The 114,176-nt window shown below is 72.0% G+C and carries 112 protein-coding genes and 1 pseudogene (2 of these 113 running past the window's edge); 71 read left to right on the top strand and 42 right to left on the bottom strand.

The window, feature by feature from the left end; all coding sequences use genetic code 11:
• Nucleotides 1–739: the 5' portion of a hypothetical protein gene (locus tag GKE82_RS24335; protein WP_154735537.1), read on the bottom strand. 176 nt of this gene lie to the left of the window's left edge; the window shows 739 of its 915 coding nt (coding positions 1–739); its start codon is at nt 737–739; the stop codon falls past the left edge of the window.
• Between the two features lie 411 nt (nt 740–1,150).
• Here GKE82_RS24335 and GKE82_RS24330 point away from each other — a divergent pair, with 411 nt between their 5' ends.
• The 3 genes from GKE82_RS24330 (at nt 1,151) to GKE82_RS24320 (ending at nt 3,456) form a co-directional block, all read left to right on the top strand.
• On the top strand, nt 1,151–2,158 hold the full coding sequence (locus GKE82_RS24330; RefSeq protein WP_154735536.1) for a site-specific integrase: 1,008 nt from the start codon (nt 1,151–1,153) through the stop codon (nt 2,156–2,158).
• A gap of 193 nt (nt 2,159–2,351) precedes the next feature.
• Nucleotides 2,352–2,792 carry a hypothetical protein gene (locus GKE82_RS24325; protein WP_154735535.1) on the top strand — a complete coding sequence of 147 codons (441 nt, stop codon included), beginning with the start codon at nt 2,352–2,354 and terminating at the stop codon, nt 2,790–2,792.
• 85 nt (nt 2,793–2,877) lie between these two features.
• Nucleotides 2,878–3,456, top strand: a complete 579-nt coding sequence (locus GKE82_RS24320) for a hypothetical protein (RefSeq protein ID WP_154735534.1) — start codon at nt 2,878–2,880, stop codon at nt 3,454–3,456.
• Nucleotides 3,457–4,268: 812 nt separating this feature from the next.
• Here GKE82_RS24320 and GKE82_RS24315 read toward each other — a convergent pair.
• A complete protein-coding gene (locus tag GKE82_RS24315; protein WP_154735533.1) occupies nt 4,269–4,730 on the bottom strand; it encodes a hypothetical protein in 462 nt (153 codons plus the stop codon).
• 37 nt (nt 4,731–4,767) lie between these two features.
• Nucleotides 4,768–4,974 carry a hypothetical protein gene (locus GKE82_RS24310; RefSeq protein ID WP_154735532.1) on the bottom strand — a complete coding sequence of 69 codons (207 nt, stop codon included), beginning with the start codon at nt 4,972–4,974 and terminating at the stop codon, nt 4,768–4,770.
• Between the two features lie 2,020 nt (nt 4,975–6,994).
• Between GKE82_RS24310 and GKE82_RS24305 the strand changes: the two genes are divergently transcribed.
• The gene (locus tag GKE82_RS24305; protein WP_196189339.1) at nt 6,995–8,299 is read left to right on the top strand and encodes an IS1380 family transposase; all 1,305 of its coding nucleotides are present in this window, start codon (nt 6,995–6,997) and stop codon (nt 8,297–8,299) included.
• Between the two features lie 250 nt (nt 8,300–8,549).
• The gene (locus GKE82_RS24300) at nt 8,550–9,059 is read left to right on the top strand and encodes an HNH endonuclease (protein WP_309233837.1); all 510 of its coding nucleotides are present in this window, start codon (nt 8,550–8,552) and stop codon (nt 9,057–9,059) included.
• 295 nt (nt 9,060–9,354) lie between these two features.
• Here GKE82_RS24300 and GKE82_RS24295 read toward each other — a convergent pair whose 3' ends face one another.
• From GKE82_RS24295 to GKE82_RS30225, 6 genes are all read right to left on the bottom strand, one after another.
• Entirely contained in the window at nt 9,355–11,283 is a 1,929-nt protein-coding gene (locus tag GKE82_RS24295; RefSeq protein WP_154735531.1) for a hypothetical protein, read from the bottom strand.
• Between the two features lie 513 nt (nt 11,284–11,796).
• Nucleotides 11,797–12,765, bottom strand: coding sequence for a hypothetical protein (locus GKE82_RS24290; protein ID WP_154735530.1), 969 nt, complete (start codon nt 12,763–12,765; stop codon nt 11,797–11,799).
• Nucleotides 12,749–13,750 (bottom strand): hypothetical protein, encoded by a 1,002-nt coding sequence (locus GKE82_RS24285; protein WP_154735529.1) that lies wholly within the window; start codon nt 13,748–13,750, stop codon nt 12,749–12,751. The genes GKE82_RS24290 and GKE82_RS24285 overlap by 17 nt, the downstream gene beginning before the upstream one ends.
• Nucleotides 13,747–13,890 (bottom strand): hypothetical protein, encoded by a 144-nt coding sequence (locus tag GKE82_RS24280; protein WP_154735528.1) that lies wholly within the window; start codon nt 13,888–13,890, stop codon nt 13,747–13,749. The genes GKE82_RS24285 and GKE82_RS24280 overlap by 4 nt, the downstream gene beginning before the upstream one ends.
• Nucleotides 13,891–14,151: 261 nt before the next feature.
• Nucleotides 14,152–16,140: a hypothetical protein gene (locus GKE82_RS24275; RefSeq protein WP_154735527.1), complete on the bottom strand. Its 1,989-nt coding sequence runs from the start codon at nt 16,138–16,140 to the stop codon at nt 14,152–14,154.
• A gap of 79 nt (nt 16,141–16,219) precedes the next feature.
• Nucleotides 16,220–16,351, bottom strand: a complete 132-nt coding sequence (locus GKE82_RS30225; protein ID WP_255451149.1) for a hypothetical protein — start codon at nt 16,349–16,351, stop codon at nt 16,220–16,222.
• Nucleotides 16,352–16,475: 124 nt separating this feature from the next.
• Here GKE82_RS30225 and GKE82_RS24270 point away from each other — a divergent pair, with 124 nt between their 5' ends.
• Nucleotides 16,476–17,780, top strand: a complete 1,305-nt coding sequence (locus GKE82_RS24270) for an IS1380 family transposase (RefSeq protein ID WP_196189339.1) — start codon at nt 16,476–16,478, stop codon at nt 17,778–17,780.
• Nucleotides 17,781–18,133: 353 nt separating this feature from the next.
• On the opposite strand, the gene GKE82_RS24265 is transcribed toward GKE82_RS24270, so the two are convergent.
• From GKE82_RS24265 to GKE82_RS24255, 3 genes are all read right to left on the bottom strand, one after another.
• Nucleotides 18,134–18,712, bottom strand: coding sequence for a DUF1707 domain-containing protein (locus tag GKE82_RS24265; protein WP_154735526.1), 579 nt, complete (start codon nt 18,710–18,712; stop codon nt 18,134–18,136).
• A gap of 145 nt (nt 18,713–18,857) precedes the next feature.
• On the bottom strand, nt 18,858–19,934 hold the full coding sequence (locus tag GKE82_RS24260) for a hypothetical protein (RefSeq protein ID WP_154735525.1): 1,077 nt from the start codon (nt 19,932–19,934) through the stop codon (nt 18,858–18,860).
• 142 nt (nt 19,935–20,076) lie between these two features.
• Nucleotides 20,077–22,086: a PKD domain-containing protein gene (locus GKE82_RS24255; protein WP_154735524.1), complete on the bottom strand. Its 2,010-nt coding sequence runs from the start codon at nt 22,084–22,086 to the stop codon at nt 20,077–20,079.
• Between the two features lie 70 nt (nt 22,087–22,156).
• Here GKE82_RS24255 and GKE82_RS24250 point away from each other — a divergent pair, with 70 nt between their 5' ends.
• The gene (locus tag GKE82_RS24250; RefSeq protein WP_154735523.1) at nt 22,157–22,693 is read left to right on the top strand and encodes a hypothetical protein; all 537 of its coding nucleotides are present in this window, start codon (nt 22,157–22,159) and stop codon (nt 22,691–22,693) included.
• A 108-nt stretch (nt 22,694–22,801) separates the two neighbouring features.
• On the opposite strand, the gene GKE82_RS24245 is transcribed toward GKE82_RS24250, so the two are convergent.
• Entirely contained in the window at nt 22,802–22,939 is a 138-nt protein-coding gene (locus GKE82_RS24245) for a hypothetical protein (protein WP_154735522.1), read from the bottom strand.
• Between GKE82_RS24245 and GKE82_RS24240 the strand changes: the two genes are divergently transcribed.
• On the top strand, nt 22,910–23,281 hold the full coding sequence (locus GKE82_RS24240) for a DUF1524 domain-containing protein (RefSeq protein WP_154735521.1): 372 nt from the start codon (nt 22,910–22,912) through the stop codon (nt 23,279–23,281). The two genes, GKE82_RS24245 and GKE82_RS24240, sit on opposite strands and share 30 nt — an antisense overlap.
• Before the next feature lie 925 nt (nt 23,282–24,206).
• The gene (locus GKE82_RS24235; RefSeq protein ID WP_154735520.1) at nt 24,207–24,410 is read left to right on the top strand and encodes a hypothetical protein; all 204 of its coding nucleotides are present in this window, start codon (nt 24,207–24,209) and stop codon (nt 24,408–24,410) included.
• 153 nt (nt 24,411–24,563) lie between these two features.
• On the opposite strand, the gene GKE82_RS24230 is transcribed toward GKE82_RS24235, so the two are convergent.
• Nucleotides 24,564–24,821: a hypothetical protein gene (locus GKE82_RS24230; protein ID WP_154735519.1), complete on the bottom strand. Its 258-nt coding sequence runs from the start codon at nt 24,819–24,821 to the stop codon at nt 24,564–24,566.
• A 954-nt stretch (nt 24,822–25,775) separates the two neighbouring features.
• The gene (locus GKE82_RS24225; RefSeq protein WP_154735518.1) at nt 25,776–26,795 is read right to left on the bottom strand and encodes a hypothetical protein; all 1,020 of its coding nucleotides are present in this window, start codon (nt 26,793–26,795) and stop codon (nt 25,776–25,778) included.
• Between the two features lie 500 nt (nt 26,796–27,295).
• Here GKE82_RS24225 and GKE82_RS24220 point away from each other — a divergent pair, with 500 nt between their 5' ends.
• From GKE82_RS24220 to GKE82_RS24205, 4 genes are read left to right on the top strand one after another with little or no spacing between them, the layout of a single operon-like run.
• The gene (locus GKE82_RS24220; RefSeq protein WP_154735517.1) at nt 27,296–27,511 is read left to right on the top strand and encodes a hypothetical protein; all 216 of its coding nucleotides are present in this window, start codon (nt 27,296–27,298) and stop codon (nt 27,509–27,511) included.
• An 11-nt stretch (nt 27,512–27,522) separates the two neighbouring features.
• The gene (locus GKE82_RS24215) at nt 27,523–27,714 is read left to right on the top strand and encodes a hypothetical protein (RefSeq protein WP_154735516.1); all 192 of its coding nucleotides are present in this window, start codon (nt 27,523–27,525) and stop codon (nt 27,712–27,714) included.
• Nucleotide 27,715: 1 nt separating this feature from the next.
• The gene (locus tag GKE82_RS24210; RefSeq protein ID WP_154735515.1) at nt 27,716–27,925 is read left to right on the top strand and encodes a hypothetical protein; all 210 of its coding nucleotides are present in this window, start codon (nt 27,716–27,718) and stop codon (nt 27,923–27,925) included.
• Entirely contained in the window at nt 27,922–28,560 is a 639-nt protein-coding gene (locus GKE82_RS24205; RefSeq protein ID WP_154735514.1) for a hypothetical protein, read from the top strand. Before GKE82_RS24210 ends, GKE82_RS24205 begins: the two co-directional genes overlap by 4 nt.
• Before the next feature lie 44 nt (nt 28,561–28,604).
• On the opposite strand, the gene GKE82_RS24200 is transcribed toward GKE82_RS24205, so the two are convergent.
• The gene (locus GKE82_RS24200; protein ID WP_154735513.1) at nt 28,605–28,844 is read right to left on the bottom strand and encodes a hypothetical protein; all 240 of its coding nucleotides are present in this window, start codon (nt 28,842–28,844) and stop codon (nt 28,605–28,607) included.
• Nucleotides 28,845–28,894: 50 nt separating this feature from the next.
• Here GKE82_RS24200 and GKE82_RS24195 point away from each other — a divergent pair, with 50 nt between their 5' ends.
• The 8 genes from GKE82_RS24195 (at nt 28,895) to GKE82_RS24160 (ending at nt 33,591) form a co-directional block, all read left to right on the top strand.
• Entirely contained in the window at nt 28,895–29,104 is a 210-nt protein-coding gene (locus GKE82_RS24195) for a hypothetical protein (RefSeq protein ID WP_154735512.1), read from the top strand.
• Between the two features lie 456 nt (nt 29,105–29,560).
• Nucleotides 29,561–29,893 (top strand): hypothetical protein, encoded by a 333-nt coding sequence (locus GKE82_RS24190; RefSeq protein ID WP_154735511.1) that lies wholly within the window; start codon nt 29,561–29,563, stop codon nt 29,891–29,893.
• 315 nt (nt 29,894–30,208) lie between these two features.
• The gene (locus GKE82_RS24185; protein ID WP_154735510.1) at nt 30,209–30,541 is read left to right on the top strand and encodes a hypothetical protein; all 333 of its coding nucleotides are present in this window, start codon (nt 30,209–30,211) and stop codon (nt 30,539–30,541) included.
• Nucleotides 30,542–31,061: 520 nt separating this feature from the next.
• Nucleotides 31,062–31,433: a hypothetical protein gene (locus GKE82_RS24180; RefSeq protein WP_154735509.1), complete on the top strand. Its 372-nt coding sequence runs from the start codon at nt 31,062–31,064 to the stop codon at nt 31,431–31,433.
• Nucleotides 31,426–31,989 carry a hypothetical protein gene (locus tag GKE82_RS24175; protein WP_154735508.1) on the top strand — a complete coding sequence of 188 codons (564 nt, stop codon included), beginning with the start codon at nt 31,426–31,428 and terminating at the stop codon, nt 31,987–31,989. Before GKE82_RS24180 ends, GKE82_RS24175 begins: the two co-directional genes overlap by 8 nt.
• A 17-nt stretch (nt 31,990–32,006) precedes the next feature.
• The gene (locus tag GKE82_RS24170) at nt 32,007–32,279 is read left to right on the top strand and encodes a hypothetical protein (RefSeq protein ID WP_154735507.1); all 273 of its coding nucleotides are present in this window, start codon (nt 32,007–32,009) and stop codon (nt 32,277–32,279) included.
• Nucleotides 32,272–32,574 (top strand): hypothetical protein, encoded by a 303-nt coding sequence (locus tag GKE82_RS24165; protein WP_154735506.1) that lies wholly within the window; start codon nt 32,272–32,274, stop codon nt 32,572–32,574. The genes GKE82_RS24170 and GKE82_RS24165 overlap by 8 nt, the downstream gene beginning before the upstream one ends.
• Before the next feature lie 483 nt (nt 32,575–33,057).
• On the top strand, nt 33,058–33,591 hold the full coding sequence (locus GKE82_RS24160) for a helix-turn-helix domain-containing protein (protein WP_154735505.1): 534 nt from the start codon (nt 33,058–33,060) through the stop codon (nt 33,589–33,591).
• A gap of 51 nt (nt 33,592–33,642) precedes the next feature.
• Here the strand turns inward: GKE82_RS24160 and GKE82_RS24155 are convergent, their stop codons facing one another.
• Nucleotides 33,643–34,674: a hypothetical protein gene (locus GKE82_RS24155; RefSeq protein ID WP_154735504.1), complete on the bottom strand. Its 1,032-nt coding sequence runs from the start codon at nt 34,672–34,674 to the stop codon at nt 33,643–33,645.
• Nucleotides 34,675–35,514: 840 nt separating this feature from the next.
• Here GKE82_RS24155 and GKE82_RS24150 point away from each other — a divergent pair.
• Entirely contained in the window at nt 35,515–37,209 is a 1,695-nt protein-coding gene (locus GKE82_RS24150) for a hypothetical protein (RefSeq protein WP_154735503.1), read from the top strand.
• A complete protein-coding gene (locus tag GKE82_RS24145; protein WP_154735502.1) occupies nt 37,148–37,654 on the top strand; it encodes a hypothetical protein in 507 nt (168 codons plus the stop codon). The genes GKE82_RS24150 and GKE82_RS24145 overlap by 62 nt, the downstream gene beginning before the upstream one ends.
• A 44-nt stretch (nt 37,655–37,698) precedes the next feature.
• Here the strand turns inward: GKE82_RS24145 and GKE82_RS24140 are convergent, their stop codons facing one another.
• Together GKE82_RS24140 and GKE82_RS24135 are read right to left on the bottom strand one after the other, a co-directional pair.
• The gene (locus GKE82_RS24140; RefSeq protein ID WP_154735501.1) at nt 37,699–38,430 is read right to left on the bottom strand and encodes a hypothetical protein; all 732 of its coding nucleotides are present in this window, start codon (nt 38,428–38,430) and stop codon (nt 37,699–37,701) included.
• Nucleotides 38,427–39,365, bottom strand: a complete 939-nt coding sequence (locus tag GKE82_RS24135) for a hypothetical protein (protein WP_154735500.1) — start codon at nt 39,363–39,365, stop codon at nt 38,427–38,429. The genes GKE82_RS24140 and GKE82_RS24135 overlap by 4 nt, the downstream gene beginning before the upstream one ends.
• 421 nt (nt 39,366–39,786) lie before the next feature.
• On the opposite strand from GKE82_RS24135, the gene GKE82_RS24130 reads away from it, so the two are divergent.
• The 4 genes from GKE82_RS24130 (at nt 39,787) to GKE82_RS24115 (ending at nt 44,123) form a co-directional block, all read left to right on the top strand.
• Nucleotides 39,787–41,061, top strand: coding sequence for a hypothetical protein (locus GKE82_RS24130; protein ID WP_154735499.1), 1,275 nt, complete (start codon nt 39,787–39,789; stop codon nt 41,059–41,061).
• Between the two features lie 10 nt (nt 41,062–41,071).
• The gene (locus GKE82_RS24125; protein ID WP_154735498.1) at nt 41,072–41,479 is read left to right on the top strand and encodes a hypothetical protein; all 408 of its coding nucleotides are present in this window, start codon (nt 41,072–41,074) and stop codon (nt 41,477–41,479) included.
• 16 nt (nt 41,480–41,495) lie between these two features.
• Nucleotides 41,496–42,572, top strand: a complete 1,077-nt coding sequence (locus tag GKE82_RS31055) for an MGMT family protein (RefSeq protein ID WP_154735497.1) — start codon at nt 41,496–41,498, stop codon at nt 42,570–42,572.
• A gap of 231 nt (nt 42,573–42,803) precedes the next feature.
• Nucleotides 42,804–44,123, top strand: coding sequence for a S1 family peptidase (locus GKE82_RS24115; protein ID WP_154735496.1), 1,320 nt, complete (start codon nt 42,804–42,806; stop codon nt 44,121–44,123).
• Nucleotides 44,124–45,110: 987 nt separating this feature from the next.
• On the opposite strand, the gene GKE82_RS24110 is transcribed toward GKE82_RS24115, so the two are convergent.
• Both GKE82_RS24110 and GKE82_RS24105 read right to left on the bottom strand, forming a co-directional pair.
• Nucleotides 45,111–45,398, bottom strand: coding sequence for a helix-turn-helix transcriptional regulator (locus tag GKE82_RS24110; RefSeq protein WP_154735495.1), 288 nt, complete (start codon nt 45,396–45,398; stop codon nt 45,111–45,113).
• The gene (locus GKE82_RS24105) at nt 45,398–46,603 is read right to left on the bottom strand and encodes a hypothetical protein (protein WP_154735494.1); all 1,206 of its coding nucleotides are present in this window, start codon (nt 46,601–46,603) and stop codon (nt 45,398–45,400) included. The genes GKE82_RS24110 and GKE82_RS24105 overlap by 1 nt, the downstream gene beginning before the upstream one ends.
• Nucleotides 46,604–46,686: 83 nt before the next feature.
• Between GKE82_RS24105 and GKE82_RS24100 the strand changes: the two genes are divergently transcribed.
• The 10 genes and pseudogenes from GKE82_RS24100 to GKE82_RS24060 all read left to right on the top strand — a co-directional run bounded on the left by GKE82_RS24100 (nt 46,687) and on the right by GKE82_RS24060 (nt 57,890).
• Nucleotides 46,687–46,989, top strand: coding sequence for a transposase (locus GKE82_RS24100; RefSeq protein ID WP_154735493.1), 303 nt, complete (start codon nt 46,687–46,689; stop codon nt 46,987–46,989).
• Entirely contained in the window at nt 46,986–47,894 is a 909-nt protein-coding gene (locus tag GKE82_RS24095) for an IS3 family transposase (RefSeq protein WP_154735492.1), read from the top strand. Before GKE82_RS24100 ends, GKE82_RS24095 begins: the two co-directional genes overlap by 4 nt.
• A 1,330-nt stretch (nt 47,895–49,224) precedes the next feature.
• A pseudogene (locus tag GKE82_RS31715) lies at nt 49,225–49,545 on the top strand (hypothetical protein); the annotation flags it as partial.
• 406 nt (nt 49,546–49,951) lie between these two features.
• Nucleotides 49,952–50,383 (top strand): hypothetical protein, encoded by a 432-nt coding sequence (locus GKE82_RS29370; RefSeq protein WP_230317228.1) that lies wholly within the window; start codon nt 49,952–49,954, stop codon nt 50,381–50,383.
• 490 nt (nt 50,384–50,873) lie between these two features.
• Nucleotides 50,874–51,320: a hypothetical protein gene (locus GKE82_RS24085; protein WP_154735490.1), complete on the top strand. Its 447-nt coding sequence runs from the start codon at nt 50,874–50,876 to the stop codon at nt 51,318–51,320.
• A gap of 230 nt (nt 51,321–51,550) precedes the next feature.
• Entirely contained in the window at nt 51,551–53,080 is a 1,530-nt protein-coding gene (locus GKE82_RS24080) for a hypothetical protein (RefSeq protein WP_154735489.1), read from the top strand.
• A gap of 270 nt (nt 53,081–53,350) precedes the next feature.
• Nucleotides 53,351–55,006 (top strand): hypothetical protein, encoded by a 1,656-nt coding sequence (locus GKE82_RS24075; RefSeq protein WP_154735488.1) that lies wholly within the window; start codon nt 53,351–53,353, stop codon nt 55,004–55,006.
• The gene (locus GKE82_RS24070; protein WP_154735487.1) at nt 54,943–55,530 is read left to right on the top strand and encodes a hypothetical protein; all 588 of its coding nucleotides are present in this window, start codon (nt 54,943–54,945) and stop codon (nt 55,528–55,530) included. Before GKE82_RS24075 ends, GKE82_RS24070 begins: the two co-directional genes overlap by 64 nt.
• Entirely contained in the window at nt 55,527–57,497 is a 1,971-nt protein-coding gene (locus GKE82_RS24065) for a hypothetical protein (protein ID WP_154735486.1), read from the top strand. Before GKE82_RS24070 ends, GKE82_RS24065 begins: the two co-directional genes overlap by 4 nt.
• Before the next feature lie 66 nt (nt 57,498–57,563).
• Complete coding sequence (locus tag GKE82_RS24060) at nt 57,564–57,890, top strand: hypothetical protein (protein ID WP_154735485.1); 327 nt, start codon at nt 57,564–57,566, stop codon at nt 57,888–57,890.
• Here the strand turns inward: GKE82_RS24060 and GKE82_RS24055 are convergent.
• Complete coding sequence (locus tag GKE82_RS24055) at nt 57,887–58,588, bottom strand: hypothetical protein (RefSeq protein WP_154735484.1); 702 nt, start codon at nt 58,586–58,588, stop codon at nt 57,887–57,889. The genes GKE82_RS24060 and GKE82_RS24055 overlap by 4 nt on opposite strands.
• A gap of 178 nt (nt 58,589–58,766) precedes the next feature.
• On the opposite strand from GKE82_RS24055, the gene GKE82_RS24050 reads away from it, so the two are divergent.
• Together GKE82_RS24050 and GKE82_RS24045 are read left to right on the top strand one after the other, a co-directional pair.
• Nucleotides 58,767–60,854, top strand: a complete 2,088-nt coding sequence (locus GKE82_RS24050) for a hypothetical protein (protein WP_154735483.1) — start codon at nt 58,767–58,769, stop codon at nt 60,852–60,854.
• Between the two features lie 131 nt (nt 60,855–60,985).
• Nucleotides 60,986–61,525: a hypothetical protein gene (locus tag GKE82_RS24045; RefSeq protein WP_154735482.1), complete on the top strand. Its 540-nt coding sequence runs from the start codon at nt 60,986–60,988 to the stop codon at nt 61,523–61,525.
• Here the strand turns inward: GKE82_RS24045 and GKE82_RS24040 are convergent.
• From GKE82_RS24040 to GKE82_RS24030, 3 genes are all read right to left on the bottom strand, one after another.
• Complete coding sequence (locus GKE82_RS24040) at nt 61,522–61,734, bottom strand: hypothetical protein (RefSeq protein ID WP_154735481.1); 213 nt, start codon at nt 61,732–61,734, stop codon at nt 61,522–61,524. The genes GKE82_RS24045 and GKE82_RS24040 overlap by 4 nt on opposite strands.
• Before the next feature lie 546 nt (nt 61,735–62,280).
• The gene (locus tag GKE82_RS24035) at nt 62,281–63,540 is read right to left on the bottom strand and encodes a type II secretion system F family protein (RefSeq protein WP_154735480.1); all 1,260 of its coding nucleotides are present in this window, start codon (nt 63,538–63,540) and stop codon (nt 62,281–62,283) included.
• Nucleotides 63,537–64,739, bottom strand: coding sequence for a type IV pilus twitching motility protein PilT (locus tag GKE82_RS24030; protein WP_154735479.1), 1,203 nt, complete (start codon nt 64,737–64,739; stop codon nt 63,537–63,539). The genes GKE82_RS24035 and GKE82_RS24030 overlap by 4 nt, the downstream gene beginning before the upstream one ends.
• A gap of 70 nt (nt 64,740–64,809) precedes the next feature.
• On the opposite strand from GKE82_RS24030, the gene GKE82_RS24025 reads away from it, so the two are divergent.
• From GKE82_RS24025 to GKE82_RS24010, 4 genes are all read left to right on the top strand, one after another.
• Nucleotides 64,810–68,448, top strand: coding sequence for a Tad domain-containing protein (locus GKE82_RS24025; protein ID WP_154735478.1), 3,639 nt, complete (start codon nt 64,810–64,812; stop codon nt 68,446–68,448).
• Nucleotides 68,442–69,089, top strand: coding sequence for a hypothetical protein (locus GKE82_RS24020; protein WP_154735477.1), 648 nt, complete (start codon nt 68,442–68,444; stop codon nt 69,087–69,089). Before GKE82_RS24025 ends, GKE82_RS24020 begins: the two co-directional genes overlap by 7 nt.
• A gap of 5 nt (nt 69,090–69,094) precedes the next feature.
• The gene (locus GKE82_RS24015) at nt 69,095–69,838 is read left to right on the top strand and encodes a type II secretion system protein J (protein ID WP_196189446.1); all 744 of its coding nucleotides are present in this window, start codon (nt 69,095–69,097) and stop codon (nt 69,836–69,838) included.
• A gap of 138 nt (nt 69,839–69,976) precedes the next feature.
• The gene (locus GKE82_RS24010) at nt 69,977–72,442 is read left to right on the top strand and encodes a hypothetical protein (RefSeq protein ID WP_154735475.1); all 2,466 of its coding nucleotides are present in this window, start codon (nt 69,977–69,979) and stop codon (nt 72,440–72,442) included.
• Between the two features lie 145 nt (nt 72,443–72,587).
• Here the strand turns inward: GKE82_RS24010 and GKE82_RS24005 are convergent, their stop codons facing one another.
• Entirely contained in the window at nt 72,588–73,940 is a 1,353-nt protein-coding gene (locus GKE82_RS24005; protein WP_154735474.1) for an HD domain-containing phosphohydrolase, read from the bottom strand.
• Between the two features lie 114 nt (nt 73,941–74,054).
• Nucleotides 74,055–75,620, bottom strand: a complete 1,566-nt coding sequence (locus tag GKE82_RS31050; RefSeq protein ID WP_154735473.1) for a M3 family metallopeptidase — start codon at nt 75,618–75,620, stop codon at nt 74,055–74,057.
• Between the two features lie 84 nt (nt 75,621–75,704).
• On the opposite strand from GKE82_RS31050, the gene GKE82_RS31710 reads away from it, so the two are divergent.
• Together GKE82_RS31710 and GKE82_RS23990 are read left to right on the top strand one after the other, a co-directional pair.
• Nucleotides 75,705–76,184, top strand: coding sequence for a helix-turn-helix domain-containing protein (locus GKE82_RS31710; RefSeq protein ID WP_375337057.1), 480 nt, complete (start codon nt 75,705–75,707; stop codon nt 76,182–76,184).
• 120 nt (nt 76,185–76,304) lie between these two features.
• The gene (locus GKE82_RS23990; protein ID WP_154735472.1) at nt 76,305–77,666 is read left to right on the top strand and encodes an HD-GYP domain-containing protein; all 1,362 of its coding nucleotides are present in this window, start codon (nt 76,305–76,307) and stop codon (nt 77,664–77,666) included.
• A gap of 77 nt (nt 77,667–77,743) precedes the next feature.
• On the opposite strand, the gene GKE82_RS23985 is transcribed toward GKE82_RS23990, so the two are convergent.
• Nucleotides 77,744–78,214: a PAS domain-containing protein gene (locus GKE82_RS23985; RefSeq protein ID WP_154735471.1), complete on the bottom strand. Its 471-nt coding sequence runs from the start codon at nt 78,212–78,214 to the stop codon at nt 77,744–77,746.
• A gap of 218 nt (nt 78,215–78,432) precedes the next feature.
• Here GKE82_RS23985 and GKE82_RS23980 point away from each other — a divergent pair, with 218 nt between their 5' ends.
• Nucleotides 78,433–78,651, top strand: a complete 219-nt coding sequence (locus GKE82_RS23980; RefSeq protein WP_154735470.1) for a hypothetical protein — start codon at nt 78,433–78,435, stop codon at nt 78,649–78,651.
• 759 nt (nt 78,652–79,410) lie between these two features.
• A complete protein-coding gene (locus tag GKE82_RS27455) occupies nt 79,411–80,262 on the top strand; it encodes a sigma-70 family RNA polymerase sigma factor (protein ID WP_196189444.1) in 852 nt (283 codons plus the stop codon).
• A 46-nt stretch (nt 80,263–80,308) separates the two neighbouring features.
• Here the strand turns inward: GKE82_RS27455 and GKE82_RS23970 are convergent, their stop codons facing one another.
• The 6 genes from GKE82_RS23970 to GKE82_RS23945 form a co-directional block, all read right to left on the bottom strand.
• Nucleotides 80,309–81,016: a hypothetical protein gene (locus GKE82_RS23970; protein ID WP_154735468.1), complete on the bottom strand. Its 708-nt coding sequence runs from the start codon at nt 81,014–81,016 to the stop codon at nt 80,309–80,311.
• Nucleotides 81,013–81,807: an FtsX-like permease family protein gene (locus GKE82_RS23965; protein WP_154735467.1), complete on the bottom strand. Its 795-nt coding sequence runs from the start codon at nt 81,805–81,807 to the stop codon at nt 81,013–81,015. Before GKE82_RS23965 ends, GKE82_RS23970 begins: the two co-directional genes overlap by 4 nt.
• Nucleotides 81,808–81,929: 122 nt before the next feature.
• A complete protein-coding gene (locus GKE82_RS23960; protein WP_255451158.1) occupies nt 81,930–82,679 on the bottom strand; it encodes a cell division ATP-binding protein FtsE in 750 nt (249 codons plus the stop codon).
• 8 nt (nt 82,680–82,687) lie between these two features.
• Nucleotides 82,688–83,200: a hypothetical protein gene (locus GKE82_RS23955; RefSeq protein WP_154735465.1), complete on the bottom strand. Its 513-nt coding sequence runs from the start codon at nt 83,198–83,200 to the stop codon at nt 82,688–82,690.
• Entirely contained in the window at nt 83,197–83,793 is a 597-nt protein-coding gene (locus GKE82_RS23950) for a hypothetical protein (RefSeq protein ID WP_154735464.1), read from the bottom strand. The genes GKE82_RS23955 and GKE82_RS23950 overlap by 4 nt, the downstream gene beginning before the upstream one ends.
• Nucleotides 83,790–83,981, bottom strand: coding sequence for a hypothetical protein (locus GKE82_RS23945; protein ID WP_154735463.1), 192 nt, complete (start codon nt 83,979–83,981; stop codon nt 83,790–83,792). The genes GKE82_RS23950 and GKE82_RS23945 overlap by 4 nt, the downstream gene beginning before the upstream one ends.
• A 289-nt stretch (nt 83,982–84,270) precedes the next feature.
• On the opposite strand from GKE82_RS23945, the gene GKE82_RS23940 reads away from it, so the two are divergent.
• Entirely contained in the window at nt 84,271–84,825 is a 555-nt protein-coding gene (locus GKE82_RS23940) for a type II secretion system protein (RefSeq protein WP_154735462.1), read from the top strand.
• An 11-nt stretch (nt 84,826–84,836) separates the two neighbouring features.
• A complete protein-coding gene (locus tag GKE82_RS23935; RefSeq protein WP_154735461.1) occupies nt 84,837–85,412 on the top strand; it encodes a type II secretion system protein in 576 nt (191 codons plus the stop codon).
• A 554-nt stretch (nt 85,413–85,966) separates the two neighbouring features.
• Here GKE82_RS23935 and GKE82_RS23930 read toward each other — a convergent pair.
• The 4 genes from GKE82_RS23930 to GKE82_RS27450 form a co-directional block, all read right to left on the bottom strand.
• Entirely contained in the window at nt 85,967–86,191 is a 225-nt protein-coding gene (locus GKE82_RS23930) for a hypothetical protein (RefSeq protein ID WP_154735460.1), read from the bottom strand.
• Nucleotides 86,192–86,523: 332 nt separating this feature from the next.
• Nucleotides 86,524–86,829 carry a site-specific integrase gene (locus GKE82_RS23925; protein ID WP_154735459.1) on the bottom strand — a complete coding sequence of 102 codons (306 nt, stop codon included), beginning with the start codon at nt 86,827–86,829 and terminating at the stop codon, nt 86,524–86,526.
• 84 nt (nt 86,830–86,913) lie between these two features.
• Nucleotides 86,914–87,831, bottom strand: a complete 918-nt coding sequence (locus GKE82_RS23920) for a CHAP domain-containing protein (RefSeq protein WP_154735458.1) — start codon at nt 87,829–87,831, stop codon at nt 86,914–86,916.
• Nucleotides 87,809–88,438: a hypothetical protein gene (locus GKE82_RS27450; RefSeq protein WP_196189442.1), complete on the bottom strand. Its 630-nt coding sequence runs from the start codon at nt 88,436–88,438 to the stop codon at nt 87,809–87,811. Before GKE82_RS27450 ends, GKE82_RS23920 begins: the two co-directional genes overlap by 23 nt.
• A gap of 6 nt (nt 88,439–88,444) precedes the next feature.
• Between GKE82_RS27450 and pilM the strand changes: the two genes are divergently transcribed.
• The 6 genes from pilM to GKE82_RS23885 all read left to right on the top strand — a co-directional run bounded on the left by pilM (nt 88,445) and on the right by GKE82_RS23885 (nt 93,579).
• On the top strand, nt 88,445–90,052 hold the full coding sequence (gene pilM / locus GKE82_RS23910) for a pilus assembly protein PilM (RefSeq protein WP_196189441.1): 1,608 nt from the start codon (nt 88,445–88,447) through the stop codon (nt 90,050–90,052).
• A complete protein-coding gene (locus GKE82_RS23905) occupies nt 90,049–90,705 on the top strand; it encodes a hypothetical protein (RefSeq protein ID WP_154735455.1) in 657 nt (218 codons plus the stop codon). Before pilM ends, GKE82_RS23905 begins: the two co-directional genes overlap by 4 nt.
• A 16-nt stretch (nt 90,706–90,721) precedes the next feature.
• Nucleotides 90,722–91,096 (top strand): hypothetical protein, encoded by a 375-nt coding sequence (locus GKE82_RS23900; RefSeq protein WP_154735454.1) that lies wholly within the window; start codon nt 90,722–90,724, stop codon nt 91,094–91,096.
• Nucleotides 91,097–91,102: 6 nt separating this feature from the next.
• Complete coding sequence (locus GKE82_RS23895) at nt 91,103–92,032, top strand: hypothetical protein (protein WP_154735453.1); 930 nt, start codon at nt 91,103–91,105, stop codon at nt 92,030–92,032.
• Nucleotides 92,033–92,280: 248 nt separating this feature from the next.
• The gene (locus tag GKE82_RS23890; protein ID WP_154735452.1) at nt 92,281–92,862 is read left to right on the top strand and encodes a hypothetical protein; all 582 of its coding nucleotides are present in this window, start codon (nt 92,281–92,283) and stop codon (nt 92,860–92,862) included.
• A 123-nt stretch (nt 92,863–92,985) separates the two neighbouring features.
• A complete protein-coding gene (locus tag GKE82_RS23885) occupies nt 92,986–93,579 on the top strand; it encodes a zinc ribbon domain-containing protein (protein ID WP_154735451.1) in 594 nt (197 codons plus the stop codon).
• Nucleotides 93,580–93,732: 153 nt separating this feature from the next.
• Here the strand turns inward: GKE82_RS23885 and GKE82_RS23880 are convergent, their stop codons facing one another.
• Both GKE82_RS23880 and GKE82_RS23875 read right to left on the bottom strand, forming a co-directional pair.
• Nucleotides 93,733–94,065: a hypothetical protein gene (locus tag GKE82_RS23880; protein WP_154735450.1), complete on the bottom strand. Its 333-nt coding sequence runs from the start codon at nt 94,063–94,065 to the stop codon at nt 93,733–93,735.
• Nucleotides 94,066–94,232: 167 nt separating this feature from the next.
• The gene (locus GKE82_RS23875; RefSeq protein WP_196189440.1) at nt 94,233–95,123 is read right to left on the bottom strand and encodes a ParA family protein; all 891 of its coding nucleotides are present in this window, start codon (nt 95,121–95,123) and stop codon (nt 94,233–94,235) included.
• A 122-nt stretch (nt 95,124–95,245) separates the two neighbouring features.
• Here GKE82_RS23875 and GKE82_RS23870 point away from each other — a divergent pair, with 122 nt between their 5' ends.
• The 8 genes from GKE82_RS23870 (at nt 95,246) to GKE82_RS23835 (ending at nt 102,855) form a co-directional block, all read left to right on the top strand.
• Nucleotides 95,246–96,166, top strand: coding sequence for a ParB/RepB/Spo0J family partition protein (locus GKE82_RS23870; protein ID WP_154735448.1), 921 nt, complete (start codon nt 95,246–95,248; stop codon nt 96,164–96,166).
• Nucleotides 96,167–96,433: 267 nt separating this feature from the next.
• Nucleotides 96,434–98,944, top strand: coding sequence for a DEAD/DEAH box helicase (locus tag GKE82_RS23865; RefSeq protein ID WP_154735447.1), 2,511 nt, complete (start codon nt 96,434–96,436; stop codon nt 98,942–98,944).
• Nucleotides 98,941–99,630 (top strand): hypothetical protein, encoded by a 690-nt coding sequence (locus tag GKE82_RS23860; protein WP_154735446.1) that lies wholly within the window; start codon nt 98,941–98,943, stop codon nt 99,628–99,630. Before GKE82_RS23865 ends, GKE82_RS23860 begins: the two co-directional genes overlap by 4 nt.
• A 390-nt stretch (nt 99,631–100,020) precedes the next feature.
• Nucleotides 100,021–100,887: a hypothetical protein gene (locus tag GKE82_RS23855; protein WP_154735445.1), complete on the top strand. Its 867-nt coding sequence runs from the start codon at nt 100,021–100,023 to the stop codon at nt 100,885–100,887.
• Nucleotides 100,884–101,447 (top strand): hypothetical protein, encoded by a 564-nt coding sequence (locus GKE82_RS23850; RefSeq protein ID WP_154735444.1) that lies wholly within the window; start codon nt 100,884–100,886, stop codon nt 101,445–101,447. Before GKE82_RS23855 ends, GKE82_RS23850 begins: the two co-directional genes overlap by 4 nt.
• Before the next feature lie 64 nt (nt 101,448–101,511).
• Nucleotides 101,512–101,961 (top strand): hypothetical protein, encoded by a 450-nt coding sequence (locus GKE82_RS23845; RefSeq protein WP_154735443.1) that lies wholly within the window; start codon nt 101,512–101,514, stop codon nt 101,959–101,961.
• Nucleotides 101,962–101,965: 4 nt separating this feature from the next.
• Nucleotides 101,966–102,271: a hypothetical protein gene (locus tag GKE82_RS23840; RefSeq protein ID WP_154735442.1), complete on the top strand. Its 306-nt coding sequence runs from the start codon at nt 101,966–101,968 to the stop codon at nt 102,269–102,271.
• Entirely contained in the window at nt 102,268–102,855 is a 588-nt protein-coding gene (locus GKE82_RS23835; protein ID WP_154735441.1) for a hypothetical protein, read from the top strand. Before GKE82_RS23840 ends, GKE82_RS23835 begins: the two co-directional genes overlap by 4 nt.
• 20 nt (nt 102,856–102,875) lie before the next feature.
• Here the strand turns inward: GKE82_RS23835 and GKE82_RS23830 are convergent, their stop codons facing one another.
• Both GKE82_RS23830 and GKE82_RS23825 read right to left on the bottom strand, forming a co-directional pair.
• The gene (locus GKE82_RS23830) at nt 102,876–104,849 is read right to left on the bottom strand and encodes an AAA family ATPase (RefSeq protein ID WP_154735440.1); all 1,974 of its coding nucleotides are present in this window, start codon (nt 104,847–104,849) and stop codon (nt 102,876–102,878) included.
• A complete protein-coding gene (locus GKE82_RS23825) occupies nt 104,762–105,166 on the bottom strand; it encodes a hypothetical protein (RefSeq protein ID WP_154735439.1) in 405 nt (134 codons plus the stop codon). Before GKE82_RS23825 ends, GKE82_RS23830 begins: the two co-directional genes overlap by 88 nt.
• A gap of 183 nt (nt 105,167–105,349) precedes the next feature.
• Here GKE82_RS23825 and GKE82_RS23820 point away from each other — a divergent pair, with 183 nt between their 5' ends.
• The 8 genes from GKE82_RS23820 to GKE82_RS23785 all read left to right on the top strand — a co-directional run.
• Entirely contained in the window at nt 105,350–106,123 is a 774-nt protein-coding gene (locus GKE82_RS23820; RefSeq protein WP_154735438.1) for a thermonuclease family protein, read from the top strand.
• Between the two features lie 68 nt (nt 106,124–106,191).
• A complete protein-coding gene (locus tag GKE82_RS23815) occupies nt 106,192–106,647 on the top strand; it encodes a hypothetical protein (protein WP_154735437.1) in 456 nt (151 codons plus the stop codon).
• Nucleotides 106,648–106,694: 47 nt separating this feature from the next.
• The gene (locus tag GKE82_RS23810; protein ID WP_154735436.1) at nt 106,695–107,114 is read left to right on the top strand and encodes a hypothetical protein; all 420 of its coding nucleotides are present in this window, start codon (nt 106,695–106,697) and stop codon (nt 107,112–107,114) included.
• Entirely contained in the window at nt 107,111–107,962 is an 852-nt protein-coding gene (locus tag GKE82_RS23805; protein ID WP_154735435.1) for a sigma-70 family RNA polymerase sigma factor, read from the top strand. Before GKE82_RS23810 ends, GKE82_RS23805 begins: the two co-directional genes overlap by 4 nt.
• A 183-nt stretch (nt 107,963–108,145) precedes the next feature.
• Nucleotides 108,146–109,165 (top strand): hypothetical protein, encoded by a 1,020-nt coding sequence (locus tag GKE82_RS23800; RefSeq protein WP_154735434.1) that lies wholly within the window; start codon nt 108,146–108,148, stop codon nt 109,163–109,165.
• A gap of 46 nt (nt 109,166–109,211) precedes the next feature.
• Nucleotides 109,212–109,652 carry a hypothetical protein gene (locus GKE82_RS23795; RefSeq protein WP_154735433.1) on the top strand — a complete coding sequence of 147 codons (441 nt, stop codon included), beginning with the start codon at nt 109,212–109,214 and terminating at the stop codon, nt 109,650–109,652.
• 108 nt (nt 109,653–109,760) lie between these two features.
• Entirely contained in the window at nt 109,761–113,822 is a 4,062-nt protein-coding gene (locus GKE82_RS23790; protein ID WP_154735432.1) for a hypothetical protein, read from the top strand.
• Between the two features lie 58 nt (nt 113,823–113,880).
• Nucleotides 113,881–114,176 carry the 5' portion of a hypothetical protein gene (locus GKE82_RS23785; RefSeq protein WP_154735431.1) on the top strand. It continues 106 nt past the right edge of the window, so only the first 296 of its 402 coding nucleotides appear in the window; the start codon lies at nt 113,881–113,883; the stop codon falls past the right edge of the window.

The raw sequence follows: 114,176 nt of genomic DNA, 5'->3' as shown, positions 1-114,176 counted from the left end.
CCCAGGCCACCGCGCTCTTGGACTCGCTGCGGTTGAGGTACGCGTAGACCCCGTGCCACGCCCACGCGAAGCGCGGGTCCGCCACGATCGGGTACGTCGCCTCGCTGGAGCGGTGCTCGACGACCATGGTCAGATCGGTCCCGTCCAGCTCGTAGCGGACCGGGACCGCGGCCCCCGTGGCGTCCTTCGCCCACGGCGGGGCGATCGTCAGCGCGATCGTCGTGCCGTCGGCCTCGAGGACGACGTAGCCGCCGTCGCCGGTGGCCTGGATCGTCTGGCCCTCGGCGAGGGTGAGCGGGTAGCGGAAGCGCTCCGGCGCCTCCGCGGACTCGATCGTGGCGAGGACCTGCGCCCCGTCCTCCTTCGCCACCACCACGGTGCTGGACAGGCCGCTGTCGTACGCGACGGCCGACGAGGAGATCGCCTGCGCGTCGTCGCTCTTGGTGGCCGCGGGCAGGCCGACCTTGACCGCCGGTCCGGTGCTCGAGTCGAGCTTGACACCGCTCTCGGGCTGGTCGGCCACGGAGACCTTGCCGCCCTCCTGCGAGACGCTGAGCGCCACGGGACGGTCCTCGCGGACCGTGGCGTCGGCGTCGCCCTGCAGCGCCTCGGGAGCCACCGCCTGGATCGTCTGGGCGGTGGTGTCGGCCTCCTGCGCCCGCGCCGGGCTGCCGACGCTGACCAGCCCCACCACCGTGATCGCCGTCGCGATCGTGTACTTCGCCGCCATGCGGCCCATGAGGGACCTCCTTTTGTCGCGGCGCCTCTGCCCAGTGCCGAGGTACGCCGGATCCCTGACCGCAAAAAACGGTGCAGCACGCTGCGCCCGGCTCATGAGACTTCTCTCACGTCCAGCCCCAGAACCGGGGCCTAAGCGGCACTTTGTTCGCGAGTGACGAGCGGCGCCCAAGCGACCGACCGCCGGGTCAACTACCTGGCTCACCCAGAGTTTGACTCTCCGTGCGACCGCGAACCGCGCTACCAAAAAGTGTCGCGCGGAGAAGCCGCTGAACGGTCTCATGTTGGCGCCGTATCCGTCGCATCTCGCAGACGCCTGACACGTGCGCGTGACGCTGTTTCCGTAGGTACGTTAGGAAATACGATCACGGGGGAAGGAAGAGACCCCTTCGAGCGCGAAACGACACCCTGAATGGGCTCTGACCTCGAACCACATCGCGACGGGCGCCCCGCGCGCGGGCGCCCGCCGAAGCTGCTCAGCCGAGAGGACTCCCGCGCCGTCGCGGCGACCGCGCGCCGGCTGCTGGCCGACGCCGACGACGGCGACGTGCGCCTGGCCGACGGCGCCGAGCTCGACGGCCAGTCGTTGGCGCTCGTGCTGCTGCGCGCCGACCTGGCGCCGCGCACCCGCGAGGCCTACGCGCGGGACCTCGTCGAGTTCGCCGGGTTCCTCGCGCGCCGCGGCCGCCAGGACCTCCTCGAGGCGACCGCCGAGGACGTCGACGACTTCCGCCGGCGCCTGGAGGCCACCGGCGCAGCGAAGGGCACCCAGGCCCGCAAGCGCGCGACCCTCTCCCGCTACTACGGGCTGGCCGTCGAGCGTCGCCTCATCGGGGCGAGCCCGGTGCAGGCCAGCAGCCGGGTGCGCGTCGACGTCGCCAAGCACCAGCGCCAGCAGCCCGCCCTGGCGCGCGACGAGCAACGCGAGCTCCTCGCCCTCGCAGCGAAGGCCGGCGCCGACGTCGCGGCTGCCGTGCGCCTGATGAGCCAGCACGCCCTCCGGGCCAGCGAGGTCTGCGCCCTGAACGTCTCAGACCTGCAGGGCACGCGGCTGCGCATCCACGGCAAGGGAGCGACCGCGGGCGTGCAAGACGTCGAGCTCTCCGGTCCGATCGTCGAGCTCCTCGAGGACCTGGCCAAGGAGCGCGAGCCCGACGAGCCGCTCGTGCGCTCCCCCACCGGAAGGCGCTACAGCCGCCAGAACCTCTCCCAGCGCGTCAAGCGCCTCACGCGAACCCTCACGCCCACCAGCGCCCACGGACTCCGCGCGACCTACGTCACCCGCGCCGCCGCGCTCGGAGTACCCCTCCAGGACATCGCCGCCGGCGCCCGCCACAAGAACATCGCCACCACCCAGCGCTACCTCCGCGAACACGACCCCGCCGCCGCCAGCCGCCGCCTCGTCGACGACCAAGGCTGACCCAAGACGCGACGATCTCAGCCGACCACGGATCGTGACGCCGTAGGCCGTTGCGCCGACCCGGTGGGCTGTTCGCCGGAGTCGCCCGCGGGACGGGATCTCTCTCGCCCGGTTCGAGACGGTCTCTCTGAGTCACAGGACCATGCCGCCTAAACCCCACCAGTCCACCGGACCGGGGCACTCCACTTGCAAGTTGTCGATGGACCTGAGTACGGTGTCGCACATGCGTACAACGGGAGAGATTCTGCGCGAGGGCCTCGTGCTGGCCGTAGCGTTGGTGGCGTTCGCCGCCTCGGCCGCGACGGCTGATCATTGGCACAACACGGGGGGCGGGTATCACGGCGTCGTGCATGGCTCGTCAACGACCGATCAGTCCTTCTTCGCGCGAGTCGACTCCACCGGTCTGAACCTCAACTACTGCCGCGTCGGCGATCTGCAGTGGGGCTACTACTCTCCGGCCTCGACCGTCACGGGGGGGACCGATCTGTGCCAGCAGTGGAGTAGCGCTTACGCAAGTGGCACCAAGAACGAGTGTCAGGCCCTGGCGGCGGTGGCAAAGGACGGCTTCTTTTCCCCTCATGGGCACTATGGCCACAACTACACCACGCAAACCTGCCGCGTGATCTACACCTAAGAGAGGTATGAGGATGAGACTTTCTCGAACGGGAGCGGGCGTGCTTTTGTTTGCCGTGACCGCTGGCGGCCTAACCGGGATCAGCATGTCAGCTCCCACCGAATCGGAGCAAGGCCCTGACGTGCGTCCGGTGAGAGCGCCGGAGATCAAGCAGAAGGCTGCGGGGCCGAAGGGGCAACTCGCGATCGCGACCTACCGCAACGGAAACGGTCAGGCCTGCTTTGCCACCGGCCGCGTCCGAGGCGATGAGGTCGGCGCAGTCGATAGCAAGGGACGTTTTCTGCCGCTGCCCCCCGAAGGCGGCAACTGCAAGTCCGAGGGCGCGCCGGTTGGGTTTCAGGTCGAGCCGGTCGACGGTGGTGGGGTCCTGGTATCGGGCGTCGCAGACGGCGACATCGTGAAGGTCGAACTCAAAGCGGACGGAGTGTCGGCGGAGGGCGTACCGACCAAGGAGGACGGCGCGTTCTCCTTCTACTCGCCCCAGGTCCCACGCAAGAATTCGCGCCTGCGATTCGTGTACGCCGACGGCCGCACCGTCGAATCCGCGCGCTTCGACGAACCGGAGTTCCCGAGCCTGGAAGAGATGCAACGAGATGCGGCTCTCGCGGCAGAGAACCCCACGGAGGCGCAGGCGAAGCACGCGCAGCGGCACCAAACCCCCTGATCGCGAGCCGAAGCCGGCAGCGGCGGCCTAGAAGCGCCGCTGCCGCGGTCCTCTAGCTGCGTGGAGCGACGTATTCCTCGAACGCTCCAGGTAATCAGCTATGTTCAGGACGCCGGCCTGGTTGGTCTTGGAGGGCGGGAGCTCGTAGCTGACGCCCTAGTGCTTGAGGGTGAGCTGGCGGCACTGGGTCGCGACGAGCTCCGAGCGGCGGAATGCGCCAAGCGCAGCCGAGGAAGAATGAGTGCACGGTGGGACAGGTTGACGGGCCCGGCGCTGTCCTCGCGCGGGACGACCTTCGCGGGCTCCTCGCCGGGTCAGGGCGCGGGAGGCGTGGTCGGATCTCGACGCTCGAGCGCCCCCTCCTGCTGGCGATAATATCTCCATATCAACAGCTGCAGGGGAGAGGCGGCGAGTCGCTCGGCCTTGGGCATGACCGTCGGCCTGCCGGCGGGCGGACTCCGCCTACCGCACGCGGAAGAGCACGGTCTTCGCGGTCGAGCGGAGGACGCCCTCGGAAAGGCCAGCGACCGAATGGCACCTGGCGATAAGGCCCGTCAGCGGTGGGGCTGTCTCGACGGCCGGCGATCACGGAATCCGCTACCCGCAGGGATGGCCCCTGCGGATGGTGCTTCCGGGGCGCCCCCGGTCAGGTTCTCGGACGAGAGTCGGATCCGTGACCGGACACGGCTGAGCTCGACAACGAGCTAGTTCGACTCGGGGCTCGCTACCTCGCGCACGGCTTCGCGCCGTCGGCGGTATCGACCTGGTGCTCTGCGTCGCTCTGTGGACCACGTTCTTCTCACGGCCTCGTTCTACCCGGCCCCGTCGTCGGCCTCGAAGCGATCGCCTCCCGCCCTGGTGCAGATTGAGCCGTTGGCCATCTGCGGAGCGAGGCACGTCCATTCGTCTAGGCGCGTGCCCTCGATCCTTGACTGCCCAGGTTCCCCTTCGCCGTTGAGGTAGCGCTCGTAGACGCTCTGGGCCTCGTCGCAATCGACGCCGGCGCTGACCGTAGTGAACCCCTGGCAGTCCGCGCGCGGCGATGGGTCGGGTGGGCTCTGCTCCTGCTGGTCACCAACGGTCACTCGCAGCCCGTCCGTACCGGCTTGGATATCGACCGGAGATGTCGCGCTCTGGCCGTCGAGCTCGAAGGCACACGAGGCGCGGTCACCGGCGGAGAACGGCTCCGAGCCTTGACAGGAGGCGGTCGACTCAGAGCCGAACTGCTCCCTAACCGCGGCCACGACCTTCTCTTCGAGCTCGGCGAGAGACAAGCCTGCGGTGTCCTCGGCGTCCTCGTCTCGCGCTTGCTCACGCTTTTAGGCACTCAGCGTCCTGTAGGCACTCGAGGGTCTCCTCACAGAGCCGCGCCTCTTTGTTGAAGTCCTCAGAGCCTGGGGGGTTGCCCGCCGAGCGGGCGGCCTCGCTGCAGGTCGCCGGGAAGTTCTGCTCTCCGCACCCGCTGGTTGCAAGAATCAGCGCAACTGCGCTGGCGAAAACACCGACCGTGGCCCTCATCACGCGAACGCTATGCAGGCGCTGAGCTTCTTCGCGCTGAGCAAGGGAGCGTGCGAGCGCCGCCATCTGCGCGTGTTGGCGCTGCGCGTCGATTTGGTCGGGGTCGGACCCGACGGCTCGAGCTCACCACCCTCGCGGCCATCGAACGCCGCGGCACCGCCACGATCCCCGAGCTAGCCGACGCCCTCGAGCGCCACGGACTCGCCGCCGTGACCGCGACCACGAGTACCTGGGCGACGTAACCATCAGCGCCACCGCATGCCACGAAGGTCGCGGTCAATGCGGACGGACCCGCTGATCGCTGGATGCCGGTCGGCGTGCTGTGGTTCCTCTAGAGAGCGGCGGACGGGTATGTCTTGGTCGCGCCCCTCCCGGTCACGACGACCGTGTCTCTGAGCGAGGCGGTCACGACACGCACCGAGGTGGGAAGTCCTCGTCACGGCCGTTCGCCTTTTCGATTGGCTTCGTGCGCTGATGCGTCTACTCCGTGAGCGTGATCCTGCCCTCGGCGGTTACGGTGGCGTTCGGTGCGGCCCTGAGCTCTTCAAGGGATCCGAGTGCGTCAGCGTCGGCGCCAAGGAGCTCCCACGATCCAGCCTTGACGAAGGCTCCAACCACTGGCCCGGCGACAATTACGCACGTGCCCTCCGAGACGGTGGCATCGGTCCCAGACAGTGTCATCCTGACCACGGGTCCAGGCCATTCTGCGACCGTAACTGACGCGGGCACTCCGCCGAATGTTGAACCCCCGGCCAAGCCGAACGCCTGACCGCGCGCGTCTTGATCTGCGGTGGAGTTCCAGTCAGCAACGCACGCCTGCAACGAGTCCGTTCCGGGGTCTGACGACTCGGCGTCGGATCCGCTCGAGTCTGAGCCGCAGCCTGCGATGACCAGAATGGCGAGCGCCGCGGCGGCAGCTGTCCGTGGCATGCGGCAAACATAACTCCTGCACTCGCCCTAGGGGAAGGGATAGCGCGCTCGACCTTGAGCGCAAGGGTTCGGCCCTGGTTCCTCGGACATGGTGCGTCGATGTCCGACAGCTACCGTGGTCCCAACGCGTGGGTCGATAGGGTCGTCCCGCAGACCCTCGAGCAAAGCCGCGCCGGGTCGCGTCGGCGTGGCGGCGGCGGCGGGCGAGCTCGCCTGGCGTCGGCCAGGTCCGCGGCAAGCTCGGCGTTTAGCGACGCGCCGGCGGGGACGAGCTCGCTCCCCATTTTCGTTCCCGAGTTCGCCTCACCAAGGCGACCCGCACTGGCCGCTGGTCGCTCCCCGCCTCCCGCTGCGCCGCCCTTCGACGCAAGGAGGCCGCCAAGCGCCGCCAGGCCGCCGCAAAGAAGCGCAGACAGCAGAGCTCGTCCGGCGGCTCGACCGGCGGAGGCGGCAGCTCCGGAGGTGGCGGGTCCTCCGGCGGCGGGTCGGTCGGCTGCGACGGCGACCCCAACGCCACGCCCTACCCGCAGTTCCCCGGCCAGCGCGACGGAGACGGAGACGGCTGCTACGGCGAGAGCTGACCGTGCGCCCGAGCCCCTTCGCCGCGATCACCCCAAAGACCCCGGCCGCCTGGACCTGCCCCCCGGCCGGATCGGTGAAACCGAGCAGCTCCCCGAGGCCTCGAGGGCCGTCCGCCGAGCCGCCCGAGGCACCGGTGCCCAAAGCCCCTAAGCGCCGCGAGTCACGCCACCGCATGACCTGGTGTCCGGCTGCCCGACGGCGCAATCGCTGCCGTGGTCACGGAACTCGCGCGCAGGTAGCGTTGTCGACCACATGGCGAAGAGCGAGCCGCCCCGCCTGACGCGTCTGAAGGACCTACCTGAGGTCACGCCCGCCGCCGTCTGGCGAAGAGGCAGACGACAGCGCGTGTGGGTTGTCGAACCGCAACCGGGCACGCGGTTCACACTTAGCCTCGATCCACCGCGAGGCTAGACCGGTGTCGTCCGGTTGCTAGCGAAGAATGACCTCCTGAGCAGGGCTTTTCACGGATGTAGCGGCATCCGGGGTCCTGCAGCAGGAGGTCACCTTCGTGGTGCAGCATGGCGGGCCGTCCGGACTGGACGCGATCGACGTCTGTTTTGACGATGAGCGGGCGGTCGCCAGCGCCGGGATCGCGCTGGTCGCGACGCTTGCCCAACGCCTTGGGGCCGAGCAGCTCATCGACGAGACCGTCGATCTCGGTGATCGTCCCGGCGCCGGCCTGGAGGGCGCGAAGGCGATGACGTTGGTCTCGGCGATGGCGCTCGGCGCCGACTGCATCGACGACTGCGACCTGTTGCGCTCGGGGCGCACCGCCGAACTGGTCGGCCACCGCGTGCTTGCCCCGTCGACGCTCGGCACGTTCTTGCGGGCGTTCACGTTCGGGCACGTCCGCCAGCTCGACCGTGTCCTCGGTGAGCTCGTCGCGCGCGCCTGGGCCGCTGGCGCGGGGCCGGGCGACGGGCGGCTGGTGATCGACCTCGACTCGTTCGTTGGTGAGGTCTACGGATCCAAGAAGCAGGGCGCGGCGTTCGGCTACACCCGCGTGCGCGGGATGCATCCGATCCTCGCCACGCGCGCCGACACCGGCGAGGTCCTGCACATCCGCCTCAGGAAGGGTTCGGCGAACACCTCCAGGGGCGCCGGCCGGTTCCTCGACGAGCTCATCGCCCGCATCGCCCGCACGAACGCGACCGGCCCCAGGTTGCTGCGCGCCGACAGCGGCTTCTGGAACAACAAGACCTTCGACAAGCTCGAGGCCGCGGGCTGGGACTTCTCGATCGGCGTTCGCCAGAACCCCAAGATCCGAGCAGCGATCGAAGCGATCGACGAGACCGCATGGACCACGCTCGAGGACTACCCGAAGACCTCGATCGCCCAGATCGCCGAAACCGAATGGGCCACAAGCCGCCGGCTCGTGATTCGCCGCGTTCGCACCCTCGACCGCCAAGGCCAGCTGCTGCCGACCTGGGAGCACTACGCGTTCATCACCAACCGCACCGACGACCTCGCGCTCGTCGAGGCCGAGCACCGCCAGCACGCACAGATCGAGCTGGCCATCCGCGACCTCAAAGACCAGGCCCTCGCGCACTTCCCCTCCGGCCGCTTTTGCGCCAACAGCGCCTGGACGGTCCTCGCCGCGATCGCGCACAACCTGCTGCGCTGGACCCAGCTGCTTGGCGCCCCCAACCAGACCATCCGCACCGCCCGCACCCTGCGCCGCCGCTGGCTGACGTTGCCCGGCCGACTGACCCGCACCGCCCGGCGCTGGACCCTGCACCTGCCAGCCCGCTGGCCCTGGCGCAACGCCTTCACCCAAGCCCTCGAACGCATCCGCGCCCTGCAGCCGGCCTGACCGCCGGCCACTCGTTCGACGACGATCGCACCGCAGGACCTCCGCGACGGCCCCTGCACGCACACCCTGCTCAACCGCCGCCTCAACAGCTTCCGAAGGCGACCGCTAGCTCAGTTGGCGGACCATCGGCTTCCCGAGCCACCGCTCACGCGCTCGACCCCCTCGGACCGAGCGCGCTCACCGTTTACGCGGTGGATCGAGGCTTAGCCCTCGGCCTGCCGGAGCAAGCTGGCTCGAATACTTCAGGGGCGTGGCGTACCTCGGCGAGGCCGACGGGCACCACTACTGGATGGTCAATCTCGACTGCTGGGTCACTCCTGACCACCTCTCTCTCGACGAGTTCGCCCGCCACGTCACGCGCGTCACGCGTAACGAGGCGCGCCGAGAAGCGCGCGCCGAAGCACAGGCCAAGGAACAGGCGGCCCAGCAGCGAGCCGCGAAGGCTGCCCGCGCGCGCGAGGACGAGCTCATCTCGCAGGCCCGACTTCTCGACGCCGAGCGCCGACATCGCGAAGAGGTGGCATGGGCGCGCAGCGTCCTGGACGACAACCACGGCGCACCGACCAAGCGTCGGACACCAACCCGCAAGGTCCGTGCCGCCGTGTGGGAACGTGACGGCGGCGCTTGCCAGGGATGCGGCAGCACACAGCTGCTGCAGTTCGACCACATCATTCCCCTGGCCAAGGGCGGCTCCAACGCGATCACCAATCTGCAACTGCTCTGCGACACCTGCAATCAGCGCAAGAGCGCCTCGATCTGAGCCTCAAGCTCTGCCTGTCCGGCCCGCCGGTGCTCGCGACGGCGACGTCGGTCCCGCTTTGACCAGCAACGCGGATCTCGTGATGTGCAGGCCGCACCGGGTGCAGCGAGATCGCGGGTGGTTCGCGCGCACGGAACAGACGAGAGGCAACTCCTTGCACCGTGGATCGACGATCCGGGATCCCGGACGCGCAGACCCCGTCGGCTACCAGCGCCATAGCGTCGGCGCAGTGGCGCAGCGCGCTGCTGGACTCGAGGTGCCGGCCGCGGCTGGGAGCTCCAGACGCGGCGTCGCACTAGCGCTGGGGGCGGAACCGAAACGCCGGCGTCTGCAGATCGTCTGTGGTGATCTGCAGCAGCGGGGCTGAGCAGTAGCCGTGGCGGCGTGCGTAGGTGCATACCCACGGATAGATGCTCAAGCCCGCGACCCAGTTGTTGACGACCGAGAACGCCTCAAGGCAGCGCACCGCCACGAGCTTCTCGAGCACCAAGCGGCCGTCGAAGCAGGTCGGTGCAGGTTTGGGTTTGCTGGGTCGCGGTCGCCGCACTGTGACGGTCGCGCGAGCGACCACCTTCCCGCCGACGATCCAGCGCACGCGATGGCGGCCCTGCCTGCTGCGGCGCGCGAGCGTCACGGACCTCCCGGCTCGACCGAAGACGCAGTGTCGCCGCTCGCACACCTTCACCGGGCTCGAGCGTCCCCACGCATCGACGAGCGTCGCCTTCAGCGCGCGCCCGACATACGGCTCGTTCACGACACCCTCAAAGCGCTCCCGGCACGGCACGATGAACAGGTCGTCGGTGACCGCCGCACGCCGCTGACCCGCCAGCACCACCGAGGCCTCCTCCACGCCGCCAATGCTGCAGGTCCACCGCACGCGGGTTTGAGACTTGCCCACGGGCAGCGGCCAGCGGCGCCGGGTCTTGCCTGCGCGCAGCAGCCGCAGCTCTCCCGGGGCGCCGGACAAGGTCGCGGTCAGGACGCTTTCCCCGTGGCGCGAGCGGACCGCCAGGCGTGCGGTTGCACGCGTCGGAGCGGCACCCGCGCCGCCAGGCTGCGGCGCGGTGCCGCCTTCGGGCGCCGGTGAAGCGGGAGCCGGGTCCGGTGCCGGGGCGGGGTCTGGCCCGGTCGGCGTGGTCGGCTCGCCGGTGCCCGGCGGCGGGGCGCTGGGCGTGCCGTCCTGAACCAGCGTGACGGTTCCCGGGGCGGTGGTCTGGAAGGGCAGCAGCGCCGTGGGCTGGAGAAATCCAGGCCCGCTCGAGCGCACCGAGACCGTCCCTGCAGCGATCGCGAAGATCGCGCCGCTGCCACCGAAGGCCGATTGGTCGGCGACCTCGACGGCGGAATCGGCGCGCAGCCCAACCGCGACGGGGTCGACGAAGTCCGAGCCACTGGCGACGACCGTCGCGGTCTGCGCACCGCCGTCCACGCGGACCACCGCGCCGGCCCCAGCGGTCTCCCGGTCGGCGACGAGGACGGTCCCGTCGGCGTCGATCGCGGGGCGTGTCGGGTCGGCCAGCGGCGGGCCGCTGGCCATGCGGTACTGCACACCGGTCGACGGGCGGATCCCGACGACCGAGCCCGAACTGCCTCCGCCGACCACGAGGGTGCCCGCGGCGTCGGCTGCGATGCCGACCGGGTTGGAAAGCAAGCCCCCGGAAGAGATGTGGGTCTGCGCCCCGGTCGCGGGGTCCACGCCGATCACGCCGCCCCCGCCGCCAAACGCGGTGATGTCCACCACCGCCAGCCGACCGTCGGGCAGCTCAGTCAGGTCGCTGGGATCACGCAGGTACCCGGAGCTGGCGATCAGCGTCTCCTCACCGGTCTGCGGATCCAAGCGCAGCACCGCGCCGCCCCCGCCGCTGGCGCTGCTCTGCGCGGTCAGGAACACCTCGCCCGCGCGGGTGCGCAGCACGCCGGTCGGATGAACCCACGGCCCGGCCGTCCAGACCCGACGGGCCTGCCCCGCAGCATCGACAACGAACACGGCACCGCACCCCGGATTGCCGAACGACGCGCAGCCCCCGCCCGCCTGGTAATCGACCACCAGCGTCTCACCCGCGCCGAACGCCGCCGCTGACCCACAGCAGATCGTCAACCACAGCGCCACGACGCTCAGCACACCCAGCGCGGCGCGCCCCAGCAACGTCCCCGCGCGGCCTTCAAGGGAGTCACGTGTCTCGGCGATCGCAAGCATCAGATCAGGCGCTGCATCGACCTGCATGGCAACGGTCTTGAGAGACTACCCTCGCGGCCGCGAGCGCTGCGCCCTGCTGCTCGCAGAGTTCCGCGCCTGGGTCCTGGACGAGCAGGGACGCGTGTTGCGCACCCGCTACGAGATCGGGCTCTGGTCGGCCGTCCGCGACGCCCTGCGCGCCGGACGCCTGCAACGCGCCGCCAGCCGCAAGTACCTCGACCCAGCCGCCTTCCTGCTCCCCGCCGCAGACGCTCCGGACCAGAATCACCGCTCCCCGAGCTCCCGTCACCCCGCACGAGCGCGTCGAGGAGACAGGACGAGCCACGGGAAGCCGCGTCCCCGGAGGGTTGACGAGACCACTAGCCCGGCTGCCGGGGCGGTCATCGCCCTCGGTCCCTCGGCGGGCTGGGCCACGCGAAGAGGCCGCGGTACACGCTCTCGCACACGTGGCGGGTCGCCGGCGCCACGTGGCGAGCGGCGACCGCCTCGGCGATCTCGAGGCAGGCTGCCCGTCAGGTCGGCACGAACGGCCCTGCGGGTTCAGCGGGGCGGCGGGTTTTCGGTCAGCGCGGCGGCCAGGAACGGGTCGGCGAGGGCCCATTGGCGAGCGGCGGGTTGGTAGATGAGGTCGGCTCGTTGCAGGGCGCGGAGGGCTCCGGCGACACGGGGCGGGGTGACGTTGGGGACGGCCGGGTAGGGGCGTGCGCCGGCGGCGATCGCCAGCAGCAGTCGCGCGCCCCAGGGCGCGAGCTGGCGCGCGATGGTGAGCGCGCTGCCGGTCGATGCGGCACGCCGGTCGCGCGCGGCGTTCCAGGCGGTGTCGAGGTCGGCCGTGCTTGCGGCGAGGCGGGCGAGCTCGGCGTACGGGGCGCGTGCGGCCCGGGTGCGGGCGAGCATCCAGTCGATCTCGGCGTCCGTGCGCCCGGCCGCGCGGGCTTGCGCCGGGGTGATCGCGGCGGGGAGCTCGAGGTGTTGTGCAGTCCCGAACATCGCCGCGTCGCGCTTGAGCAGCGCCGGCGCGGCCCAGGGGCGGCTGGTGAGGACCGTCGGGCGTCCGTCCTGGGCGTGGCCGCGGATCGCCCACAGGATGTCGGGGTCCAGCAGGTCGGCGTGCAGGATCCGCAGCTCGGTGCCGTCGGGGACCGCGCTGAGCGCCTTGTCGAGGGTGAGGTCGGCATGCGGTGCACCCATCGCCGAGGCGATCGCGACGTCAGGGTTGCCGTAGGCGGTGGCGATCGCGAGCGCGTCGTCGCGGTGCACGGTGCTGACGCCCGTGTGGAACTGGCTCGCGGGTGCGATCTGGGTGAGCGTGCCGCGGACGAGATCGACGAGCAGGGCATCGCTGGAGGCGCTGAGGCGCGCGTCCAGGGTGAGGGCCGGGCCGGGGCGGGCGAGCGTGAGGAGCGCGAGATCCGCGGCGCCGGGAGGACAGGTCAGCAGCAACGGCCGGTCCCGCGCGGCGGCCCGCTCGACGTGCTCGGGGCTGAAGAGGTCAGTCCAGTCCATCATGGCGTAGCTCCCACGCCTCGTCGGTGCGCGCAACGAGCAGGCCGGCCCGCACAGCGGCCTGCGTCGTCTGTTCCAGGAACTCGCTGACCACCGCGGTTTCGCGGGCGAGCAGCATCGTGCAGTACGGGTGCCGATGGGAGAGCTCGAGCAGGTCGGCGAGGGCCGACGGCTCGATCGGTGCGCCGAGCCGTCGGAAGCGGTCGGTCAGCGCGCTACGCCAGTCCGCGTCGATGATGGCGGGCAGCGGCAGCCGCGTCCCCGCGTATCGCAACGGACCGTTGTCGGCGGTGAGGTGCTCGAGGGCGTGCGCCTCGCTTGAGGCGACCAGCACCCCGACCGATCGGTCCTCGCGCAGGACCGATCGGATCGCGGCTTGCTCGTCGGCGGGCCAGTCGGCCAGCACGTGTGCTTCGTCCAGCACCACGACGGCGGACGCGCCGTGCTCCCCGACGCTCTTACCCAGGCTCTCGAGCACCTCCGCCGGACTCTTGGCCGCCGGGTCAAGAAGTCGCGCAAGCGTCTGCCCCACCAGCCCCTCCTGCGAGCTATGGCCCTGGCTGGCGCTCCTCAGCACGCGGCTGGCGCCGCTCCTCCCCTTCCGGGCTGCCGCGCTCGCCGGTCGCAGCTGGGCAATCAAGCTCTCCGCGGTCGCCGCGGCGCTCTGCAGACGCGCGAGATCGACGATCGCGCCCGGACGTCCCCGCGCCCGGAACCGCAGCACGATCGCGCGCGCCGCGCTGGTCTTCCCCGTCCGTCGCGTCGCGAACAGCTTGTGCTTCTCGCCGCGCGTCATCCGCGCGTCGAGATCGTCCAGGAACGAGGGTCGCCCGACCTGGTCCTGCTCGTCGAGCGGCACCCCAACCGGAAACAAGGTCGCTATATCGCTCATCGAGCTATCATGTACGCCCGAACGATATAAGGCAAGCCGCGACGTTTCGACATCATCGGACCGACGCTGAGCGGAGGACGACATCGCGTCCGTCACACGCCTGCCTCACGTCGCGCCCGTGCCCTCGCAAAGGCTTCCGCGGCACGCTCGACTTCACCCCGCTCCTTGAGCAGGACCCCGAGGTTGAACGCGCCGGCCGCGTCGCCGCGTTGGTCGGCGCGCTCGAAGGCCTGCACGGGTAGCGACAGTAGCCGTGCGTACGGCAACCCTTAATGCTAGTCACGGTTGACCGTTCCCACAGCGTGCAACGCCGTGCGCAGGCTTCGGCCCGACCGAGTCCAGTTCTCACCTTCCCGCGTCGTCTCGCGCGTCGATGAGCCCAGCCTCTAACGGTTTCGTGCAAGCGCGTACACCTTTTCGTAGTCACATCGGCGTCAGCACGGGCGGCCAAGGCACGCTGAAGCAGCCCTGCTGACGGCGAGGCCCCCCGCCTTGGGTCAGCCGCGGACGCGGACCTGGCGGGTGTTCGAGCTGCCGGTGACGTAGGAGTAGGTGCTGTCGCGCAGGACGCGGGCGCGGAACTCGTAGGTGCGCGTGCGGGTCGTGGAGCGGAAGCGGTAGCTGAGCTTCCAGGTGCCGGCGGTGCGTCGTGCGGGTGCGACGGCCTTCCAGCCCTTGGTGCCCTTGCGGCGGGCCTGGACCTGGACGAGCACGCCGGAGCGCGGCAGGGGCCGGGACTGCACGCGGCCGCTGAGGCGCAGCAGCTGGCCGTTGCGCATGCGGGTGCGGCTCAGTCGCAGGCTGCTGGCGGCGCGGACGTAGAGCTTGATCTCGGTCTTGGCCGCCCAGGCGGTGTCGGTGGGCTGCGGCTTGTAGGCGGCGGTGAGGATGCGGTTGGCGCCCTTGGGGCTCGTGATGCGTGCGCGTCCGTTGGCGTCGGTGCGGCCGGCGGCGACCTGCTGATCGCTGGTGCTGGTGCTGGTGGCCGATCGGGCCAGCAGGTAGATGGTGGCGCCGGCGATCGGCGTGCCCTGCGCGGTCCTCAGGCGCGTGCTCAGCGTCGCGGAGCGGTTGAATCGCACGGTTCGCGTCGAGGGGCCGGCGACGGTCAGCTTGACCGCGCCTGGGCTGGTGCTGGCGCCGGGGTTGACGGGCGCACCGGCCGGGGCCGCGGCGGGGCTGCCGGTGCCTGCGGCGACGCCGGGCGTCTGTCCGGGGTCTCCCTGGGCGGTGACCGGTGCGGCGGGCTTCACGGTGCGCCCGTCGGCGAACGGTCCGGCGGTGATCGCGGTGGTGTGCGTCGCGGTGCCGCCTGCGTCGGTGGCGATCGTGCGCAGCAGCAGCTTTTTGCCCTCGTCCTGTGCGGTGGGGGTGTACGTGGAGGCGGTGGCGGCGGGGATGTCCGTGCAGCCGGTGCCGTCGGCGTTGCAGCGGCGCCACTGCAGCGTCGTGGTGTGGTTCTGGCCGTTGAAGGCGGCCGGAGTGGCGGTGAGTTCGACGCCGACCTGGGCCTCGGGCGCGTCGATGGTGCCCTCGCGCGTCTGGGCGGGCGGGTGGTTGTCAAAGACGACGGTCCGCGGCCCCATGGCGAGGCTTGCGTTCTCGGCGACGTCGACGACGTAGGCGCGGATGACGTGCTGGCCGTCCGGGACCTGGGCGGGGTTGTAGATGAGCTCGGCGCTACCGGACCCTGGGCAGGGCACGGGAGCGCGGTACGGGGGCCGACAGCCGGAGTAGCTGCCGGAGGCGACGGTCTGGCCGTCGACGCTGAGGCGCAGGGAGTGCAGACCGCCGCCGCTGTCGGTCGCCGAGGCCGACAGCGACTTCGACCCGTGCCAGGTCGTGTCTGCGCGGGCGCTGCCGTCCACGGAGCCGACGGCGGGAGCGTTGGGATCCTTGATCCGCACGCGGATGTCCCGCACCGCGGCGTATGCCTGGTTCTGGCCTGGGTGCGGGACGCAGGACTGGCTGCCGCCGCAGATCACCCAGAAGCGCACCGCGCGGGTGTTGTTCAGAGACGGCGGTCCCCATGCCAGGCCGCCGTCTACGGAGCGGCATCCCTGGAAGCTCGTGCAGGAGAAGAACTCCTGCGCTCCGTTGTAGTTGCCGTCGGTGCGGTCGCGGGTCCAGGCGAAGGTCGGGTGGCCGCCGTCGCTGGGGCCGAGCGCGACCCGGTGGTTGCCGTGGACCTCCTCGATCGACAGGGATTCGGCCTGCGCGCCTGACGGTACGGCGAACGTCCACCACGCCCGCGCGTTGCTCGCGATCACCTGCGTGTTGTCGAGGCTGACCGACAGGCCCTGGCCGGCGGCGCAGCCCGCGGAGGTATAGGCGAACGCGCCGCTGATGTCGGTCGTCCATCCATGGTGGGTGCCGGTGCCGTTGCCGTCCGCGCAGCCGATGACGTCGAAGGTGCCCGCCGAAACGGCCGACGGCACCATCAGCGCCGCGCACGCGGCGGCAAGAACCGGGATCGAGAAGCGCATGGCTCCACGGTGACCGGCGGGTGTGCAGGCCGCCGACGATCGCCCCGTGCCGGTGGTGAATGACCGTCCCGCGGCTCGGTCAGGGATCGTCGAGCCTGCGGTGCATCTCGTGCGCGCGGGCCGCGAGCTCGGAGGGCTCCAGCGTGGCGCCCGTGGCCCATGCGCTGCTGACGATCCCGGTGGCGATCAGGTGCAGCTCATCGGGGAGCACCTAAGCCTCGATCCACCGCGAGGCTAGACCGGTGTCGTCCGGTTGCTAGCGAAGAATGACCTCCTGAGCAGGGCTTTTCACGGATGTAGCGGCATCCGGGGTCCTGCAGCAGGAGGTCACCTTCGTGGTGCAGCATGGCGGGCCGTCCGGACTGGACGCGATCGACGTCTGTTTTGACGATGAGCGGGCGGTCGCCAGCGCCGGGATCGCGCTGGTCGCGACGCTTGCCCAACGCCTTGGGGCCGAGCAGCTCATCGACGAGACCGTCGATCTCGGTGATCGTCCCGGCGCCGGCCTGGAGGGCGCGAAGGCGATGACGTTGGTCTCGGCGATGGCGCTCGGCGCCGACTGCATCGACGACTGCGACCTGTTGCGCTCGGGGCGCACCGCCGAACTGGTCGGCCACCGCGTGCTTGCCCCGTCGACGCTCGGCACGTTCTTGCGGGCGTTCACGTTCGGGCACGTCCGCCAGCTCGACCGTGTCCTCGGTGAGCTCGTCGCGCGCGCCTGGGCCGCTGGCGCGGGGCCGGGCGACGGGCGGCTGGTGATCGACCTCGACTCGTTCGTTGGTGAGGTCTACGGATCCAAGAAGCAGGGCGCGGCGTTCGGCTACACCCGCGTGCGCGGGATGCATCCGATCCTCGCCACGCGCGCCGACACCGGCGAGGTCCTGCACATCCGCCTCAGGAAGGGTTCGGCGAACACCTCCAGGGGCGCCGGCCGGTTCCTCGACGAGCTCATCGCCCGCATCGCCCGCACGAACGCGACCGGCCCCAGGTTGCTGCGCGCCGACAGCGGCTTCTGGAACAACAAGACCTTCGACAAGCTCGAGGCCGCGGGCTGGGACTTCTCGATCGGCGTTCGCCAGAACCCCAAGATCCGAGCAGCGATCGAAGCGATCGACGAGACCGCATGGACCACGCTCGAGGACTACCCGAAGACCTCGATCGCCCAGATCGCCGAAACCGAATGGGCCACAAGCCGCCGGCTCGTGATTCGCCGCGTTCGCACCCTCGACCGCCAAGGCCAGCTGCTGCCGACCTGGGAGCACTACGCGTTCATCACCAACCGCACCGACGACCTCGCGCTCGTCGAGGCCGAGCACCGCCAGCACGCACAGATCGAGCTGGCCATCCGCGACCTCAAAGACCAGGCCCTCGCGCACTTCCCCTCCGGCCGCTTTTGCGCCAACAGCGCCTGGACGGTCCTCGCCGCGATCGCGCACAACCTGCTGCGCTGGACCCAGCTGCTTGGCGCCCCCAACCAGACCATCCGCACCGCCCGCACCCTGCGCCGCCGCTGGCTGACGTTGCCCGGCCGACTGACCCGCACCGCCCGGCGCTGGACCCTGCACCTGCCAGCCCGCTGGCCCTGGCGCAACGCCTTCACCCAAGCCCTCGAACGCATCCGCGCCCTGCAGCCGGCCTGACCGCCGGCCACTCGTTCGACGACGATCGCACCGCAGGACCTCCGCGACGGCCCCTGCACGCACACCCTGCTCAACCGCCGCCTCAACAGCTTCCGAAGGCGACCGCTAGCTCAGTTGGCGGACCATCGGCTTCCCGAGCCACCGCTCACGCGCTCGACCCCCTCGGACCGAGCGCGCTCACCGTTTACGCGGTGGATCGAGGCTAAGGCGCAGCGGTCTGTTCGGTGATCGCCTGCAGCCACTCACGACTCTCGAGGCTGCTGCGTATCCCCTGCGACGACCCCGGGGGTGTCCGCTTGCTGTGCGTCTGCGTGGGCGGCCGGGCTGCTTCTCCGGGGTGGCGCCCCGTGCGGTCAGAACTTGATTCCGGCGATCGAGCGGCGTTTGCGGATCTCGACCGACCCGAACATCGTTCGACCGCGGATGACGAAATGCGGGGCGGTGGAGGTCCTGCGGGCGCTGACCGCGCTCTTGACCCTGCCCATGCTCGCGACCAACTCGTCGACATCGGCAGTCGCACCGTCGGGGAGCAGCAGCTTGGCCGATCCCGCCCCGAGCCGGAGATCGATATCGACGACCGGGCGCACGATCGCGGTGTCGCAGAAATCAAGATGCACCGACCCCATGCTGCTGCGAACCTGGATGCTGGCGGGAACGCTCCAGCGACCGGCGCGCTTCAGCCCGCTGGCCCCCGCGCGCAGAACCAGCGGCTGGCCGGAAGGGAGCGCCTCCTGCGCCCCGCCGGGAAGATCCGCCAGTGCCGGGACCAGATCAGCGGCGTACCGGGAGGCATGGACGAGCGCGAGACGTTCCTCGAGCTCCTCGACGGAGATGCGGCCCTCGGCCATTGCGCGGTGCAGACGCTCCGCCGCGTGCTCGCGGTCGGCATCAGCGATCCTGACGGCCGGCGTGCCGCCACGCTTCGGAAGCATGCCCCGAGCATAGACCCACAGACCATCGCTACCGCGCGCCACGTCGCAGCTACCGGGGCGCGTGTCCGTCGCGGCGCGGGTCGACGAACGCGAGGACCGGGCGACGACCTGGCCGAGCAAGCGCTCGCGGCCGACCGCCGCCACGTCAGGTCACTGCCGTCGCCACCGCGCTGAGGAACCGCTGGAGGTCGTCGGGGGCTGCGAGGCCCGCGAGGGGTGTGCGGGGCCAGCGTTGGCGGTTGCGGGTGAAGGTCACGCCGGGGATCATCTCGAGTTCGCTGAGGAGGGCGGCGATCGCGGCGTGGTCCCAGCGATTCGGCTCTCGGCGATGGAGTGTGTCGACGTGCAGCTCGAGGCTGCCGTCGTTCCACGCGCGCAGGACGATCGCGCCGTCACGCAGTCGGATGTCGGCGGAGCGGGTGTTCCAGTGCACCTTGAGGTCCTCGCGTGACGTCGCCCAGGCGAGGATCTCCAGGAGCACCGCTGAGGACCCCGCATGGTGTTCCTCGAGGGAGGCCGTGAGCTGGGCCGGGGTGATCGAACGCGCTCGCGGGCGTGGGGAGGGGCCGACGGCGGTCGGGCTGGTGATGATCCGCGGAACGATCGTCTGGTGGTGGCCGTCGGCGTCGACGTACTGGCGGACCTCGATCGCGGTCACGGCGATCGCGTCGAGGTGGCGGTCCAGGAAGCTGATGATGCGCTCGAGGTCGGGGTGGATCCGATCGCTCACGAACACCAGCCGCAACCGCTCGACCTCCAGGTTCGCGCCGACCAGGGCCAGGAACGCGTCCGGATCGCCGGCGCCGAGCTCGGCCTCGAGGTGCTCGCCCAGCCCCCTCCCTGCCCCGGCCGCCGCGGCCTCCAACAGCTCCGTGATCCGCGCGAGCGGGTAGCTGTCGGCCAGGCGCACGGCGTAGTCGAGCATCTGCGCGACGACCTCCCGACGACCGCGGGTGTCGCTTGAACGCTTGACCTCCACCAGCGTCGGGACTCCGCGCGCGTCCAGGAACAGGTGATCGAGGCTGAACCGCGACCCCGTCGCCGGATCGTCCCCCAGGCCCGCCTCGCGCTCCAGCAGCAGCAGCCGGGGCTGCCCGCCGCGTTCATCCACCAGCACCTGCGGGTGCTGCGCGATCAGCTGCTGCAGGACGGCCTCCGCATCGAACGGCGCCTCGGTCATCGCCACGTACCGCTCCCCATCCCGCACGAAGATCCCAGCCACCCGACAACCATCCCACGCCCCTCACCCCCGCGCTGCGACACCTGTTGCACAGACGGACGCGGCACGGGCAGGATGCGCCGACCGAGAGCCCCCGGGCGCGCCCGCACCTCGAGGACTCGCCGGCCCGATGCCCGGGTGTGGGCTACCTGGTGATCTTGACGGTGGCGGTGTCGCGGCCGGTGGTGGCAGCTGCGGTGACCTTGAAGGTGAGGGTCTTCTTGGTCTTGAACGCGGTGGTGACGGTCTTCTTGCCTGCGGGGGTGAGCTTGATCGCCTGGGAGAAGTTGCCCTTGGCGGAGCGGTTGATCGTTGCGGTGGCGACCTTGCTGGCGCCGTAGCGGACGGTGATGGTGATGGAGCCCTTGGCGGTGATGGCGCCGGCGACGGTCACGCCGGTCTTGATCACGGCGGCGCGGGTCTGCTTGGCCTTGGTGCGGTCAATGTTGAACGAGAACCGTGAGGCCGTCGGGTTCGAGCTTGGCGTGGGACTTGGTCCCGGGCTGGGCAAGGGGTTCAGGCCCGGCCCGGGGTTCAGGCCCGGCCCGGGGTTCGGTCCGGGGCTCGGGCCCGGGCCGGGGTTGATGGTGGGGGCGCCGATGGTGAGGGTGCGGACCTGCAGACCGAACTCGCCGGTGCTGTCGGTGACGCGCAGCCGGACGGTCGCGGTGCCCCGGGCGGGGAAGGCGGTGGTGACGGTGGGACCTTCGGCGTCGAACGCGCCGTCGTTGTTGAAGTCCCACTGGTAGCGGACGATGTCGTCACCGTCGGTGTCGATGCTGCCGGAGGCGTCGAAGGCGACGGCCTGACCCACGCTGGCGCCGTTCGGTGGGTCGCTGGCGATGCGTCCGAACGGCGCGCGACTCATCATCGCGCACCGCATTGTCGGGCACAGAAGCACGGAGTCCGCAAGGTTCCAGTGCGTGGCCAGATAGCTGCCCGGCGCCGGAGCGGGGTTCCAGTAGTCCTCCCCGCCGCAATCGATCTGCGGGAACGGCGACCCTTCGTCGCACGCGGTCGCACCGAACCCGCCGGCCGACATGATGTCGTTGGACTGCTTGGTGTGCCCACCGGAGACCGCGCTGGGCGCGGTGCTCTGCACGCTCCCCAGCATGTGGAACACCTCGTGCGTGAGGATCCGGGCTGCATGGTCGAGCGGGTCGGAGCTGCTACCGAACACCTGGAACGGCGCGTCAGGCGTGCCGTTGGGCGCGAGAAATCCGAACTGACCTCCGAGCTGATGCGGGCTAGCGTCGCCACGGGCGTCGCTGACGAAGGAGCTGGCGAGGCCTGCGGGGAGGCCGGTGACGCGGTCCAGCAGCACGATCTTGTTGTTCGGCTCGCCGGCGCCGGTCACCGCGTTGACCTGCTGTCGCAGATCCGCAAGGACGTCAGAGGCGGGACGGTTGTTGTAGGCGGAGGAGGGCTGTGGGAGCGCGACGGTGGTGATGTCGACCTCCTGCGCGTTGCAGGCGGTGCCGAGGTCGTAGCGCACGGTGCGGCCGTTGGAACGACTGCCGTCCGGCGAAGCCCGCGCGACCAGGTTCATCGAGCGCTTGACCATCTGCTGGATCGTGCTCGCCCACTGGGAGAACCGGTTGCCGGTGTCAGTGGTGTACGCGTAGATGGCCTTGACCACCGGCGCGTTGCTGAGCGCGTTGGCGGTGTTGTCGGTGGTCGTCCCGCCGCCGCAGTTCCAGGTGTCCGGCAGGTTCAGCGTGACCGGGATCGCCGATCCCGGCGTCTCCGCGCGCGACGTCGCCGAACGGTCGTACGTGTCGCCGTCGTGGCGGGCGTCGAAGTTCTCCGCCACGATCGCCACCGGCGTGTCCTGGCCGGCGACCTTGAACGGCGCCGTCGAGACCTGCACGTCGTCGTGGTCGTGATGCTCGGACGCCAACGCTGGACCGGCGCTCAGCGAGAGCGTCACAGCAGCGATGAAGACGACGTACGACCGCCGGCTCGTGAACGTCGTGGCGAACTGCGACAAAGCGGACATTTGGAGCGCACAATACGGATTCCGGACCGACCGGGCGTATGCCGTCGATCTCAGCCGCCTTGCGCCAGGCGGCGCCTCCTGGGAGTACGCCCGTGCTGGGCCGACAAGCGCGACTCCGTCCGCCGTCGGACATCCCAGACGCGCGGGGCGGCTCAACTGCCGGACCACCCCTGCCGATAGGTGCGTCAACCGTCACATCTAATCCTCGACCGGAACGGACGACCACGTGACCATCGACGACGACGCGCCGCGCGACAGCGCGACAGCCCAACCGACCCAGCGCGTCCCGCAACCCGGCGCCGCGCCCGGCCGCCCCGCGCCCGAGCGAGCACAGACCTCCGACGATCCGGTGCCCCCACGGTCGGCGCAGTCGCCGGCCAAGACCGTCACGCTCCCGGACATGCCGCGCGCGTTCTGGGTGTGCGCCGCGGGGATCGCCGCCACCTTCATCGGCCTGCTGGGTACCTGGGCCACCGTCTTCATCGTGTCGGTGAGCGGCCTGGACACCGATGACGGGAAGATTCTCGCCGTGCTCGCAGCGATCGCAGCGTTCGCGCTGTTCCGCCACACGGCGTCGGGCAGCAAACGATCCTTGAACGCTGTCATCGCCCTCGGGGTGGTGTGCAGTCTGTGGTCGATCGCGAAGATCATCGACCTCAACGGCGAAGACGCCGTCGTGAGCATCGGGTGGGGCCTGTACCTGGACGTTCTCGCCGGGGCGACCTTCGCCGGCGCCGCCGTCGTCCTGCGAAAGCGCACGTAGAACTCTCGCGGATTCCATCGCTCAGCCCTCGGCGTCAGCGGCCTCCTCGCTGATCCTCGCCTCCGCGCCAGCGCGCAACCCCGAGAGGTGGCCGTTGAGGCCGCGCCGCTAGGAGTACTCCTCGACGCGCAGGCGGACCGACCATTGGCCGCTGTACGAGCGCAGGGTGAGGCGGAAGCGGCCGGGGCCGTCGGGGCCGAAGACGGTGTTCTGGCCTTGGCCGAGGTCGATGTCGTCGCCCTGCAACCCTGCACGGTCGTCGATCTCACCAACCCCAGCAGCGTCCACATCGACCACTCGGTCGCACTGGCCGAGGCGTGGCCCTCGGGCGCCGACAGCTGGACCCAGGAGCGCCGCAAGGCCTTCGCCAAGGACACGACCCCACCGGACCTGATGGTCTTGTACGCGCCCGCGAACTCGCGCGAGTCCGACCACGACGTGACCAACCCGTACGGGCGCCCTCGCGGCCTGTTCGGCTGCTTCTACGCTCGCGCGGTGATCGCTGTGAAGTCGCAGTGGGCCCTGCGGGTGCAGGCCGCCGAGAAGGAGGAACTGCAGACGATGCTCAACGCCTGCCCCTACGCCTAGACCCCCAGCGCGTCCCGCTGAACGGCACCGCGGCGATCGGCCCTACAGCCGATCGCCGCACGCGCCAACCCCGGGGCTGCGCTGCGCGTACGCCCATCGTGACCCGGTGGTGAGTGATCCGGTGCGCGCTCGCGGAGCTGATGACCCCTACTCGCCGCGAGCCCCGAGCCCGTTGCTGCGCGTGGGCGCTCGCTCGCGACCAGCGGGTCCGGACCCGATAGCTCCCCCCAGGGCCCGCGCGGCGGCAGCGACTCGGTGGGTGTGGACTGGCCGATGAACTGGCCGCTCACAGGCACGCCGGCGCACACCGAGCGGTCCGGGCGCCGGTCAAGTCAGCGGCGTCCCCACCGCGCTGAGGAATCGCTGAAGGTCGTCGGAGGCTGCGAGGGGTGTGCGGGGCCCGCGTTGGTGGTTGCGGGTGAAGGTCACGCCGGGGAGCGTCGCTAGTTCGCTGAGGAGCTTGGCGATCGCGGCGTGGTCCCAGCGGTCCGGTGCTCGGCGCAGGAGGGTGTCGACGTGTAGCTCGAGGCGCCAGGCGCACGGCATAGTCGAGCATCTCACCCCGCGCTGCGACACCTATTGCACACACGAACGCGTCGCGACCGACAGCGAGAGTGCCCCGAGCCGACCCCTCCCTTTTCGGAAGCGTGGCTCGGTAATCGGCGTGAGTCTCAGTTCTCAGGCCAGCCCACCGCCATCGGCAGACACCGTCGACCCCGTGAGGCGCAGGCGCCGAAAACCTCGGCAGCCGCCCCCACTTTTTCGCCCGACCTTGGCCCTAACGGTCATGAAGGTTCATTCATGCGCGCGCCGGTCGGTTGTCGTTCGGCGTGCCCTCACCATTGTCACTGCCGCTCGGGGAGCGGTGGTCCGTACCCGTCGCGGCGCGCGCAGCGCGCCGCGGCTCTTCAGGAGCGCGACCTGTGTGGTCGCCCTCGTGATTCTCCTAGCGAGCCCTCTCGGATTGGAGCCTGGGTTCGCCGCCGACATCGCCGGCGCCGTCTGGGACCTGTTCCTCGCTGTGCACGATGTGCTCTCCACCCTGCACGATGTCGTGGAGTTCGTGCGCTGGCTGCTGCGCCGTCGCGCGGAGCGCCGAGGCCGGCGAAGAAACCGATCGACCGACTAGGGCACCAACCCATGAGCAGCGTGTCGACGGCGGCCTGATCGGGTCCGGCCAGGCGACCCGACGCGTGCGAAGCGACCCGATGCGGAACCTACGTGCGCCTGAGCCGGAGCACTCTGGCCCACGTGTTGAGTCTGGCTTCCGGGAAGAGTCGCGTCATTCGGTGTCCAGCTTTTCCCAGTCTTCGGCGACGCCCGGACCGCAGTACATCTGGGCGCAGAGCCCGTCTCGGATCTCGCCCAGGGATTCGTTGGCGTCTTCGACGCTGCACGCTGCCGAGATAACTTTGGCGCCCGTCGGGGTGACGCCCTGATCGATGAACCACCGGACCGCGTCTGCCGACAACGGCTCGGCGACATCGCTACACGCAGTGACGCTGCCGCCTCGACCTTCCTCAGAGCGGTCCAACAGCACTGCGAGACCTCCTGGAGCTAGGAGCAAGAGCCCCGCGAACGCGGCGTAGAGCTTCCATAGCCGCGGCGGTCTACCCGTGGTACCCACACGATCCCCCTAAAGACATGAGCCTTGGTCGCCTGCAGTTAGGGGCGGCGTCATGACGCGCGTCCCCACCCGCGGCGCAGCCTAGCGGCCCAGAGCCTCGTCAGCACTGCCGTGAGCGAAGCGCCGCCGTCGCCGAACCAAGGGCCTCAGAACTCCTGGCAGGTGCGCAGGGTCCCACCGTTCGAGGCGGGCCGCGGGTGAGCGGTTCAGGGAAGGGCGCGTGCGGGGTTCCCGTCCGGGCAGCGTTGCATCAGGGTCTGCTCGAAGAAACTTGAGTCGTCGCCGATCACTGGTGCGGACCTGAACATCGACCGTGCGGTCAGCGGCCCCGCGCCGCGTCTGGACCCGCTGGAGCCCAACGACACCGTCAGCGCGATCGACGGCCAGATCTTCTCGCAGCCCGACCGACCGATCTGGGGCGGCACGCAGCGCGCAACGGTCGACGCCGTCGAGGACCCCGTGGACGTCTACCGCCTGCGAGTCCCGCCGCGCGCCCGCTACACGGTGCTCATGCGCCCCACCAGCAGCCGCGCAGACGCCGAGCTCGCCGCCTACGACCAGGCCGCAACCGCCGCCAGCAGTTCCTCATCGATCGAAGCCTCAACGGGCCCGGCGAGCGCGAGGCGCTGTACCTGCGCAACCCAACCGGCCGCACGCGAACGGTCTACGTCGCCGTAACCATGGCCGACTCCACCGACATCCTCAACACCAACTACGTCCTCGAGGTCCTACGCCGCCGTCGCTGACCGACCCTCAAGACAGCACCACCGCCCCCGACCGCCGGCTCGAGTCCGACCCGGGCCCGAAGGCCCGACGGTCGCCCCCGTCCAGGGCCATCGTTCTGCGGGTGCACCCGCGGCTGCTCCGCTACGGACGCGCCTGCGGGAGCGCCAGCTCTTGCGGGCGAGGACGCGGCAGGTCGGATCGCCGACCCGACGCTCGAGTCAGCGCTCGACCGGCGGCGACAGTGGTGACGTTGCCTAGCCACCACGCGATCGCGAAGGTGGCCAAGACTGCTTGCGCGCGCGCGTCGCCGTCTGGGTCTCCGTGGCGGAAGCTGTTTCCTGGGCGTCCGTAGACGTGCCGGCGGATGAGCATCTTGTACTCCTCCGGGAGGTCAGTGGTCTTGATGAACGCTTCGACGCCAGGGATCTTGCCCCGATCGCGGTGCGTGCGTGCCTGCGGCTCGACGGACCGGATGGCGCCTTCCAACCCGAGTAGGAGGAACGGGATCGCGAGGACCCACTCTCCCTCAGCGACATAGCCGAGGCCTTGGTCCAGCCACAGGCGCTGGCCGTCCTTGAGGTGCGGTGCGCGCCCAACGAGCTCACGCAGCGCGCCCACGACGCTCGTCCGGGCACAGGCATCGGCGAGCTGATTGATGAGCATCTCGTACTCGGGCGCAGGCACGCCGCTCCTTCGCAATCTGGAGTCGGCCAACCGCAGAACGAGCCGCAGGGCGTCAACGTCCCGTCCGTCGGTGCCGGCCGACGTGCCACCGGGCTCCAGCCCGTACTCGTCCTCGACCGGCCAGCAGGGTCCCCAGGGCCGAAAGGGCGGGATCTCAAGACTCGATCCCACCAGCCCGGATCGCTGCGAGAGCCCGGCGACACGGGTACCGGTCAGCGGCACCCCGGCCGGCCTGAAGCCACGAGCGCCTCCGAGGTTGGCCGGCCCGAGGAGCGCGAGAGCCGACGCGTAGCGGCGCGACTGCTGCGAGCTCTGTTCCATGAGGGCGAGCCAGCGAGTGCGGCGGGCTGTCTGGGCTGCGGCGAGCCTCGTCAGAGCCTGGGCGGCGGGGCCGCAGGCCCCCGGCGACAACGCGAGATCGACGACCGGCGATCGCGCGGAGAGCGGCAGCGCCCAGCGATTGTTGCGCTGCTGCATCCCACTCCCGATCAGAGCGACGCCCCGGAGTGACGGGACCCGCTCGACGGCCGCGGCGACGCTCACCACGCCCGCGTTCGGCAGCGCTTGTCCGTTCAAGACAGAGCGGCCAACTCGGGGGGCATTTCGGGGAAGTACGGAAGCGGGCATGAGCCGATCGTAGGAACCTGCTCGGAGGGCCCAGACGCTCTTGACCCGTGCACGGGACGCCCGGCGCGCGCGCCGCAAGGGTCCGTGACCACACCGGGTCGCTCAGACGCGCGTTCGAGCCGGCGCGGGCTGACGTCGCCCCCGCCGCCGCACCCCACAACGCGCCCCTGCTCGACAGCCTGCGCCAGAGGCCGCTGGCGACGCCCGCGTCGACCTTCGCGCGAGTCGCGTTCAAGCCGACTGTCACGTGCGGTTCTCGTGACCTGCGTCCCGCCGGTGCACTCGCGGTAGAACGCGCACGTTGTACACCGTGGTAGACACCGTAGGCGGGTGTGTGTACCGTGGTACACATGAGCGTTGGTGAAACCACGCAGACCACGACCGTCGCCGACGCGATCCGCGACCTGGAGCTCGACGACGTTCTCGGCGTCCGCGAGGAAATCGACATCTGCGGCTGCGTCAGGGACCCGGACGGCAACCGCCTCGAACTGACCGTGTCGCGCGAAGAGGCACTCGCAGAGATCGACGAGTGGATCGCGGCCCACGACGACGGCGAGTACTCGTGATCCCGGTCGAGTTGCAGCGCGCGTCCATCATCGGCGCGCGCGAGCGCGAGCAAGCCGCGCTCCACGCGGCCAGCGTCGCCCGCGCCGACCTCGTCGGGTACGTCCGACAAGCGGTCACCACCGGCGCGTTGACCGTCATCGAGGTCGCCGACCTGCTCGGCGTGACGCGTGGCGCCGTCTACAAGATGTGCCGAGAGGCATAGCGTGGACAGCCTCGACATGTCGCTGGCGGCCAGCCTCGGAGACCTTGCGGCTCGAGCTGCCGTCGACGAGTCGGCACGCCTGCTGCTCTGGGCGGAATGCCAGGCCGTCGCCAGATCGCTCACGGCTCGCGGGTACACGGCCGAGGAGATCGCATCGTGGTCGGGCACGAGCGTCGAGCAGGTCATCGCGTGGCGATTCGCCGACGGATGACCGTCGAGGAAACCGACGCGCTGATCCTCGAGCTGGCGCGACAACTCGGTCGCGCGCCGACACGCGGCGAGTTCGTTGCCGCGGTCGGGCATCATCCTGCGGCGGCACGCCCGTGGGGGACAGCTCTCGTTCGGGCCGGGGTGGCTGGGCCACGCTCACGCGCGGAGTGCGTCGCAGCGATCCGCGCGCTCGCCGTCGAACTCGGGGGCACACCTCTGCGCGCGGAGTTCGTCGAACGCCACGGCAACCCGCGGGGCGCCCGCCCGTACGTCGACCTGTGCCGTGAGGCCGGGCTCGCACCATGGCGCGAGGAACGCGACAGTGCCTGCATCGACTGCGGCGTCAGTGTCCGTCCGAGCGTACGCCGATGCGGCGACTGCGCTGCGGCCGCCCAGCGGCGCCGCCACGACGCGGATCGCGCGCGAACCGGCCAGCTGCTCCGCGCGTGGGTCGAGGCTCACGGCGGCGAGCGACCGACGGTCTCAACGTGGGATGGAGAGATCAGCGTCGACCGGATCCGGTGGCTGTATGGCGGCTCTTGGGTCGCCGCGCTGCGCGCAGCAGGTATCGACGTGCCGCCCGCTCAGGACCGACGACGCCCACGTCCGGGCCTTCCAACCGCGTCGATCTCGTGACCAGCTGCGCGAGCGATGTTGGCGAGCCGGGGTGGGTCGTGTCGTCAGGTCCACTGGTCGATGCGCAGGCGGGAGTAGAGGCGGCCGGCGAGCACGTCGTAGGACCCACACCTTTTCGCGCCGAGCTCGAGCGCCGCGAGGACCTGCTCGACGTCCCAGCTCGCCGGGCAGACCGCCCGTCCGCGGTAGCTGATCCCGGGCAGGGTCACCCACCACGCAGCGAGCCCCTGGGCACCGAGCTCCGGCACCTCGGCGCGCTCGAGCTGAGAGGCGCTGAAGAACACCCCAGCAGCGTAGCCGGGTGCCCTTTCGGGACCGTATGCACGATCGACCCATGTCACCCACCGAGCAGATCGCGCGCCACGAGGAGAGCCTCATGACGCTGCACCGCTACGACGACGCCACGGCCAAGGCGATCATCAGGGCTGCCCTGCGCTTCGGCTTCACCGAGAAGATCGCCGGAGACCTCAGCGGCCGACCGGACCTGGCGGCCCAGTGCGCCGCCGACCTTCGCGCGGAGGGCACCGCGGTGCCAGCCCGGTGACCCCGCCCGCCGCGCCGCCACCCCGGTCACACACGCCCGGGCTCCTTGTCGGGGCCGCCACGGAACCAAGCGGGCAGCCCTGCTCGAGAGGACTCACCACGTTGCCGCGCGAGCGCGAACCCGAGGCTCGGCTCAGGTGATCGCGTGCCGACCGTGCTGGTGCGTCACTACGCGTTCGCATACTGCCCGCGATGAAGCCCTTCCGACGATCGACCTCCCCCAGCGTGGCTGCGACACGCCGCCGCCGCGCCCGCAAGATCCGCCGCGCGCGCCGGCGCACCCGGCCGCGGTCCTCGCGGATCGACACCAACGCACTCACCAGGGTCGCCTGCTTGCCCACCGCTCCCGACACCAACGGCGCCAACCCAGGCAGCTCGCGCCACCCCGGCACGGACCGGGACGGGGGTGAGGCTCGTGGCTAGTCCTCACGACAAGGCTGCGGACGAAGAGGTCGTGATGTACCACCTGGTCCGCCGTGATCGCATCGCGAAGCGCGACCGCCTGACGCCGCGCATGGAGGCGCGTCAGATCATCGACTCGCTCGACATGGCGCGGGCCGCGCGACCCGAGGCGCGCGCGAGAGCAGAGGCGATCGGAGACGGCACCCGCGTCGAGGTCGCGCTGCTGGCCATGCTTGGCTTCGAGGAAGTCAACGACGTGTGGCTTGACCCCGAGGGGTGCCGTCTGGACGGCGGGTACTACGAGGCTCTTGATGAGGCCTGCGCGCTGGTTGAGAACGGCGACCTGCCTGATACCCCATCGACCGAGGACGGGGGTGAGGCGTCGTGAGCATGGACGGAGCGAAGGCAGGCCGTCGGCGTCAGGGCGCGCGGAATGCGGCTGCGAACCGCTCTCCGAGGACGTGTCCGCGCTGCTTGCGCCAGGGTGGTCTAGGAAGCCGGGAGTCACTGGGCGATCACGTCGGCGCAGGGTCCGTGCGCGAGTGCCGCTACTGCGGGCACAAGGTGGGGATCAGCGGAGGCGTGTCCTTCGGCAGGGACGTGACTCCGGAGCCGGGCGCGCGCGGCGGCACGCACCTGCCCCATCTGCCGCCCGCCCCTTCGACCGAGGACCAGGGCGTCGCTCGGGACCAGGAGGGGCACGATGGCCCTCGCTGACCTCACCCCCGCCGAACGTGCCGCAGTCGAGCGGCTTCACCCCGACGATGGCTCCGTACTCGTCGAGGATCTCTGGTGGACGCCCGCTCGCCGGTCAGCTCTCAGCCGCGCCCGGAAGAAGGGGCACGCCGAAGCGTTTCGCGCCGGTGATGGCGCATGGGTCTGGTATCGCTCGCGCGCCTCGGTAGCCGAAGACGACGCCTACATCGACTCCAAGCTCGTCGCTGGGGAGCGGCCCTTCACCGCCGCCGAGAGGGCCGAGATCCTCCGTAGGCGCGACGCCGCTTCGACCGAGGACCGGGGTGAGGCCGATGCGTAGCCGCTGCGGCGTCGTCAACGGCGACGAGTACGAATGCGCCCTGTGTGGCGGGCTGGTGCCGAACCCGGAGGGCACGCTCTCGGCGGCGTCGACGACATGGTGCGCGGAGGCGCAGCAGGCCCCGATCCGGCTTCGGGACGACGCCCCTTCGACCGAGGACGGGGGTGAGGCGCGTGGCTAAGCTAACCGAGGAGGAGCGGCGGTGGATCGCCTCGCTGAAGCGGCTCGCCCGAGCGCATCGATGAGTAGAAAGCTGACGCCAAGCGAGGCTGCCCTGGTCTTCCGCGCCACGTGCGCGCATTGCGGCGTCGCGCTGCCCCAGCACACCACTGGCCGACCGGCCACGTACTGCTCGGCAAAGTGCCGCGTGTACGCCCATCGCCGCGCTCGCTTGACCGAGGACCAGGGCGACGCCGCTCAGGACCAAACCGGGCGTGACGCGCAAGACCAGGCCGAGGAGGTCTGACATGCCCGATCTCACCGCCGCGTGCACCGTTCGCTCAGGACCAGGAGGGGAACGATGGCCGTTGACGCGATCGCGCACGCCGACGTCGTGAACTTCTACCCGCGCCGCGGGCTGGGCTATAGGCACGAGAAGGACCACCTGGCTCTCCACGGCGCGACCCGCACGCTGTGCGGGCGGGCCTGCGAAGACTTTCCGAGGTCGAGCGGGACCAGGGTCAACAAGGAGTTCGACCCGTCTGCGCCGTGGGCCTGCAAAGCGTGCCTGCGGTCACTCCAGATTCACGGACCCGTGCGGGTCTTCCATCGCATCTCGTTCTGGGATGTCGGCACCACGACCGTGGTCGACGGCGTCGAGCGCACCGCCCGTGCGACCGAGGGGCAGGGCCGCGGCGCCCACGCAGACCGGGTGGGAGGCATCGATGCTTGACGATTGGACGCGCCGAGAGCGAGCGGTTGCTGAGGGGATCGCGTACGTCGTCTGGCGCTGGCGCAACCCGGCCGCGGGGACGTTCGACCCGATCAGTGACCGGGGTCATCGCGGCTTGGTCGACGCGGCGGTCGCGTTGCTCCGGCTCCGCTCGTCGGTCGAGAAGGATCGGGCGGTCTCGAAGCGTGGCCTGGCTGCCGAGGAGGACCTGCTCGAGCGGTGTGATCACTGCGGTAACGAGGCCGTGACCGTGCAGCTCGTCACCGGTCGTGCCGCGTGTGATGACCATGCTCGCGAGGTCTTTCCCGAGTGCTTCGGGCCCGAGGACCAGGGCTGCGCGGGGGACCAGGACCAGGGGCGGCTCGCGATGTGGCCGGCTGAGCCGCCGATCCCGCTCTACGGCCACGGTGGCGCGTGCGACCGCATCAGGCAGAGCATCGCTAGCGCCGGGGCGCGGGTCGGATGCATCCGCGGCGAACACGCTGACGCCCTCGTGCGCGACTTGGCCGCGATCGAACGGGTGGTCGCGGAGCTTGAAGGGCGGGCTGTGTCGTGATCGCGGCGCACCTCTGCATGCCGAGCCACATCCAAGCGGCGCTGCTCGTCGTCCTGGCGGACGAGACGACGGTCTATCCCGACGACGTGAAGACGCTGACCGCACGCGACCTCTGCCCGGCGATCGGCCTCGACACCGTCCACGCCGGCACGATCGCGGCGAACCTCGTCGCGCTGCGACAGCGCGGACTGGCGTGGCGTCAACCTGGCCCCGGTTCCGGCGGCTGGTGCATCACGGCCGAAGGTGTTGCCGTCGCTCGGAACGAGGAGGAGGGCGGCGTCGATGTCTGACTTCCCCGCTGACGAGGAGGACCAGGGCGCCGCTCTCGACCAGGACCAGGGGGTCTGCGCGTTGCCGCAGCCGTGGTCCGTGCAGTCGCTCGCGCGGGTGCTCGTCGAGCTGCATTCGCTGCAGGACGGGACCTACATCGGGTGCCCGCCCAGCCATCGCCGCAAGCGCGCGAGGGCAGCGCGCCTCGACGACCACGAGGTGTTCAGCGAGATGCAGCGCCTCGTTCGCGAAGATCGTCGGTCTCGGGCGGCGCGCCGCTCCCTCGACCGAGATGAGGGTGGCGCCGATGCGTAGATCCCACGATGGGGCCGATGCCTGATGGTTGCCCGGTCGCAGTCGAGCGGGATCTACGCGGGACAGCGGGACGCCTCCTGGCTGGCTTGCCCGCGGCATGACGGTGGTGGCCGAGCCTCCTACACGGGCGTTCGCTTCCACGTCTGCGTCGAGCACCCGGCGAAGGGCGGCTCGTGGAGTGCGTGCGGGATCGCGTTCCTCCTGGGCCCCGAGGAGGAGGCCGAGAGCGTGCCCGCGTGGTCGCGGTGCAGACGCAACGGATGTCGCCAGCTCTACGCGCGGGCCGACCAGGCGGCGCGCGATCGCTGCTGAGCGCTTCCTGGGGCACGACCGAGCGTCACTCGTGCGCTCGTCTGCCCCCTTCAGGGCCCGAGCGCCGCATCTTCACCGCTGACGCCGAATCGCGGCCGCAACCGACGCCGCACGCGGCCGCCACCAGTCGTCGGCTACTGGGCGCTCAGGGCTGGCGGTTAGGGTCTGGTGATGGCTGATCTTCGGGAGATCGAGGCGTCGATCCGTGGTCGGGTGCGCGAGCTCGACGCGCAGCTGGCAGCGGTGGAGGACCTTCGGCGGGAGCGGGAGTGCTTGGGCGAGGTGCTCGAGGCGCTCGCCCCGCGTGAGGCGCCGGCGGCGGGTGGGCGCGTGACGCGGTCGGGGGCGGGCCGCACGCGCCGGCGGGCGGCTTCGAGGTCGTCGGCGGCGCCGGGGCAGACGCGCGCGGCGATCCTGGCGTACCTCGGCGCGCACCCGGGTTCGTCGGCCGCGGCGATCGCGCAGGAGGTCGGGCTCAAGCGCAGCAGCGTCTCGACGTTGTTGAGCCGCTTGGCCCGGGACGGAGAGATCCGCCGCAGCGCCGAGCGCGGGTACGAACTCCCGGCCCCGCCCACGGGCAGCGAGCCCGTCCCGGACACCGGCAGCGAGCCCGTCCCGGACGCCGGCGGGGAGCTCGTGGCGGCCGGGGAGCCCGCGGGCGTGCCGGTCGGCGGTCACGGCGAGGAGGGGCCGGCGCCTGGCTGAGCGGCGGCGTCTGGCCGGGTGGGAGGCGTTGCACCCCCCTTCCCGGGGTGGTCAGCTGGTGAGTTGGAGTTGGTTGGGGCGGCCGGTGGGGGCGCCGCCGCCGCGGCGCAGGACGTAGAGGACGTCTTCGTCGTTGCCGCCGTTGATGACTTCCATGGCGGCGAAGGAGCCGTCGACGTCGAGGACCTGCTGGCAGCCGCGGCGCAGCGGCTTGCGGCGGTCGACGCGGCGGGCGGCGGTGACGCCGAGGCCGGCGGCGTTCTCGGGGGTCAGCTCGACCTGGCACCACTCCAGCGTCTCGCCGGGCTGTGCGGTGATGCCGGGCGGGAGCTCCCAGGGCTTGGCGGGGAGGTAGCGGATGCGGCGGTCGCTGAAGATGAGCCAGAGCTTCAGGCCCACGCCGGAGAGCTTGTGGGTCTTGCTCCAGTCGAAGCGGCGCAGGTCGGCTTCCAGCAGCCGGTCGACGTACTCGGGGTGCAGCCGGACCTTCAGCGTGCTGCCACGGCGGCCGCCGAGCGCCTTGAGGTCTTCGAGCTGGTCGGAGTCCTCGAGCTCGCCGTCCTTGAGGCGGCTGGGGTCGCGGCGGCGGTAGGCGCGCAGCAGCTCGCCGGCGATCTGGAAGCTGATGATCAGGGCGGTGTCGGCGACGACGGGCTTGGCGGTGCGGGTCTCGAGGTCGTAGCCGGGCAGGGTGATGCGGGCGTCGCGCAGGTCGAAGAGGGCTTCGAGGATGCGGTCGCGGTCGCGGCTGCTGACGCTCTTGGAGTCGCCGATGATGGTGCGGGTCAGCTCGCCAAGGGTGAACGAGAGCGAGCCGTTGGCGGGGCAGCCGCTGGAGGCCCAGATCGTGGTGAGGGCGGCCCAGATGCGGAAGTGCATCTCGCCGAGCTCGGCGCCGACGACGCGCGCGGTGTCGCCCAAGAGCTGGTCGCCGTTGACGACGAGGATGCCGCGGTTCTCGCCGCGGGAGAACAGCTGGCCGGCGGCGAGCGCGGCGTCGTCGTCCATCCAGCCGTCGAGCGGCCCGCCCTTCAGGGCACGGCTGGGAGAGCGGTTGGGCGGGGGCGTCAGCAGGCCGGACACGTGCGCGAAAGCTAGGTCCTTGCACGGACAACCCGCGACACGTGGGAGCACATCCACCCCGTGCCGGGAGCCGATCCACCCCCTGCGCGGGAGCCGATCCACCCGGCATCAACGCGCCAGCTTTCCGGCGCGGGGCGGTGGGAGCGGGTCCACCCCCTCCCCCGCGCGGCCGCCTGGACGGCGTTCCGCGGCCCCCAACGGGGCCGGGGGGCGCGTTCGGGAGCCGATCCACCCGGCCCGCCGGGCCCGTGAGGCCGCGTGGCGGGAGGGGATCCACCCCGTTGTGAGAGCGGATTCACCCCCTCAAGAGCTTGCCGGTGGGAGCAGTTCCACCCCCTCGCGGCCCGACCGGGGACGCAAGCCCTGCTGCGGGAGCCGATCCACCCCCTCCCCGGACGGCGCGAGGCCCGGCATCAGGGCGCCCCGGGCCGGCGCTCACCGCCCCGGCCCGGGGGCGTGCGGGAGCCGATCCACCCGCCCCGCGGCCGGTGCTCGACGCCGGATTTGGTGGGGTGTGGGAGGCGATCCACCGGGTCAGTGCCCGCGGCCGCGGCGGCAGCGGGGCGGTGTGGGAGGCGGTCCACCCCCTTCACGACCGTGGGGCGGGAGGCGATCCACCGGCTCGTGGGATCTGCTGCACCCCCTTGCGGGAGCCGACCCACCCGGCCCCGCACCGCCCCGATCGCGCCGCGCGCGAGGCCCGGGTCGGCCCGGGTCGGTGGGAGTCGGCGCACCCCCTTGCGGGAGCGCGCGCACCCCCTTCTGAGAGCGGATCCACCGGGGGTTCGGGAGCCGGCGCACCCCCTGCCCAGATCCGCGGCGGGCCGCTTCGGTGGCCTGGTGAGCACCCGCGTGGCGAAGCGACGCGACGGGCTGCGGGCGCGACTGGGAGGTGCGCCCGCAGCCCCGCCACGCCCGCTGCCACCCCGCCTGACCGACCAGCAGCTCACCGCGGTCCTGCTCGAGCACGAGCTCCAGGACGCACGGCTGGTCGTCGGCGCGATCTGCGCCTACGCCTGGCTGCGCTCGCGCACCGACCTGCGCCTGCCCGGCCGGCCGATGAGCGCCACCGTCAGCTGCAGCCAGGAGCAGATCGCCGTCGGCATCGGCAGGGTCTGCGGCTGGCAGCCCGCCCCGGACGCGCGCGCCGCCCGCGATGCCCGTCACCACACCACCGCCCGTTGGCTGCACGCCCTGCAGGCCTGCGGGCTGGTCGACCTCACCGTGGTGCACGACCCCGACGGGCACCCGTGCCGCACCGACATCACCCTCCTGCCCCTCCCTGAGGTCCCGGGCCCGCGGCAGTCCGCGGCCGCGGCCGCGTGGCTGGCCGCGCGGCTGCGCCGCGCCCGCGAGCGCTCCCCCAGCAACAGCACCCGCACGACCCGGTTCCTGCACGCGCGCCGCGCCTTCGCGCGCCGCCCGCGAACAGAACGCCCCACTCCTGCGGAGCTGTCGCCAACGGCGACAGCAACCCCCGGCAGGGACCACCCTCAGCGTCTGAACGGACCCCAGCAGAACACGCGCGCGCCCGGCGCGCACGATCACGCCACCACCCGGCTGCCCGACACCCGGCGCATCCAGCACCTCAACCAGCAGGCCGCCCGCGAGCACGAGCGCCACCACGAGCTCACCCGTCGCCTGATCGACCAGGCCCACCGGCTCACCGACCACGACCTGCACCAGCTCACCACCCACCGGCGCGACACGCTCAAGGCCCTCTTCGCCGCGCTGCGCTACCAGAGCCCGCGCAGCAGCCTGGCCGGCTACGTGCCCACCGACCGCTACCAGCTCCTCACCGAGCTCCTCGCACGACACCAGCACGCCCGCAGCGCCCTGAACCCCACCACCGGCCCGCCGCTCATCGCCGAGCTCGCCAGCGAGCTCGTGACGCTCGCGCCGGCATGCGAGACGCTCCACGCCCTCATCGGGCTGCTCGAGGTCCGTGTGCGGCACCTCGAACGCACCGTCCAGATCGCCTCCCGCCAGCACCTGGCCCGCGCCGCCCGCCGCAGCACCGCACGACGCCAACCCGCCCCCCGCACCCGGATCGCGTTCCGCCTGCACCCCGACGGCTGGGGACCCCACCACCCCCGGACCCCGCCCAGCACCTCCCCTACGACCCCGACACCGACACCATCGCGCTGCGCCGCCGCGACCAGCTGGACCCCACCGCGTGGCCGGCCCCGGCCAGCGTCCAGCGCGACGTCGCGATCCTGCACGCCCACCACACCACAAGCCCGACCGCCGCAGCACCGTGGTGCGCACGGACCACCGCCGCGATCAACGACCGGCCCGTCCTCGCCGACCCCGACCAGTGGCTCATCGCCCTGCGCCACCGCCGCCACACCCGCCACCCCACCCCGCGCCCATGACCTGGCGGCGCGGCAGGACGGGCACGTCTCCTGGGGGTCACGCGCCGCGCAGGCATCCGTCGACGCCGCGAGCGCGATGGGTGACGGCGGCCGGTGGCGTGGCCGAGACCGTCGTGCCGCCGACCGTGCAGTGGACGACGGTGGGTCTGGGCGGCGATGATGCTGCGATGGCGCCCGAGACCGAAGGCTGGACCGCGTCGAATCGCTCGCCAGGAAGCGCCCTTCGCCGCCGTTTTGCCAGGACGGAGCTCGCAGACGCCATCGTGGTCCCGCTCCTGCTCGTCGGGGGCATCGTCTTCTTGACCGGGGTCTCGCTGGTCATCGCCGTCCCGTGGGTCGTGCTGGGCGCCCTGGTCACCGGGGCGTGGTCGCTGGTCTTGGTCATCGCCGCGGTAAGCGCGCTCGTCGGGGCCGTTGTCGCGTCACGGCGTGCGCGCTCCCCGCGGGCTCGCGCGGCTGCCCGCGTCGCGGTGGGCCTCCTCTCCGCGACCATCGCTGCGCTCGTCGTGCACCCGCAGGGACACGACCTCCTTGTCACCGCCGCAGGCCAGATCTGGACCTCAGCGCAGTTCGCACCGGAGTACTGCCGACCGGGGTCCTGCTAACCACGCGGGTTCGTGCGGCTGGCCGCGTCGCGGCGGGCCTCCTGTCAGGCGTCGAGCCTGCGGACGCAGCGCGTGGCGGCTCGCTCGGTTGCGCGGCGGGCTTGTGGCGCGGTGGCGAACGCATCGGTCGCGAGGAGTTCGCGGACGGCACTGCTGACGGCTTCGTCGTCGCTGAGGAATCGCCGAGCAGCGTCGAGGACTCGGCGGCGCATCGTCAGGTCGGTCTCGACCTGCCCGGCGATCTCGTCGAGCAGGTGGTCCAGCAGGAGCACGACGTCGCTGAAGTCGCGGTCCACAGGGCTGCCGTCATGTCGCGTGCGGCCGAAGGCCTGGGCCTTGAGCGCGACGAGGGCGGCGGCGTTGGCACACCACAGTCGCGGCTCGTCGGGACGCTCGGTGAACGCGACGGCGACGCGATGGGTGCGCAGCTCGGGGATGGTGTTGTTGACCGGTAGGCCGCGGGCCGCTCCCGTGGGGAATGGGTGAAACGGTCTGATCAGCTGGACCTTGAGGTCATCGCCCCGGACCCAGGTGAACGACTGCTCGTGGGGCTCGGTGCTGCGCGTGAGGCCGGCGGCCTCGAGCGCGGCGACGACGCGCTCGGCGGCCTCGATGCTGGTGCCGGCGTCGACGTCGCGGGTCGGGCTCACGGGGACCTCGCGACCGTGGAGGGCGACGCGGATCGCGCTGGCGCCGACGACGACGATGTCGTTGCGCACTGGGGCTAGTGCGTCGGCGGCTTCGCGCAGCAGCGGGTCGGGATCGATGAGCTTCATGGGGTGGGGAGTAGCCGTCGGCGGATGGCGTCGGTGAGGTCGATCGCGCGCTCGCCCGAGTAGCGGCAGTCGATGTAGAGCTGGACGAGGTCGGCGATCCGCAGACCGTCGTGGTCGGTGGCCCAGTCGAGGATGACGGGGTCGGGCGCGATGCGGACGGTGATGCGGCCGGTCGCCGGGCGGGCGGGTTCGGCGATGAGCTCACGTTGCCACGCCTCGAGATCGGGTTGGCGGACCCAGATCGTGGCGACGGCGGGCTCGACGAGCGGCTCGACGAGCGCGGCGCCCGCGAGGCCGCCGACGCAGTACGGCAGCCCGGTCGCCGAGGCGGCCGTGCGGATGAGGTCGAGCGCGTGCGCGGTGGTTCGCGCCCCGACGTCCCAGGTCGTCTGCCGCGCGCGTCGCCACGGTCCCTCGTCGGCGATCGCGTCGAGCAGCTGCGCGGGGTCGCTCGCGTTCACGGCGCGTTGCCTGGCGTCGGTGGCCGTCGCAACGCGCAGGAGGTCTCGATCGGCGAGCTGCGCGACGGCGCGCGAGGCCGTCGCAACGCTTGTACGGGAGGCGGTGGCGAGCTCGCTGATCGTCGTATCGCGGGCATCGGCGTGCAGGAGCAGCCAGCGCCCGACCCGGGCCGCGCCCTTGCTGAGCGAGCGTGACGGGCTCGGGGCGAGGGTCGGCGCCTGCGTCGGCGGCTGGAGGATGAGGAGCTCCGGCGGCTCGACGAGATGCACTTCGCCAGCACTGGTCGCGAACGATCGGCCGGCGGCGCGGAGAACCTTGAGCGCGCCCGGTGCGGCACGCTCGATCAGCAGCAGCCCGCGGTGATCGGTGAGATCGCCCGCGGCGCGTGTGGTGAGCGACGTGATGTGCTGGACGGGCCACGTCCGCACCGACCTGCCGGCGTGCAGGAGGGAGGCCCGATCAGCTTCGATCACCAGGGTCACGTCAGGCGAAGGCGTTTGCAGAATCACAACGCTTGCAATTGTACGCAAGTACATTCGGAATGAGAACGTTGCGAACCTCGAGCGGCTCTCAGGCCTGTCCGGGTGCGCGACCTCCAGCTCGACGGCCGCGTTGAAGAGGTCGAGCGGCGCAGCCCTCGGTCTGCGCCGCCCCGGGGGTGGCCTGAAGATCAGCGGCTGGTGACTCCAGGCCCCTGCGGTCGCGGTGTCAGATCCGTCGGGGTGGGTGCGACGTGGGCTGTGCGGAGCGGCGGGCGTTGAGGTGCGCTCGTTGATGCACTACGTTCGGGTCGGAACGGTCCAGTGGGGGATGACGATGCAGCGACGTTTCTGCGACCAGTGCGGGGTCGCAAACAGGGCGACGGCGCGGTTCTGCGCCGGGTGCGGGCAGGCCTTGCCGTCCGACGAGCCCGACGGTGAAGAGCTCGAGGAGCCGACGCTCGTCCATGACACAGCTGACCCCGAGACCGTGGCGGACGCGCCGGTCGCGCTGAAGAAGGTCAGCGCCGCCGAGCACGACCCCGCCCCCACGACCGTGTCGACCAGCCCCCCGACCGAGGCGCCGGCGGAGCGTTCTGCGGGGCGCCGGCGGGTGGCGCTGGTGGGCGGGCTGGCGGCGTTGCTGGTGGGAGCGTTGGGGGTGACCGCGTTCGCGCTGATCGATCGCGGACCCAGCGATGAGCGCCTGGCGCACCGTCAGCTGCAGCTGGACGCCGCGCTCCTCGATCGGCACGTGGAGCGGGTCGCGGCCGCGGCGAACGTCGCGCAGCTGCGCGAGGCCGGCACAGGCGCCGCGACCGCCCGGACGGTGATGCTCGGCCGCCAGCGCGAGCTGGCCGACCTGGAGGACCCCACGGTCCGCCAGGACGCACTGGAGGCCCACCGCCAGATCACGGTGGTGCTCGACGGCCTCGGCACGCTGGCGACCTTGTCGGAGAAGGACCTGCTGCCGTTCACCGAGCGCGCCGGCGCGATCCTCGAGGCGACCAACGTGCTGCGCGACGGACTGGCCGAGCGCGTCAGCGCGCTCTCGCGCGAGGAGGACGGCCTGACCCCGATCCGGGTCGACCACGCCGCAGCGCGCGCGGCGACGCTGCAGGCCGCCCGCTACCTCAAGCGCTCCCACGAGCGACTCGAGGACTGGCGGCAGGCTCGCGTGCGGTACCGCAAGCAGCGCAGCAGCGCGACCCGCAAGGCCGAGAGCTACCGCGGCCAGATCCGCGGGCTGCTGGCCTCCTACAACGAGACGCGCGACGACCTGCAGGAGTACGTCGACGACGTCAAGATCTTCAACGAGTCCACCGGGGAGTTCGAGGACGCGCTCAACACCGCGCGCGGCAAGCGCGAGCGCATCCGCGGGCAGCTCGTGGCGCTCAACCCGACCGCCCCCAGCCGGGTGCGCGACGAGCACCAGGCGCTGGTCTCGCTGCTGGACCAGGCGATCACCGCGACCGACTCCGGCGTGGCGCTGGCCCGCGCCGCCCAGGACCTGCGCGACCTGGGCGACTACGAGACCTCCGGCTTCGAACTGCCCGAGTACGACCGCTTCCGCGAGCTCTCCGACACGATCACCCGCCAGCGCGACAGCGCCGTGGCCGCCTGGGAACGCCAGATGGCCGCCTACCTGCGCAAGCTCGGCGGCAACCCGCCCAAACGCCCCACCGTCTAGGACCACCGACATGCACCCCCACCCCCACCACCCCCGGCCCGGCGTGCTGCTCATCGCCGCGGCGATCGCCGCCCCGCTGCTGGCCGGCGCGCCGCCCGCCGCGGCCGCGACCTGCCCGCAGTTCATCATCGGCCAGGCCAACAGCAGCGCCTACCCCGACTTCCAGCTCCCGGCCCGCGGCAGCACCAAGAACGCCAGCTGCGCGACACTGCAGAACATCGCCCGGCGCCTGCACGACGGCACCTACCAGGTCCCCGACGCGGCCGCGGGCCGCGGCACCTACGGTCGGGCGTTCACGGTCCGGCACGCCGGGAAGGCCTGGCGCTGCCGCCTGCGCAGCGACGGCGGCTCCGGACCCACGTACGCCATGCGCTGCAGCCGCCCCAGCGGCGCCCAGCTGCGCTGGACCACCGGCTGACCGGCACGGGCGTGGTGTGATCGTGTCCGGTGCGCGCAACTCGCTGCAGCTGTTCACCGTCGGTGCGGACGTGTCCGGGGAGCCCACGTTGATCACCCCGGCCAGCTTCCAGTCGCTGGGCGCCCGCGAGGTCCAGGAGCTCGAGCGCTGGCTGAAGGCCCGGCCCGAGGTGATGGGCGAGGACTTGAAGATCGTCGGCAGCCAGTTCGCCGGGTTCGACCGCACGCTGGACCGCCTCGATCTCCTTGCCCTGGACCGCCAGGGCAAGCTCGTCGTGGTCGAGATCAAGCGCGACGAGAGCTCCAACGGCCAGGACCTGCAGGCACTGCGCTACGCCGCGTACGTCTCGACCCTGACCGCCGAGCAGGTCGTCGGCATGTACCAGGCCTACGAGGCCGCCGAGCGTCAGCGCGAGCTCACCACCGGGCAGGCCCGTGCGGAGCTGGAGGAGTGGACCGGCGGCAAGGCGCTGGACCCCCTGGACGAGGACGCCGTCCCGCGGATCGTGCTCGTCGCCGCCGGGTTCCCCGTCGGGGTCACCAACACCGTGCTGTGGCTGACCCGCAACTTCGACATGGACATCACCTGCGTGCAGGTCACCCCGTACACGGTCGCCGGCGAGATCGTGCTCGCCGCCTCCGTCCTGATCCCGCTGCCGGAGGCCGCGGCGTTCGAGGTGCGCCTCAAGGAGAAGCAGCGCACCGCCCGCCGCCGCCGCGCCGCCGGCAACAGCATCGACTTCGCGGTGGCGCGCGCGTTCATCGCCGCGATCCCGACGGGTCGCTGGGCCTCCTACGGCGACGTCGCGGCCGCCGCCGGCGCCCCGAAGGGCGGCCAGGCGCTCGGGACCTGGCTGGCGCGCATGGAGACGGACGTGCCGTCCCTGGTCTACCGCGTCCTGAACCGCCTGGGCGAGGTGTCCCCCGGCTGGCGTTCGGTCGACCCGGCGCTGCCCCCGACCCCCGAAGCGGTCCGCGAGCGCCTCGTTCGCGAGGGCGTGCGGTTCGACGCGCAGGACCGCGCGAGCCCCGACCAGCGCTTCACCACCGACGACTGGGCGACGCTGCAGCCGCCCGAGAGCTCGGAGAGTTGACGGGCGCCGATGCCGTGAGGTGAACCGGCCACGCCGGGCGGGCGTCGTGGGTGAACGCGTCTGGTTCACCTCGGGTTCACCTTGCTGCTGGTCGGGTCGCTCCGTTGACCGGTGCGTTGTGTGGGGCTGGTGCGCGGCCGGTTCCTAGCGTGCCGGCCCATGAACCTCTCTCCTCCTTCTTCCTTCTGTTCTTCGCCGGGGCGGCGTTGGCGGCGTGGCCGCGGCGCGCTGGTGGCGTTGGCGGCCTGCGCCTCGCTGGGCGTCGGCGTGGCGCCCGCCGGTGCCGCGGGCGCTTCGGGCCTGGACGTGACGCCGGTGCTCAACGCCCTGACCGAGCCGGTGAGCTCGTTGATCGGCCAGGACCGCAGCCTGCAGGCGCAGATCGACGACTACGCCCGCGAGTTCGGTGTCGGCCAGCGGGAGGCGCGCGGTCGGCTGGTGGCGATCCACGCGATCACCCGCAACGCCACGCGGCTGTCGGGGGCGCTGGGCGGCCTGTACGGGGGGATGTGGTTCGACAACGAGACCGGGAAGATGCGGGTCGGGGTCGCCGGGGCGCTGGGTGAGGCCAGCGGCCTGGTGGGCACGGTCACGCAGGCGCTGGGCGTGGCGGATCGCGTCGAGCTGGTGCGGGTCAAGAGCTCGCAGGCGCTGCTGCGCACGGCCTACGACGCGCTGCACCCGGTGCTTGAGTCGCTGAAGGACGTGCGGTTCGGCGTCGACGAGCAGCGCAACCGGATCACGATCACCGTCGCGGACACCGCGGCGCCGCAGCTGCAGGCTGCGCGCGCGCTGCTGGACCGCCTCGGGGTCGCGGTGGCGATCGAGCGCGGCACGCTGGACGATGTGCGCCCGAGCCCGGCGGCGTGCCCGTCGATCAGCGCGTGCACCGCGCCGCTGCACGGTGGCCAGGAGGTCTACTCCGAGACGCGTCCGACCTACAGCTTCTGCTCGGCCGGCGGCTGGGGGTATGTGTGGGGTCGTTGGGCGGTGGTGACCGCGGGGCACTGCTTGGACAAGATGCCCACGAACACGACGTGGGCGGCGCACTCCCCGCAGGGTGCGCGGCGGATCGGCCGGCAGTGGGCGTGGACGGTCGGCGAGTACGGCGACTTCGGCGTGATCCTGCAGGAGGATCCGTTCTGGCTGGGCGGCGGGCTGCGCAGCATCACCAACCTGCGCGGCACCAACGAGGACTGGCCGATCCGCGGGGTGTCGCAGAGCCAGCCCGCCGGGGTGCCGATCTGCCGCACCGGCCGCACGACCGGGGTGCGCTGCGGCGTGACCCGGGGCGGCCCGCACTCCTTCCGCTACGCGGCCAACGGGCCGCTGGTGAAGTACCAGTTCCTGGCCAACGGCAGCCACGGCGGCCTGAACATGTGCGCGGAGAACGGTGACAGCGGCGGCTCGATGCTGTCGTGGACGACGCTCTACGGCATCACCACGGCCTCCAACGGCTCGGTGAACTGCCCCAACCAGGAGAACGTCTTCTACATGGACCAGGCGATGATCACCCAGTTCACCGGCCTGGGGTGGCTGACCAATGGGTGAGCAGCTCGCGCGGGACGCCCCGCGGGCGGGTGTGGACGGGTGCGTCATCCGCGCTCGTACAGTCGGTGGCATGCGAGTTTCCAAGATTCTGTGCGCCGCCCTGGCGTGTGTGGTGGTCAGCGGTGAGGCGGCAGCGGCAGGCGCCGCGGTCCCGTCGCCGTGTGACCGGCCGCAGGCCCAGGAGCCCAGCGCCAACGCCCGGTGCGCGGCGGCCTGGCGGTCTCGGGTCGCGGTCGTCGCCCGCCAGGAGCGGGTCTCCCGCGAGACGGCGGCCGCCCGCGAGATGACCCGGTTCCTGGTGCTCGGGCGCACCGACCGCGTCCAGCGCGCGCTCCCGGCCGCGCTGGCCGGCCCCGTCTACCTGACGAAGACCGCGGCGCTGCGGGTCGGGGCGACCGATCCGGCCGCGGCGCGCGCGGCGGCCCGGCGGGCGGTCGCCCGGCTGGCCGTCACCCGGCCCGAGCGCGCGCTGCTCGAGCGGCGGCTGCGCGTGTACCGGGTGGCCTTCAGCCACCGGGAGATCCTCGAGACGTTCGCCGACGTCGAGCGGCGCCTGCCCGCCACCGCGGTGGCGGGGGCGGTGCAGTCCTACGGCGTGAGCCTGGACCTGGACACGGGCCGCGAGGCGGTCGTGATCGAGGTCGCCCCGGGGGCGACGCAGGCGCAGTTCGACGAGGTCGTCGCGTTCGCCGCCCCGTACGGGGCGCGCGCGGTGGTGCGCCGGGCCACCGGGGTGATCTCCCCGGACGGGGGGGACCGCCGCGACCCCGGCCTGACCCCTCGCGCGAGCACCCCCGCCCCGCCCCGCGTGGTGGGCGGGGGGCTCGCGTCGCTGGCTTGTGGGAGGCCAGCCCCCTGCATCGTCTCCCGCAGGAAGCCCGCCGGCGGGCGTCTGGACCCGCTCGCCGGCGGTGTCGGATCACGGACCCGGGGGTCGCGCTCGCTGGCGCGGCCCCCGGCCGTGTGCCCCGGGTGCTGGTGGGGTGGTCAGGTGGTGAGCCGCTGGTGCTCGTGCAGGCGGTCGAGGGCGTGCTGCAGGTCGCTGGCCAGCGCCGGGTCGCCCTGGAGCAGCCGCACGGCGAGGTCGGTGGGGATGGCGGCCTGCTGCACGACGCGGGCGAGGCTCGTGCTGTTGGGGCGGGCGGGGTGCCCGTTCTCGTAGCGGTGCAGGGCGGTGCGGCCGATGCCGCAGTCCTTGGCGAACTGCTGCATCGTGCGGCCGCTGGCCTTGCGCCGGTTGCGGATCTCGATGCCCAGGGGGCCGTGGCTGCGCATCAGCGGTCGTCCTCCTGGTCCTGGGGCTCGACGGGCAGCCAGAGGCGGTGGCGGCCCAGCCAGGCCTTGACCTGGATCATCTCGCCGTCGTCGACGTCGTCGAGGTCGACGGCGGCCCAGACGATCCGCACCTCGGGACCGGCGGGATCCTGCGCCGCCCTGGTGGTGGTGGGCTTGTGGGCCCAGTCGCGCACGAGCTGTTCGAGGTCCAGCGCGGCGGCGCTGGGGTTGAGCGCCTCGCGGATCTTGGCGCGGCGGCCGAGGCTGAGGAGCATGCCGTCAAGGCCCTCGCGGGCGAGGCGTTCCTGGCGGTAGATGAGGTCGAGCTTGTAGTCGCCGGCGTGGGCGGCGCGCAGGCGCGGGGAGCCGTGGGCGTGGATCCAGGCGTCGCGTTCCTCGGCGTAGGCCTGGTCGTGGGCGGCGGCCTTGCGGTCCTGCTGGAGCGCCTCGAGGTGCGCCTTGAGGGCGGTGATCCAGGTGGTCGCGCGCACCCAGGGGTCGCTGTCGGCGTCCAGCTGCGCGAGCGCCGGGCCGAGGGTGTCGGGCACGGTGCTCAGGACGGCGTCTTCGTGGTGGCCGGCGATCTCGTGCAGGAGCTCGACGGCCTGGTCGAAGAGGTCGGGGTGGGCGGCGCGCGCGAGGATCTCGCCGCGGCCGTCGGCGCCGGGGATGGCCAGGAACTGGAGGTCCTGCGGCGGGTCGGTCTGGCCGCCGGGGTGCAGGGCCCAGACGGTGTGGGCGTGGGCGCGGGCCTGGGCGGTGTGGGCGTCGGCGCAGGCGAGCGCGTGCTCGTAGGCGTCCAGGACGGTGTCGATCGGCGGGTCGAGCTCGTCGACGACAGGGGCGCCGTGGCGCAGGGCGCTTGCGTGCGGGTCGGTGGTGGTGTGGATGGTCCGGGCGATCGAGGTCTGCCCGTCGGCGGCGGGCACGAGCGCCAGGGAGATCGCGTCGCCGGTGCGCCACCGCGCGTCCCCGGTGTCGGTGTACTTGTCGTGCGGGGGGCGGTGCAGGTCCCCGAGGCCGGTGAGCTGGTGCGCGCTCGGGTCGGGGCTGGTGTGCAGGTGCAGTCGGCGGGCGAGGTCGACGATGCGGGCGCGCTGCTCGGCGGTGAGGTCCTGCAGCTGATGGGTGCGCTGGTCGATCGCGGGGGCGGGCCGCCCGGTGGTGATGAGGTGCTCGCCGCGGGCGGCTTCGCTGTAGCGCACGGGCAGGTGGATGAGGCAGGCTGGTTTCCGCGGAGACCTTGAAGCGCGGGATCCGTCCCGGGCAGCGAGGAGTCTTCACAGCGATGTCCCGACCGAGGAAGTACCCCAAGGAACTGCTTGATCGCGGCGCCCGGGTGGTGATCGAGAGCGGCCGCCCGATCGCCCATGTCGCGCGGGACCTTGGGGTCCCGTCCGAGACGCTGCGCAAGTACGTGCGGCAGTTGGAGGCCGACGAGGGCTTGCGGCCGGACCTGCCGACCGCGGCGGAGCGCGAGGAGATCAAGCAGCTGCGCAAGGAGGTCTTCGAGCTGCGCCGCGCGAACGAGATCTTGAAGGCCGCGTCGGTGTTTTTCGCGACCGAGCTCGATCAAGACCGACCGAAGTGAGCGCGTTCATCGACGAGCACCGCGCCCGTTTCGGGGTCGAGCCGATCTGCAGGACCTTGGGCGTGTCGGCGTCCGCCTACTACCACCGCGCCACCGGCCAGCGCTCAGCGCGGGTCATCGAGGACGAGAAGCTCTTGCGGCTGATCGAGGAGGTCGCCGAGCGCAACTACGGCGCCTACGGCTACCGCAAGACCTGGCTGACGCTCAAACGTCACGGGGTCGAGGTCGGCCGCGACCGCGTCCGCCGGCTGATGCACCAGCACGGCCTGCAGGGCGCCAAGCGCCGCGGCAAGCCCTGGCGCACCACGACCCCCGACCCGGCGGCCATGAGGAGCCCCGATCTGGTCGAGCGCGACTTCACCGCCACAAGGCCCAACGAGCTGTGGGTCGCGGACTTCACCTACCTGCGCTGCTGGGAAGGCGTCGTGTTCTTCAGCTTCGTCCTGGACGTCTACAGCCGCCGGATCGTCGGCTGGCAGTTCGCCTCGCACATGCGCACCGACCTCGTCCTGGACGCACTGCGCATGGCGCTCACCCGCCGGCCCGCGGGCGCGGATGTCGAGCTGATCCATCACAGCGATGCCGGCTCGCAATACACGTCCTACGCCTTCCAGCAGGTCCTCGACGACCATCACGTCCTGGGGTCGATCGGTTCGGTCGGCGACGCGTTCGACAACGCGCTGGCCGAGTCGTTCGTCGACACGTTCAAGACCGAGCTCATCCGTGACCGCGTCTGGCGCTCGCGAGGCCAGCTGGAGCTGGCGATCGTCGAGTGGGTCGCCTGGTTCAACAACGACCGACTCCACGCTTCCCTGGGCGATCTTCCCCCTGCAGAGTTCGAGACTCTGCGCAACGAGCAGTACGTTCAGATCTCTCCCTCTCTCAATGAAGAGGGAACCTACTAACCCAGTCTCCGTCGATCCCAGCCCGCCTCAGGACGACCATGTGGCCGTCGGTCCGTCGCAGGGGCGAGGACGCGTGGTCGAACGCGTGAGTCATGTTCTTCTTCTCCTGGTCCCGACGCTTTGGCCGGGACGTCTGGGGGTTCCGGGCCCCTCTGGGGCGCCGGATGTCGACACGGCGTCGACGATCGGGCAGGGTAGCGCGGCGGGCCGGGAAGGTCCAGGGGCCCGATGGAACACGCGGAACAGCCCGGGCTTGGCGCGGGTAGGGTCGCGCCCGGCGCTCGCGGTCTGGCCCGCGGGCGCCACCAGCTCCGACGCGCGACGACGTCGATGTCGGCGCCATCCCGCGCGCCTGGCGACCCAAGGCACCGTTAGTGGCATAACTCTTCAGCCTGCAACCGACCCGGGCTGTGTGTTCGGTGCCCGGTCTCGTCCCGCCCAGGCCTCGTGCCAGCACGGCGCCCTGCCGGTCGTGGCGCCGCGCAGCACCGCGTCCCGCGCGCGCCCCGGCTTCCCGGGGCGTTGCGGGAGCGGGATCGTGTTCGTTCCGGTCCCGGGACGGTGCCGTGCGGTGTCGTGCGGTGTCGTGCGGGGCGCGGGGCGGGGTGCGTGGCGTGGTGTCGGGTTCCGGGCATCGAATACGGCCCGGGTTCCCGGCTGGGTTGCACGGGTGTGAGTTATGCCACTGGTGTGTGTCTGGGGTGGCCGGTAGACCTTGCGGGGTGAGCGACCCCGGCCGACCGCAGCACCCCCGCGACCTCCCCGCCCCCGGCGAGGCCTACCTGCAGACCCTCACCACCGCCGCGACCGCCGACGCCTACCGCAGCCACCTCTGCGCCTGGCACCGCTGGTGCGCCGCCCCCACGCCCGGCGACGGGCCCCGCCCCCACGCCTGCCCGACCAGATCGACCCCACCGACCCCACCCCCGCCCAGATCACCGCCTGGGCCGCCTACCAGGCCACCCTGCACCGCGACCAACGCCACCGCGCCGACGACCCCGACGCCGACCGCGGCCTGGCCCCCACCACCATCCGCGCCCGCCTCACCGTCCTCGCCGCCTACCTCGACCACACCCACCAGCACCAGGCCGACAACGACGACGACGGCAGCGGCCGGACGGGCACGCGGCGGCGGCGGGCCAGCGGCGCGGTCGTGCGCCCCGCCCTCCAGCAGCTCGAGCACGACCGCCCACCCGACCCGCCGCTGGCGTACCTCAGCGCCGCCCAGGAAGCCCAGGCCCAGGCCGCCGCCCACCGCGCCGGCCCCCTCCCCCACGCCATCTTCGCGCTCATCACCCTCTACGGGCAGCCCGTCAGCCACCTGCCCCGCATGACCGTCGCCGACGTCGACCTCACCACCGACCCGCCACTGCTGCACACCCGGCCCGCCACCGCCGGCACCCGCCGCACCGTCCCGCTCGTCGGCAGCGCCCTCACCGCCCTCACCGACTGGATCGCCGTCCACCCCGACCCCCGACCCGACGCCCCCCTGCTGGCCACCCGCCACGGCCACCGCCCCGACCAGCCCGCCCGCCCCCTCACCCGCCAGGCCATCAGCAAACAGCTCCACAGCGCCCTCGCCGACCTGCAGGTCCCCACCGACACCCCCGGCCAGACCCGCCGCCCGACCCTCACCGACCTGCGCCACACCTTCGCCGCCCGCTGCATCGCCCACGGCGTCACCCCCGAAGAGCTCAAGGACTACACCGGCATCACCTGGAGCGGCCACCAACGCGGCCTGCGCACCCCCCTCACCCCCCCGGAACGCCGCGCCGCCGCCACCGGCACCACCCACCCCGCAGCCCCACCCCAGCTGGCCGAGCACCCCCTCACCGACCACCTCACCCCCACCCCACGACCCCGCCGCATCGCCACCCGCCACTACGAACTGCTCGCCGGCGAAGACCGCGCCCGCACCGCCCTGCTGCACACCGCCATCCAGCAGATCCCCGACCTCCTCGCCCGCGCCCTCGCCCTCCCCCCCAGACCACCGCCACCAGCTCCTCACCCCACCCCCGCCCGGCGACCCCAGCCTCCCCGCCGCCCACGCCCACCGCATGGCCGCCCACGCCGCCCTGCACCTCACCGCCCACCCCGCCGACCAGCAAACCCAACGGCTCACCCAGCTCACCGCCGAGCTCACCCAACGCGCCCACGCCCGCACCCTGCTGCGCACCGCCGCCTCCTGGCCCACCGACCTCACCCTCCCCACCCCCGACCAGCTCCTCAACACCGACCCCACCGACCCCGACGAGCACCGACGCCTCGCACTCGAGCTCTGCCTCAGCCTCGCCACCCCCGACCACGACCCCGCCCCCGACACCCACGCCCTCACCGACGCCCGCGACCGCACCGCCCACGCCCTCCACACCCCGCCCGCCCCCCCACGAACTCGCCCACCTGCTCCCGCAGACCCTCGCCCGCACCGACCGCCCCGACCGCCCCACCTTCGCCCGCCTCAGCGCCCTGCTCCTGCACGAGCACCCTGAGCCCCGCGAACTGCTCGACCACGCCCTCACCCACGCCATCGCCCACCACCGCGCCACCCACCCCACCGCCTGGCGCAGCGTCCTGGCCTGGTTCACCACCAGCCACCTCACCCCCACCCCCCACCCCGCACGCCGACCACCTCCTGCACCACGCCCTCCTGCTCACCCACCACGCCGCCACCGACCCCGAGGCCGACCTCGAGGCCGACGGCGACGACGGGGCGGCGACCGGCCCCTCGCCGGCGGCCTGAGCGTCCCTCGCGCGCGGGCCCGCGCGCGCCTGGCCGCTGGCCCGCGTGAGCCTGAAAACACGGGGAGAGCAGGGCCAAACCGCGGGCCGTTCACCATCGGCGTTCACCTCGAGCGCTGGGAGGTGAACGCGCGGCAACCGCGGCGCGGCGCCCGGGCGTCTGAGACCGTGCTGGCGGTCAGCAGCCCGGACGCCCGATTAAAAGGTCGTCCGGGGCGTGCTGTATCACCCTCGCTCATCATGGCCCCGGATCGCAAGACGAAACCGCCCGTCGCCCCGGATCTCTCCGCCCTGCCCCCGTCCGGCTACGTCCGGACCGGCGGACGGCCGCCGACCAAGGCCAACCGCACGAACATCGGGGCGGTCGTCGACCCCTGGGAGCACTCGGTCTTCGAGCGGGTCGCGGTCGCCCGCGGCCGCAGCCTCTCGGACATCGTGCGCCAAGGCGTACGCGCGCTGGCCAGCGATCTGCGCGACGAGGACCCGGCCCTGGACGAGCTCCTGACGTGGCTGGAGTGGCGCGACGAGCAGCTCGCCGCCGGCCGCGACCCGTCGATCATGCGCGGCCGCCGTCCCGAGGACGGCTTCCTGGACGAGGACGGCCGCCCGGTGGAGTGGCAGCCCGGCGTGCTGCCGGGCCACGGCCCCGCGCTCCAGGACGACGACCGTCTGCAGGATGCGGCATGACCCGCACCCTCCGCACCTTCACGCTCCCCCGACCCGTCGCCGGGAGGTGTGGGGTGCCATGAGATCCCACAGCGGGAGCCCGCCGTGATCGGCTCCCGAACGAAGAAACCCCCGGCGGCAACCGGAGGTTTCGGGTCCAACAAAAAGATCTCGTTGGCACAGCGTAGCAGCTCGTCGGACGGAAGACGAGCGCTCGCCGATCGTCGCTGCCCGCTCACGGAGGCGCAGCGATGACCGTGCTGCCGACCCGCGACCTGCGCGCACCGCAGCGCACGATGGCGGCCAGCCCGGTGCTGCTGCCGGCGATCGCGCGCGTGCGTCGTGAGCTGCTGGCCAGCCAGCGGATCCCGCTCGCCGCGGCGCGAGCCGCGCACCCGATCCTGGACCGCGATCGCCGCGAGCGCCCCGGCGATCCGGTGGGCGTGCGCGCCGAGGGCAGCCACGGGGAGCTGCGCAGCGACGGCATGCGCCGCGCGGAGACCGTGCGCCTGGTCATCGCGCTGCTGGGACACCTGCCGCTGACCCACCTGCCCGCGCCCGACGGCGGCCAGGGCTGGACCTACGCCTCGCCGGGGACGATCGGCGCGCTGATCGGGACCGCGGCAGCCGGGACCGGCGACCTGCGCCTGCAGATCCGCCGCGATCTGCACCACGCGCTGATGAGCAACCCCAGCTACCGCCCGCGCCACCCCCGCCACGGCGCCCACGGCTACGCGGGCAGCGAGCTCGACGCGTGCGAGCTGTACCTGCACGGCCCCGACGGGCCCGCCTGGTATCCGCTGGCCCGGGCGCTTGAGCCCTCGGGGCACGGCGCCGACCGCGGCCGCCTGGCCGCGGGGTACACGGCGCTGGCGGGGAGCCGGTACACGGTGCGCGTGCGGTTCGCGCAGGACCTCTACACCGCCGCCACCGTGACCGGTGGCGGTGGGCCGGCGGTGGTCGAGGTGGAGGTCGGGGCGCTGCGCTCGAGTCCGCGGGTGCTGGGCCTGTATCTGCGCGCGCTCGGGCACCGGCGCCTGACCGGCGGCGCGTACGAGCCGCTGCCCTCCCAGCCCCTGCAGGCCGAGCACGAGCTCGCGGAGCTCGGGCACTACGCCGCCCTGGCGCGCGGCAGCGGCGAGGCCGGGGCCTCGGCGCGGCGCCGCGCGCGCGGCGACGTCCACGAGGACCTCGACGTGCTGGCGGCCTGGGACGGGCCGAGCGTCAGCACCCACCCGGCCGGGCGGCTGCTGCTGATCGATCCCTCCGCCGCCCCGGCGGCGGCCAGGCGCTGCGACACCCGCAGCCGCTACCGCCGCGACGCCGCACGCCAGGCCCGCCGCCGCAGCCACCCGCCCGCCCGCGCGGCCGCGGGCCGCGAACCCGCAGTCGCGCTGCCGCGGCCCGGGCGCGGCCGCGAGCCCGGGCCGCACACCGCCACCACGGCGCGCCAGGCACCCGGAACGCCGCACGGCCCCCCCCGCGGCGCGCCGCTAAGGGCCCGCCACCACCAAGCCGCACACCGCACACCCCGCCCCACCCCGGGGCCGGCGCCCCCATGCCCGCCGGCGCCCCTATGCCCGCTCGAGCGCGCTCCAGGAGCCGCCCGCGCCCGCCCGGGGCGCCGGCGCGCGGCTGCTCGGCCCTCCCCCGGGCCGCCGAGCGACGCCCGCACCCCCGAACCGACCCCGCGACCCCCGCTCGAGCCGCCCACCGAACCGGACACCACCGGTTTGTCGGACCGCGCGGCCGCGGGGGTGGGCGCCGGCCGCTCCTGCTGAACCGGTGGTCTCCGACTCCAAAACGGGGGCGTCCGCGCACGAGTACGGCGGCCTCCGGTTCCGATTTCGGCGGGGTCCGTGGTGTGCTCGTGGGGTGTCCGGGCGGTGGGTCGGCGGGGTCCGCGCCGAGGTGGTGGGGATCCGGGGGTGCGCTGCGGTGGGGTCCGGCGGCGGCGGGAGGCGCAGGGGCGGGTGGGCGCTAGATGGGTGGGCGTGCCCGCGTCGGCCCGCACCGTTCTTCGTCGTCGAGGCCTGCGCGCCTCTCTGGCGGTGAGCGCCCCGCCCCCGGTCGCGGCCGCCACGGCGATGCCCGAGGTTCTGCGCGATGGCGAGCTCGTCGACGCGCTCCTGGCCGTCGGTGTGGGGGATCTGCGGCGGGTCGTCGGTGGCCTGGTCGCCTACTCGTGGATCCGGGCGCGCGCCCTGGCCGCCCCGGGGCCGCGGTCGGGGACGATCTCCTGCAGCGGCGAGCAGGCCACGGTCGGGATCGGCCGGATCCTCGGCTGGGCCGATGTCGAGGCCGAGGAGCTGCGCAGCCGCCATCACCAGACCGTGCGCCGCTGGCTGGGCGATCTGCAGCAGGCCGGCCTGATCGCCGTGGTCGTGGCCTGCGACCAGGACGGCCGCCCGCGCCGCACCGACATCACCCTCCGTGCCCCGCAGCGCCCCACCGATCACCTGGTCGGTGACGCGTGGCTGGCCGGCCGGCTGCGCCGCGCCCGGGCCCGCCGACCGGCTGGCCAGCCGCCGACACGGTCGGTGCGCGAGCTGCAGGCACTCGAGGCATGGCGGGACGCGGCACGCGAGCGTGGCTGCCGGCGGGCGCGCGAGCGCCGCGCACGGCTGATGCCGAAATGCCCCACTCCTGCCGGAGCCCCCGTTGGGGGCGACGGCAACCTGGCCCACCAGCCTCTCAGCTCTCCGAGAACGTCGGTAGAAGACGCGCGCGCACCGCGCGCGAACCAGGCCACCCCGCCAGGCCAGCAGCACCGGGATCGAACGGCGGACATCGAACGGCGCGTCGCGGCCGAGCAGCAGCGCTCCAGTGAGCTCGCGCGGGTCCTGACCGCCCGCACCGAACAGGTCCTCCAGGAGCTGCGCCGCGCCGAGGATCTCGCGGCGTGGACGGCGGGTCGGCGCACGGCGCTTGCGCAGGCGTTCGCGCTGGAGCGCCACGGCTGCGCCGACCCGGCCCTGGCCGGGTACATGCCCGCCGACTCCTGGGCCAGCCTGCGGGCGAGCCTGCACGCCTACCAGCAGCTGCGACCGGTGCTCGGAGCGCAGGCCCCGACAGGCGGGGTGCTGCTGCTGGACCTCGCCCGGGCGGGGCGCTGCCGCACGCTGCACGCCGCCGGCCTGCTGCTCGCCGCCCGCCTGAAGGGCCTGCGCCGCATCGCCCCCGTGCTCGGGCAGCGCCCCGACGCGCTGATCGCCCAGCTCGCCGCCGACGTGCTCGTGCGCCGGCCCCGCCCCACCACGACCGGCCGGATCCGCTTTCGCACGACCACCACCCCACCCGGGGCGGTGGCGGACTTCGGGCCCGTCCCCTACACCCCGCAGGGCCTGCCCGCGATCACCTGGCCCACCCGGGCCGGTGGGGAGCCGCGGCTGCCCTACGCCCCGGGCACCCCCGGGCTGCGCGGCACCCACGCCCCGCCGGCGCTGCTGCACGACGCCCTGGTCCTGCACGCCCACGACGGCGACGCGCGCGCCCGCCAGGCGCTGCTGACCGTTCACCCGGTGCTGCTGCAAGCGCGCCGCGAGTTGCAGACGCTCACCGACGCGCAGGCGTGGCTTGCGGGCAAGCCCGCTCCCCGCAAACCGTCCACGGACGCCCACCGACCGCGTACCGTCCACAGCACATGCCCACGCTCTCCCAGACGGGCCTCTCCGGCCGCGCGCTCCTGGCGCTCCTCGCCGCGCTGAGCGCCCCCGGCATCCTGCTCCTCACCGACCGCCCCGGCCCCGCCCCCGACACGGCCCCCGCCGTCGCGGTCGCCGACGCCTCCTACGCCGACGAGCAGCCCACCGCCCGCGCCCTTGCCCAGCACGCCGACCTCGCCGTCCTGGGCCGCGTCATCGACGTCACGAGCACCCCGCCGCGCACCGCGCCCGACGGGCTGCGCATCCACGGCCAGCTCGCCACCGTGGAGGTCCGCGAGACCTTCACCGGCCCGCAGCGCCAGACCGTCACCGTGCGCCGCGACATCCCCGAGCTCGACGGCCGCCAGCTCAGCGTCGCCGGCGAGCCCCCCTACGAGATCGGCCAGCAGGTCCTGCTGCTGCTCACCGAGCGCAGCGACTACCCCGGCATCTACCGGCCCCTGTCCCCCAGCGCCCGCCTGACCCTCGACCGCCAGCAGCGCGCCCGCTCCGCCGACGCCACCGCCCCCGCCGGCCGCCAGCTGCAGCAGCTCGGCGTCCGCGGCATCCGGGAGCTCTGGCCATGACCACCCGCCGCCTGCTCCCCCTCCTGCTCGCGATCGCGCTGCTGGGACCCAGCACCGCCGCGGCGGTCAACGACCCGCCCGTCCTGTGGACCGACAACGCCGGGCGCGTCGTGCACCAGCACACCCTCACCTACCGCATCCTGGACCAGACCAGCGGCGCCTGGACCGGCATGGTCGACCAGGCGATCGCCTGGTGGGACCAGCGCACCATCCTCAACGTCGGCAAGGTCGCAGGCGGCCAGAACGTCACCGTGCAGAGCGGCGACTACGGCGACACCGGCTGGAGCGGCCTGGCCGTCAGCGGCCACCACACCACCCACGGCAACGTCTACCTCAACGACCGCTACTTCCAGGGCGACCCCGGCGCACGGCTCGCCATCACGTGTCAGGAGATCGGTCATCAGTTCGGGCTCGGGCACGGCGGCAACGACTGCATGTCCTTCACCTACCACTCCCCCGCCTCCCAGGACCCGCAGGCCGGCAACACCAACCTCACCAACAGCTTCTTCACCAACGACATCACCAGCCCGCAGCTGACGCTCAACGTCCCGCAGACCGCCGACCAGGGCTCGACGGTCACCGTGTCGATCAGCGCCACGCCCGACGACCGCTACGGCCAGATCACCCGCAGCACCATCACCACCCCGCAGGGCACCCGCGAGTACCCCGGGGTCGCGCCGAGCACCACGTACACGTTCGGGCTCGGCGACAACCAGGTCACCGCCCAGGTCTGGGACGACCGCGGCCGCACCAGCACCCGCACCGCGACCGTGCGCGTCAGCAACGCCCCACCCACTGTCTCGATCACGGGCACCAGCCGCATCGACTCCGGCGAGGTGCGCGAGTACCCGATCACCGCCAACGACTCCGGCGGCATCGCCAGCACCTCCTGGACGGTCGTGCGGCTCAGCGACAACCAGACCGTGCAGCGCGGGACCGCGTTCCCCGCCGCCGTCGGCCCGCTGGATCCCGGCGACTACGAACTGCGCGCCAGCGCCACCGACCCCCAAGGCGCCACCGGCACCGCGACCTTCGCGATCAACGTCACCCAGGGCGCCCCCACCGCCACGCTCGCCGACCCCGGCACCGTCCGCGCCCGCCAGCCCACGACCCTCACGCTCACCGACATCCGCGGCGCGCACACCGCCACCACCTGGGAGGTCTCCGGGCCCGGCGGCGCCTACAACCGCACCGAGCGCCTGGACAGCCTCGACCTCACCTTCAGCAACGCCGGCACCTGGACCGTCACAGCCCGCCTCAGCGCCCCCAACGGCCTGCAGCGCACCCTCACCCGCGACATCACCGTCCAGGCCACCGAGCTCACCCTCAACGCCAGCGCCCCCGCCCGCGTCCAAGCCCCCAAGGCCGTCCCGATCACCGTCCAGGCCACCGGGCACGAGTACCTCACCGTCAACTGGCGCAACACCAGCACCGGCCGCTACGGAGGCCAAGCGCTCACCACCGGCACCAACAACCTCGCGCTGCCCGCCGGCCCCTACACGCTCACCGTCACCGCCTCCAACCCCGACCGCAGCACCGACACCGAGCTCACCACCACCGTCGACCCCGCCCCCACCACGCCCTCAAGCCCCACCGCCCCCAGCACGCCCGCCGCGACCGCGCCGACCGTCACGCCGCCCACCACGCTCGGGACCCTGCCCGCCACGCGGCAGACGGTGCGACTGCGGCTGCGCACCGCCACGCGCACCACCAGCACCGGGGCGCGCCGCACGACCTTCACGCTCACCACCAGCACGCCCAGCCTGCTGCGCAGCTACGTCATGGACAGCGGCTGCGACACCAAGCAGCCCCGCATCAGCCGACGGCCCACCTTCACCATCACCCGCACCCCCGGCCAGCCCCGCACCACCGTCTGCTTCACCGCCCGCCCGCAGAACCCCGCCACCCACACCGCCACCACCGTCCGCGCGACCCTCCCCGCACTCCGCGCCCGCGCGCGACGCTAACCCCCCCTGCAGGCCCGCGCGCGCAGCCGCGCGGGCCGTTTCGCCGCGGACCCCACACTCCCCGGCATGACCAGCACCCACACCGGCCGCGAGCGCATCGATCACCTGGCGCACGCCCTCATCGACCTGCGCGGCGACCGCGGACCACGAGCCATCCGGACCGTCGAGGACGCGCTCGAGCACGGCTTCAGCATCCACAACATCGCCACGCTCACCGGCGACCGGGCCCTGGCCGAACATGCCGCACGGGCGCGGCGGGTCAAGGAGAGCCATCAGGACCCTCCGCACCCGCTAACGACACGCACACGCCGCGCGCGACCCGGACCGCCATCGGCGCGCGCGGCCCGACCCTGGGAGATCTGCGTTGCCGGTGCTGTCCCGGCCGGGGGCTAGCGGCCGGCCTGGATTGCGCGGCGCAGGGTCCTGATCCGGCGGCCGTGCGCGTCGACCTGGTCGCCGAGCTCGTCGAAGCGGCGCTCGAGGTCCACCAGGCGCTCCTGGCTGCCGCTGGTTGCGGCCGGCTGCGGCGCTGCGGAGCGCAGCTCGCCGGCCAACGCGGGGAAGGTGATGCCGGCGCAGAACGCCACGACGCACGCCACCCCGCAGGCGACCACGGACGGGCGTACCCCGCCGACCGCGCGGAACGCTCCCACGCCGGCGATGAGGGTCAGGGCGACAGCGAGCGCGCCGGTCCGACCGCGCTGCTGCTCCAGCAGGGCGCCGCCGGTGAGCGACCCGCCCAGGAGACCGGAGAGCCCGATCCCCACCGCCACGAGGACTGCGATCGCGCACGTCAGGGGCAGCCACGGCCGCGGCCCATCCCCGGTGGCTAGCGGCGCGACGAGCCCGCTGATCGCGCACGCGCCCAGCCCTACGGTCACCGCGGCAAACGGCGACATCGACGCGCCGGCCAGCAGGCCGGCCAGGACCGCGGCGAGCACGGTCAGCACCACGAGGCCCGCCCAGCCAGCGCCGCCGGCCGGAACCTCGTCCGGCTGCGCGGCCGCGTCCGCCGGCGGTCGCGATGTCCGGACGGAACCGTCGGGATGCAGCCACATCTGCTGAGCGTCCTGCGGCGCGCGCGTCTTCATGCCTCCAACCGTACGAGCGGCCAACCAGCCACCGGCGACACGCGGTTCACCCGCCTGAGGTGAACCACCACAACTGGAGGTGAACGCTGACGGCCCGGAGGTGAACGCGCGGCGTCTGCGCACCCCACTCCTAGCGTCCGGCGCACCGCTAGATCCGACCGTCAAGGACCCAGACACGATGCGCCACCGCCGATCCCTCATCCCCCTGCTGCCGCTCCTCGTGGCGGGGCTGCTGAGCCCCAGCGCCGCCCAGGCCGGTACCTACGAGGCCCGCTACTGCGGGCCGACGAACCCCACGGTCGGTGAGTGGGCCAGCTCTTGGGGCGGTAGCCCCTACACCTACGTCGGGAACAACTGCAACAACGGCGGCTACATGTCGTCCTCGTTCGATCCCGCCGTGCCCCACGCCGAGGGCACGTTCGCGCAGTGGCGCCTGGCCGCCGCCGCCGACACCAAGATCGTCCGCGTCGAGAGCTACCGCGACTGGCGCGCCAACAGCAACCAGGCCTTCGGCGACGCCCACACGATCATCCACTCCGACGCCCGCGGCCGGATCGACGGCTGCACCGCGCTCATGGGCTGCAGCGGCGTGACCGGCTCAGCCGCCTGGGACACCGGCGAGTCCGACTGGGTCTCCTTCCTGACCCACTGCACCGGGGCCAACGGCTGCCCCGCCGGCGTCGTGGAGAACAACCAGCGCGACATCCGCGTGACGCTCAGCGACGACATCGCCCCGACCGTCACCGGCACCAACGGCACGCTCATGAGCGCCACGACGAGCGCCCGCAACCGCTCCCTGACCTTCAGCGCCACCGACCGGGGCGGCGGGATCTACGGTGTGCGGTTCGTCATCGACGGCCAGGAGCTCGGCTCCCTGCTGGACATCGGCGGCGGCGGCACCTGCGCCCCCTCGAGCACCCGGCGCGTCCCCTGCCCGCTGTCCCACACCGCCAGCGCGACGCTGGACACGGCCACCGTCCCCGACGGCGACCACACCGCCGCGATCAAGGTCTTCGACATCACCCGCACCAACGGGACCATCAGCGGCGCCTGGCCGATCCGGGTCGACAACCTCCCTCCGACGCAGGGCGAGCCGACGATCGCCGGCACCCCGCGCGTCGGCGACACCCTCACCTGCACGGCGAACGCCGTCAACGGACAGGCCCCGACGAGCATCGCCTACAGCTGGCAGATCGCCAATGCCGACGGCTCGCGCCTCAGTACGCTCGCCCCCGCCTCCAGCTCCGCGCAGCTCACGGTCCCCGAGACCGCCACGGGCAAGAAGATCATCTGCGTCGCCCACGCCACTGACGGGGGCGGCACCAGCCGCGCCTCGAGCTCGATGACCGCCGGCCCGTTCGCCGACGGCGCCACCGTCCGCCCCTACTGCGACGGCCGCCCGACCGCGGCGACCGACCCGTGCGGCGACGCCGACGGGGATCGAATCCCCAACCGCGAGGACGAGGACGACGACAACGACGGCACCCCCGACGCCTCCGACCCGGCCCCGACCGACGCCTCCGTCCCGGCCAAGAACTCCAACCCCGCCGGCACCACCACGACCGGTCCCGGCTCGACGAGCTCGGGCCCGTCCAGCAGCGGGCAGCCGCCCACCACCGGCGCGACCTCGGGGCTGGTGCTGCAGATCAAGGGCTCCCGCACGCGCTCGGTCCGCTTCGGGCGCCGGATCGCGACCGTCGCCACCCTCACCGCTGAGGACAAGCCGCTCGCGGACGCGGTCGTGCGCATCTACGACCAGGCGATCATCCCCGCCCGGCTGACCGTCCGGGCCGGGGCTCCCGAGCGCGAGATCGGCCGCGCCGTCACCGACAGCGCCGGACGGATGCGGTTCCTGATCCCGACCGGCGTCAGCCGCGACGTGATCTTCCGCTACGCCGCCCAGATCGACGGCAAGGCCGTCACCGGCACCAGCCGCCTGCGGCTCCTCGTGCGCGCCAAGCTCACCGACCGCCCCAACCGCAGCACGCTGCGCAACGGACAGTCGGTGACCTTCACCGGCAGCATGCATGGTGGCCGCCAGCCCAACAACGGCACGCGCGTGCTGCTGCAGGCCCGCCGCGGCAACACGTGGGTCACGGCCGCCAGCGGCCGCACCACCAGCAACGGCCGCTACCGGCTGCGCTACCGCTTCACCCGCACCACTCGAGCTCGCTCCTACCAGATGCGCGTGGTCTCGCGTCCGACCTCCAACGCCCCGTACCTCGCGGGCGCGTCGAAGATCCGGACGATCAAGGTCACCCGGTAGGAGCCCAGCACGACACGCGTCACCCCTCCCGTGACGCGCGCCGACCGTCAAGGGCGGCCCAGGCTGAGAGATGCCCGGGCCGCCCGTCGGCACAACGCTCTCCGTCAGCCCCGACGGTCAGCATCACCCACATGCCCTCCTCGCTCCCCGAGCCCCAGGTCGACCACGCGCTGCTCGGGCCCTACGTCCAAGCCGCGGCCATCATCGTCGGCCGCGCCGACGCGCCCCTCGACCAACGGATCGCCACCGTCGCGCGCACCGCCCTGGACCTGCGCGACCAGATCGAGCTCGCGGCCCTCTCGCGACCAATCCGCAGCTTCCGCGTCGTCGGCACGCTCGCGATCCACAACACCAACAACCCTCACCGCACCTGCGTGGCGATCGACACCGGCGACTCCTCCTTCGGTCCGGACACCGCGTGGACGGAGTACGAGGAACGTGACGCCGCCCAGCGAACCCGTGCCGCGCTGGCCACGCTCGTCGGCCAGCGGGTCGCCCTCGTCAAGGAGACCTTCGTCGAGACCTACCCGGACGGCACCCCGAAGCTCACCGACGGCAAGACCACCACGCGCACCCGCATCAAGCCCGGGACCCTCGAGCTGCACACCGATCAAGGCTTCCGGCCGGTCGACCTCACCAAGCTCACCGCGCCGCGTTCGACGGCAGGCTAGGCAGCGCGGCGCAGCAGCTCGCGCGTATACCGCAGGCTGACCCCGCCCGCGCGCGCGACCTGCCCGACGTCGACGCCGACCCGCTCCCGAATCACCCGCACCAGCAGCAGGTCGCGCGCTGCCTGCGCGCGCTCCAGCGCCGCCTCGAGTTCCGCGACCCGCCGCTGCGCAGCTCGGAGATCTTCAAGCGTCGCGGCCTCGCCGAGCATCCGTCGAACATAGCGCCCTGACGAAGCCCGCCACGCATCCCGGCAACGCAGAACGCGACCCGGGGCTCCACGAGCGCCGCGTCCTGGTCCGTGCGCGCTCTCGCTCCCTGCGCCGGCGTCCCGCGAGGATCCGCTCGAGCCGCTGCGTCCCGCGAGGGTCAGCTCGTGATCGCAGACCGTCGCCGATGACCCTCGGACGGAGTTCCGCCGGCATGCCCTGTCGGTCCGGATCAACGTGTCGTCTGTCCGTGCCGCGTGTCGTCGCGATTTGCAGGGGCTTGCGGGGATCGCGCAGCGGCCGGGGCGCCGGTCGTCCGCGACAAGTTGTCGTCGCAGCCCGACGGCGAGCACCTACGTGCTTCGAGCGGGCCTCATCGTCCCGAACCGGTGGACGAGGCCACCCCGGCCCGCATTGATCGATTCCAGAGCAGCGGGAGCGGCCCCACGCTCCGACGCGCGCACGTCCTCGTTCCCGTCGCGGGACGAGCACGCATGGGGTCTACGACACGTTTGGTGGATGACGACACGATCTTGTGGACCGACGTCTCACCCGCGCGACTCCCCGAGCCCGTCGTAGACGGCGAAGAGCGGCCCGTAGAGGGCGAGCAGCAACCCGAGCACAAGCGCCGTCACGACGACGAGCACGATCGGGTTGATCGCCTGCCGGAAGCTCTCGGCGGCCGCCTCCAAGTCCTCCTCGAAGGCGTCAGCGACCGCCTCGATCTGCTCCGGTACCGACGCGCTCTCCAAGCCGGTGGCGAGCATGCCCAACGCCCGCATCGGAAGGACGTCGGTGCGCTCGAATGCCAGGAGCGGGCTGATGCCCTGGGTCATCTCCTCGCGAGCCGCGAGCATCTGGTCTCGGAAGTAGCGGTTGCCGCTGCCGTGGGCGGCGAAGGCGACCGCGTCGGTCATCGGCATGCCCGCGGAGTGCAGGATCGCCAGCGCCCGGAAGAACCGGGCTGTCGCCGCGATCGTGAAGAAGAATCCGACCCGTCGGCTGCGCAACAGGCCACGGTCGATCCGGAAGCGCAACTCCTCGTTGAGCAGGGCCTGCCGCACGCCGTAGGCGGCGACCGCCGCCCCACCGATGAACAGGTACCAGTAGGCGCGGGAGGTCTCGCTGATGTCCTTCACGATCTTCGTGCTCGCCGGAAGGTCGCCGGCGCCGATCTCGTCGAAGAGCTCCTCGTAACCGGGGACGACCAGATAGACGGCGGCGAACATCGCGACGATCGCGGTCACGATCACGATCACGGGGTAGGTCAGGGCGGACTGGATCTGCTTGCGGACCTTGATCTCTCGCTTGATGCCGTCCGCCAGCCGCGTCAGCGCGTTCGGGAGGGTCGCGGACTCCTCGCCGACCTGCACCGTCGTGACGTACCGCTCGTCGAAGACGTCGGGATGACGAGCCATCGCCTCGGACAGTTGCTGACCATCGTCGAGATCGACGATGAGCGCGCTCATCGTGTCCCGCATCTTCACCGAGGACGTCATCCGCTCCATCCGCGGGAGCGCTCGTTTGGGACTCACGCCGGAGCGAACCATCGCGGCAAGCTCCGCGGTGAACATCTGCAGGGTGCGCTTGCTGACCCGGTACAGCACCGGGACGTTTCGGATCCACTCGTTGCTGGCGGCGTCGCTGGACTTGAGTGCCTCCTCGGCCGACCCAGCGAACTCCAAGCCGTGATCGGCGCGCAGAGCCGCGATGGCCTCGGCCTTCGAGCTCGCCCGCACCTCGCGCGCGACGATGTCCGTGGGCTGCCGCGGGTCGTACCCCTTGACGATCCAGATCGACGCGCTCATCGCGCACCCCGTCCCTTCTCGAGGAACCGGTTGAGTACGTCCCGGTCACTGGCGGCGTTCCTCGCCGCCTCCACCGTGATCCTCCCCGCGCGCACGAGATTGGCCAGCGACTCCTCCATGCGGATCATCCCGTCGCTGGACCGACCTTCGATCTCGCCGTGCAGCATGTGCGAGTCGGACTTGCGGATGTGCTCACGGATCGCCCGGTTGCCGAGCATGATCTCGACCGCGGGAACGCGACCGGCGCCGTCTGCGGTGGGGACGAGCGTCTGCACCACCACCGCGCGCAGGATCAGCGCCAGCGCTGATCGCAGGCCGTTCTGCTGACCGTCGGGCATCGCCTCGACGATGCGGTCCACGGTCGTCGGCGCGTCGGTGGTGTGCAGCGTGGCGAACACCAGGTGCCCGGTCTCCGCGACCGTGACAGCCAGCTGGATCGTCTCCGGGTCGCGCATCTCGCCGACCAGGACGACATCAGGGGCCTGCCGCAGCGCCGACCGCAGCGCGGTCGGGAATGAGTCGACATCGGTGCCCAGCTCGCGCTGGCGGACGACCGATCGGCCCGACGTGCGGTGAACGATCTCGATCGGGTCCTCGATCGTCACGATGTGCCGCGCGTCCCGCTGGACGATCTGATCGATCATCGCCCCGAGCGTTGTCGTCTTGCCCGATCCCGTCGGACCGCACACCAGCACCAGGCCGCGGGGCAGGTTCGCGAGGTCGCTGAGAACATCGGGGAGTCCGAGCTCCTGCAGCGGCCGCACGTGCTTGGGGATATGACGGGCAACCAGTCCCGGCTGGTTCATCGCATGGTGCAGGTTGATGCGAAACCGGTCACCTCCCGCCAGCGTGCGCGAGACGTCCAGGTCCGCGCCGGACTTCCACTTCAGCAACTGCGCTTCGGTGAGGTCCGCCACCTCCCCGAGATACCGGTAGGCCATATCGCCCCTGGGTAGGCGGACCATTCTTCCGCCCTCATCCAGCGGCTGGACCCGCCCGTTGATCTGGACGGCCACCAGCTCGCCGCCTCGACACATCAAGTCGCTGGCGCCGCGGGCGCTCGTGGCGAGAAGCAGATCCCCCGCGTCGCCGGGAGGTGGGGCCTCGTCCATCGTGGACGCCTTCTCGAACACCGGCCCCGGCACCTCGTCGGACGGCCCAGGCGTTCGGAAGGGGGGGTCGAAGATGCTCTCGCTCATGCCGGTGACCGTACGAGCGCGACGCGCAAGCACGGCGCGCTGCGCAGGACGCTCGTACGGTCACTGAGACATGAGCCTCCTCCAGCCGTTCACCACTCGCCGGCGGTTCACCTCTCACCGCGGGTTCACCTCCTGCAGGCCGTTCACCTCCCGCACGTCACTGGTGAACCGTCGCGGTCTCACGCTCTTCGAAACGATCCTCGTGGCCGTCGTGATCGGCGTCCTGGCAGTCGTCTACATCCCACGACTGGACGGCACAAAGCCGACGACCAAGATCGGGGCGCTCAAGGCCCGCACGGACGGCGACGCCGCGCAGCTGCTCTCCTGGGGCACCCAGCGTCGCGGCTTCTCGACCCTCACGCTCCCGGTCGCCGCCAAGCTCATGGACTCCGCGACCGCCACCACGCCGACATCCACCGCGGCGACCGCGGCCTATGTCCTGCTGCCCGGGACCGCGGAGAACCCCAGCGCGCACGACCTCGTCATCGGACGCTGCCTTCCCGCCTACTTCGACGACGGCGGACGGCTCTGCACCCAGGTCCGGATCCTCGGACGCCCGACCACCGGCGGGCCCAACCCGCTGACCCGCTCGCTGATCTGCCCAGAGCGCTGCGCCGGCGGCCGCACCGCTGTGACCACCACCACGATCGACGCCTGGCCAGACACCCCACACCCGAACGCAAGGCGACTGAGGACCGGTTCACCACAGGCCACCGCACGATCGCTCCGTCGCAGCACAGCTCGCACGTACGGTCACCGCCACGTGAACCCGCGCACCCACTACCCGTCACTTGCCGCCCGCCGCGGCGTCGCGATGCTCGTCGCCATCGGCGTGATCCTGATCCTCGGGGTCATCGGGTCAGTCGTCGGCACCCGCCTGGTCGACTCCCGCCTGGACGTCTCACGCTCCTACGACGAGATCCGCGCCCAGCGGGCAGCCGACTCGGCGCTGCAGCTGGCAATCGACCGCATCCAACGCGTCGGCTCGGCCCGAGAGGACGAGCGCTCCTGCAGCGGGCTGGACTTCCCACGCTCCAGCTGCACCGCACCGCCGACCTTCGCCAAGGTGAACACCGTCGACAGCGCAGACGGCGAGTGGCAGGTCGCAGTCCGCGGCCAGAGCCGCATCCGCCGCATCACCGCGACCGGCCGCGCCCGCCAGACCACCCGAACGCGAACGATCGACGTCCCGATCGTCCCGCGCGTGTTCCGCTACGCCCTGTTCTCCGGCAGCGGACAGATGCCGCCGCTGGGCAGCTACAAGACCTCCTCCTTCGCCGGCGGACTCGTGGTGTCCCAGAGCCGCGTCTTCCTGCCCCCAGCGCCCGTCGACGCGCCCGAGAACCGCGGCGGGGGCCTGGGCTCCAACGGCGATCTGCACTTCGTCGGCGCGCAGATCAACACGCGCGGCGCGGGCAGCCAGCAGCAGCTCTACGACGAGCTCTTCGTCCCCGCCGGCCGCACGGCCAACAGCAACGCCGCGCAGTTCTACGGCGGCACCCCCTGGGGGACCGCCAGCGTCCCCCGCGCGGTCGACGCCTTCAACGCCTCCGACGCACCGGTCACCTCCTTCCCCTCGGGAACCGTCAACTTCGACGGGCCGCTGCGCCGCCTGCAGACCGTCACCGCCTTCCCGTCCTACGAGACCTTCCTGCCGGGATGGCGCAGCCGAACCGACGCCGAGCGCTACTCCCCCAGTCAGTTCGAAGCCCTCGCCAACGCCGCCGCCGGACGCCTGGACCTCACCAACCGCGTCGTCATCATCGAGCGCCCCGACCTGCGAGACGCCGACTGCCGCATCGAACTGCGCAACACCACCGTCCTGCTCGGCTCCGGCGCGCTGATCGTCAACGCCTGCGACCTGGTCATCCGCGGCGGCGGCATCTCCATCGACCGCGACATGGAGAACGCCAACGACCCCGCGCTCGAGCTCCCGGCGATCATGGTCCTGCGCGACAGCGACGGCCGCGGCGGCAACCTGACCTTCACCAACGACAGCGCGAGCGTTCCGCTGCGCGTGCGGATCGACGGCAACGTCATGGCCTTCGGCAAGCTGACCTGGTCCGGAGACGGCTCAGACCCCCGCGACGGCGACCTGATCATCAACGGCAGCACGATCGCCGTTGGCGGCGCAGACCTGCGCGGCAACGCCACCCTCATCTTCAACTGGCACCCCTACGCGCAGAAGATGTCGTTCAGCACCAGAGACGGCGAGATGGGCACCTACACCGTGCGCAGCGACGACCGACTGCTCACCGACGAGGCCCCGCGCATCCGGATCACCGGCAAGCCCGCCCCCAAGACCGCCGCCTCAGACGTCACGTTCTCCTGGGCGGTGACCGGTGGCGACGCCGACGTCGTCTACTGCCAGATGGACTCCGGTCCGGCGAGCCCCTGCGTCAGCCCCAAGACCTACGACGACCTCCCCGCCGGCGAGCACCGCTTCCGCGTCATCGCCAGCAACCGCGCCGGCCAGACCGCCGACACCTACCGGTTCACCGTCGTGCGGCGCCTGACGCTGACGATCGATGACAGCAGCTACCCCGGCCAGATCGCCCCCGGCGTGACCCCGCGACCGAGCGTCAGCTTCACCATCAGCGACGACAACGGCCCGATCACCGACCCGCTGGCCACCTGCCAATGGACCTTCCAGCCGACCAACGAGCAGGCCCCGCGGCAGCAGGTCGAGGAGAAGTGCTCCGGGGCGACCAGCCCGCCCAGAGAGGACCGGGACGGTGACTGGACGCTGATCGCAACGGTCATGGACCCTGACGACCCGTCTCCGTCCTCGGACACCGCGACGATCAGGGTCCGCACGCCGCTGCCGCGCCTGCGCATCGCCGCCCGAGCGCCCACGACGTCGGTCCCTGTCACCACGGCCAGCGGCACCGTCTACGAGTCGTGGGTCGTCGACGACAACGAATCGTTCACCACGGTGCGGTGCGAGATCGCGACCGTCGCCGTTCCGTGCCTGAACACCACCAACGGCGCGCCGCGCCGCTACCCCGCCGACAGTACGGGCAAGCTGGTCGCCGGCCGCATCCGGATCGCCGTCGGTGCCTGCTCGGACGCCGCCCACACCAACTACACGCTCGGGGACGCCACCGTCACGACGAGCGGCAGCGGTGATTCGCGCGTCGCCGTGCCGCTGTTCGGCCGCACCTACACCGTGACGGTCACCGCCACCAACGCCACGGGATCGGACACGGTCTCCTTCCCCGTGACGCTCGAGCCCTGTCCTTCGTCCCAGGAGCTCTCGGTCACTCCCGGCTCGCAATGCACCACCTCGGAGGGCTGCCAGTACGGCCTGGCGCCCTCGGTGCGCGTCACCTCACCCGGGCGCGCGAACATCCCCGTGTCTGCTCGCTGCTACACGGCGCGGATTACCAAGCCTGGCCCGATCGTCTACGAGTACTTTGGCGTCGATCCCCTCGGCGGCAACGGTTTCCGTTCGGGACCGTCGATCGTCAAGCCGGCTGGGACTCCGCCGGGGTCCTGCCTGCCCTCCACCACGACGACCAGCGCACAAGCGACCTACTTCTCGACCATCCTCCTCACCTACGACGGATACGCACTGCGCCCTCGCAACGAGTATCCGAGATGGTGCCTGAGCCTACGATCGACCTTCGACGGCGCGACCCGATCTCTCGACGCCGACGGCGACCTCACCGGCCAGACCACCTACCAGGATCGGTCGGTCGAATGCTGAGCCTGCGCAGCGAGGGGGGCTACTCGACCCTCGAGGTCCTCACCTCGATGCTCGTGATTGTCGTCGCGGCCACGACGCTCGCGTCGCTGCTCTCCGACGCCGGCCGCGTCAACGTGCAAACGACCAACCGCGGCAAGGCCGTCCAGTACGCCCAGCAGCAGCTGGACCGCATGCGCTCCCTGCCCTTCGAGGACATCGGCCTCGCCGCCAGCGACGCGGGGAGCGACGACAGCGACTGGCTGGCCCAGTGCCCCGTCACGCCGTGCACCACCGCGGCCGCCAACCCCGGCCCCTCCGACACGGGCCGCATCGTGCGCCTCAGCACCGGCCGCAAAGCGTCCGCCGCCACCGCCGCCGAGACCGACCCGCGACGCACCAAGCGCCCACTCGACACCACGAGCCTCAGCGACGGCGGCTTCAACGAGGTCCCCACCGCCGCCGCCAGCGATGCGACCGCCTACAGCTATGTGTATTGGAACGACGCACGCGACCGCCGCTACAAGCTCATCACCGTGATCGTCCGCTACGACGACGCCCCCACCGGCGACGTCGGCACCAGCGCCGACCGCCTCAGCAACACGGTCCGCCTCACCGCTGCAGTCCCGGATACCCCCGGCCTGACCCAGATCCCGACCTCATGAGTCCCATGCTCCCTCGCGTCACCTCCCGCCGTGCGTTCTCGCTCATCGAATCGGTCGTCGCGGTCGTCCTCGCGGGCATCCTGCTCGCCGGCATCGCCCAGCTCCTCAACAACGCGCGCGTCAGCGCCGACACCGAGGGCGCAGTCGCCACACAAGGCGCCCAACTGCGCCAGGCCGAAACCGTGATCCAGGCCCGCCTCGCCCGCGCCGAACGCCCCTTCGCGCAGGTGGAGAACATCACCGGCGGATCCGCCCAGGCCGCCGGCAACGAGATCGTCTTCATCACCAGCCGCCCGGCCGACGACGACGCCGGCGGCCAGCGGATCTACACCGCCGAACGGATCGCCTACCGCTCCGAAGCCGAGTCCGGCACCGACGGACGCCCGCTGGTCCGCGGCGGCGGCGTCACCCTGCAGATCAAGACCCAGACCGGCGCCGTCCCCAACACCACGCTCTGGTCCGAGGCCGCCGCCCCCTCCCGCGTCCTGGTCGACCGCATGCCGACACCGACCGCCGCCCGCCCGCTCTTCCGCTACTACGAGGACGCAAGGACCCCCAGCCGCGCCAACGACGCCCGCTGGCAGGAACGCGTCGGCATGGTCGACGTGACCGTCGCCCGCGACGCGGACGGCCCAGGCTCATCCACGACCGCAGACCGCGTCGCCGAGCAGGTCCTCGCCACCAGCGTGTTCCTCCCCCGCGTCGCACGCCGCACCGCCGGCGTCGGCAACACCCAGGTCTGCGACTAACCACCCCCGGTCGAGCACCAGCCGACCGACGCACGGCGCGCCACTGCAGCGGCGCGCCGTGCGCGTTCACCCCCGTGTTCACCACGACGAGGCAGCGAACTCGCCGCCGCAGCACACACGGCTCGTACGGTCACCGACGTGACCCCGCTGACCCGACGCCGCCGCAACGACCACACCGACGGGCCGGCGCCCGCCGAGCAGGCCCCGGGCGCCCAGGCGCCCACCCCCGCCGGGCCAGGCACAGGCTTGGTCGACGCGCGCTGGGAGGCCCAGTCCGGGGGACGTCCGATCTTCCCCCGCGTCACGGTCGACGGCTACTCCACCGAGCACGTCGACAACTGGGTCCGCCAGACGCAGGGGCTCCTCGAAGAGACCAGCAGCGAGCTCAAGGCGCTGCGAGTCGCCCGCGAGATGGACGTGCGCGAGATGCGCGACGCCCTCGAGCGCGCCGGCGACGCGCGCGCTCTCCAGGCCCGCCTTACCGAGCTCGAGCAGCGCCTGGCCGACCAGCACTCCAGCGCCGAAGACGCGCGCACGCGGGCAAGCTCCGCCGAAGCGGAGGCCCGCGAGCTCCGCGCACGGCTCGAAGAGCTCCCGTTGCTGCGCCAGCGCCTGGTCGAAAGCGAACAGCAGGCCGCTGAACTCGCAGCGCTGGCCGAGCGCGAGCGCGGGTTGCGCGAGGATCTCGCCGCCGCGGAGTCCGCCAGCGCCGAGCTCCGCGATCAACTCACCGTCCACGCGCAGCTGCACGCCGACCGCGACACCCTCGCCAACAAGCAGGCCGAATGGGCCAAGGAGCGCGGCGAGATGCAGGCCCGCTTCACCCAGATGATGGCGGACCTCGCTGCGCGCGAAGCCGAGATCGACCGCCTCATCGCCGAGGTCAACGAGGCCAAGGAGGCCGGCAGGGAGACGGACGCACGGATCGCGGCCGCCGCCGTTACCGCCGAGAACGCCGTCCGCGACCTCACCACGCTCCAGGAGCGACACACCGAGGTCACGCAGCAGCTCGGCGCGGTGGAGCAGACGGCGGCCGACCGCGAGCAGCAGCTCGAGGCGCTCAACCAGCGCGTCGAGCGCATGCTCGACGACAGCGATCGCAACGCCCGGGAGGCCGCCGAAGTCAAGGACGCCCTCACCCGCCAGCTGATCGAGGCGCAGAGCACGATCGAACGTCTCGAGCGCGAGCGCGACGACGACCCCGACGGCACAGCTCGTCGCACGCTCGCCGCCGTCGTCGACGCCGACAAGCTCAAGCGTCTCGCCCGCGCCGAGGCCGACCGCCTCGTCGAGGAAGCCGAGGCCACGGCCAAGGCGCGCCTGGAGCAGTCCGACCGAGCCTGCCGCCGCCAGCTCGAGGAGACGCAGGTCCGCTGCCGCGAGCAGTACGAGACCGCGCACGTCCAGATCGCCGAGCTCGTGGCACGGACCACCACCAGCAGCCGCGACGCCGAGACCGCGCTGGCCGCCGCAACCCGCGAGTTCGAGTTCGTGGTCGAGGGCCTGAAGTCCCGCCTGAGCTTCTTCGCCCCCGGCGTCTTGGAGCACGCTGAGGGCAGCCTCGACGACGCATGGGCAGCGATCGGCGAGCACAACCGGCTGCTGCTCGAGAGCCGCGCCGCGCTGAGCGAGGAGATCGCGCTCCTGCGAGTCTCACGCGACGAGCTCGCTGCCGAGACGCTCCCCGCCTCCGGCCCCATGGCCGAGGATCCCGCGGCCGCGGCCGCCGTGATCGCCGCCAGCGACAACGTCATCGCTCTCGCAGCACGCTCAGACACTGAACGCGACGAGCCCGCCGACCACCCTCCCGTGGCGCTCGAGACCGACGCTGACGAGCCCGAGCCGCAGCAGCCCGGTGACGAGGGCACCGATCCCGCCGGCGAGCTCGACGACCCTGCGCTGACGCCGGACCAGCCCGAGGAGGCCCATCCGTCCGACGCCGCGCCCACGTCCGTCCCCGCGAACGCCCCAGGCGAGGACGCCGAGCCGCGTGACGAGCTTCCCGCGAACCAGAGCGACGCCGCCGACCTCGTCAGTCCGGCCCCAGCGCCCGACGTGGTCGATGACGAGACCCAGCCGGCCCCAACACCGCCGGAGCCGACGACACGGGCCCAGACGGCGCCCGATCGGCAGGCCGCTGCCGACCGCGAGCCCGACTCCGTGGTCCTCGCGGACGCCGTCGAGGCCGCGTTCGAGGCGACCCCACCGGTGAACGACCACGCCACGGCGCCCGCGCCCGCGCCAGCGCCGACCGAGGACCTCGAGGTACCGCCGTCGACCACCTCCGTGACAGCGCTCCCGTCAGCGCCCATCCCTGTGCCTGCGTCCACCGGCTACCGCGAGGACCTCCCCCCGCTGCCCACGCCGACCCTCACGGGGACCCCGCAGGCGGCCGTCCCTGCCGCGGTCGCACCCCAGATCACGCCGGCCCAGGCCGCTGCCGCATCGGTCTTCAGCGAGCTTCCGGCGATCGTCGATCTCGGGCTCGGCCTCACGAGCGAGCTGGACCCCGCCTTCCTCGACGCGACCGACACCTCGGACGCCGGACAGGACGAGAACCCCGGTGGTCGCCGACGCAGGCGCTCACTCCGACGCCGCGACTGAGCGTCGACGCCCGCGCACGCGCGCGAGGACCCGCTGCACCAAGCCCACTCGCCGAGGCCCAGGCACAGGAGGACCCGCCATCGCGGCACGGCGTGCGCGACGCATGTGCACTTCAGCGTGCAGGAGCGGATTCACGTCGCGGCCATCAGAAGGAGGGGCGTGAGGTCCCAAGGCCCATCTTGTGGCGGCGGGCAATCGCGGCACCGAAGTCCACGTTGCGCGCGACCCGAAAGTCTTCGGGAGTGCCGGCGAGGGCTCGAGCAAGCGCTTCCACGACGACAGGGTCGAACTGCCTGCCTGCCTTCTTGCGCAACTCGGCGAGAGCGCGCAGCGTTCCGATCGGCGGTTGGTAGCTGTGCGCGGTCATGGCGTCATAGGCCTCCGCGACCGCGATGACTTTGGAGAGGAGTGGGATCTGCTCTCCGCTCAGCCCGCGCGGATAGCCCAGACCGTCCGGACGCTCATGGTGGCAGGCGACGATCTCCGCGATCGGCCCGTAGGCGTCCAGCGGCGCGAGCAGTCTCGCTCCGACCGACGGATGCTCGCGCACCTGCCGCCAGCCGTCCGGGGTGAGGCCGCCCTCGATATCCAGGACCGCGTCGGACATCGCGAAGATTCCGATGTCGTGCAGAAGCCCAGCCGTCTCGGCGAGCTCCTGCTGCCGTGGGTCGAGTTCGAGCTCGACAGCGATGGCTCGTGCTAGGCGTCCCACCGCGGCGCCGTGCCGGGCTGCGCGCGCGTCGCGTAGTGCGAGGGTCTCGCCCATCGTCGAGAGCACTCCCCAGGCCAACTGGTTGTAGCGGTCGCTGAGCAAGCGCGCATCGCGGGCAGCCACACTGACGCGAACGTAGACGAGCAGCAGCGCGAGCGCGGCTACGGTCCCAGCTGAGGGGGACACGGCGTAGAAGAAGGCGATCGCGCCGGCCGAGATCGATTCAAGGATCTGCAGCAGCCAGGTCTCGCGGAACTCGCGGAGTACCGAACGCGGGCCCGTGCCCGCGCGCACCCAGTAGTGCGCGGCATGTAGGACAGCGAAGGCGACGGCTGCACCAGCCATCGTCACCGCGGCGACCGCGGCTAGCGCCTCCGGTTCTGACCGGGAGTAGTCGAGTTGCGCGAGCGCGAGCCCGAACGCACCGCTGACGACGCTTGCCTGGCAGAGCGCCCACACATACCCCAGGACCGAGTAGACGCCAGGCAGGCGAAGTGCACGCGCGCCCGTTGCCGAGACGGTGACGCCGATGGCGAAGACCGTGAGAGCCTCGAGAGGCCCGAGGTAGACCAGCCCAATCACCCAGAACGCCGCAAATGTGCTGATCCAGATTCCTGGCCGGTACTCGACCGCCGACAGGTCGGCGACGGCAAAGAACAGCGCAAGGGCGAGGATCGTCCACGGATCAGAGATCTCCGAGTCCTGCAGCAAGGTCAAGCCGAGCCCGAGTCCGCCCGCACCAGCACACGAGGCCCAAGCGAGGCGCAGGTTCGGGACGGTCAGCACCGGTGCCGAGTCTATGCGTGCGACCCGCGCCACGCCGAAGGCCGGTCGTCCGGCGTGGCGACTTCCGTCCGATCGACAGCCGCGAGCAGACCGACGAGCGCGGCCGCGCGGCGATCAGGTCGGAGGGCCGTCGAGCGGTTCGATGCCCGCGGCGTCCATGCGCTTGTCGATGACGGCCAGAGCATCAATCCACGTCGCCGGGTCGGTGGTGTCGATGCCTGCCATGGCTGCAACCTCGTAGGGCCTGCGCGTCGCGCCGACGCGCATCATTGCCGCAATGGTCGCGCCGCCGCTTCGCGGCTCAGCCTTGAGGAGTTCTACGAGCCGAAGGGCAAGCAGCGCGCCGTAGACGTACGAGAACGTGTAGAGCGGGTAGGCGATCGCGTGCGGAGTCAGGATCCAGTGGTCTTCGTAGCCCGCCAGGTCGACGGCTGCGCCGAAGGTTGGTGCCGTGGCGTCGATCCAAGCGGTCGAGATCGTGGTCGCCGTCAGCGGCGCCTCGGCGCGGTGAAGGCGCATCTCGTACTCCATCATCGCGGTCTGACGGTGGACCCCGAGGATCACCTGCTCCAAGGCGCCGCGGGGATTGGTTCCGGCATGCTCGATGAACAGCGTCTCCGCGAAGACGGCCATCGCTTCGCCGATGGCACCGGCCAGCTTGAGCGCGAGCCACCCGTTCTGGGCCGCGAGAGCCCCGTGGACGGCGTGCCCGAGTTCGTGGGCGAGCGCGTGAGTGCTGTGGGGATGGTCGGGGTGGAATGCGACGTTCACCCAGCTCGGCACGGGACCCGGCAAGTACTCGCAGAAGGCGTCTTGGCGCTTCTCCGGCCGAGATGAGAGGTCCAGCGACGGCCCAGCGTTCAGAGCACGCAGAGCGTTGCTGATGTCGGGGTGTACCGCGCCGAGCGTGTCCATGGATGCGGCCAGCGCGTCGTCCGCGGTCATGGCCGGCACTACCGGTCCATCGGAGGCGATCGCGTAGCGGTCGGCGTAGCTGAAGTCCGGCAGGCCGCTGCGGCGCGCCTGGCTGGACCACCACCGTTGGCTCTGGTCTGTGCGACTGATGACGGCTGCGTGCAACGCCTCGATCTCCGCGAGCTCAAGGCCTTCCTCCTCGATCCGCTTGAGGCGTGGGTCGTTGCGGCCGCGCTCGCGCTGCTCGCGACGGAAGCAACCGATCGCGCTCTCGAGGTCGTCGGCGAACTCCGGCGCGACCTCGGCGAGCGCGAAAGCGCCGGCCCCTAGCCCGGCCCGACGGCGGACAACGTCAGGTTCGTCGAAGAAGGAGTCCAGCGCGGCCAGCGTGAGCGTCTGGCCGTCGTGTTCGAACGTGTGGCTCGTCACGCGGTTGTGCCAGCGGGCCTGGCGTGCCGTTACCTCGCGAGCGTGCTCCGAAAGCCGCTTCTCGCGGTCCTCCGACAGTTCGCGTCGGGCCAGAGCAGCCATCTGGCGTAGGGCGTTGGCGGCGTTCGCTGGCGCCGCGCTGAGCCACTCTCCGCGCGCCTCGGCGTCCAGCGCAGCGAGTTCGCGGCCGACGAAGAGCAGCTCAATACGAACGAGATCGCGAAGCTCGTTACACCTCGCGAGTGCCGCGACCCGGTCCTGCGAGCCGATGCAGTCGGCAACCAGCAGTTCCGCGCCAACTGCGGCCTCGTCAGCTTCGGCGACGATCGCGCTCACGCGCCCTACGAACCTGGGAATCTCGTCTGGGGCCAGCGCTGCGACGCGCCCCGCGTACTCGCTCCGGAGCTCCGCGGCCGCCGCGTGCGCCGAGGTGGCTCGCGTGGTGCGCGCAGGAACCTGCAGCTGGTCGGTATCCCATTGACGTTCGGACACCCCCAGAGCTTATGCGCCCCGAGGCCTGACGCTGTACGGCGGAAGGCCCTGATCGCACCGGTGACCGCGGGCAGCGGCGGACGTGACCCGTCGCTCCCGACTGTCGGTGCTAGGTCCGACGAGCGCCGCGGTGAAGCGGCTAAACTTGCCCAAACCTGCTCCCTTCGTGGCCAGCGTCGCCGGTACGAAAGTGTTCTCCATGCCCTCGTCTACCCCCCTTCTGCTCGTCACCTGTCGGTCTCGGCGGCCGCCGCATATCTGGGGGTTTCGACCACCACTGTGCGGCGCTGGGACAACGCCGGCGAGCTCGTCAGCTATCGAACGCCGGGCGGACAACGCCGCTTCGAGGTGAGCGAACTGGACAGGTTTCTCGCCGGCCGACGCGCCGGACCGACACGGGGGCGCTGACCGACCCCACGTCCCGCCGACTGTCGGGCTTGCACGCCAAGTTGGCCTCGGTGAGGCGTGCCGCGGCTAAGCTCGCGTCGACACGAGACGCACTTCTTCCCGCGACGGCTGATTCACTCGATGACCACGGCACAGGACGCTTCCGGCACGAGACGCCTCGCCGCACAATGCGCGCTGACCGCCGCGGGCGGGCTCGCCGTCGGCCTGCTCGTGCTCGACGGAGATCCGTTCGCCCAGCTGCAGTGGGTCGCCCTCGCGGTGGTGGCCATCATCGCCGCCGAATCGCTCGTCCCGCGCTTGGCCACCAACGTGCGGGTGGCAGCCAGCGAAGGGCTCCTGCTCGCTCCGGTCGCGCTGCTCGATCCGCGCTCGGCGATCGTCATCGCGACGCTCGGAGTCCTGGGCCAATACCTCATCGAGCGCTACCGCGTCGTTTCGGTCCTCATGAACCTCGCGGTCACGCTTGCCCCGCTCGCTGCTGCTGGCCTCGTCTACCAGGTGCTCTCACCACAGAGCCTGACCGACCTCGAGGGCACCCTTGCGTTCACCGCAGCGTGCGCGACCTTCACGGTGCTCCACGTGCTGCTGTTCGCCGCATTCAGCGCGAAGGACGACGGAACCACCATGCGGGGGCGCCTCACCGATCTCCTCCAGACCGCGAACGGGTACCTCGTCTCGGAGCTGTTGTTCGCGATCGCGCTGGCCTCCCTGATCGCCCTTGCGGGCTGGGGCGGCGCGTTCGTGGCCGCGACGATCTTCGCGTTGCAGGCTCATTCGGCCGTCCTGGTGGCGCGCGCCAACCAGCAGCGCCAGATCGCGCAGGATCTCGCCGTCCGCCAGACGGCCCTTTCGTGGGGCATGGTCTCGGCACTGCTCAACACGCTCAACGCCTACGCTCCGAGCCTTGCCCGTCACAGCGCCGCGGTCGCGCGCCTGAGCCGCCTCATCGCCGCCGAACTGGACCTCTCACGTGATGAGCAGGATGTCGTCCACACTGCGGGCTTGCTGCACGACATCGGCCTGATCGGTCGCGAACGCCCGACCCCTGAGGACTGGCGTCGCATCGCGGCCCATCCGCGCCTCGCCCACGAGATGCTGCGTGACATGACCGAGTTCGGCCCCGTGGCCGAGATCGTGCTGCACCACCACGAGCGCTTTGACGGACGCGGCTACCCGGACAAGCTCGCCGGCGAAGCGATCCCGCTGGCGTCACGGATCCTCTTCGTCGCCGAGGCCTACGACGCGATGACCGGTCCCGACACCTACCGCACGCGACGCAGCAGCCTCGAGGCGCTCGTCGAGCTGCGTAAGCGCGCCGGGAGCCAGTTCGACCCCCAGGTCGTCGACGCCCTGAACCGCGTGCTCAAGGGCACCGATCACGCGTTCCGCCACAGCGACTCGGTCCACTACCGCGACGAACTCGTCGTGGAGCGGCGCATCGTCGACGCCCGTCTCGCAGGCGCACCAACCACCCGGTTGTAACGCCAGGGCACCAGACGGGACGCTGAAACGGACACAGCACTGGTGCCCGACCGCGGGCGCAGGGACGTCGCTGCCGCTCAGAGGGGTGACAGCACGATGACCGTCGACGGTCGCGTGCCCGCGCGGCTCGCAGTCATCGCGTACCGCAGGCCGTACTCCTCTGGAACCCGCACCGCGATCTCTGGGCTGCAGCCGCCGTCGACGGCTGCCCACATGGCCTCGGTCAGCGCTGACGTGCCCGTCGCCTGGTCAGCATCTGCGAACCGCTCGGTCAACGGGAGGTCCAGCAGGTCCTGCGCCTCGAGGCCCAAGAGGGTGCGGGCTTCCTGGCTGGCCGCGAAGATCCGCAGTCGGTCGTCGACAACGAGCGTGCCGAACGTCCGCTCGGGGATGGCGGCAGCGTGCACCCGGAGCAGCGAGCCGTGACCGCACTGACACGTGAGACGGTCGCTGGGCTCAACGACCGTGTCGCAATGACCGCAGACATCGACCATCCGCTCGACCGCGGGCTGGCCATCCGGTGCAGTACGCCGATCGATCTGCGCCATCTGACCCTGATCCTACGCCTCCTCGAGACGAAGGCAAGCGGCGAGCCCGGGCAAACGCGCGTCAGGACGCGAATCGCTGGCCCACGTCCTGGCACGCGAGGCCCCCCCAGTGGGGGCGGACCGCCGCGCAGCCGGGGCACGCTCACCACTCTCCCATCGGCGAGTTCCAGGGCGCGCGCGATCTGCTGCACGCTGCTGGCCTGACGCTCGGAGACCTGATGGCCCACGAGTACGAGGCCTCGCCGACGATGCCGCTCGGTCGCCTGGCCGAACCATTCAACCGGGCTTCCCAGATCGAGAGGAAGATCGATGACCTCACCGCGGCACGTCAGCGCGAACGCGGCACGCAGGGTCGCGAGCTGCAGCGCATCCATCGGGCGCGCGCCCGGCACCAGGAGTGCCAGCAGGATCGGACCCCGTTCCAACGAGCCCGCTGAACCGTCGGCGATCCGGTCCTGCCAGCGCGCCAGCCACCGCGCCGCCGTCCATGCGCGGCTGTCGCTGGGCTCGCGGTAGACGAGTTGGCTTCCCAGCGCGTAGAGCTCATCGGCAAGCTGCCTCCGGCCGGCGCCGGCGAGCGCCGTGAACCGGCCTGCGACCAAGTCCGAGGCCTCGTCAAACGCGCCCGTCCTCAACGCTTCCGCGAGCGGCTGGGGTCCTCGAACCCGCGCGGATCGCAGAAACGCCCCGTTGAGCTGGTCTCCGGCGAGCAGCCGATCGCGAATCGCCAGCACGTCCTCCGCTCGGTACGCCCGGGAGCCGGGCAGCTCTACGGGCACCGGAAACTGGTGCTTCGCGACGAACGCGGACAGCTGGTGCCGCGAGAGGCCGAGGATCCGGGCGGTCTGCGAGTGAGAGAACGCGGCGTCCATGAGGCGACAAATCAGCGATCCGCAAACCACATCCGATTGCAGATCCTGCGAAGCATGCCCCGCAAATACTGCCAGTCGGGTCAAATCCTGCAAACCGGTTGCTTGCAGCGGCGAGGACGCCCGCTGCATGCTCCAGTCGCCGCAGCGACCCCGGTCGACAGACCTCCGGACCGCTTCTGGCACACACGCTCACGCGCACCGAGCGACCAACCACACACACGAGGCGCCGCCGGTGCACGACGCACGAAGGGCAGGGGGAGACGGTCCATGACGGGTCCAGGAGCCAGCACCGGGAGCTGGTCACAACACGCACAGGTCCGCACATTGGGACCGACGCAGACGCTCAGCGATCTGCAGCGATACGCCAACCAGTTCACCAACCTGACGCCCGAGCAGGAGCGCGCGTGCGCCGAGGGCGTCGCCGCCGGGGACCCGCAGGCCACGCGAACCTTGTTCGACCACAACCTGCGCCTGGTCTTCCACATCGCTCGGCGCTCCGGCGAAGACCGCCTCAAGCGCGTGGAGATGGAAGACCTCGTCCAGTACGGCTGCATCGGCCTGCTCCGCGCGATCCGCTCCTTCGACCCCGAGCGGGCGCGCTTCACCACCTACGCGACGATGTGGATCCGCAAGATGATCGCCAACGGGGTCGACGAGGACGGCTACCTCGTGAAGGTTCCGGTGTTCTCGCGGGAGCGGATGCGACCGATCATCCGCGAGCGCCGCCGCCTTCGCGATCGCCTGCGCCGCGACCCCACCCTGGCCGAGCTCAGCGCCGCGTGCGGCAAGCAGGTCACCGCCGCGGACCTGGAGACCTGCGACGCCATCGAGGGCGCCGACCAGGTCTCCGGGATCGTCGACTTCGACGACGACGAGGCTCCGGGGAGCATCGCGCGCGACGACTCCTTCGAGGACGACGTCATCGACGACCTCGACCTCGCCTCGCTCACCAGGGATCTGCTGTGGCGTCTGCCGGAGCGCCGCCGGCGCGCGATCTCTCTGCATCTGGGCATCGGGGCGGACCGCCACATGAACTACACGCAGGTCGGCTCAGCGCTCGGCGTCTCGCGCCAGGTCGCGCGTGAGGAGATCAAGGCCGGCCTGCTGACCCTCGCCGCGATCACCGACCGCGACACCTCGCTGCGCCACCAGCTGCAGTCGCTTCTCGCAAGCTGACCCCCGCAGAGGCACGCCCGCCGGGCCCGGCCAGAGAGGCCAGGGCTTAGCGCAGGCGAGACCGGTCGGCCGCGATCAGCTCATCGACGCGACCGTGGGGAAGTTCGGCTCCGCTCGCGAGCACCGAGAGGAGCGCCAACGCCGCGATCCGGTGCGCCTCGTCCCACCCGCACGACGCCTGGGCCATCGCGCCGGCGGCGCCGCGCAGTCGCTCCGGCGCCACCGTCAAGGCGTGACAGCGCCGCTCGAGCATGGCCTGCACCTCACGCCGGTCGGGCAGACGAACCCGCACCTCCACGTCACCGTCGACGGCGTGGCCCCCGGCGACGCTCGCCTCGAGGTCACAGCAGACGACCGGAACGCCGGCTTCGCGTGCGCGCATCACCGCATCGGCGCTTGCCCCGGGGGTGAACGCTCCGACCGGGTCGAGGACCAGTCCGACATCCGCCAGGGAGATCAAGGCCTCCACGTCCTGTGCGGTGTCCTGCGGTCGCAGGTACACCGCCTGACGCCCCAGCGCATCGAGGATCCCCAGCGTCATCTGCGCCCCGCCGGCGCCGACCGGACCGCTCACAACGATCATCGCCCCCGCAGTCCACTCCCGAGCCGCCGCGGCTGCGTCCTGCTGCGCGCGTTCGGTGGGAAGGCGCTCCCGGGCCCCTGAGGTCGGCACGCGCCGCGCCGTCACCGCCTCGGCACTCGTGGACCGTGGGCGACCACGGACGTCGCTGCTGAGGATCTGCGTGAACTTCATGCCGGCCTCCCGGAAAGACGTGCGTACTGCGCGACGGTCACCGCCGCCACGATCGAGATCCCGGCGACCACGGCGCCGGCGAATGCGGGCCACAGCGCCATCGGCGCGAACGCCCGCCCGGTCTGCAGCCACTCCGGCAACTCGCGCCCCGCGACCGTCAGGATGCCGTCAAGACGGGGGTCGATCATCGCGCCCAGCGCACAGGCCGCCGTCGCCGCTACCAGCCCGACGACCACCAGGTGCACGATGATCGGCGCGCTGATGGGTGTGAGCGATCCGCCGACGTGCCGCATGGTCTCCAGCGCGCGCTGCTCGGCGTAGATCGAGGACCGCACGACGAGCGCGATTACGACGAGCGCCACCAACACCAGCAGCAACGCCGCGTACAGCGACCCGCGCTCCAGCCACGAGGAGAACCCGTTGATCCGCGAGACCAACTCGTCGAGATAGGTCACGCGCTCGACCCCGGGCTGCGTGCGGACCGCCGACGCGACGCGGCGCATCGCGTCGACCGAGGCCACGCGGATCTCCAGCGCCTCCTGAAACAGCCGCAGCGACGGCAACGGCCCGCCGGGCTGCGTGACCTGGCGAACGAAGACGGCTCGGACCTCCTCGCGGGGCACGATCCTGACCCGTTCGACGTCGGGCAGCAGCCGCACGCGCTGCGCGAGCTCGGGGGCGGGGACGATGGTCTGCGCCTGCTGGTCCTGCTCGAGGATCGCCACGATCCGTAGCCGGTCCTGGATGCGCACCGAGGCCTGCGAGGTCCGGTCGCTCATCGCCAGCGCCACGTAGGTCGCCAGCAGCAGCAAGAGCATGACCAGCCCCAGCAGCACCGACCAGAACCGGCGGCGCCAGACGAGGCTCAGTCCGGTGCGCAGGTAGAGCGCCGGGTAGTACAAGCGTTCACGCATCAGTGGGGCACCGTGTCGGAGTGGATGTGACCGTCGAGGATCCGCACCGTGCGGGTGCACAGCACGTCGAGCGCGAGCTTGTCGTGGGTCGCGCACACGATCGTGGTGCCCTGCGCGTTGATGGTCAGCAGGATCTGCAGCAGGCCCAGGCTGGTGGCCGGGTCCAGGTTGCCGGTGGGCTCGTCGGTGAGCAGCAGCCGCGGACGATGCGCCACCGCGCGCGCGAGCGACACGCGCTGGCGCTCACCGCCAGAGAGCGTCTTCTCGTCACACATGCGGTCGGCCAGGTGCCGAAGCCCGAAGGCCGCGACGAGCTGCTCGACGCGGGCGTGCGAGGCCGTGGGGGACCGGCGCAGGATCTGCAGCGGGAACAGGATGTTCTCGCGAACCGTGCGGTCCGGCAGGAGATCCCAGGACTGGGCGCTGAAGCCGATCGACTGGCGCCACGCGCGCACGTCGAGCCCACGCAGGTCACGACCACCGACCAAGATCCGGCCCTTTTCCGGACGTGCTTCGCCGTGCAGAAGCCGCAGCAGCGTCGTCTTCCCGCACCCAGTCGGGCCGCTGACCATCACGAACTCACCGGGCGCGATCGCCAACGTCGCCTGGTGAAGCCCGCGCCGACGGGCGCCATCGGCCGCGGGGAACGTCGCCCGGACGTCCTCGATCACGATCGTCTGGGACGGGTCGGCATCTCGGGTCGGCGGCCCCGCCGCGCGCGGCTCGCGCCGGGCGGCTGGCCAGTCCATCAGAGCCGTCATGTGATCGGTCCCTCCTTCAGCGCCGCGCGCGCCGCGGCGACGTAGTCCTCGTGACGTTCCGGGCACCGCGCGAACCCCGGGTCCGCGGCGGCCACGTCTGCGACCGCGGCGGCGAACATCAGCATGAAGCCGCCATTGGAAAGCGCGGTGAGCTGGCCGATCGCTCGCCGGGCGCCGATGTCCTCCTCGGCGCCCTGCGCAAGCAGCCGCCGGCACACGTCGGTCATCTCCGCATGGCTGGCCAGCCCGTCGGCGTCATGGTGCAGCGCCTCGCGCAGCAGCGTGCTCTTCACCGCGTGCCACGTCTCCGCGGTGAGCGCGAGCTCCTCCAGCAACTCGCGGGTGAGATCGGCCCACCACTGGTCAGCGGTGGCCGCGGTCGGCAGATCGCAACCGACCGTCACCGCGGCAAGGGCTGCCTGAGCCGCGGCGCTCGGGTCGGCCGGAGCCTGCCGCTCGAGGTGGGCTAGCAACAGCAACGGCATCGCTTCAGCCGCGGTCGTCTTCATCGTGCACCTCGCAGGTCGGTCGGCCAGACGAACGGTGCCGCGGCCGAGAAGTCGTCATCGCGCGCGGCGATCAGGATGTCGTCCCGGTCGCTGACCGGCCGGTCCAGCGCGGCGCGCAACGCGCCCGGTCGCTCGTCGTTGAACCGCACCCGCAACGACGCCGCCAACCGCTGTGGGTCGGTGCCGGTCATCGCCAGCAGCTGGGTCAGCGAGAACCGCTCGCCCGCGCGCGGGTGCAGATGCACCACACCAGAGGCGTCGTGCGTGTGGATCGCAAACTCGGCGCTCGTATCGACGACGCCCGCACCGCGCCGGAACCGCGCATCGAACTCCGGGGTGATGACCCGCACCGCTGCGTGGGGGTGCGGGCGCTGCTCGGCGTCGGCGCCCGCGACGCGCGGCACCCCCGCCTGGGTCAGGGCCCGGCCGGCGGCGTCGGCGTCGGGCATCTGCATCGCCCGCGCCAACCCGACCACGGCGCTCGCGGAGCCCGGCCGGTCGGACTCACCGCCACCCTTCAGGAGGAGGAGTGCGACGCCGAACGCCACGATCGACAGCGTGGCAAGCGCTACGCGCGGCAGCGCCACGGTCATCGCAGCCGTCCCAGGCACACGTTGTCGCGGGGCGAGCGCAGCGAGTCGATGAGCTCCTGTGCCTGCAGCGGCGCGACGCCGAGCACGGCCGCAAGGTCCGTGATCGTGAACGCCGGGCCGTAGCGGTCCTGAGCGGTGAGGATGGCCTCGTCGAGCGCGCCTCGGCGGTTTTCCTGCGGTTCGGTCATCCCCCCACACGCTACGAGCGCGCCGCCCACCGACGGCGAACTCCGGCTTCTCCGCGAACGCGTTCACCTCTTCCGGGGAAGGTGAACCGCCGCGCGAACCATGAGGTGAACCGTCGCGCCTGTCGGGCCCCGCACGCGCGCGCGACGACCCGTGCGTCGGACGTTCTGGGGCTGCTGGCGTCATGCGCGAGGTGAACGCCCAGATCTTTCGTGTCACGGCGCCACACCCGCCACGCATAGTCATCGCCGAAGCAGGTTCGTTCGTTCCAACACATCTAGGAGGCAGGTAATGCAGGCACTCATCGCGGTCTTGGACCGCACCAAGGTCCGGATCGCGAGTCGACGGGCGCTGACGCTCTTCGAGGCGATCCTCGTGGTCATCGTCCTCGGTATCCTCGGCACGGTCTTTCTGCCGTCGCTGCTGGGCGCCCGGAACAGCACGCGAGACGCGGACGCCAAGGCGGCGATCGACGCCACGCATCAGACGCTGCAGAAGTACTGGACCGAGCGCGAGACGTTCGTCGGCTTCGACCAGACGTTCCTGCAGACCGAGGAGCGCGACCTCAGCCTCGGGCTCACCAACACGGTCACGCCCGCGACGCAGACCACCGCACGCCGCCTGTACGTCGGCGGCGCCGACGGCACCAGCCCGCTGACCGGCCTCACCGCCAACGCGGCGACGGTCTGCGGCATCGCCCCGAAGGGCAAGTACGCGTTCTGCCTGCGGATCAACAAGTCCAACACGGCCGGCACGCCGAGCGTCAGCTACGCGCGCTCCGCGCCCAAGGACGACCCGACGATCGCCGACGCGATCTCCGCCGGGTTCACCGAGACCGCGTTCTAGAAGTGACCCCGGTGAACAGCGCGCCCGAAAGCTACGCCGTTCACCGCGGTCGTCTCACGATTCACCTTGGGCCCGGCGCCCGCGCAACGACGCGCGGGCGCCGGGCCTTCTCCATGCTGGAAGCACTCCTGGTCGTCACGGTCCTGGGGATCCTCATCGCGGCGTTCGCTCCGCGACTGGACGGGACGCGCAGCGAACGCCGAAGCCAGCAAGCACTCATCAAGCTGCAGACCGGGATGGAACTCGCCGCAATCCATCTCACCGACGCGGACGGATGGGCCTCCTGGTCACCGGAGACCGAGAAGACGATCGCCGCCGAAGCGATCCAGTGGTCCACCACCGCGACCGCGCCCGACACCGGGCCCGTGGACCGTCTGCAGATCTACGAGCGCACCGACGCCCGCGTAACCCTCTGCGCGAGCGCCACCGGCGGCGTGATCTGCGTCTCGCGCTCCGGCCCCCGGACCTACTGGGGCGCCGCCAGCACCCTCACCGACGCCGCAGCCCGAGCGCGCGCCCTTGGAGACTGCACCCAGGAACGGCCACAGGCCGTCCTCGCCACCATCCGCCGCGCCAGCTGCGCCTAGCATCCAGTCCAGCGCCACCGCCCGAGCTCGCGCGGACCAACCTCGCACTAGATGCAAGGATGCCCGGAGTCGGCTAGCCAGCGATCGGGTCGTTTCCGCGCCCTGAATCGCTACGGGCGTGCGGCTTGTCGGAGCTCGCGGGCTAGGAGGTCGCTTCGCGAGAGCGCGGTCACGCCGGAGCCGTGTTCCCTGGACCCTCACCGCGACCGTGCGCCGGCTAGCCCGGCGGCAGCTCTGGGCGCTGCGCAACTCCGATCGTGCTCTTCGAGATCGTCGGCGGACTCATCTGGGCGTCCCTCGAGTGCGGTCCGGATCGACCACGTCCGCCGGACCGTCGAGGAGGTGGTCAAGCGGCGGAGCGAAGAATGGGCCACAGGCCAGACAGACGCTTGCTGACGAACCATCCCGCTCGATATGGTGCGCGCCGAGAGCTGTCCCGCTTGAACTCCAGACGCGCGAAGCGCTGTCTCTAACGCTCGCGGGGCGGCTCTCACCTCTGAGGGCCACGCTACCTGGCAGCGACATCGTCGCCTCGCGTGTCCGCGAGACTAGAGCTAAATCGAGCGGCTCGTGCACACGCTCGGGGTCCTGCCCGAGCTCAGGACGACCATCGGAACGCCGAGGCGTCGGGCCTCCACGCTGAAGTCCAATCCGATTCCCTGGATTGCCGTCGCGCGCGACTCCTGATCTCGCTCCCGGCGCTCCTGCTCGGCTGCAAGTCGTGCGGCTCCGGCGGCACGCCCGTGATGGATGCGCTTGGCGTCGTCCAGCAGGCTCATGATGCGCGGGCTACCATCCGCGAGTTGCGAAGTCAGTGGGTGTAGCTGCCGGGCTGTTCTGCCGGTCGTAGCACGTCACACACTTGTTCTGCTGGGCGACGAAGTGCGATGCACAGAAGGCTTGGTCGCAGGCCCGGCATCGGCCTACGGCAAGCACATCACAGGTCGAGTCCTGGCGGGGGCTGTCGCACAGAGCAGGAGAGCGCATGGGGCTAACGTACCCGCTCAAGGCTGACCCCGGTGACCGGTACGGAGGTGCCTCTCTCTAACCCGCTCGGCAGGAGCCGCCGGACGTAGGACGTGTCAAGCGGCTGGCCTAGCTTGCGGACGCCCTAGGCGCCGCTGCCGTCTGCGACGGTGCAGAAGATCGGCTGGCGGCCGTTGAGGCCGAGGCCCGTGCGCATCGCAAGCCACGTCGCCAGCAGGGCGGCGTACCGTGGGCTGGAGCCCCACCACGCGATCGGTGGCCCCCTTGCGTGCCGGACGCGCAGGGCACGGCCGCCGTCGAGCACGTTGCGCACCTGAAGGTTGAGCGCCTCCGAGACGCGCAGCCCAGCCCCGACGAGGACTCCCAGCAGCGCGAGGTTGCGCGTAGCGATCACGCCCGGCCGACCGCGCGCGGGGAGCACGGCATCCATGAGCGCGGCGACCTCCTCGCGGGTGAGCGGCTCCTTCGGGCTGAAATCTCCGTGGCGTCGCAGGCGGCGGCCAGCTGTTCTGTTTCAGGTGGTCGGTTCGGTGCTCGGGAGCGAGTCGTCGCGCTGGTCGTTGTCGCTGCCCTGGTAGCGCTGCTCGCCGTCGTAGCGGCCTGTGCCCCACTTGGGCATCGCGACCGGGCCGGGCTGGGCCAGCGGCGCGCCCCACAGGCGAACGAATCCGAGCACGGCCTGGATCTGATGGGTGCGCTCGGCGACGCGGTGGCTGGTGTTGCCCTCGATCGAGGTCACGACCTTCGTCGACGGGTCGTACCCGGTGACCAGGCCGATGTGCTGCGGGAACACGATCAGGTCCCCTGGCACGGGCGTGATCGCGTCCGACGGAGCCCACCGTCCCAGCGATCCTGCCCAGGTGCGGATCGCGGGCACGTACCCCATCCCCTCTCCGCCCGGGCCAAGCGGCTTACCGGCGCGGCGCGCCAGGTAGGAGACGAAGTACGCACACCACGGCTGCCCGGGGGCAGCGTTCCGTGTCGCCGACCGGTAGCGCGCGATATCCGGTGAGTTGTTGGATCCCAGCGGCGCTTCGACGACGTTGCGCGCGAGCTCGGCCTGCGCCGCGCGCACGATCGTCGTCGGTCCCGAACCCACCGCGGCACTCAGCGACGGCAGCGCGAAGTCGGCGTCGCTGCCCAAGAGCTGCTCGAGCAACGCGCTCGCCTTGCGCTGGTCGCGTTCGCGGCGCTGCTGGCGCGAACGCCGCGCCTCACGCAGCACGCTCACGATCTGGCGCTGCTGGCGCCGCGCTGTCGCCAGCTCGTCTTGCGCGGCAGCCAACACCGCGGCGCGCTGGGCGTAGCGCGCCGACTGCGCTCCGCGTCGGTCGACGTCGCCCTTCAGGCGTACCACGAGATCGCGCTGACGATCCAGGAGCGACTGACCCTGTGCGGCGGCGAGCGCGCTATGGGCCGGGGCCGCGCTCATCGCCAGGCCCAGCGCGCCGATATCCCCCTCCCCCCACGACGTTCGCGTCGGCCAGCACGCTCGCGATGCCCTGCAGCTCGGCAACCTCGCGACTGAGCGCATCCTCGGCGCGCGTCTGCACCACGCTGGCGGACCGCAGCTTCGCCGTCGCCGCTCGGACCTCACGTGACGCGCGACGCTCGCGCGCCCGCAACGAACGCAGCTCGCGCTCCGCCCGGCGCTCCTGGCCCGCCAGCCGGCGCTCCACGCGCGTGGTGCGCTCGATCCGCGAGTCCAACGCATCGATCTGCGTGATCGCATCGCCAGGTGCGGCCAGCGACGGCGGCGGCGCAAGCGCCACCGCCGCGCCGAGGACCACCAGCAGAGCTCGAGACCGTCTCACCCCAAGGACCGTACGCGCGCGACGCGCCGCCACGACGCGTTCACCCACGTCGACCCCGCCGGCCCAGCCGGCCGCCGGTTCACCTCGAAGGTGAACCGTTAGAGCCGACGAGGTGAACCGGTTGCCCCGAAAGGAAATCCGCCGTTGCTGCACACGCTCCACGCACACTGATCGCCAGACATGAGACGCCACCCGCAAGACATCGTCGGCATCGATATCGGCCATACCGCGGTGCGGGTCGTTGCCGCGACCCGGCGCGCCGACCGCTACACCATCGAGGCGGCGGCACGCGCTGAACTGCCGGTCGGCGCGATCCGCGCCGATGTCGTCCGTCAGCCGGAAGCCGTCGCCCAAGCAGTCGCGCAGGCCTTCAGCGAGGTCCGGCCCAAGCACAAGCGCGCGGTCGTCACGATCCCGGGGAGCGCGTGCACGCTGCAGACCTCCGAGTACCCCAGCCAGATGACCGAGCCGATGCTCAGAGAAGCGGCGGTCATCTCACTCGGGCGCCGAGTCCCGGGCGGCCACGAGGCCAACGCGCTGGACTACCTCGTCACCGGCCGCGAGGAGGACGGCGCGATCCGCGTCATCGGGGCCGCGGCCCCGCACTCCTTCCTCGAGCCGCTCGTGGCTGCCATCGAGGGCACCGGCATCAACGTCCTGCAGATCGAGCCGTCGTGGGCGGCGATCCCGCGAGCGATCGCCGACGGGCGGGGCGACACGCGCGCCGCAGTCGTCGACATCGGGGCCTCGAGCACGACCCTGATCGCGGTCGGCAACGGCTTGCCGCACAACGTCTGCGTGCTGCCGATCGGCGGACGCGACCTCACCGAGATGCTCACCACCGGCGGGATGTCGCTGGCCCAGGCCGAGGAGATCAAGGCCAACCGCGGCCGGCTGGCGGACCTGGTCAGCGGCGGAGGCGACGGCGCGATGGCCCTCCACGCCAAGCTCCGGGAGCTCGGGCAGCAGATGGCCTCCTGGTACGCCGAGCAGTTCTCGACGCGTGTCCCGTTGCTGTTCTGCGGTGGCGGCTCACGCATGCCGGACATCGACGTCTACCTCAAGGGGGTCCTGGACGTCGAGGCTGGCCGACCGACCCCCATCGCCGCGCTGAGCACCAAGGGTCTCAGCGACTTCGACCTCCATCTCAGCGCGTTCGGCGCGTGCGTGCGCGGCCTCTCCGACCCACGCAACGAGCAGCGCGCCTACTCGATCAACCTCCTCCCACGCCCGGCCAAGCGCCCCCCACTCATGGCGCCCGCGACCGCTCGTGTCCTGGCCGCGAGCGCCGTCGTCCTGGTCGCCAGTGCTGCCGCAGCGACGGTCACGTCCGGCACCAAAGACGACGCACTCGCCGAGGAGCGCTCCGCCCAGGCGCGGCTGGAGCAGGCCCAGCTCGAGCGACAGGCCGCCGAGCGCACACTCCAGGCGCTGCTGCAGGCCGGCGGGATCGACCGCGTCGCGCTCGTCGGCGGCCTCACCGCGTTCCGCATCGACTGGCGCAAGCAGCTCACCCGAATCGCGCAGGCGACGCCCGCGGAGATCGGCCTGACCGACTCCAGCGTCACGATGCCGCCCTTCCCCGGCGTCCCGGGAGCAACGGTCACCGCGGGCGGCGCCGACATGCAGCTCACCGGCATCGCGGTGCGCCGCGACACCATCGAGCGCTACGTCAAGCGGCTCGCAACCACCCCCGGAGTCGACGGCGCCGAGCTGGTCTCCGCGACCCGCCAGCGCGAGGACTCACAGGCCTACACGTTCCGCGTCAGCGTCGACCTCACCAACCCCCGCGACCTCGCAGCCGCCACCCCCAAGATCACCCAGGAGCCGACCGGATGACCGTCACCGCCCACCAGGCGCGCATCATCATCGCCACCGTCACGGCGATCGTCGCCGGCGCCCTGGCGCTGATGGTGATCAAGCCCAGCATCGACGACGCCAAGGCGGCCCGCGACAACGCCGACCGCACGGCCGCCGAGGCCGTCGCCGTCACCGGCCAGGCGCAGGAGCTGCGGCTGCAGATCCGCGCCAACTCCAACAAGCTCGCCAAGCCCCTGCGCATCGCGCTTCCGCAGCGCGTCAGCTGGGGCCGCGAGTTCACCCGCCTGACCCGCCTGGCGGAGGCCACGAAGACCTCGATCGTCAGCTTCGAGCCCGGAGCCGCATCGCAGCCCTCCCCCGCCGGCACCTTCGCGACGTGGCCCGCGTCGCTGACGGTCGAGTGCGAGTTCCTGCGGTGCCTGTCGTTCCTGGGCGGCATGCAGGGCCTGACCTCGGTGAAGACCGCCAAGGGACGCACCCGCATCGACGCCCGCGGACCGATCTGGTACGTCGACTCGCTCTCGTTCAGCTCCGCCCAGACCTTCTCGATGGCCCTCACCGCCGGCGTGTTCGTCGCTCCAGAGGCACAGGCCGACCCGCTCGACGGAGCCGCCCCCGCCGCAGCCCCACCCGCCGACCCCGCCGCCCCCGACCCCGCCCCCGCGGGCTGACGACCGGAGAACTCCCATGAAGGCCCAACTCGCCACCGTCCGCCCCATGTACTGGGTCCTGCTGGCGATCGCCGCGCTCGCGATCGCGGCGACGCAGCTCACCGGCGGTGAGGACTCCGCCCCCGCCACTCCAGCCACGCCGCCCGCGCCTGCGACCGCCGCCCAGCCCACCACGGGTGCAGCGGTCGCCGCGGCAGGCGGGACCGCCACCGCGGTCGGACAGACCCCGACCGACCCGCTCGCCGAGGCGATCCGCCTGGCTGAGCGCAGCGCAGCGCCCGTTCCGGCCCCCGCGGCCAGCAGCTTCCGCGGCGCCGCCCCGATCACGGTCGTCGACGATCCCTTCGCCCGAGGCGCGAAGTTCAGCAGCGCCCAGGCCAGCGGGCAGTAGGCACCCATGACCACCACCGTCGCGCCCAGGCCCGACGCTCGCCGCGAGCGCGCTGCCATCACGCTGCGCTCCCGGCCCGCCGCCTTCATCCCCGGGATCCCGCCGGGCTGGACCACCGAGCAGGTCGAGACCGTCTTCGACCTCTACCACGTGACCCGCCCGCGTCACGAACTCGCCCAGCAGCTCGGCATCAGCGAGACACAACTCCGCACGATCGCCGACCTCTGGGGGCTCACCCGCTTCGACCGCGAGGTCTCCCACGAACCCGCCACCGAGTACTGCGGACGACCGGTCTCGACCGACGAGATCAACGACCGCTACGACGGACGAGACGAGCGCTACCTGAGCCTGCTGCGCGAGGATCCCGACGTCACCGTCTTCACCGACGCCGACCGGGAGTGCCTGCGCCGCTGGTGGAGCCGACTGCCCGCTTGGAAGATCGCTCTCGTGCGCGGGCACACCGAAACCGCCTGCATGGTCGAAGCCCGGCGCCTGCGCCACGCAGACGGAACCCCCGTGCGCCACGCCGCGCGCGCCTACCCCCTGCGCAAGAGCGCGCTGTGGCTCGGACTCGAGGAAGCCGAGCTGCTGCAGCTCATCGTCGAGACCCGGCCGGCCGGCAAGCCCGTGGTGCTGCCGACCGCCCGCGGGACGGAGCCCTACGTGCTCGCCGACGCCCTGCGCGGCATGCTGGCCCAGCGACTGTCGCTCGTCGGCGGCGAGCGCGACGCCGACGCCTGGTTCCTCGCCGAGCTGCACCTCAGCGCGCCCCACCGAAACGCCTCGTGTGAGGACTGCGTGTTCCGCGCCCACGACCGCACGTGCGCGAACGTCGAGCTCCCGGCCATGCGCGGCGCCTTCTGCGATCCGGCGATCAACGGGCCGGAGTGCACCCACCGCACCATCGACGCGCCCGCCGCGCGCCGCCGCCGCTGAACTCCCGCCCCGCGACGCCACGCCCTCACCACGGCCAGACCCGCCCCTGAAGCGGCGTGCGCCCCGGGCCCGCGCGTGCGACATCTGCGCGCCGCCGCGCCCGCGGCGGCATGGCGAGCGCGGAGGTCCGCGCGGGCTGGTGGGAGCCATTGCACCGGGGTGGGATCCCGGTGGGCGTTGGTGATTCTCTGGCGGCGCGAGCCCGCGCTCGCTGTTCAGAACCCGCTCGCGGGACCGACTACCGAGGCGTGAGCTCGCCGATCTTCAGCCCGCCTCCCCCGCCCTTCAACACCCAGCCGCCATCGGAGCGCGCGCTGCCGATGGAGCAGCAGCTGCAGGCGGTTCCGCGGCCGCACCGCAGCGTCTTCGCGGTGCTTGCGCTCCACGCTCCCGACGACACCCGGGACGTCACGCTGCTGGACATGATCGTCGTCGGGCTCCCCCACCCAGCCGGCGATGACTCGCCCAGCGCCGCCGCCCACGCCGCCAGCGAGCACGCGCTCGACGTGTACCGCCGCCCGGTCGAGCTGCGCTACCTGGACTCCTTCCGCGCGACGCTGCTGCTGCGCGACGAGGAACGCGAGGTGATGCGCCGCATCTGGCAGGCCACGGTCACCCAGCGACGCCCCTTCACCGTGACCGCCGACGACCGCAGCATCGGCTACTCCCAGCGCCTGCAGCACCTTGGCGTCGTGCGGCACGTCGACGTCGAAACCAACCGGCCCCAGCGGCTCGAGCTCACGCTCATCGGCGAGACCCTCCTGGACCAGATCGGCTACGCCGCCCCCGTGCTCACCGGCAGCGCACTCAGCGGCTCACGCCGCTACTGACCCCAGAAAATCCCCAAACCCCCCATCCAGCGTGGGGGCGTGAGCGTTGAAGATTCGAGCAATCTTCAACGAAACTTTCGCGCTGCGGCCCAACTCCGTCATCGCGGTCCTAACGTGGATCGCATGACCGCTTCCCTCCTCACCGCGCGCCCGGCGGAGATCACGTTCTCCCGGCACGCGGTCCCCTACCAGCCCGCGCGGCACGTGTGGGTCGACGGCATCCGCTTCACGACCCGCCGCATCGTCGGCTTCATCCGCCCCGGCCAGCTCTGGTACGACGCCCAGCACGCCTACGCGATGCTCGTCACCAGCGTCGACCTCGACCACGGCCGCGTCCAGCTGCGCAAGGGCCTGCGCGGCAACGGCTCGATCGTCAACCTCGACGCCCGCCGCATGGTCGGCATCGTCCCCAAGGCCCGCGGCCGCTACTTCCTCCTCGAGGACCCCCAGTGCGGCACCCCGGTCCCCCACTACGCCTGCCCGTCCTGCGGCACCCTCGTCCGCGCCCGCCCCCACGCCGCCCGCGCACTGCTCTCCTGCGGCTGCGACCGCGAGCCGGTCCGCATCTACACCCGCGACGAGCTCGACCGCGCCCTCGCCGACGTCGTCTCAGAGTCCGGCAAGACCGACCGCGTGTTCACCGCCAAGCAGGCCAACCTGATGGCCGAACGCGCCTACCAGGACGGGCTACGCGACGCCGCCAACCGCCGACGGTAACGGCAGCACAGGTTCACCTGCCCAGCGCCGGCCTCCGCGCGGGAGCGAGATCCGCACCGCGCACGGCCCCGGCCGCCCCGTGAAGGTCGCGCCCCAGCCGGCGGCCCGCCAAGCGGTCTCCTCGGGGCGCGCTCTCGGCTAGGAGGGTTTCCGCTACGCAGGATGTCGCTTGAGGTGCTGGCGCGACCGCGAGCCGTCAGCGAGCACCGCCCGGATGACCCGGGAGCGCGTGAGGCGTGGCTCGCCGGCGCGCTGGATGGAGTTGCGCAGCACGTCCAGGGAGCGCGCGCGTTCGGCGCTCAGCTCGAAGCGAACGCGGACGCCTTCTCGCGGGGCGCCGACCTGTGCCGCGTTCTCGTCGAGGGCCTGTCGGACTGCGTCACTGGGGGCCTGGAGCAGGGCGTCGATGAGATCGGTCCAGCCCTGGGGGCCGTCGCTCTGGGGGAGCAGCGTTGCGTAGTGGCGGAAGATCTCGATCGAGACCATCACCTCGGCGCGCGTCGTGGTCCCGGTTGCAAGTGGTGGTTGCGGTCGTGGAGGGACGGCGCGCGCGTCGGCGGGCGGGCTTGCCGGGAGGGCCGGCGCGGGGTGGCGCGGGACCAGCGTGTTGGGCAGCGGCCGCCGACGTCGACGCTCCGTGCGCATCGTCGACGTCAGGCCGCCAGCGTTGCGCGCTGGCGGAAGTCCGGCATCGACATCGGCTCGACCGGCACGCCGTTGGCCATGCTGATCACGCGGTGGGCGAACTCGGTGTAGTTCCAGCAGACGTTGGTCGCGGGACGGCTGGAGGCGTGCCGCTCGGGCTGCCACGTCAGCGGACGGGCTGACTCCCCGTCGGCCATCGTGTAGGCCGCCTCGCGGACCCGCTCGGTCAGCGCCGTCCAGCCGAGCATCGGAAGCGGGAACTCGTCGCTGAGGTACTGCTCGAGCTCCATCATCGTCAACGTCGTCTCCCGCAGCATCTGCAGGATCACGCCGGCGGCGGGCTCCGGCTTGCCGATGGCCTGGCGCAGCAGCCGCGCGTCCTCGTACGCGCGCAGGACGGCGTCGATGTCGTGACGCTGGGTGCCTGACGGGATGATCAGCGTGTCGGCGAGCTCCAGCGCGGCCTGGACGAACGGGTCGTAGGTCGACGGCGGGGTATCGAACAGCACGACGCCCGGCGTCCACGCCGAGTCCGGCTCGGCGAACTCCTCGACGATCTCCTGCAGCCAGGGCCGCGCGGAGTCCTGGCCGTCGGCCACGATCTGCTTGCTCAGCAGACGCAGCGAGGTGTCCGACGCGATGACGCGCACGTCGTCGGACCAGGGCGTCGGCAGCGCCGACGCGACCGCGTCGAGATCCGGGTCCTCCAGCAGCGCCTCGATCGACCGGCCGCGGATCGCGGCGTGGTCGAGCCCGAGCTGCACGGCGGCGTTGGCCTGGCTGTCCAGGTCGATCACAAGGACGCGCATCCCGACCCCGGCGAGCACGCCAGCGAGGTGCGTCACGCAGGTGGTCTTCCCGACCCCGCCCTTGTTGGAGTGCACGGCGATCAAGTTCATGCGCATGACGGTAGCTTCGACACCGGACCGAAGATCCCCTTTCCCCCAAACCGACGGGGTACCGGACTCCCGCGCCCGCGATCGTGCCGAGTCGTCACGTGCCTCCCCTAGCCTGCCGTCCCATGGCCCGCAAGGAACGACGCTCCGTCACCCCCGTCCGTCAGCTGCACTCCGAGACGGTCACCCGCGCGACGTCCGTCGCGAGCCGCACCGTCGCCAAGGGCGAGCGGATCGTCGAGCTCCCGATCGGATCGGTCCACGCCGACCCCGCGCAGCCACGCCAGCAGTTCGCCGGGATCGACGAGCTCGCGCTGTCCGTCGGCAAGCACGGCGTCAAACACCCGCTCGTCGTTCGGACGCACCCCGAGATCGCGGGCGCGTTCATGCTCGTCTCCGGCGAGCGACGGTTCCGCGCCGCGGCGGCCGCCGGTCTCGCGACCGTGCCGGCGCTGGTCCGCGATCACGAGACCTTCCTCGACGCGGTCATCGAGAACGTCGCGCGCGAGCGGCTCTCGCCGGTCGAAGAGGCGCAGTCCTACCAGCGCCTCAAGGACGAGCACGGGATGACGCAGGCCCAGATCGCCGAGTCTGTCGGCCGGACCCAGAGCGCCGTGAGCAAGACGCTGCGACTGCTCGAGCACACCGCGACCGTCCGGGAGTTCATCGACACCGGGCAGATGTCGGCGTCCGACTCGCTCTACCTCCTCGCCATCGAGGACGCGGACGTCCGGGACGACCTCGCCCGCGGTGCCGTGCGCGAGGGGTGGAGTCGCGCCGAGCTGCAGCAGCAGATCGCGCGCTTCGCCCAGACCGAACCCCGGGCGCCTCGGCCCGGCCGCCGCGGCGCGAGCGCCGACCACCGCGCCGCCGCGACCCGCCTCGCCGACCGCCTGACGGACCGGCTCGGCGCCGAGGTCAAGGTGGCACCGCGCGGCGAGGCGGGATTCGCATTCTCCTTCGTCGCCAGCGATCCCGACGAGGCAGCGCGGATCGCCGCGCGCCTGGGCGTGCAGGACGCCCTCTCGGACACCGACGACCTCTAGGGCGCAGGAGGCCCGGGTCGCGGCCCACGAGTTGCGCATGCGCAACTCGGACCGCGGGCGGCCCGAACCGCCGTCCGGGGCGATGGAGTTGCGCATGCGCAACTCCGACGACGCCGCCGCTGAGGCAACCGGCCCGGCCCCAGGCCGTCGACGACGGCTCGCAAGGAGTTGCGCATGCGCAACCCGGCGACCGGGCGCCCGCGCTCATGCGATGACCCGTGACCCGGATCCGGGGCGGGATGCGCAGTCCGTTGGCACCCTGCTGCCGTGCTTCCCGATGCGCCACCGCAGCCGAGCTCGCGCGCCCTCCTCGAACTCCGGGAGGCGCTCGACAGCGGCACGGTCCCGGTTCGCCGTCGGCGACGCGCGAAGCGACTGCTGCGACTGCCCCCAGCACTCCACGGCGAAGCTGCCGCCGACCGCGTTGCGTCCGCACTCCTGGAAGGCGAGCCCAATCCCCCCATCCGCGCCGTCTGGTCCTCGCCCTGCGGACGGCACTGGGTTGCCTCCTTCGAGTTCGACCCCCAGACCCACCCGCGCCTCGCCGGGATCCCCGGCGCCCGCTGGGCCCGCGATGAGGCGCACTGGACCGGGCCGATCACGCCCGCCAGCGCGAAGGCGCTGCGGTCCCTCGTCAGCGAGCCCGACCTGGGAATCGCGATCAGCGCCGCCGACAGAGCCCTACTCGCCAACCCCACGGTGCGCGCCCGGCCCGCGACCCGCCTGCAACTCGCCCGCGAGACGCAGATCACCGCCCGCCCGGCCGACGGTCGTGCCCGATCCGCGCTCGAGGACCTCGGCTTCCGGCCCGTCCGCGACGACGCTCTCGCCTTGGACCTCCCCTTCGACGCGCGCGAGCTCGCCGTGCTCGCCCAGCGCCTGCAGGACCTCGACGTCGACACCGACCCCGATCTCACGCGTCGGCTGCGCGACCCTACGCCGACCGGGCACCTGGTGGCCCGCGCGACCACGCTGACGCTCGAGGCGGCCTACTCCGAGGACCTCCTTCGCGCGCTACGGGCCCTGGGCTCCGCGGCCAGCTGGAACCCGACGAACAAGACCTGGACCCTGAAGATCAGCGACAGCTCCCGCGCGGCCGTCCGCCGCGCGCTCATCCGCACCGGCCCATGGCGCGCAGATCGCCGCACCACCGCCCTGCTCCACGACCCGCAAGCACAAGCCGCGACGCCGACGCGCACGCGCCGAACGCCCGACCAACTCCCGCCGATCGGTCCCGGCGGGATCCGCGCCCTCAGCGAGGCGACCGCGCACCCCAACCCCGCGGCGCCGGCAGCCCTGCGCGAACTCCTCGACTCCCGGCTCGCCGTCCAGTCCGCGGAGCACCAATGGGTCGGCGCCCACTACATCGCCGCAACGGGCGCCGGGCTGCTCGCCGACGACCAGGGAGCGGGGAAGAGCCTCACCGCCATCCTCGGCCTCGAGGTCGCCCGCGCCCTCCCCGCGCTCATCGTCGTGCCGTCATGGCTGCGCGCTGCATGGCCACGCGAGATCGCCGCTGCCCTCCCCGACCGGAGCGTGCGAACCATCGCAACCCGGACACCGTTCACCTACAACGGCGAGGACTACCTCGTGGTCACCGCCGACGTCGTCGCCGACCACCTCCCCACGTTCACCTCGGTGAACCTCGGCGGGCTCGTCGTCGACGAAGCCGAGTGCCTCATCAACCCCCGCGCGCGCCGCGCCCAGGCGATCCGCGCGCTCACCCGCAAGGCCGATTCCCCCGTCACGGTGCTCATCACGAGCACCCCGGTCCGCCGACGCCCAGCAGACCTCGCCAACCTCCTCAGGACCCTCGGGCACCTCGACCGCACCTTCGGCGGCTACGACACCTTCGTGCGCACCTTCCAGTCGAGCCGGCCGGTCCCGACTCCCGGAACATCCGGCGCGGTCCGATGGGTGCACGGCACGGCGCAGCACCTCACGGAACTGCACGAGCAGCTCCGCGCCGCGGTGATGATCCGCCGCACCACCCGCCAGCTCATGCCCGAGCTCGGCCCAACTCAGCGCCACGTCCTCTGGCTGCCCAACGCCCACGATCGGGAATGCCAGGCAGCAAACGCCGCGCTCGCCGCCGTCCTCGCCCGAGCGATCAACCCCGAACAGCTGCGCGCGCTTCGCGCCCACGCGCGAGATGACGCCGACCTTCTTCTGCGCGCTCGCGCCGCGGTGCGCCGCCGTATGTCCCCCGCGCACCACGCCCAGGCACTGCTGCTGCACAGCGAACTGCGCAAGCTGATCGGGCTCGGGAAGGTCCCGGCGATCATCGACCTCCTCTCCGCCCAGTCGCCCATCGCCAAGACGCTCGTGTTCGCCAAGCACGTCGCAGTCCAAGACCGCCTCGTCCGGGCCTTCCCAGACGCGGCGCGCCTCACCCACGACGTGCGCGCCGGCCGCGAGGCCGAACACGTCGACCGCTTCCAGACCGACCCGAACTGCAGGCTCCTGATCGCCGGGTTCGAGAAGGGCGCCCGCGGCCACACCCTCACCGCCGCCACCCACGTCGTGTTCGCCGAGCTCGACACCATCGCCGGCGTTCACGAGCACGCCGAGCGTCGCGCGCACGCACGACTGAACGACCCGCACCCCATCACCTCGATCTGGGCGCTGGCCGACGGCTCCAACGAGCAGCGACTCCTGGCGATGCTCGGCCGCCAGCACGCCCTGCTCCAAGCCGTCAGGGACGGGATCCCGCAGCCCCCCGGCACCGACACCGACCCCGACCTCGCCTCCGCCAACATGCTCGCCTCCCTGCTGTGACCCGCGAAGTCCGACGCGCACCTAACGGCCCTGGTCGCCACCTCACCGCCGAGGACCCCAAGTCCCTGCGCGCCGCCGCCGGGCTCCACGGCCCGCGGTCGACCGTCCCGGACCGCCGTCGCGACCTCGCCTGCGACAACGCGTACCGGCGCAACCTCCTGCTCACCCTCCGCCACGAACCCCAGACGGCGCTGCGGTTCCCCGACCTCACGCCCCAGGAGCGCACGCGCGCGCTGCTGGACGCGCTGCATGCCGCAGGCTGGCAGCCCAAGGCCATCCCGTCCCTCGTCCACGTCACCGCCCGCGCTGCGCTCGCCGCCCTCGACCGCGGCCACAGCCAGGCGCAGCTCGCCGCGCTCGTCGACGCCGGCCGGGCCGTGCGCCTGGCGATCCCGGTGCTCATGCTCGGCACGCAGGGCATCGTCGTCCCCGGCCTGGGCGTCGCCGTCAGTGCCGCCGCGCCGGCGATCGCGCGGCTCCGCGATCACGACCAAGCGATCGGGTTCCTCGACGAGACCCGCGCCGTCAGCGGCGACGTCACGCCCAACCTCTGCTTCCTCGCCCGCCGCGCGCCGCTCCTCGCCGCCGGGCCGCCCGCGCGAACCGGCCGATCCGCAGAGCTCACCGCGGCACTCGCAGCGCAGCTGCTCCCCGCCCCCGCAAACGGGGGGAAAGGGGATTTCTGAGGCGGCCGCGTCGCGGAGCGCGCGACGGGGGAGAAGACCTGCGCGCGCCAGCCCACACCGCGCTGCATGACCCGGCAGAGGACCCCGACCGGCGCCCGCGCCAGGTGGCCGCCCGGCCCGGCGACCGAAGCGCCCCCGGTCCGCGCAGGGGCCGAGCCCGATGGCGGGTGGCTGCCCGTGTCAAGGCGCCGACGGGCTCGTCGCCGCGGGGAGGTGAACGGGCAAGCGCGCGGCGATCACGCAGCCGCGTGCGAGCGTGCTGACCCAATGGGAGCTTCAGGTGCTGCGTGGATCAAACCCGCGACGATCGCTTGGGGGTCGCGTCGGCCGACCGCTGAGCCCCCGGTTCACCCGCTCCGGATCAGACCAGGCCAGCGATTCTGGCCGCGGGTGGGGGAGAGCAAGCTCCCGTTCTGCGTGCGCAAGGTCACCGCGGTGACCGCCACGGTCCGCGTCGAAGCACCCGAGCCCTACGACACCACCTACCCGGTCACGCGCCTCCTGACCACCGACAAGCACGGCCACGGACGCCACGTCCAGTTCCTCGGCTTCGCCCAGCGCCGATTGAGCACCCACCTGCTGATCGTCCAGCGCGCCGAGAGGATGGCGCGACTCTGCGCGCCCGAGTGGGACCCGCGCGTCCCGATCGAGTACTTCGACCGCCTCCTGCCCGCCGACGCCGCCCCGGGCACCTGGATCAGCGCGAAGGCGAACCTCGGCGCCGCAACGGCCGCGCGCCTGGCCCTCAGCGACCTCACCGTCGCCCCGACGTTCGACCCGACCGGCGTCCTGCCGCCACCCGCCGTCACGCCCGTCCAGCCGGACCGCCCGCGCCAGACACCCCCGACAGGACCCGGGTGCGGAGACATCGTCGCCCTGCGGGACCGCGACACGATCGACCGCATGCTGCGCGAGGACCGCCAGCACGGCCTGCAGTTCACCACCGCGTCGGTGTTCTTCGGCGGGCTGCGACCACAGATCAGCCCGGGCGGCCGTCTCTACTTCGCGCGCGACCGCGACGTCGTCGGCTACGTCGACGTCCTCGCAGTCACGCTCGAGCCCCGCGGCGCGCGCGTCCACGGAGGCCCCTTCCAACCCGTTCACCTCTCCAACCAGCCCACACTCCACGAGGTCACGATCGGCCCCGGAGGAGGAGGCGCGGTGGTCAGCGGCACCTCCGGATGGGCCTGGCGATCCTGGCTGCGCTCCGAGGAGCAGCCGCCGCCCACCGAGCCGCTCGTACGGTCACCGGCATGACCCGTCCGACGCGCCCCCAGGCGATCGCCGCGACCATCACCGCCCTCAGCCTCTTGGCGATCGCCTACTTCGCCTTCGCGGGTGACCCGGCCACCCCCGAACCGTCGAGCGCGAAGTCCCGCGCCCCGCGCGCGGCCGGCACCGCTCCGGTGAACGGCCTGAACCTGCGCCAGACCGCCTACATCCGCTCCGGGGACGGCCGCCGCGTTCGGACCTTCCAGGTCCGCACGCTCTACGGCTTCACCGACAAGGACACCTACGAGCTCGAGCTCGTCGTCGGAGCAGCGGGCAACACCAAGCCCTCCCGCGTCCCGATCAGCCGCATCGAACTGCTCACCGACAAGGGCGCCGTCCCCGCAACCCCGCCACGCACGCCCGACTGCCGCGCACGAGCAATCCGCGACACGCCCGTCCCACCCGACATCGCCCGACCCGCCTGCGTGTCCTTCGCCGTGGGGAAGGACCGCGCGATCCGCGGCGTGCGCGTCACACCCGGGCGGCGCCAGCCCGATCACCTGGTCACCGCCGAACCGCGCGGGCTGAGCACACCTTGCGCGTAGCGTGGCGCGGCGACCAGGTCGAACCCGTCGCGGGCCGACCGCAACCCAGCAGGAGGCCCGAGCAATGCCACGCATCACCCGTGAACCCATTCCCACCCCGCCCAGCCAGGCTCGCCGTGTCAGCGCCGACCGGTTCGAGGAATGGGGTGCCCTGGAGCTCGACGTCCAGGACATCAACCACCGGCTCGAGCTCGTCCAGGAGGAGGACTTCCCCGAGGACACCTACGACCGCGTGAAGGCCTGCGCCCAGGAGTTCGCCGCCCGTCACGGGCGCTTCGTCGAGTGGGGCCTGCTCTACACCGGCGAGGTGCTCCCGGGCAAGAAGGGCGAGCCCGACGAGGACGCCTACAACGGCATCTGGCTGCGCTTCCCAGGCCCGCAGGACGCGCTGCGCCCCAAGTACCGCCGCGTCCTCACCAAGCACCTCGAGGACCAGCCGACACCGGGCCAGGCCACGACGGACAGCCCGCCGGTCGCCCCGGTGGCCGCTGCGGCGGTCGCCGAGGCCGCCTGAGCTCATGCCGACCGGGCCGCTCGAGTTGCTGGGGGACGTGCTGACCAACCCCTACGACAGCACCAGCACGCTCCTGCCGTTCGGCGTGATCGCGTTCGTCCTCATCCTCCTCGTGGTCAACGTCCGATCCCGCAGGACCCCGACGCGGACTCCCGACGGGCGGCCGATGGCCGCCCGCGGGGAGTTCGAGGCAGACCGCCGCGGCTTCAGCGCGCTGCAAGCCGCCAGCAGCAACGTCTACGTCGCCCCCTGGACGCCCAGACCGACCACGGCGAGCACCGCTCACGCGAGCATGGCGGACGCGGCATGAGCTTCAGCGAGGCGCACTACCCCGGTCGCCCACAGGAGCCGATCCCGGCGCTCGAGGTCGCTGAGCGCGACCTCGAGCACCTCGCACTGCTCGGACTCCGCGCCCGCGCACGGCACCGCGTCCAGCGCGCGCTCGCGCCGCACCTCACCGAACTCGCCCGCACCGCCGGCTGGTGGGCGGCCCTGGACGTCCAGATCGCCTCCACCCTGCTCGACGGGATCCTCGCCGGGCCCCGCGCGCTGATCGTCGTGGAAACGCGCGGACGCGACTGGTCTCTGGACGATCTCGCCGTCGCCCAGAGCAAGGCAGCCCTGCTCTACGACAGCCTCAGCACCTACGTCCAACCGATCTATGCGGTCGTCGTGCTCACCGAACGCGACGACGCACCACGACTCTGGACCGACGACGACGGCGCCAGCGCCTTCGTGATGGGCGCCTCCTGGCTGACGCACTGGGCAACCGCCGAGCACCGCGGCGGAATCCCCGCCCACCAGACCCGCCACCTCAACGCCCTCGGAACCCTGGACCAGGCCCACGCCCTCCTGGAGCGCGACAGACGCCACCGCGAGCTCCGCGCGCGCTGACCGCCGGCGCGCGCGAGCCGTCAGCTGACAAGCTCGCGCTGGAGGCGTCCGGCGAGGTCGGAGAACCGGTCGGCTCCCAGCGGCGTGCTGGCGCTCTGCGCGATCGCGGCCGGATCACCGACCAGGACGCAGAGCTCGCGCGCGCGCGTGATCGCGGTGTAGACGGCGTTGCGCGACAGCAGGCTTCGGTGGGTGCCCGCGGCATGCACGACCACGACCGCAACGGGAACCTCAGCGCCCTGCGCCTTGTGGGTCGTGATCGCGTAGGCGGGCTCGAGGGAGCCGCATCGTGAGAACGGGACCTCGAGCGTGCGGCCGTCCTCGTCCAGCAACACGACGCTGTCGCCGGCGGGGCTGCGCACGCAGTCGATGACGACCGCGGTCTCGCCGTTCATCATCGACAGCTCGTAGTCGTTGCGGGTCTGGATCACCCGATCGCCGATCCGGATGTCCGCCCGCAGCCCGCTGATGGGCGGCGCCTCGGGGTTCAGGCGTCCTCGCAGCGCTGCGTTGAGCTCCGTAGTTCCTGCCGGGCCACGACGGGTCAGGGCGAGGACCTGGATGTCGTGCAAGGGGTGCAGGTCGTAGGTCACGGGCAGCCGCTGGGCGACGAGATCGGCGACCGCGCCAGCCAGCGAGCTTGCGGTCGGATGCTCGAGGACGAAGCAGTCCTGCTGCTCGGGATCGATGGTGTGCGGGCGCGGGATCGCTCCACGGTTGATCTGCCGCGCCGCCTCGACGATCGAGGAGGTCTTGGCCTGACGGAAGACCTGCGTCAAGCGGACCGTCGCGACCCGGCCGCTGCGCAGCAGGTCCGCGAACGGCCTGCCGGCACCGACCGGGGGCAGCTGGTCGACGTCGCCGACCAGGACGAGGTGCGTTCCGGCGGCGAGCGCCTGGAGGAGCTGCGCGAACAGCTGCAGGTCCAGCATCGAGGCCTCGTCGACGACCACGACGCGGTACTCGCGCAGCGGCGTGCGACGGTCACGCCCGGGGCGGTTCTCGCGCGCGTTCCACTCCAGGAGCCGATGGATCGTCATCGCTTCCAGGCCGCTCGACTGCTGGATGCGTCGGGCCGCACGCCCAGTCGGAGCGCACAGCGCCAACGCGCCGCGCGGGCTGACCGCCTGGGCGAGGGCGCGCAGCGTGGCGGTCTTGCCCGATCCGGGCCCGCCGGTGATGCACGACACTCCCTGCTGCAAGGCTTGCGCGACCCCACGCTGCTGCTGCTCGGTCAACGTCACGACGTCGCCGGCGGCTGCGCGGCTGGCGGGCTTGAGCGGTCGTCCGCAGGCCAGCAGCATGCCCAGCTGCTGGGAGACTGCGCGCTCCAGCGCGAATACCCAGCCGAGATAGTGCCGGTCGCGCTCGACCACGATCGAGCCCGCACTTCGCAGTCGGCCGACCACGGCTTCGTCGTAGCGGCCGCTGAGCGCCTCGACGCGCCGACGCAGGACGGACGCGGGGAGGTAGACGTGGCCTTCAGCGAACGCGCCGCGAAGCACGTGCAGCACCGCGGCGCGGTCGCGCCTGGGATCCTCCCGGCCGACGGCGAACTCGCGCGCGACGCCGTCGGCTGCCTCGAAGCTGATCCCGGAGATCCGGGTCAGGACGTAGGGGTCACGCGCGATCCGCTGCAACGGGTCGGAGGGGAGCGCGCGGAGGATCGCCCGCTCCTTGCTGCGTAGCCGGTGGCGCAGCAGCAGGAACCGCAGCTCGCGGTGCGCCGGAAGCGCCCGCCAGGCCCGTTCCAGGGCGCGGGCCTGGGTCTCGGTGATTGCAGGGATGGTCCGTGCGACCGCCGCGGGGTCGCGGTCGAGCTCGGCGATGACCGCGTCCCCGAACCGCGCGATCAGCTGGCGAGCGCGGACGGGTCCGACTCCGGGGAGCTCGCACAGCACCGAGCTCAACTGATGCACGGGGTCGTCGGCGCCGACGGAGAAGCGCAGCACCCGCAGCTGCTCGCCGTGGCGCGGATGCTGCTCGAGCAGCACCTGCGCGTCCAGGGGGTCCCCGGACGCAGGCCCGTGAGGCCCGGACCGACCGCGGTCGTCTCGATCCCGTCGCGACGAACCGAGAGCACCGTCATCCGCCCATCGGGGCTGGACCAGCGCGTGCGCTGCACGACGAGCCGACAGCGCAGGACCTCAAGGCCCGCGTCGACCGCGTCGAGCACGGGGTCGACGATCTCCTCCAGCGCCAGGTGTTCGGCGGCTTCCTCCTCGTAGACGGCGTCATGCCCGCCGCGCTCGGCCAGCTCCAGGGCCCACGCGTCCAGGGCGTCGTCGTCTGGCAATGCGGCCGCTTCCATCACCGGCGCACGCTAGTCGCGGCCTACGCGCAGACGACAGGCTCGGACCCGCACACCAGCAGCGAGGTGAACGCCAGGCGAACCGGACATACCGCGAGGCGAGCCATGAGGTGAACAGTGTCGGGGTCAAGGTGAACAGGGAGAGGTGAACAGGGAAAAAGGTGAACCCGGGGGAGGGGAGAGGTGAACCGGGGGAGAGGTGAACGGGTGTGTGGTGAACGGGAAGTGGTGGTTGGTGCGCGGGCGCCTGCCACCGTGCGCGCCTCGATGACCCGAACTCACCTGTCCCGTCTGCTGGCTGTGGCCGCCGCCCTCGTGACTGTCGGCTGCGGCGAGGAGCCGCGGGTTCAGGACCTGCGCACCGAGATCGCGCAGGCCACCGACTCCGCGCTCGCGGCCGCGAAGGAGGCGCGCGGGAACCTCGCCGGCTACGTGGCGGACGGCCGCAAGCTCGCCGAGGAGCTCGGCGCGCGGGCCGACCGTCCCGCCAGGGCCATCAGCCCCAATGCGACCGTGCTGCGCGTCATCGACGGCGACACCATCGAGGCGTCGGTCCGAGCCGCCCAGCCGACGCCGCGCACCCTCACCGCGCGTGTGCGGATCCTCGGGATCGACACCCCGGAGGTCCACGGCCGTACCGAGTGCGCCGGTCAGGCCGCCTCCCAAGCGCTTCGCGCGCTGCTGCCTGCCGGTACGCCAATCCGGCTCGAGGCCGACGAGGGGCACGAGCCCGCCGACCGCTACGGGCGCCAGCTCGCCTACCTGGCCACGGAGAACGGCGCGGACATCGGCGCCGCGCAGCTGCGGGCCGGCCTGGCGACCACCCTGTTCGTCGGCGAGCGGCTGGACCGGGCCGCGCTCTACACCGCCATCGCCGACGAGGCGCGCGTGCAACGCCGCGGCCCGGTGCACCAGGACTGCCAAGGCGATTTCCATCGACCTCTGACCGGCGAATGAGCGATTTCCGACGAGCCTTCCGCGCGGGACTGATCCCGTCGCGTCGCGAGCGCATCGAAGCCCGCCGCTTGCTGCACAGCCAGACCCGCGGCTTCGCTCGCCCGCGCAACACGCTGCCCGCCAGCTCCACCGTTCTGCTGGCGCACCTGGTCGCGGCCGCCGCGCTGCTGCCGCTCGTGCTCGTGGACCTGATCGGTGGCCCTGAGCGGGCCGTCCTGGGCGTCGGGGTCGTGGTCAGCGCGCGTCTCGCCGCGGCCCGGCAGGCCACCCGCCGTGGGTGGCACTGGAGCCACGGGCCGCGCCTGGTGCTGCCCGTCGAAGGCCACGTCGCCTTGGCGTTCCTCGGCGTCCCGCTGATCGCAGGGATCCTGGCCCTGAGCGCCCTCGTGGTCCGCGACCTCGCGGTCCTGATCGTCCCCGCCACGGTGCTGCTGTGGCACTACGCCGACGTGTGGCGGCTGCGCGCGAGCACCGGCTACGGCTCCCCGGTGACCGAGATGTCCTACTACGAGGATTCGGTGTGAGAGAAAAAAGCGTGAAATCTGTGCGCGCTCCCGGCATGATGTGTGACGTGATCGATCTCGATCTCACCGCAGCGCGTCATGAGGCCGTCCGCTTCGAGCCCAGCGAACGGTTCGCCACGCTGGTCTCGACCCGCCAGTGGCTGCGCCTTCGTCGCGCCTGGGACAAGTTCGTCGACCTCGAGAACTTCCCCTACGGCCTCGAGGACTTCCACGAGATGCTCAGCGGCCTGACGCTCGATCTGCGCGCGCAGTTCATCGAGGCGTTCTGCCTGGCCGCCGACGACGAGGACTCCATGTTCACCGCGATCGGACGCGCTACCGCGATGACCGTGGTCGCGGTCGACCCGCAGTCCGTCGACGCCACCGACGCACGCGAGCTGCTGGCGCACGCCGAAGGCCTGCCCGCCGACGACGGCGACGTCGATCCGCGGCTCGCGTTCCTGCGCTCCGAAGGGCTCGCGTCGTGATCGAGCGTCTCCACGACGCAGCGTCCGCGACGCAGCGCGAGTACCACGAGATCACCCAGCGTGCCGAGCAGATGCTGCGGATCGAGTACCCCACGGTGCACAGGCAGGAGTACGCCGACATCGTGCAGGAGGCGTGGGTCCGGGTCACCGACCAGCGCGCCCGCCAGGAGATCGAGCATCTCCGCGCGTACTTCCTGACGACCGTTCGCTCGATCATCCGCGACCGCGACGCCAAGAAGAAGCTCCCGACGGTCCCGATCACCGACCGCGGGACCCAGGGAACCGCAGAGCCTGCCAGCAGCGAGGAGGCGATCGGCGAGCAGGTCGCCAAGCGTCAGGAGCTGCGGATGCTCGACGAGGCGCTCGGCCGCCTCCCCGCCCAGCAGGCGCGCGCCATGCGCCTGAAGTGGTACGCGGACATGAACCCGATCGAGATCGCCGAGCACATGGGCATCTCCGACCAGGCCGCCCGCTCGTTGCTCAAGCGCGGCAACGCGGCGATCGCCGCGGTCCTCGTCGCCATCCGTCAGGGTTCCGTCTGCGAGATCCCTGAGGTCCGCACGCTGATGCTCGCGCTCGCCGACGGCCGCCTTGCCCGCAACAGCGACCGCTGGCGTCAGGCCGTCGAGCACGGCACCAGCTGCACCGCGTGCGCGCGTCTGGTCCTCGACCGCCGCGCCGAGCTCGCCCACCAGCAGTGCACGCCGCGCGCGGTCCCCACCGACCAGTCCTCGGCTACCTCAACGGGCGAGCCGCCTCGCCGGGCGCGATCCGCGCTGCGGCTCGCGCCCGCCCCCGAGCCCCCGCCGGGCCGCGCCGCCCCACCGGGCGACACACGCCGCAGATAGTCGTACCGGTCACGCCAGAGCCGCCCCCCAGGGCGGCTCTTTCGTTGCGCCCGCGCGAGGCCGTCCACCACTGCGTTCACCTCCGTGCTTGTCGCGACCGCGCATCCGCTGCGCAGGTCGTCCGTACGGTCCGCGCCGCCCCGTCCCTGCGGGGCCAACCAGGACCACGGAGACCGACGCGACATGCACCAAGACGACGACCCTCTCGCCGACAGCAGCGACGACTTCGGGCACTTCGACGCCCTGCAGCCGTCGGTGACCGACGCGGCCACCGACGCCGACTGGCACGACCAGTTCGCCAAGGAGGCGCTCGCCGCCAACGCCACCGTGACGCCACCGTCGGCCGCCCCGGAGCCGGTGAACCCGCTGCAGACCCCCGACCCGATCTACGAGCAGCTGCAGGAGATCCCGCAGGGGCAGCCGGACGCCGGCCCGGCGCCGGTCGAACCGTTCACCGGCCCCGACCCTGACCCCGTCGAGCCAGGGGAGCCCACCCCGGAGAACGCCGACGATCCGCCGGCAGATCCGCCCGCCACACCCGACGAGCCGACCGCTGACACCCAGGACTGGGACTTCGACTTCGGCTTCGACGCCGAGGACCTCACCCCGCCGCCGGCCCCGCCCGCCCCGTCGGCGCTGCGCCCCGCTCCCGAGCCCGAGGCCCAGCGTCGACCGTCGGCGGGCATGCTCGTCGCGTTTGTCGCCGCCGCGCTGGTGGGGGTGCTGGCGCTCACCGCGATCAAGTCGCTGGGCGGCGGCGAGCCGCCGGCAGCCGCCACCAGCGCCGCCGAGCTGCAGGCGCCGCCGGCCCAGAAGACCGCCGCACAGCCCGCGGCCGCGGACCGCGCTGCGGCCGCGCTCGAGCGCGAAGCCCAGGCGCAGGCCGCCGCCGACCGCGCCGCGCAGCGCGCCGCCGCCAAGAAGCGTGCGGCCGCACGGGAGCGGGCGGCGGCCAAGCGCCGCCGCGCTGCCGAACGGCGGCGCAGCGCCGACCGCCGCGCCGCGCGGCGCGCAGCAGCGCGCCGCGCCGCCGCCAGCCGTGCACGCGCGCCCCGAGGGGCCCCGTCCGTCGCCCCCGCCGCGCGACGCGCCCCAGCGCCCGCCGCCCCGGTGGCTGCCCCGGCTCGTCGCCCGGCCAGCCCGGCCCCGGCTCCGGTGCGTCCCAGCCCGGCCCCCGCGGACGAGTTCTCGTTCGAGGGCTGAACCCGACCTTCCCCACCACCACCAACAACACGAGGAGCCACACCCGATGCAGTCCAACCCGTCGATCCAGCTGCCCAACAGCGGCAGCAGTCTCATCAACCGCGTCAGCGACGCGACCGCCGCGGCAAGCGTGCTGCTCATGCTCGCCCTCACGGCGCTGTCGGTCGGGGGCCCGCGCTTCCTGCTGGACGCCATCGCCGGTGATGGCGGCGGCAGCACGCCGTCCAACGACACCCAGGTCGGCGCCGTCAACGGCGACTTCGCCAAGGACGGGGATCTCGGCGGCGTCTTCTCCGGTCTGCAGAACCTGACCGACGCCATCGTCAGCAAGATCTGGATCCCCGCCGCCATCATGCTGCCGCTCTTCATCGGCTACGCGCTGTGGTCGCTGGTCTTCTCCAGCCGCAGCGGTGACGGCGCCCGCCGCGCGGGCGTGGCGATCATCGCGCTCATCGGCCTCGCCAGCCTCGGTCAGATCGCCGCCTAACGGCCAAACCGGCACGGGGCGGGCGTCAACGCGCACCGACACCACGACGACGTGACGCCCGCCCCGCGCTCCGCCCCCTGACCTCCCACCTCCCCGGAAGCCCTCTTCATGCCTCTCGTACTCGGCGGCCTCGCTCGCGTCGGACTGGGCCTCGCGGGCCTCGGCGCCGCCGGCGTCGGTCTCAAGGTCGCCGGCCTCAGCCTCACGAAGATCCTTGAGGCGATCTGGTCGTTCGTGATCAGCAAGCTGTTCACCGCGCTGATCCCCGAGACGGTCTCCGAGAGGTTCGTCAGCTACCTCATCAGCCAGCCCAGCTCCGTCACCCAGGGCGTCGCCGACGGCGGCGCCGTCGTCTCAGCGATCGCCCTCGCCCTGATCGGCCTGACGCTGAGCGTGGCGATCGCACAAGGCTTCTACCTCGCCACTGCCGAGGGCGACATCACCCGCGCCTTCGACGCCATGAAGCGCGGCGTCCTGGCCGCCGCTTTCGTCCTGGCCTGGCCGACGGTCGCTGGCTGGATCATGCACGCCTTCGCACTGGTCGCCAGCGGGCTCATCGTCACCGACGAAGTCGAGCGCGCGGTCGGCGGCCTCATCGCCGCGATCGTCGGCGGCGGGCTCGTGGCCGCGCTCACCACCGGAACCCTGAGCATCCTCATCGCGCTTCCGTTGGTCATGGCCGGCGTCGCAATGGTGCTCGGCCTGTTCATCTTGAAGGTGATGGTCACCGCCGGCGTGTACGTGCTCTACATCGCCATGCCGTTGGCCATCGCGCTCTACCCGATCGAGCGTCTCTCCTTCGTCGCCTCGTCCGCCCTGAAGGCCTTCATGGGCCTGCTCACGATCCCCCTGGTCTGGGCGATCTGCTTCCTGACCTTCGGGGCCGTCCTGGGCAGCAGCGAACGCGTCGGCGTCGACCTCAGCGGCGCCCGCGCCTACCAGGAGGCAGCCGCGCAAGCCCAGCAGCACCTGCCCCAGGAGCAGCGCAGCACCGAACGCTGCTCCGACGACCCGTCTGCCCCGTGCCGCCGCGAGCAGCGACGCAACGGCAACCCCGCCACCTTCCAGTCGCTCGCCGACGGCAACCCCGCAGCCCTGCAGGACCGCGCCCGAGCGTTCAGCTGGCCCGGCGGCCCCGTCCCATGGGCCGCCCAGAACACCGCCGCCAGCGCCCTCATGACCGGCACCTCGCGTTACCGCGCCCTGACCGCCAACTCCGCCCAGAAGGCCGCCCTCGCGCGCGCCGCCCGCACCACCACGACCGCCGCCCCGCCGCGCACCGGCGGTCTCACCGACTTCGGCTTCGGCCAGCAGGCCTCCGTCCTGAGCGAGTTCGCCGCCATCGACCTGTCCCGCATTCCCAGCGCCGAGGAGGCCGACCAGGTCGCGCGCGCCGCCGGCGCCGACCTCACCCGCCTGGGCCACCCTGCCGAGGCCGCGGCCGCCGCCCGAGCCGCCGCCGACGCCGCGCGAATCCGCCGCGCCAAGCCCTCCCAGACCGAACCGGCCGACGGCGCGCGCCTGGACCGCAAGCTCTGGCCGCGCCGCACCGGCGCACAGACCGCCCTCTGCCAGCGCTTCGGACTCAGCGTCCCCGTCTGCGCCCAGATCAACAGCCCCAACACGATCGTGCGTGCCTGTGCCCGACAGGTCGGTGTCCGTGAGCCAGCGTGCGACCGGCTGCGGTTCGTCTGGGCCGACCAAGAAGACCTGCGCGATGGCGTGCGCGACGGCATCGGCGAACCGCTCCCCGCGCCCATGCGCACCGCCGTCAGCCCCATGCAGCTGCTCTGGGGCGGACCCGCCAGCGCCCAGCAGACCCGCGCTCTGCGCAACCTGGGCGTCCTCACGGCCCTGACCGTCAAGCCCGCCAACTCCAAGGCCGTCGGTGACGCCACCCTGACCATCGCCAGCCAGCTGCAGCTGCTCACGCGCAAGATCCGCGTCGCGTTCACCGAGATCCCCGAGCTCGAGCGCTACACCAGCGATCGACCCGGCACGCGCAACGACGCCGCCTCCGCTGAACGGCGCATCCGCGAAAACCAGGAACGACGCGAGCGCGAGCGCGATCGCGTCGACAACATCCCCGCCGCGCGCGCCGAGATCACCGAGGACGTCCGTCGGCTCAACGCGCAACTCGGGCCGCTGATGAACCGCTGCTCCCAGTACACCGCCGGACCCTTCTGCTCGCGCGCAGAGATGTACGCCGGGTGCGCTGCGCTCACCGCCGACAACCCCCGCTGCCGCAGCGAACTGGCCGCCTGGGACAAGGCGCTCCTGGCCGCAAGCAGCGCCCTGCGCGCGACCGACCGCGAAGACCAGGCACGCATCAAGGCGACCGGCAAGCTCTTCCGGTCCTCGCTGACGGCCAGCGAACGCCAGGACGTCAAGGAGGCGGCCGCGGCGGCCGCGCGCCGCAACCCCGGGCCCCAATCGGTCAACGTCATCGGCCGCCGCAACGCGCGCGACAGCTGCGGCGCCGGACTGCGCGCGACCCGCTCGGGCTGCCAGGACGCCGAAGAGGCCACCCGCGACACCATCGCCGCCTGCGTCAACGACGCCACCGTCGCTCGCGCCCGCGAGGCCGCCTCCGACTCCGAGGACCCCGGACGCGAGGGCGGGGGAGGCCAAGATCCCGACAGCGAAGATCAGCAGTCCAAGGACTGCGAGGCCGTGACGCTGGCGCTCACCGTTCTGGCCTCCGGCATCGAGGCCACCAAGGACGGCCTGAAGGATCTCGACGATGAAGTCGCCGCCACCGTCCTGCAGGTCGCGGACTCCGTGCGCCTGATGATCAGCCAGGCCACCGACACCTTCGACATCACCGATCCGGTCCTCAAGGACGGTGGGGTGGTCTTCGCCGCCGAGAACAGCATCTTCGACACCGTCCTGTTCAAGCCGCTGGTCGCCCTGGCGCTGCTCTACCTCTGCCTGCGACTGCCCGCACGCCTCATCGACATTCTCATGGTCGTCCGGGGCCCCATGAGCGGGACCGTGGGCAAGACCATCCAGTACGCAGGCATGCGCGCCGCAAGCGACGTCCTCGGACGCGCCGCCGGCGTCGGCATGGCCATGCGGACCGGCGGCGCCGGAGGTCCGGCCGCGGGACCCGTGCGCCCACTCGGCGGCGGACCGATCGGCGATCCCGGTGGCGGAGCGGCGGCCACCCCGGTCGGCGCCGCAACCCGGAGCATCGCCGACCGTCTCGACGGCCTCGGCAAGACGCGCCCGGCCACCGCGCTGGGAGCGCTCGGCAACGCCCTCGCCGACCCGCCCGGACGCGCTTGGATGGGTGCCCGCGCCCAGAGCGCCAACGCCGCCGTCCGCGTGCCCGCCCAGGGCATCGTCGGAGCCGGCGCCGCCCTCGCACGCTTTCGTCAAGCCACCACCCTGGGCTCCACCGCCGAAAGTCTCCGCGCGTTCGCGGGCGCCTACGACGCCCGATACGGGGGCCCGCAGGCCGGCCCCGCCGATGCCGTGCTGGCGAAGATCGGATCCGGCACGCAGGGCGCCGGTGTCGTCGACGACATCATCGGCAGCTACGACCCGGACGCCCGCGGGGTCGCACCGCACCGCACGGCCCTGGACCAGGCCATCCGCGCCACCGGCATCTCCCGCGAGCAAGGAGACGCCTTCATCGCTGAGCACGAGCGCCGCATCCCCGCGAGCGAGCTGCGCCACAACCAGGCCGTCACCGCCGCGCACGAGATGCTCGGCGCGGCGGACTCCGTCGATCGCCGCGGCGTCCTGACCGACGTCGCGCAGCACGGCGTGTCCACCGGCGCAAACGCCCTCACCCCGGAGCGCGTGCGCGATGAAGCCGTCCTGGCCCGCGCGAAGGTCTCCACGCTCAGCGCCTCCCCTGAACGCGACAACTGGCAGCGCTACGCCGACTCCCTGGACCAGTTCGCCGGGACCCCGCCGCTGCGCCGCGACGCCACCGTCATCGCGACCGACCGTGCCGCCCGCGGCGTCGATCTCAACGACGCGGTCGGCCCGGCCGTGAACCCCAAGCGCCCACCGCTCAAGCCCAAGGACCCGCGGCGCCCCAACACCGGACCGCAGTACGGACTGCCGGTCCAGCCCGCCCACGAGCCCGCCGCGCCGGCCAGCCCACCGCGCGACAAGGTCGCCGAGGTGCTCGAGCCCCGCAACCCCTACACCAGCTAGCGCGCGAGGTGAACGCAAACCGCAGGCCGCTGCACAGGCGGGTCCTACGGTCCCCGGCATGCGTGTCATCCCCGCATACCGCTACCTCAACGACGGCCTCCGGCTCGGACCGCTCACGCTCGGCCAGTGGTTCGCCGTCGCCTTCTCCGCACTGCTGGGCCTCGTCTGGTTCGGGGTGCTCAAGCCGCTCGCCGGAGCCCACATCGCAGTCAACGCCGGCATCGGGATCTACGTCTGCGGCGCACCGGCCGCGATCAGCATCGCCAGCCACCACCTCGAGCTGAGCGTCACCACCACGCTGCGCGCGGCCTGGCGGCACTACACGCAACCGCGCTCGTTCGTTCCCACCGACGC

Source organism: Conexibacter sp. W3-3-2, from assembly GCF_009707605.1.
Classification (GTDB): domain Bacteria; phylum Actinomycetota; class Thermoleophilia; order Solirubrobacterales; family Solirubrobacteraceae; genus Paraconexibacter; species Paraconexibacter algicola.
This window is presented reverse-complemented; position numbering and strand designations above follow the sequence as displayed.

Coding starts and splice junctions, on each gene's coding strand:
- GKE82_RS24330 (WP_154735536.1), top strand. CDS start 1,151: ATGGGCTCTGACCTCGAACCACATCGCGACGGGCGCCCCGCGCGCGGG.
- GKE82_RS24320 (WP_154735534.1), top strand. CDS start 2,878: ATGTCAGCTCCCACCGAATCGGAGCAAGGCCCTGACGTGCGTCCGGTG.
- GKE82_RS24310 (WP_154735532.1), bottom strand. CDS start 4,974: ATGAGGGCCACGGTCGGTGTTTTCGCCAGCGCAGTTGCGCTGATTCTT.
- GKE82_RS24295 (WP_154735531.1), bottom strand. CDS start 11,283: ATGCAGGTCGATGCAGCGCCTGATCTGATGCTTGCGATCGCCGAGACA.
- GKE82_RS24290 (WP_154735530.1), bottom strand. CDS start 12,765: ATGATGGACTGGACTGACCTCTTCAGCCCCGAGCACGTCGAGCGGGCC.
- GKE82_RS24275 (WP_154735527.1), bottom strand. CDS start 16,140: ATGCGCTTCTCGATCCCGGTTCTTGCCGCCGCGTGCGCGGCGCTGATG.
- GKE82_RS24265 (WP_154735526.1), bottom strand. CDS start 18,712: ATGCTTCCGAAGCGTGGCGGCACGCCGGCCGTCAGGATCGCTGATGCC.
- GKE82_RS24225 (WP_154735518.1), bottom strand. CDS start 26,795: ATGCAGCAGCGCAACAATCGCTGGGCGCTGCCGCTCTCCGCGCGATCG.
- GKE82_RS24220 (WP_154735517.1), top strand. CDS start 27,296: ATGAGCGTTGGTGAAACCACGCAGACCACGACCGTCGCCGACGCGATC.
- GKE82_RS24205 (WP_154735514.1), top strand. CDS start 27,922: ATGACCGTCGAGGAAACCGACGCGCTGATCCTCGAGCTGGCGCGACAA.
- GKE82_RS24195 (WP_154735512.1), top strand. CDS start 28,895: ATGTCACCCACCGAGCAGATCGCGCGCCACGAGGAGAGCCTCATGACG.
- GKE82_RS24190 (WP_154735511.1), top strand. CDS start 29,561: ATGTACCACCTGGTCCGCCGTGATCGCATCGCGAAGCGCGACCGCCTG.
- GKE82_RS24185 (WP_154735510.1), top strand. CDS start 30,209: ATGGCCCTCGCTGACCTCACCCCCGCCGAACGTGCCGCAGTCGAGCGG.
- GKE82_RS24180 (WP_154735509.1), top strand. CDS start 31,062: ATGGCCGTTGACGCGATCGCGCACGCCGACGTCGTGAACTTCTACCCG.
- GKE82_RS24175 (WP_154735508.1), top strand. CDS start 31,426: ATGCTTGACGATTGGACGCGCCGAGAGCGAGCGGTTGCTGAGGGGATC.
- GKE82_RS24170 (WP_154735507.1), top strand. CDS start 32,007: ATGCCGAGCCACATCCAAGCGGCGCTGCTCGTCGTCCTGGCGGACGAG.
- GKE82_RS24165 (WP_154735506.1), top strand. CDS start 32,272: ATGTCTGACTTCCCCGCTGACGAGGAGGACCAGGGCGCCGCTCTCGAC.
- GKE82_RS24160 (WP_154735505.1), top strand. CDS start 33,058: ATGGCTGATCTTCGGGAGATCGAGGCGTCGATCCGTGGTCGGGTGCGC.
- GKE82_RS24140 (WP_154735501.1), bottom strand. CDS start 38,430: ATGAAGCTCATCGATCCCGACCCGCTGCTGCGCGAAGCCGCCGACGCA.
- GKE82_RS24125 (WP_154735498.1), top strand. CDS start 41,072: ATGCACCCCCACCCCCACCACCCCCGGCCCGGCGTGCTGCTCATCGCC.
- GKE82_RS24110 (WP_154735495.1), bottom strand. CDS start 45,398: ATGCGCAGCCACGGCCCCCTGGGCATCGAGATCCGCAACCGGCGCAAG.
- GKE82_RS24100 (WP_154735493.1), top strand. CDS start 46,687: ATGTCCCGACCGAGGAAGTACCCCAAGGAACTGCTTGATCGCGGCGCC.
- GKE82_RS29370 (WP_230317228.1), top strand. CDS start 49,952: ATGGCCGCCCACGCCGCCCTGCACCTCACCGCCCACCCCGCCGACCAG.
- GKE82_RS24085 (WP_154735490.1), top strand. CDS start 50,874: ATGGCCCCGGATCGCAAGACGAAACCGCCCGTCGCCCCGGATCTCTCC.
- GKE82_RS24080 (WP_154735489.1), top strand. CDS start 51,551: ATGACCGTGCTGCCGACCCGCGACCTGCGCGCACCGCAGCGCACGATG.
- GKE82_RS24070 (WP_154735487.1), top strand. CDS start 54,943: ATGCCCACGCTCTCCCAGACGGGCCTCTCCGGCCGCGCGCTCCTGGCG.
- GKE82_RS24065 (WP_154735486.1), top strand. CDS start 55,527: ATGACCACCCGCCGCCTGCTCCCCCTCCTGCTCGCGATCGCGCTGCTG.
- GKE82_RS24060 (WP_154735485.1), top strand. CDS start 57,564: ATGACCAGCACCCACACCGGCCGCGAGCGCATCGATCACCTGGCGCAC.
- GKE82_RS24055 (WP_154735484.1), bottom strand. CDS start 58,588: ATGAAGACGCGCGCGCCGCAGGACGCTCAGCAGATGTGGCTGCATCCC.
- GKE82_RS24050 (WP_154735483.1), top strand. CDS start 58,767: ATGCGCCACCGCCGATCCCTCATCCCCCTGCTGCCGCTCCTCGTGGCG.
- GKE82_RS24045 (WP_154735482.1), top strand. CDS start 60,986: ATGCCCTCCTCGCTCCCCGAGCCCCAGGTCGACCACGCGCTGCTCGGG.
- GKE82_RS24040 (WP_154735481.1), bottom strand. CDS start 61,734: ATGCTCGGCGAGGCCGCGACGCTTGAAGATCTCCGAGCTGCGCAGCGG.
- GKE82_RS24035 (WP_154735480.1), bottom strand. CDS start 63,540: ATGAGCGCGTCGATCTGGATCGTCAAGGGGTACGACCCGCGGCAGCCC.
- GKE82_RS24030 (WP_154735479.1), bottom strand. CDS start 64,739: ATGAGCGAGAGCATCTTCGACCCCCCCTTCCGAACGCCTGGGCCGTCC.
- GKE82_RS24025 (WP_154735478.1), top strand. CDS start 64,810: ATGAGCCTCCTCCAGCCGTTCACCACTCGCCGGCGGTTCACCTCTCAC.
- GKE82_RS24020 (WP_154735477.1), top strand. CDS start 68,442: ATGCTGAGCCTGCGCAGCGAGGGGGGCTACTCGACCCTCGAGGTCCTC.
- GKE82_RS24015 (WP_196189446.1), top strand. CDS start 69,095: ATGCTCCCTCGCGTCACCTCCCGCCGTGCGTTCTCGCTCATCGAATCG.
- GKE82_RS23990 (WP_154735472.1), top strand. CDS start 76,305: ATGACCACGGCACAGGACGCTTCCGGCACGAGACGCCTCGCCGCACAA.
- GKE82_RS23985 (WP_154735471.1), bottom strand. CDS start 78,214: ATGGCGCAGATCGATCGGCGTACTGCACCGGATGGCCAGCCCGCGGTC.
- GKE82_RS23980 (WP_154735470.1), top strand. CDS start 78,433: ATGGCCCACGAGTACGAGGCCTCGCCGACGATGCCGCTCGGTCGCCTG.
- GKE82_RS23970 (WP_154735468.1), bottom strand. CDS start 81,016: ATGAAGTTCACGCAGATCCTCAGCAGCGACGTCCGTGGTCGCCCACGG.
- GKE82_RS23960 (WP_255451158.1), bottom strand. CDS start 82,679: ATGGACTGGCCAGCCGCCCGGCGCGAGCCGCGCGCGGCGGGGCCGCCG.
- GKE82_RS23955 (WP_154735465.1), bottom strand. CDS start 83,200: ATGAAGACGACCGCGGCTGAAGCGATGCCGTTGCTGTTGCTAGCCCAC.
- GKE82_RS23950 (WP_154735464.1), bottom strand. CDS start 83,793: ATGACCGTGGCGCTGCCGCGCGTAGCGCTTGCCACGCTGTCGATCGTG.
- GKE82_RS23945 (WP_154735463.1), bottom strand. CDS start 83,981: ATGACCGAACCGCAGGAAAACCGCCGAGGCGCGCTCGACGAGGCCATC.
- GKE82_RS23940 (WP_154735462.1), top strand. CDS start 84,271: ATGCAGGCACTCATCGCGGTCTTGGACCGCACCAAGGTCCGGATCGCG.
- GKE82_RS23930 (WP_154735460.1), bottom strand. CDS start 86,191: ATGAGCCTGCTGGACGACGCCAAGCGCATCCATCACGGGCGTGCCGCC.
- GKE82_RS23925 (WP_154735459.1), bottom strand. CDS start 86,829: ATGGATGCCGTGCTCCCCGCGCGCGGTCGGCCGGGCGTGATCGCTACG.
- GKE82_RS23920 (WP_154735458.1), bottom strand. CDS start 87,831: ATGAGCGCGGCCCCGGCCCATAGCGCGCTCGCCGCCGCACAGGGTCAG.
- GKE82_RS27450 (WP_196189442.1), bottom strand. CDS start 88,438: ATGGCCGATATCGATGCCGACGATGTCTTGCGGGTGGCGTCTCATGTC.
- GKE82_RS23905 (WP_154735455.1), top strand. CDS start 90,049: ATGACCGTCACCGCCCACCAGGCGCGCATCATCATCGCCACCGTCACG.
- GKE82_RS23900 (WP_154735454.1), top strand. CDS start 90,722: ATGAAGGCCCAACTCGCCACCGTCCGCCCCATGTACTGGGTCCTGCTG.
- GKE82_RS23895 (WP_154735453.1), top strand. CDS start 91,103: ATGACCACCACCGTCGCGCCCAGGCCCGACGCTCGCCGCGAGCGCGCT.
- GKE82_RS23885 (WP_154735451.1), top strand. CDS start 92,986: ATGACCGCTTCCCTCCTCACCGCGCGCCCGGCGGAGATCACGTTCTCC.
- GKE82_RS23880 (WP_154735450.1), bottom strand. CDS start 94,065: ATGGTCTCGATCGAGATCTTCCGCCACTACGCAACGCTGCTCCCCCAG.
- GKE82_RS23875 (WP_196189440.1), bottom strand. CDS start 95,123: ATGAACTTGATCGCCGTGCACTCCAACAAGGGCGGGGTCGGGAAGACC.
- GKE82_RS23870 (WP_154735448.1), top strand. CDS start 95,246: ATGGCCCGCAAGGAACGACGCTCCGTCACCCCCGTCCGTCAGCTGCAC.
- GKE82_RS23850 (WP_154735444.1), top strand. CDS start 100,884: ATGACCCGTCCGACGCGCCCCCAGGCGATCGCCGCGACCATCACCGCC.
- GKE82_RS23845 (WP_154735443.1), top strand. CDS start 101,512: ATGCCACGCATCACCCGTGAACCCATTCCCACCCCGCCCAGCCAGGCT.
- GKE82_RS23840 (WP_154735442.1), top strand. CDS start 101,966: ATGCCGACCGGGCCGCTCGAGTTGCTGGGGGACGTGCTGACCAACCCC.
- GKE82_RS23835 (WP_154735441.1), top strand. CDS start 102,268: ATGAGCTTCAGCGAGGCGCACTACCCCGGTCGCCCACAGGAGCCGATC.
- GKE82_RS23825 (WP_154735439.1), bottom strand. CDS start 105,166: ATGGAAGCGGCCGCATTGCCAGACGACGACGCCCTGGACGCGTGGGCC.
- GKE82_RS23800 (WP_154735434.1), top strand. CDS start 108,146: ATGCACCAAGACGACGACCCTCTCGCCGACAGCAGCGACGACTTCGGG.
- GKE82_RS23795 (WP_154735433.1), top strand. CDS start 109,212: ATGCAGTCCAACCCGTCGATCCAGCTGCCCAACAGCGGCAGCAGTCTC.
- GKE82_RS23790 (WP_154735432.1), top strand. CDS start 109,761: ATGCCTCTCGTACTCGGCGGCCTCGCTCGCGTCGGACTGGGCCTCGCG.